General features: G+C 62.2%; 98 protein-coding genes, 2 tRNA genes and 3 pseudogenes (2 of these 103 only partly in view). 54 read left to right on the top strand and 49 right to left on the bottom strand.

Translation table 11 applies throughout. The features are described from left to right. On the bottom strand, nt 1-803 hold the beginning of the coding sequence (locus tag ACP7E3_RS27090) for an alpha-2-macroglobulin family protein (protein WP_426124942.1). 4,099 nt of this gene lie to the left of the window's left edge; the window shows 803 of its 4,902 coding nt (coding positions 1-803); it begins with the start codon at nt 801-803; the stop codon falls past the left edge of the window. 505 nt (nt 804-1,308) lie between these two features. Between ACP7E3_RS27090 and ACP7E3_RS27085 the strand changes: the two genes are divergently transcribed. Next, nucleotides 1,309-2,646 (top strand): MATE family efflux transporter, encoded by a 1,338-nt coding sequence (locus ACP7E3_RS27085; protein ID WP_261753754.1) that lies wholly within the window; start codon nt 1,309-1,311, stop codon nt 2,644-2,646. 182 nt (nt 2,647-2,828) lie between these two features. Here the strand turns inward: ACP7E3_RS27085 and speA are convergent, their stop codons facing one another. The 4 genes from speA to ACP7E3_RS27065 form a co-directional block, all read right to left on the bottom strand. Continuing rightward, nucleotides 2,829-4,742, bottom strand: coding sequence for an arginine decarboxylase (gene speA, locus ACP7E3_RS27080; protein WP_057005974.1), 1,914 nt, complete (start codon nt 4,740-4,742; stop codon nt 2,829-2,831). Between the two features lie 144 nt (nt 4,743-4,886). After that, on the bottom strand, nt 4,887-5,258 hold the full coding sequence (locus ACP7E3_RS27075; RefSeq protein WP_017849660.1) for a translation initiation factor Sui1: 372 nt from the start codon (nt 5,256-5,258) through the stop codon (nt 4,887-4,889). A 322-nt stretch (nt 5,259-5,580) separates the two neighbouring features. Further along, nucleotides 5,581-6,117: an NUDIX hydrolase gene (locus tag ACP7E3_RS27070; RefSeq protein WP_046384846.1), complete on the bottom strand. Its 537-nt coding sequence runs from the start codon at nt 6,115-6,117 to the stop codon at nt 5,581-5,583. Nucleotides 6,118-6,119: 2 nt separating this feature from the next. Continuing rightward, the gene (locus ACP7E3_RS27065) at nt 6,120-7,097 is read right to left on the bottom strand and encodes a DUF2333 family protein (protein ID WP_390898400.1); all 978 of its coding nucleotides are present in this window, start codon (nt 7,095-7,097) and stop codon (nt 6,120-6,122) included. A gap of 402 nt (nt 7,098-7,499) precedes the next feature. Between ACP7E3_RS27065 and ACP7E3_RS27060 the strand changes: the two genes are divergently transcribed. The 10 genes from ACP7E3_RS27060 (at nt 7,500) to purH (ending at nt 19,437) form a co-directional block, all read left to right on the top strand. Further along, complete coding sequence (locus ACP7E3_RS27060) at nt 7,500-9,170, top strand: response regulator (RefSeq protein ID WP_057005975.1); 1,671 nt, start codon at nt 7,500-7,502, stop codon at nt 9,168-9,170. 53 nt (nt 9,171-9,223) lie between these two features. Then, a complete protein-coding gene (locus ACP7E3_RS27055) occupies nt 9,224-11,185 on the top strand; it encodes a methyl-accepting chemotaxis protein (protein ID WP_424801079.1) in 1,962 nt (653 codons plus the stop codon). A gap of 297 nt (nt 11,186-11,482) precedes the next feature. Further along, the gene (gene aroQ / locus ACP7E3_RS27050; RefSeq protein ID WP_017849665.1) at nt 11,483-11,938 is read left to right on the top strand and encodes a type II 3-dehydroquinate dehydratase; all 456 of its coding nucleotides are present in this window, start codon (nt 11,483-11,485) and stop codon (nt 11,936-11,938) included. A gap of 24 nt (nt 11,939-11,962) precedes the next feature. After that, a complete protein-coding gene (gene accB, locus ACP7E3_RS27045) occupies nt 11,963-12,421 on the top strand; it encodes an acetyl-CoA carboxylase biotin carboxyl carrier protein (protein ID WP_017849666.1) in 459 nt (152 codons plus the stop codon). A gap of 17 nt (nt 12,422-12,438) precedes the next feature. After that, on the top strand, nt 12,439-13,800 hold the full coding sequence (accC, locus tag ACP7E3_RS27040) for an acetyl-CoA carboxylase biotin carboxylase subunit (RefSeq protein ID WP_017849667.1): 1,362 nt from the start codon (nt 12,439-12,441) through the stop codon (nt 13,798-13,800). Between the two features lie 278 nt (nt 13,801-14,078). Further along, entirely contained in the window at nt 14,079-14,957 is an 879-nt protein-coding gene (prmA, locus tag ACP7E3_RS27035; protein WP_046384850.1) for a 50S ribosomal protein L11 methyltransferase, read from the top strand. Between the two features lie 30 nt (nt 14,958-14,987). Continuing rightward, nucleotides 14,988-16,232 (top strand): DUF3426 domain-containing protein, encoded by a 1,245-nt coding sequence (locus ACP7E3_RS27030; protein WP_426124936.1) that lies wholly within the window; start codon nt 14,988-14,990, stop codon nt 16,230-16,232. Nucleotides 16,233-16,417: 185 nt separating this feature from the next. After that, nucleotides 16,418-17,431, top strand: a complete 1,014-nt coding sequence (gene dusB / locus ACP7E3_RS27025) for a tRNA dihydrouridine synthase DusB (RefSeq protein WP_017849670.1) — start codon at nt 16,418-16,420, stop codon at nt 17,429-17,431. Next, nucleotides 17,428-17,748 carry a DNA-binding transcriptional regulator Fis gene (gene fis, locus ACP7E3_RS27020; RefSeq protein WP_002555375.1) on the top strand — a complete coding sequence of 107 codons (321 nt, stop codon included), beginning with the start codon at nt 17,428-17,430 and terminating at the stop codon, nt 17,746-17,748. Before dusB ends, fis begins: the two co-directional genes overlap by 4 nt. An 81-nt stretch (nt 17,749-17,829) precedes the next feature. Then, nucleotides 17,830-19,437 (top strand): bifunctional phosphoribosylaminoimidazolecarboxamide formyltransferase/IMP cyclohydrolase, encoded by a 1,608-nt coding sequence (gene purH / locus ACP7E3_RS27015; RefSeq protein WP_046384852.1) that lies wholly within the window; start codon nt 17,830-17,832, stop codon nt 19,435-19,437. A 15-nt stretch (nt 19,438-19,452) separates the two neighbouring features. Here purH and ACP7E3_RS27010 read toward each other — a convergent pair. Then, nucleotides 19,453-19,566, bottom strand: a pseudogene (locus ACP7E3_RS27010) (outer membrane lipoprotein carrier protein LolA); the annotation flags it as partial. Nucleotides 19,567-19,587: 21 nt separating this feature from the next. Here ACP7E3_RS27010 and purD point away from each other — a divergent pair. The 3 genes from purD (at nt 19,588) to ACP7E3_RS26995 (ending at nt 25,422) form a co-directional block, all read left to right on the top strand. Beyond that, nucleotides 19,588-20,880 carry a phosphoribosylamine--glycine ligase gene (purD, locus tag ACP7E3_RS27005; protein WP_017849672.1) on the top strand — a complete coding sequence of 431 codons (1,293 nt, stop codon included), beginning with the start codon at nt 19,588-19,590 and terminating at the stop codon, nt 20,878-20,880. Nucleotides 20,881-20,981: 101 nt separating this feature from the next. Beyond that, the gene (locus ACP7E3_RS27000; protein ID WP_017849673.1) at nt 20,982-23,753 is read left to right on the top strand and encodes a hybrid sensor histidine kinase/response regulator; all 2,772 of its coding nucleotides are present in this window, start codon (nt 20,982-20,984) and stop codon (nt 23,751-23,753) included. A gap of 1,072 nt (nt 23,754-24,825) precedes the next feature. Beyond that, nucleotides 24,826-25,422, top strand: a complete 597-nt coding sequence (locus ACP7E3_RS26995) for a MarC family protein (RefSeq protein WP_017849674.1) — start codon at nt 24,826-24,828, stop codon at nt 25,420-25,422. On the opposite strand, the gene ACP7E3_RS26990 is transcribed toward ACP7E3_RS26995, so the two are convergent. The 5 genes from ACP7E3_RS26990 to cobG form a co-directional block, all read right to left on the bottom strand. Beyond that, nucleotides 25,419-26,198: a hypothetical protein gene (locus tag ACP7E3_RS26990; protein ID WP_046384853.1), complete on the bottom strand. Its 780-nt coding sequence runs from the start codon at nt 26,196-26,198 to the stop codon at nt 25,419-25,421. The genes ACP7E3_RS26995 and ACP7E3_RS26990 overlap by 4 nt on opposite strands. A gap of 237 nt (nt 26,199-26,435) precedes the next feature. Then, nucleotides 26,436-28,073, bottom strand: a complete 1,638-nt coding sequence (cobJ, locus tag ACP7E3_RS26985) for a precorrin-3B C(17)-methyltransferase (RefSeq protein WP_057006057.1) — start codon at nt 28,071-28,073, stop codon at nt 26,436-26,438. Further along, complete coding sequence (locus ACP7E3_RS26980) at nt 28,073-28,804, bottom strand: precorrin-2 C(20)-methyltransferase (protein WP_017849677.1); 732 nt, start codon at nt 28,802-28,804, stop codon at nt 28,073-28,075. Before ACP7E3_RS26980 ends, cobJ begins: the two co-directional genes overlap by 1 nt. Then, the gene (locus ACP7E3_RS26975; protein WP_046384855.1) at nt 28,804-29,430 is read right to left on the bottom strand and encodes a precorrin-8X methylmutase; all 627 of its coding nucleotides are present in this window, start codon (nt 29,428-29,430) and stop codon (nt 28,804-28,806) included. The genes ACP7E3_RS26980 and ACP7E3_RS26975 overlap by 1 nt, the downstream gene beginning before the upstream one ends. Continuing rightward, nucleotides 29,423-30,775 carry a precorrin-3B synthase gene (gene cobG / locus ACP7E3_RS26970; protein ID WP_426124931.1) on the bottom strand — a complete coding sequence of 451 codons (1,353 nt, stop codon included), beginning with the start codon at nt 30,773-30,775 and terminating at the stop codon, nt 29,423-29,425. Before cobG ends, ACP7E3_RS26975 begins: the two co-directional genes overlap by 8 nt. A gap of 38 nt (nt 30,776-30,813) precedes the next feature. Between cobG and cbiE the strand changes: the two genes are divergently transcribed. From cbiE to ACP7E3_RS26925, 9 genes are all read left to right on the top strand, one after another. Continuing rightward, a complete protein-coding gene (gene cbiE, locus ACP7E3_RS26965; RefSeq protein WP_126589079.1) occupies nt 30,814-32,019 on the top strand; it encodes a precorrin-6y C5,15-methyltransferase (decarboxylating) subunit CbiE in 1,206 nt (401 codons plus the stop codon). Then, nucleotides 32,016-32,735 (top strand): cobalt-precorrin-6A reductase, encoded by a 720-nt coding sequence (locus tag ACP7E3_RS26960; protein WP_126589078.1) that lies wholly within the window; start codon nt 32,016-32,018, stop codon nt 32,733-32,735. The genes cbiE and ACP7E3_RS26960 overlap by 4 nt, the downstream gene beginning before the upstream one ends. Before the next feature lie 356 nt (nt 32,736-33,091). Further along, nucleotides 33,092-33,394 carry a type II toxin-antitoxin system RelE/ParE family toxin gene (locus ACP7E3_RS26955; RefSeq protein ID WP_108526130.1) on the top strand — a complete coding sequence of 101 codons (303 nt, stop codon included), beginning with the start codon at nt 33,092-33,094 and terminating at the stop codon, nt 33,392-33,394. 3 nt (nt 33,395-33,397) lie between these two features. Further along, nucleotides 33,398-33,688, top strand: a complete 291-nt coding sequence (locus ACP7E3_RS26950; protein WP_017849687.1) for an addiction module antidote protein — start codon at nt 33,398-33,400, stop codon at nt 33,686-33,688. A gap of 96 nt (nt 33,689-33,784) precedes the next feature. After that, entirely contained in the window at nt 33,785-34,180 is a 396-nt protein-coding gene (locus tag ACP7E3_RS26945) for a DUF2946 domain-containing protein (protein WP_046485671.1), read from the top strand. 47 nt (nt 34,181-34,227) lie between these two features. Beyond that, the gene (locus ACP7E3_RS26940; RefSeq protein ID WP_057006060.1) at nt 34,228-34,710 is read left to right on the top strand and encodes a copper chaperone PCu(A)C; all 483 of its coding nucleotides are present in this window, start codon (nt 34,228-34,230) and stop codon (nt 34,708-34,710) included. A gap of 11 nt (nt 34,711-34,721) precedes the next feature. Next, a complete protein-coding gene (locus tag ACP7E3_RS26935; RefSeq protein WP_057006061.1) occupies nt 34,722-35,153 on the top strand; it encodes a DUF2946 domain-containing protein in 432 nt (143 codons plus the stop codon). A 93-nt stretch (nt 35,154-35,246) separates the two neighbouring features. Beyond that, nucleotides 35,247-37,322: a TonB-dependent copper receptor gene (locus ACP7E3_RS26930; RefSeq protein WP_026140374.1), complete on the top strand. Its 2,076-nt coding sequence runs from the start codon at nt 35,247-35,249 to the stop codon at nt 37,320-37,322. Between the two features lie 118 nt (nt 37,323-37,440). After that, on the top strand, nt 37,441-38,811 hold the full coding sequence (locus ACP7E3_RS26925) for a PepSY-associated TM helix domain-containing protein (protein WP_046485667.1): 1,371 nt from the start codon (nt 37,441-37,443) through the stop codon (nt 38,809-38,811). Between the two features lie 75 nt (nt 38,812-38,886). Here ACP7E3_RS26925 and ACP7E3_RS26920 read toward each other — a convergent pair whose 3' ends face one another. After that, nucleotides 38,887-43,494, bottom strand: a complete 4,608-nt coding sequence (locus ACP7E3_RS26920) for a DUF4329 domain-containing protein (protein WP_426124926.1) — start codon at nt 43,492-43,494, stop codon at nt 38,887-38,889. A 476-nt stretch (nt 43,495-43,970) separates the two neighbouring features. Here ACP7E3_RS26920 and urtA point away from each other — a divergent pair, with 476 nt between their 5' ends. From urtA to ureC, 12 genes and pseudogenes are all read left to right on the top strand, one after another. Continuing rightward, entirely contained in the window at nt 43,971-45,236 is a 1,266-nt protein-coding gene (gene urtA, locus ACP7E3_RS26915) for an urea ABC transporter substrate-binding protein (RefSeq protein WP_017849694.1), read from the top strand. 144 nt (nt 45,237-45,380) lie between these two features. Next, entirely contained in the window at nt 45,381-46,883 is a 1,503-nt protein-coding gene (gene urtB / locus ACP7E3_RS26910) for an urea ABC transporter permease subunit UrtB (RefSeq protein ID WP_017849695.1), read from the top strand. Continuing rightward, nucleotides 46,883-47,962: an urea ABC transporter permease subunit UrtC gene (gene urtC / locus ACP7E3_RS26905; protein ID WP_017849696.1), complete on the top strand. Its 1,080-nt coding sequence runs from the start codon at nt 46,883-46,885 to the stop codon at nt 47,960-47,962. Before urtB ends, urtC begins: the two co-directional genes overlap by 1 nt. Next, nucleotides 47,959-48,807, top strand: coding sequence for an urea ABC transporter ATP-binding protein UrtD (gene urtD / locus ACP7E3_RS26900; protein ID WP_426124923.1), 849 nt, complete (start codon nt 47,959-47,961; stop codon nt 48,805-48,807). The genes urtC and urtD overlap by 4 nt, the downstream gene beginning before the upstream one ends. 24 nt (nt 48,808-48,831) lie before the next feature. Then, nucleotides 48,832-48,918, top strand: a pseudogene (locus ACP7E3_RS26895) (outer membrane lipoprotein carrier protein LolA); the annotation flags it as partial. Nucleotides 48,919-48,940: 22 nt separating this feature from the next. Next, a complete protein-coding gene (gene urtE / locus ACP7E3_RS26890) occupies nt 48,941-49,639 on the top strand; it encodes an urea ABC transporter ATP-binding subunit UrtE (protein ID WP_169881363.1) in 699 nt (232 codons plus the stop codon). A 30-nt stretch (nt 49,640-49,669) separates the two neighbouring features. Next, the gene (locus ACP7E3_RS26885) at nt 49,670-50,509 is read left to right on the top strand and encodes an urease accessory protein UreD (RefSeq protein WP_126589075.1); all 840 of its coding nucleotides are present in this window, start codon (nt 49,670-49,672) and stop codon (nt 50,507-50,509) included. Between the two features lie 147 nt (nt 50,510-50,656). Beyond that, entirely contained in the window at nt 50,657-50,959 is a 303-nt protein-coding gene (locus ACP7E3_RS26880; protein WP_010213535.1) for an urease subunit gamma, read from the top strand. A 9-nt stretch (nt 50,960-50,968) separates the two neighbouring features. Beyond that, nucleotides 50,969-51,481 carry a GNAT family N-acetyltransferase gene (locus ACP7E3_RS26875; RefSeq protein ID WP_046384868.1) on the top strand — a complete coding sequence of 171 codons (513 nt, stop codon included), beginning with the start codon at nt 50,969-50,971 and terminating at the stop codon, nt 51,479-51,481. A gap of 5 nt (nt 51,482-51,486) precedes the next feature. Further along, nucleotides 51,487-52,020: a GNAT family N-acetyltransferase gene (locus ACP7E3_RS26870; RefSeq protein WP_017849701.1), complete on the top strand. Its 534-nt coding sequence runs from the start codon at nt 51,487-51,489 to the stop codon at nt 52,018-52,020. Next, entirely contained in the window at nt 52,017-52,322 is a 306-nt protein-coding gene (locus ACP7E3_RS26865; protein ID WP_017849702.1) for an urease subunit beta, read from the top strand. Before ACP7E3_RS26870 ends, ACP7E3_RS26865 begins: the two co-directional genes overlap by 4 nt. Nucleotides 52,323-52,435: 113 nt before the next feature. Next, the gene (gene ureC, locus ACP7E3_RS26860) at nt 52,436-54,136 is read left to right on the top strand and encodes an urease subunit alpha (RefSeq protein WP_057006066.1); all 1,701 of its coding nucleotides are present in this window, start codon (nt 52,436-52,438) and stop codon (nt 54,134-54,136) included. A 154-nt stretch (nt 54,137-54,290) separates the two neighbouring features. On the opposite strand, the gene ACP7E3_RS26855 is transcribed toward ureC, so the two are convergent. Further along, nucleotides 54,291-55,235: a DnaJ C-terminal domain-containing protein gene (locus ACP7E3_RS26855; RefSeq protein WP_426124919.1), complete on the bottom strand. Its 945-nt coding sequence runs from the start codon at nt 55,233-55,235 to the stop codon at nt 54,291-54,293. Between the two features lie 288 nt (nt 55,236-55,523). Between ACP7E3_RS26855 and ACP7E3_RS26850 the strand changes: the two genes are divergently transcribed. Next, the gene (locus tag ACP7E3_RS26850; protein WP_017849705.1) at nt 55,524-56,792 is read left to right on the top strand and encodes an Hsp70 family protein; all 1,269 of its coding nucleotides are present in this window, start codon (nt 55,524-55,526) and stop codon (nt 56,790-56,792) included. Between the two features lie 139 nt (nt 56,793-56,931). Here the strand turns inward: ACP7E3_RS26850 and ACP7E3_RS26845 are convergent, their stop codons facing one another. Next, nucleotides 56,932-57,945, bottom strand: coding sequence for an AI-2E family transporter (locus ACP7E3_RS26845; RefSeq protein WP_046384871.1), 1,014 nt, complete (start codon nt 57,943-57,945; stop codon nt 56,932-56,934). 173 nt (nt 57,946-58,118) lie between these two features. Next, nucleotides 58,119-58,418, bottom strand: coding sequence for a PsiF family protein (locus tag ACP7E3_RS26840; protein ID WP_017849707.1), 300 nt, complete (start codon nt 58,416-58,418; stop codon nt 58,119-58,121). 144 nt (nt 58,419-58,562) lie between these two features. On the opposite strand from ACP7E3_RS26840, the gene ACP7E3_RS26835 reads away from it, so the two are divergent. Then, nucleotides 58,563-59,450: a DMT family transporter gene (locus ACP7E3_RS26835; protein ID WP_057006068.1), complete on the top strand. Its 888-nt coding sequence runs from the start codon at nt 58,563-58,565 to the stop codon at nt 59,448-59,450. Between the two features lie 112 nt (nt 59,451-59,562). On the opposite strand, the gene ACP7E3_RS26830 is transcribed toward ACP7E3_RS26835, so the two are convergent. Next, nucleotides 59,563-60,453, bottom strand: a complete 891-nt coding sequence (locus ACP7E3_RS26830; protein WP_057006069.1) for an esterase/lipase family protein — start codon at nt 60,451-60,453, stop codon at nt 59,563-59,565. Nucleotides 60,454-60,629: 176 nt separating this feature from the next. On the opposite strand from ACP7E3_RS26830, the gene ACP7E3_RS26825 reads away from it, so the two are divergent. After that, complete coding sequence (locus ACP7E3_RS26825) at nt 60,630-61,160, top strand: ferritin-like domain-containing protein (protein WP_057006070.1); 531 nt, start codon at nt 60,630-60,632, stop codon at nt 61,158-61,160. A gap of 55 nt (nt 61,161-61,215) precedes the next feature. Here the strand turns inward: ACP7E3_RS26825 and ACP7E3_RS26820 are convergent, their stop codons facing one another. Then, nucleotides 61,216-61,572: a hypothetical protein gene (locus tag ACP7E3_RS26820; RefSeq protein ID WP_102618689.1), complete on the bottom strand. Its 357-nt coding sequence runs from the start codon at nt 61,570-61,572 to the stop codon at nt 61,216-61,218. Nucleotides 61,573-61,864: 292 nt separating this feature from the next. Next, nucleotides 61,865-63,934, bottom strand: a complete 2,070-nt coding sequence (locus ACP7E3_RS26815; RefSeq protein ID WP_169864646.1) for an AsmA family protein — start codon at nt 63,932-63,934, stop codon at nt 61,865-61,867. Nucleotides 63,935-64,292: 358 nt separating this feature from the next. Between ACP7E3_RS26815 and ACP7E3_RS26810 the strand changes: the two genes are divergently transcribed. After that, nucleotides 64,293-64,664 carry a hypothetical protein gene (locus tag ACP7E3_RS26810; protein WP_046384877.1) on the top strand — a complete coding sequence of 124 codons (372 nt, stop codon included), beginning with the start codon at nt 64,293-64,295 and terminating at the stop codon, nt 64,662-64,664. Between the two features lie 160 nt (nt 64,665-64,824). Further along, a complete protein-coding gene (locus tag ACP7E3_RS26805) occupies nt 64,825-65,457 on the top strand; it encodes a TetR family transcriptional regulator (RefSeq protein WP_046384878.1) in 633 nt (210 codons plus the stop codon). A 4-nt stretch (nt 65,458-65,461) separates the two neighbouring features. Here the strand turns inward: ACP7E3_RS26805 and ACP7E3_RS26800 are convergent, their stop codons facing one another. Beyond that, nucleotides 65,462-65,968 carry a C40 family peptidase gene (locus tag ACP7E3_RS26800; RefSeq protein ID WP_026140377.1) on the bottom strand — a complete coding sequence of 169 codons (507 nt, stop codon included), beginning with the start codon at nt 65,966-65,968 and terminating at the stop codon, nt 65,462-65,464. 338 nt (nt 65,969-66,306) lie between these two features. On the opposite strand from ACP7E3_RS26800, the gene ureE reads away from it, so the two are divergent. From ureE to ACP7E3_RS26775, 5 genes are all read left to right on the top strand, one after another. Then, nucleotides 66,307-66,807, top strand: coding sequence for an urease accessory protein UreE (gene ureE / locus ACP7E3_RS26795; protein WP_017849717.1), 501 nt, complete (start codon nt 66,307-66,309; stop codon nt 66,805-66,807). Continuing rightward, on the top strand, nt 66,804-67,478 hold the full coding sequence (locus ACP7E3_RS26790) for an urease accessory protein UreF (RefSeq protein WP_426124913.1): 675 nt from the start codon (nt 66,804-66,806) through the stop codon (nt 67,476-67,478). The genes ureE and ACP7E3_RS26790 overlap by 4 nt, the downstream gene beginning before the upstream one ends. A gap of 9 nt (nt 67,479-67,487) precedes the next feature. Beyond that, the gene (gene ureG, locus ACP7E3_RS26785) at nt 67,488-68,102 is read left to right on the top strand and encodes an urease accessory protein UreG (protein WP_017849719.1); all 615 of its coding nucleotides are present in this window, start codon (nt 67,488-67,490) and stop codon (nt 68,100-68,102) included. A gap of 22 nt (nt 68,103-68,124) precedes the next feature. Beyond that, on the top strand, nt 68,125-68,697 hold the full coding sequence (locus ACP7E3_RS26780; RefSeq protein WP_426124911.1) for a HupE/UreJ family protein: 573 nt from the start codon (nt 68,125-68,127) through the stop codon (nt 68,695-68,697). A 196-nt stretch (nt 68,698-68,893) separates the two neighbouring features. Beyond that, nucleotides 68,894-70,039 carry an AGE family epimerase/isomerase gene (locus ACP7E3_RS26775; protein WP_426124909.1) on the top strand — a complete coding sequence of 382 codons (1,146 nt, stop codon included), beginning with the start codon at nt 68,894-68,896 and terminating at the stop codon, nt 70,037-70,039. 83 nt (nt 70,040-70,122) lie between these two features. On the opposite strand, the gene ACP7E3_RS26770 is transcribed toward ACP7E3_RS26775, so the two are convergent. The 8 genes from ACP7E3_RS26770 to ACP7E3_RS26735 all read right to left on the bottom strand — a co-directional run bounded on the left by ACP7E3_RS26770 (nt 70,123) and on the right by ACP7E3_RS26735 (nt 80,113). Next, entirely contained in the window at nt 70,123-70,887 is a 765-nt protein-coding gene (locus tag ACP7E3_RS26770; protein ID WP_057003688.1) for an SDR family oxidoreductase, read from the bottom strand. 775 nt (nt 70,888-71,662) lie between these two features. Continuing rightward, nucleotides 71,663-72,379, bottom strand: a complete 717-nt coding sequence (locus ACP7E3_RS26765) for an ABC transporter ATP-binding protein (RefSeq protein ID WP_017849723.1) — start codon at nt 72,377-72,379, stop codon at nt 71,663-71,665. Next, on the bottom strand, nt 72,376-73,251 hold the full coding sequence (locus ACP7E3_RS26760) for an ABC transporter ATP-binding protein (protein WP_057003687.1): 876 nt from the start codon (nt 73,249-73,251) through the stop codon (nt 72,376-72,378). Before ACP7E3_RS26760 ends, ACP7E3_RS26765 begins: the two co-directional genes overlap by 4 nt. Then, complete coding sequence (gene livM / locus ACP7E3_RS26755) at nt 73,248-74,525, bottom strand: high-affinity branched-chain amino acid ABC transporter permease LivM (protein ID WP_017849725.1); 1,278 nt, start codon at nt 74,523-74,525, stop codon at nt 73,248-73,250. The genes ACP7E3_RS26760 and livM overlap by 4 nt, the downstream gene beginning before the upstream one ends. Nucleotides 74,526-74,527: 2 nt before the next feature. Next, nucleotides 74,528-75,442, bottom strand: a complete 915-nt coding sequence (locus ACP7E3_RS26750; RefSeq protein ID WP_003236186.1) for an ABC transporter permease subunit — start codon at nt 75,440-75,442, stop codon at nt 74,528-74,530. 201 nt (nt 75,443-75,643) lie between these two features. After that, nucleotides 75,644-76,780 carry a branched-chain amino acid ABC transporter substrate-binding protein gene (locus ACP7E3_RS26745; RefSeq protein ID WP_057003686.1) on the bottom strand — a complete coding sequence of 379 codons (1,137 nt, stop codon included), beginning with the start codon at nt 76,778-76,780 and terminating at the stop codon, nt 75,644-75,646. Between the two features lie 386 nt (nt 76,781-77,166). Further along, nucleotides 77,167-78,450, bottom strand: a complete 1,284-nt coding sequence (locus ACP7E3_RS26740; RefSeq protein ID WP_057003685.1) for an L-pipecolate oxidase — start codon at nt 78,448-78,450, stop codon at nt 77,167-77,169. A 172-nt stretch (nt 78,451-78,622) separates the two neighbouring features. After that, a complete protein-coding gene (locus tag ACP7E3_RS26735; protein WP_057003684.1) occupies nt 78,623-80,113 on the bottom strand; it encodes an L-piperidine-6-carboxylate dehydrogenase in 1,491 nt (496 codons plus the stop codon). Between the two features lie 153 nt (nt 80,114-80,266). On the opposite strand from ACP7E3_RS26735, the gene ACP7E3_RS26730 reads away from it, so the two are divergent. The 3 genes from ACP7E3_RS26730 to nadE all read left to right on the top strand — a co-directional run bounded on the left by ACP7E3_RS26730 (nt 80,267) and on the right by nadE (nt 83,415). Further along, the gene (locus ACP7E3_RS26730) at nt 80,267-81,154 is read left to right on the top strand and encodes a LysR family transcriptional regulator (protein WP_017849729.1); all 888 of its coding nucleotides are present in this window, start codon (nt 80,267-80,269) and stop codon (nt 81,152-81,154) included. Nucleotides 81,155-81,369: 215 nt separating this feature from the next. Next, nucleotides 81,370-82,584 carry a nicotinate phosphoribosyltransferase gene (pncB, locus tag ACP7E3_RS26725; RefSeq protein ID WP_017849730.1) on the top strand — a complete coding sequence of 405 codons (1,215 nt, stop codon included), beginning with the start codon at nt 81,370-81,372 and terminating at the stop codon, nt 82,582-82,584. Nucleotides 82,585-82,587: 3 nt separating this feature from the next. Then, complete coding sequence (gene nadE, locus ACP7E3_RS26720) at nt 82,588-83,415, top strand: ammonia-dependent NAD(+) synthetase (RefSeq protein ID WP_017849731.1); 828 nt, start codon at nt 82,588-82,590, stop codon at nt 83,413-83,415. 136 nt (nt 83,416-83,551) lie between these two features. On the opposite strand, the gene azu is transcribed toward nadE, so the two are convergent. Then, entirely contained in the window at nt 83,552-83,998 is a 447-nt protein-coding gene (gene azu / locus ACP7E3_RS26715) for an azurin (RefSeq protein WP_126588419.1), read from the bottom strand. A 333-nt stretch (nt 83,999-84,331) separates the two neighbouring features. On the opposite strand from azu, the gene ACP7E3_RS26710 reads away from it, so the two are divergent. Next, complete coding sequence (locus ACP7E3_RS26710) at nt 84,332-84,514, top strand: hypothetical protein (RefSeq protein WP_017849733.1); 183 nt, start codon at nt 84,332-84,334, stop codon at nt 84,512-84,514. A 102-nt stretch (nt 84,515-84,616) separates the two neighbouring features. Here ACP7E3_RS26710 and ACP7E3_RS26705 read toward each other — a convergent pair whose 3' ends face one another. The 6 genes and pseudogenes from ACP7E3_RS26705 to ACP7E3_RS26680 form a co-directional block, all read right to left on the bottom strand. Then, entirely contained in the window at nt 84,617-85,507 is an 891-nt protein-coding gene (locus ACP7E3_RS26705) for a transglutaminase family protein (protein ID WP_126585384.1), read from the bottom strand. Continuing rightward, complete coding sequence (locus ACP7E3_RS26700) at nt 85,507-87,993, bottom strand: circularly permuted type 2 ATP-grasp protein (protein ID WP_046384889.1); 2,487 nt, start codon at nt 87,991-87,993, stop codon at nt 85,507-85,509. Before ACP7E3_RS26700 ends, ACP7E3_RS26705 begins: the two co-directional genes overlap by 1 nt. A 161-nt stretch (nt 87,994-88,154) precedes the next feature. Continuing rightward, complete coding sequence (locus ACP7E3_RS26695) at nt 88,155-91,445, bottom strand: DUF2126 domain-containing protein (protein ID WP_426124902.1); 3,291 nt, start codon at nt 91,443-91,445, stop codon at nt 88,155-88,157. 199 nt (nt 91,446-91,644) lie between these two features. Then, a complete protein-coding gene (locus ACP7E3_RS26690) occupies nt 91,645-92,139 on the bottom strand; it encodes a hypothetical protein (protein ID WP_079442727.1) in 495 nt (164 codons plus the stop codon). Between the two features lie 99 nt (nt 92,140-92,238). Beyond that, entirely contained in the window at nt 92,239-92,697 is a 459-nt protein-coding gene (locus ACP7E3_RS26685) for a hypothetical protein (RefSeq protein WP_232566195.1), read from the bottom strand. After that, a pseudogene (locus ACP7E3_RS26680) lies at nt 92,694-93,609 on the bottom strand (NAD synthetase). The gene ACP7E3_RS26685 and the pseudogene ACP7E3_RS26680 overlap by 4 nt, the downstream one beginning before the upstream one ends. 187 nt (nt 93,610-93,796) lie before the next feature. Between ACP7E3_RS26680 and ACP7E3_RS26675 the strand changes: the two are divergent. Then, on the top strand, nt 93,797-94,285 hold the full coding sequence (locus tag ACP7E3_RS26675) for an Hcp family type VI secretion system effector (RefSeq protein ID WP_046384893.1): 489 nt from the start codon (nt 93,797-93,799) through the stop codon (nt 94,283-94,285). Between the two features lie 15 nt (nt 94,286-94,300). Here ACP7E3_RS26675 and ACP7E3_RS26670 read toward each other — a convergent pair whose 3' ends face one another. From ACP7E3_RS26670 to rnr, 10 genes are all read right to left on the bottom strand, one after another. Beyond that, nucleotides 94,301-94,741 (bottom strand): hypothetical protein, encoded by a 441-nt coding sequence (locus ACP7E3_RS26670; RefSeq protein ID WP_261753741.1) that lies wholly within the window; start codon nt 94,739-94,741, stop codon nt 94,301-94,303. Continuing rightward, entirely contained in the window at nt 94,741-95,667 is a 927-nt protein-coding gene (locus ACP7E3_RS26665) for a hypothetical protein (RefSeq protein WP_046384895.1), read from the bottom strand. Before ACP7E3_RS26665 ends, ACP7E3_RS26670 begins: the two co-directional genes overlap by 1 nt. A 226-nt stretch (nt 95,668-95,893) precedes the next feature. Further along, complete coding sequence (locus tag ACP7E3_RS26660; RefSeq protein WP_026140380.1) at nt 95,894-98,197, bottom strand: YgiQ family radical SAM protein; 2,304 nt, start codon at nt 98,195-98,197, stop codon at nt 95,894-95,896. A gap of 96 nt (nt 98,198-98,293) precedes the next feature. Further along, nucleotides 98,294-99,691 carry a replicative DNA helicase gene (gene dnaB / locus ACP7E3_RS26655; RefSeq protein ID WP_017849744.1) on the bottom strand — a complete coding sequence of 466 codons (1,398 nt, stop codon included), beginning with the start codon at nt 99,689-99,691 and terminating at the stop codon, nt 98,294-98,296. A gap of 110 nt (nt 99,692-99,801) precedes the next feature. Then, on the bottom strand, nt 99,802-100,248 hold the full coding sequence (rplI, locus tag ACP7E3_RS26650; protein ID WP_010563337.1) for a 50S ribosomal protein L9: 447 nt from the start codon (nt 100,246-100,248) through the stop codon (nt 99,802-99,804). A gap of 18 nt (nt 100,249-100,266) precedes the next feature. Then, a complete protein-coding gene (locus tag ACP7E3_RS26645) occupies nt 100,267-101,160 on the bottom strand; it encodes a hypothetical protein (RefSeq protein WP_026140381.1) in 894 nt (297 codons plus the stop codon). A 36-nt stretch (nt 101,161-101,196) separates the two neighbouring features. After that, a complete protein-coding gene (rpsR, locus tag ACP7E3_RS26640) occupies nt 101,197-101,427 on the bottom strand; it encodes a 30S ribosomal protein S18 (protein WP_002551829.1) in 231 nt (76 codons plus the stop codon). Between the two features lie 28 nt (nt 101,428-101,455). Next, on the bottom strand, nt 101,456-101,878 hold the full coding sequence (gene rpsF, locus ACP7E3_RS26635) for a 30S ribosomal protein S6 (RefSeq protein ID WP_003217491.1): 423 nt from the start codon (nt 101,876-101,878) through the stop codon (nt 101,456-101,458). A 248-nt stretch (nt 101,879-102,126) separates the two neighbouring features. Continuing rightward, nucleotides 102,127-102,882 (bottom strand): 23S rRNA (guanosine(2251)-2'-O)-methyltransferase RlmB, encoded by a 756-nt coding sequence (rlmB, locus tag ACP7E3_RS26630; RefSeq protein ID WP_046384896.1) that lies wholly within the window; start codon nt 102,880-102,882, stop codon nt 102,127-102,129. Continuing rightward, nucleotides 102,879-105,515, bottom strand: a complete 2,637-nt coding sequence (rnr, locus tag ACP7E3_RS26625) for a ribonuclease R (protein WP_017849747.1) — start codon at nt 105,513-105,515, stop codon at nt 102,879-102,881. Before rnr ends, rlmB begins: the two co-directional genes overlap by 4 nt. Nucleotides 105,516-105,739: 224 nt before the next feature. Between rnr and ACP7E3_RS26620 the strand changes: the two genes are divergently transcribed. From ACP7E3_RS26620 to ACP7E3_RS26605, 4 genes are all read left to right on the top strand, one after another. After that, nucleotides 105,740-105,826 (top strand) — tRNA-Leu (locus ACP7E3_RS26620). Between the two features lie 176 nt (nt 105,827-106,002). Next, nucleotides 106,003-106,089, top strand: a tRNA-Leu gene (locus ACP7E3_RS26615). A 144-nt stretch (nt 106,090-106,233) separates the two neighbouring features. Continuing rightward, nucleotides 106,234-107,259 carry an extracellular solute-binding protein gene (locus ACP7E3_RS26610; RefSeq protein ID WP_169881370.1) on the top strand — a complete coding sequence of 342 codons (1,026 nt, stop codon included), beginning with the start codon at nt 106,234-106,236 and terminating at the stop codon, nt 107,257-107,259. Next, nucleotides 107,259-108,824 carry an ABC transporter permease gene (locus ACP7E3_RS26605; protein ID WP_126588422.1) on the top strand — a complete coding sequence of 522 codons (1,566 nt, stop codon included), beginning with the start codon at nt 107,259-107,261 and terminating at the stop codon, nt 108,822-108,824. The genes ACP7E3_RS26610 and ACP7E3_RS26605 overlap by 1 nt, the downstream gene beginning before the upstream one ends. A gap of 108 nt (nt 108,825-108,932) precedes the next feature. On the opposite strand, the gene ACP7E3_RS26600 is transcribed toward ACP7E3_RS26605, so the two are convergent. The 5 genes from ACP7E3_RS26600 to hflK all read right to left on the bottom strand — a co-directional run. Continuing rightward, on the bottom strand, nt 108,933-110,867 hold the full coding sequence (locus ACP7E3_RS26600; RefSeq protein ID WP_057003675.1) for a methyl-accepting chemotaxis protein: 1,935 nt from the start codon (nt 110,865-110,867) through the stop codon (nt 108,933-108,935). 139 nt (nt 110,868-111,006) lie between these two features. Then, nucleotides 111,007-112,296: an adenylosuccinate synthase gene (locus ACP7E3_RS26595; RefSeq protein WP_017849751.1), complete on the bottom strand. Its 1,290-nt coding sequence runs from the start codon at nt 112,294-112,296 to the stop codon at nt 111,007-111,009. A gap of 54 nt (nt 112,297-112,350) precedes the next feature. After that, a complete protein-coding gene (locus ACP7E3_RS26590; protein WP_017849752.1) occupies nt 112,351-113,538 on the bottom strand; it encodes an ATP phosphoribosyltransferase regulatory subunit in 1,188 nt (395 codons plus the stop codon). 280 nt (nt 113,539-113,818) lie between these two features. Then, entirely contained in the window at nt 113,819-114,685 is an 867-nt protein-coding gene (gene hflC / locus ACP7E3_RS26585; RefSeq protein WP_046384902.1) for a protease modulator HflC, read from the bottom strand. Continuing rightward, on the bottom strand, nt 114,685-115,343 hold the 3' portion of the coding sequence (gene hflK, locus ACP7E3_RS26580; RefSeq protein WP_017849754.1) for an FtsH protease activity modulator HflK. Its footprint extends 517 nt past the window's final position; 659 of the gene's 1,176 nt are visible here — the last part of the coding sequence; its start codon lies off the right edge, out of view; its stop codon occupies nt 114,685-114,687. Before hflK ends, hflC begins: the two co-directional genes overlap by 1 nt.

Below are 115,343 nucleotides of genomic sequence, written 5' to 3'. Positions count from 1 at the left end.
CCCGACGCCCGCATCACCGCCAGGTATACGCCCGGCTGCTGCAATTGCTTGAGGCCGGCGATCGGCAGCAACAGGGTTTCGCGGGTATTGCGCGCCGGGTTCAGGTCGAAGCGGCCGCCGTAGACCAGATCGGCCAGCGGCAGCAGTTCGCGCGATTCATAGCTTTGCAGGCTGGTATTGCGCCCCCACTGGGCGAGGAACGATGGCAGGGATTCGGGCTTGATCCGGAAGAATTCGACATCAATCTTGTCGACATTCAGCGCAATCACCGGCAACCCCTCGGCCAGGCGCGTGGGCAACAGCGTGCCACGGCTGGCGAAACCGACGGTGGCTTGCAGGTCACGGGTTTCCAGGCGGGCGACGTACTCGGCGGGCAACAGGTTGTCATTCACCGCGCGCACGCCCGGGTCGACCGTCAGCACCAACTTGCGCTGCGGCTCCAGGTGGCGCAGGCGCAACTCCATCAGGTTATCCGACAGCTCCCAGGCGCCGTCGACCTTGCCCGACTTGCTGTCCACCAGATGCAGCTTGTCGGCGAACTTCTGCTCCGGATCCAACGGCACGGAAAAGCTCACCGACAAGGTGCTGGCGCCGTCCAACTGCACCTCGGACACGTCCACCACACTCAACTCACGCCCGGCGTAGCGCTGCTTCAGCGCCGCCACATCCGCCGCCGCCTTGGCCGGCTTCGGCGCCACGCTGCTCGCGGCTGCCGGCGCGCTCGGCGCAGTCGGTTTATCGGAAGAATCGCAGGCGCTCAGCAGGGCCAGCGCGCAAGCCAGGAACAGTCCTTTGTTAAGCATGGGGCACTCGTCGTCAGAGGGAACCGAGGGATGAACTATATATCAGCGCCAGCCAAGCCGATGTGGCGCTGGTCACATTGACCGACGGAGGGCAGTTTGGTTCTTCGCGTCACGCGATCCAAGCCAAATCCCACAAACACAAAAGATCAAAATCACAAAAAATCAAAATGTGGAATGAGGGACTAAATGTGGAATGAGGGCCAAATGTGGAATGAGAGCCAAATGTGGAATGAGGCCAAATGTGGAATGAGAGCTAAATGTGGAATGAGGCCAAATGTGGGAGGGGGCTTGCCCCCGATGGCGGTGAGTCAGTCAGCTTATTTGTAGCTGATCCACTGCAATCGGGGGCAAGCCCCCTCCCACATTTGGCCCTCCTCACATTTGGCCCTCCCCACATTTGGCCCTCCTCACATTTGCCCCCCTCCCACATTTAACCCCCCATTCCACATTGGTTCTGCGGCGTGCTGGGGGGACAGTTACAATGCCGCTCCCCCAAGGAGCCTGCATGTCCACCTTACTGACCGACTGGCGCCACCGCCCCACCCACCGCCGCGTCTGGGCCCTGGCCGCGCCGATGATCCTGTCGAACATCTCGGTACCGCTGGTTGCCTTGGTCGACAGCATGGTCATCGGCCACCTGCCCCACGCCCACCAACTGGGCGCCGTGGCGGTCGGGGCCAGCCTGTATACCTTCCTGGCCTGGGCCATGGGTTTTCTGCGCATGGGCTCCACCGGTTTCGCCGCCCAGGCCGCCGGGCGCAACGATGGCGCGGCGCTGCGGCAAATCCTGTTGCAAGGTTTGCTGTTGGCGCTGGGCCTGGCGATGTTGCTCGGTACAGTGGGCATCCCGCTGAGCCACCTGGCCCTGGAATGGATGCAGCCCTCCCCCGAACTCAATCAACTGACCCGCGAGTTCTTCCACACCCGCCTGTTCGGCCTGCCCGCCGCTCTTGCCAGCTATGCCTTGGTCGGCTGGTTCCTCGGCACGCAAAACGCCCGCGCACCGCTGGCGATCCTGCTGACCACCAACCTGGTCAACATCGTCCTCAACCTGTGGTTCGTCCTCGGCCTGGATTGGGGCGTCGTCGGCTCCGCACGCGCCTCGGTGATCGCCGAATGGACCGGCGCCCTGCTCGGCCTGGCCCTCACGCAAAAAGCCCTGCGCGCCTACCCCGGGCATATCGCCTGGGCCGCCTTGCAACGCTGGCACAGCTGGCGCCCGCTGCTGGCGGTGAACCGCGACATCTTTATCCGCAGCCTGGCGTTGCAGTCGGTGTTTTTCATGATCACGGTGCAAGGCGCACGCCTGGGCGACGCCACCGTGGCCGCCAACGCGCTGTTGCTCAACGGCCTGCTGCTGACCGCCCACGCCCTGGACGGCCTGGCCCATGCGGTCGAAGCCCTGTGCGGCCATGCCATTGGCGCGCACGACCGTCAGGCGTTGCGCCGCTCATTAGTGGTCGCCTGCGGTTGGTCGCTGATCGCCAGCGTCGGTTTCGCCCTGCTCTTCACCTTCGCCGGCCACCTGTTCATCGCCATGCAGACCGACATTCCCAGCGTGCGCGAAACCGCCGACATCTACCTGCCATACCTGGCGGTGCTGCCGTTGATTGCGGTGTGGAGTTATCTGCTGGACGGGCTGTTCATCGGCGCCACGCGCGCGCGGGAAATGCGCAATGGCATGCTGCTGACGGTGCTGATCCTGCTGCCATTCGCCTGGCTGTTGCAGGGCTACGGCAACCACGGCCTGTGGATCAGCTTCCTGCTGTTCATGGCCCTGCGCAGTCTTACGCTTTGGACGATTGCCTGGCGTTTGAACCGACAGAATCAGTGGCTGGGATAAGCGCCCCTCACTGTCACCGTCACTGTCACTGTCATTGTCATTGTCATTGTCATTGTCATTGTCATTGTCATTGTAGGAGCGAGCTTGCTCGCGAAAAACGTTCAGACAACACGGGCATCCAGACAGCCCATGTCATCGTTGACGATCTTCGCGAGCAAGCTCGCTCCTACAAGGATGGGTGCTTAGGAGGACAGGTAAGACGAACGCGTCAGACCCAAGCGCAACGCATCCAGAAACTGCGTGCGCTCGCTGGCACTGATCTTCGCGCTCGCGCACTTGTCACGGTAATGCGTCATCAACTCCTCCGGCGACAAGTGCACATAACGCAGCATGTCTTCGATGGTGTCGTGGGTCTCGATCCCGGCGCTGTACACCGAACCGTCTTCACGCTGATAGATGTTCACCGAGTCGGTGTCACCGAACAGGTTGTGCATGTCACCGAGGATTTCCTGGTAGGCGCCGACCAGGAAGATACCCAGCAGGTAGTCTTCGCCCTCTTTCAGCGCGTGTACCGGCAGGCTGGTCTCGATGCTCTGCTCGTCGACGTATTGCTTGATCTTGCCGTCGGAGTCGCAGGTCAAGTCCTGCAATACCGCGCGGCGCATCGGCTCTTCGTCGAGGCGGTGCAGCGGCAGGATCGGCAATACCTGGCCGATGGCCCAGGTGTCCGGCAGGCTCTGGAACACCGAGAAGTTGCAGATGTATTTATCCGCCAGCTTGTCGTTGAGTTCGTCGAGCACCTGGCGGTGCGAACGCTGGCGCGCTTTCAGCGAGTTATGCAGGCGGCGGCACACGGCGAAGTAGCACTGTTCGGCCAGGGCTTTTTCCGCCAGGGTCAGTTTGCCGTCGGCGTACTGGGTGGCCACGTCGCTCATGTAGTGAGTGGCGCGCCAGTAGGTTTCGGTGACCATCTCGATGTCGGTCGGGCCGAGCAGGTCCACCAACCATTGCACGGTTTCCGGCAGGTTCTCCTTGTTCTCGATCTGCGGCATTTCGTCGTTGTGTTTCTCGACGTCGGTGACTTGCACCACCAGCATGGCGTGGTGGGCGGTCAGAGAACGGCCGCTCTCGGAGAAGATGTTCGGGTGCGGCAGGCTCTGCGCGTCGCAGAATTCCTTGAGCATGCCCACGACGACACCGGCGTAGTCGTCCATGTCGTAGTTGATCGAGCTGGCGTTGCGCGAGTGAGTACCGTCGTAGTCCACGCCCAAGCCGCCGCCGACGTCGATGTGGTCCACCGGCAGGCCGAGGTTGCGCAGTTCGCCGTAGTAACGAATGGCTTCCTTGAACCCGTGCTGGTAGTCGGCCAGGTTGGCGATCTGCGAGCCCATGTGGAAGTGCAGCAGGCGGATGCCCTGGTCCAGGCTGGCGGCGCGGAAGCGCTCGACCACCGACAGCAGTTGCGCCGCCGACAGCCCGAACTTGGATTTCTCACCGCCGGTGTCGGCCCACTTGCTCGACGCCAGGGACGACAGACGCACACGCAGGCCGACCTGTGGCTTGACCTTGAGGTTGGCAGCTTCTTCGATCACCAGCTCAACTTCGGACTCTTTCTCGATCACGATGAACACGTTGTGACCCAGCTTCTGGCCCATCAGCGCCAGGCGGATGAATTCGCGGTCCTTGTAACCGTTGCAGACGATGGTCCCGCCTTTCGGCGCCAGGGCCAGCACGGCCAGCAGTTCCGGCTTGGAGCCGGCTTCCAGGCCAATGGACACGTCCTGGGTGGCGATGATGTTTTCGATCACCGCCTCCTGCTGGTTCACCTTGATCGGGTACAGCGCGGTGTATTTGCTCTGGTATTCCAGACGCTCGATGTTCGAATCGAACGCACCGGTCAACTGGCGCACGCGGTCTTGCAGGATGTCGGGAAAACGCACCAGCAGCGGCAAGGACAAGCCGCTTTTGCGCAGCTCGTCGACTTGCTCGTACAGGTCGACAGGCGTGCTTTTCGGGCCGTTCGGACGGACTTCAACGCGACCGGCATCATTGATCGCGAAATACCCGGCCCCCCAATGACGAATCCCGTAAACACTGCGGCTGTCCGCAACTGTCCATTGGCTGCCATCGTCTTTGCGTGTGCGTCGTACGGACATTGAAGTCCCCTATAAATGAAGTCGAAGGCGCCGCCCCTCGTTGGAGGCTGGCGCAGTCTAAAGAATGAAAATGACGATTTGCCTGTGAGTAAGGTCAGACCCCACTCTCAGGACAGAGTTTAGACACTGGTTGGAAAGAGGCTGTCAGCCGCCGGACTTCTTGGCCTTGTACCCGAGCTTGATCAGCTCGGCCAACAGCAACTCGACGTGATCGCCCTGGATCTCGATGACCCCGTCTTTCAACGCGCCACCGGTGCCACAGCGCTTTTTCAGCGTGGTGGCGAGTTCCTTCAGCGCGTCTTCGGCCAGCGGTACGCCGGTGATGGTGGTCACCGTCTTGCCGCCACGGCCTTTGCTCTCGCGTCGCACGCGGGCAATGCCGTCGCCTTCGGGGATCAGGGTTTGTTTGCAGGTACAGGCGTCCACGGGCTGACGACAGTCCGGGCAGTGTCGACCTGCGTCGGTGGAAAATACCAGGCCACCGAGGGCGGCGAAGGATGCGGCTTTTTTGGCCACCGGCAATCCTCTTGTGAGGACAAAGACTGATCGGCAAACGCTCAGGCGGTTGCCGACCGCGAAGCCCCACTCAGGCAGGGGCAGCGCTACCGAACCCCCCATGTCATTGCCCCCGATTCCTGTAGGAGCGAGCTCGCTCGCGAAGATCGCCAACGATGACGCGGGCATTCAGGATACCCACAGCGCGCTTGAGGTTTTCGCGAGCGAGCTCGCTCCTACAGGAATCAGGGGGTGGAACAAGGGTGGTTCGGGTGAAAAGTCGCGCAGTGTAACCACAAAAAGCTCACTTGCTAAGAGCCAAATCGCGCCAATTTATACAACTTTAGCGACGTGAGGCCAGATAGCGCCGCAAGCCCTCTTGCGCGTCCGGGCAGTAGGGCTTTTGTTGCGCTTCCTGCAGGACAATTTCAAGGGGTAAAAAGCGCGCTTCCATGACTTCTTCAGGCTGCAGGCACAGCGCACCGTCCCACACGGCGGAGTAGGATCTGCACCAAAGTCGGCTGTCGCCGTCCTCGAAGTAGAAATGGTCATGCTCGACCAACTCCACCCCGCCCACGCCGAGCTCTTCTTCAAGCTCGCGGGCGGCCGACTCGGCATAACTCTCGCCGTCCGCCACCATCCCGCCTGCCGCCGTGTCCCAGAAACCGGGGTACAGGGCTTTGCTCAGGGTGCGTCGGTGTACGCACAGTTCACCTGCCGAGTTGAACAGGAAGATAAAGGTGCAACGGCCGATCAGGCCGCGCTGGCGCAGGTCGGAGCGCACCAGGGCGCCGAGCGGGTTGTCGTGCTCGTCGACCCAGCAGATCAGTTCCGCATCGGAGGCTGCGCGGTGCGCGGCCTCCTTTTGAGTCACGTCCATCATCACCCTTGGTTAAGCAACTGACGCAAGTCGATCACCGCCGCGTTGGCCCGGGAAATGTAGTTGGCCATCACCAGCGAGTGGTTGGCCAATATGCCAAAGCCGCTGCCGTTGAGGATCATCGGGCTCCAGACCGGCTCTTGCGAAGCCTCCAGTTCACGAATGATCTGGCGCACGCTGACCGTCGCATTCTTCTTGGCCAGCACGTCGGCAAAGTCGACTTCGATGGCGCGCAACAGGTGGGACAAGGCCCAGGCCTGGCCGCGGGCTTCGTAGAACACGTTGTCGATCTGCATCCATGGGGTTTCCACCACTTCTTCATCGAGCTGCGGCACTTCACCCGGCGCCAGCGCTTCGGTTTTCAGTGAGGTGTTCAGCTTGACCCGGCCGACACTGGCCGACAGACGTTGCGACAACGAACCCAGGCGCGTGGCGACATCGCCCAGCCAGTTGTTGAGGTTGTCGGCGCGCGCATAGAACAAGGCGCCGCGCTGGTTCGGGTCGGACAGGCGCACTTCATAGCGATTCAGGGAGTTGATGCCTTCCTGGTACTCCGACTCGCTGGAAGGCAGCACCCAGCTCTTGTTGTCGAAGTTGAAACGCGGCTCAGCCTTCGCCAGGTCGGCGTCTTCCGCCGACTGCGACTGGGAACGGGCGAAATCCTTACGCAAGGCGCGGGTCAGGTCGCGCACCTGCACCAGTACGCCGTATTCCCAGCTCGGCATGTTGTCCATCCACAGGCCCGGCGGGAAACGGTCGTTGGAAATATAGCCCCCAGGTTTGTTGAGCAAGGTGCCGGCCACGGTCTTGAGGGTTTCCACGGTGGTGTAACCCACCACCATCTGCTTGCCTTCCTTTTCAGCGGCAAGCTGGGCGTTCTGCTGGACCGGGAACAGCGCCGGCTCTTCGCTCCAGTACCAACCCAAAGCACCGGTGACCAACAGATACAAGCCGAGTACGCTGAGCACCGCTCGGCTCATCAGCACGCTACGCAAATAGCTGCGGTTGGCCGACTTGGGTTCAGGGGCGGGGCCTTTGGCACTGCCTGCACGGTTTTTCCAGTCCAGCATGGCGATATCCTTTCAATCACTTGAGTTCATGCACTTCAATCGACGGCGTGCGTTCAAACACTCCGACAGCAACCCTACCCCATCGTGCCCGTCAATGCGGGGCTTTTCGCCCTACAACTATGATCCAACGGACGCCCAGGGGGCATTCGACTATAAAGGATGCGCGCTTTTTCCGCTGCACGACCAATTAGTCACTAAATGAATGCCAGGGACTCGCAGTTAATTGACGTATGACACTCATGTAACCGAAAAGAGGTGCTAGCATAGAGCCACCAGTCGACCTCAGCACGCACCTTCACTAGTAGTCAGGATATGACCGAGCCAGAAGACCCCAGCCGTGAGCGTCTCAAGCAGCACTTTGCCCAGCGGGTAATTCATCAGGCACGTCAAATTCTTGAGATCTGGCAGCGCCTGCAACGCAGCGAATGGTCCGACGCCGACTTCTCCGAACTCAGCGAAGCCAACCTGCGCCTGCTGCGCTTCGCCGAACGCTTCGAACAGCCCGAACACGGCCAACTGGCGCAGCACATCGGCGAGTCGCTCAAAGCGGTGGACGCCAATCGCGGCCGCCTGAGCAGTCAACTGATCACCGAAATCAACCGCTTGATGCAACGCCTGTCCCGCACCGGCCTGCGCCAGGGCGATCAGCTTGAGCAAACCTTCCTGCCGCCGATGCGCAAGCCGATCTACGTGATGCTGGCCGATCATGATCGCGCCGAGCGTCTGGCCAAGCAGCTGGAATTCTTTGGCCTGAGCGCCCAGTCCCTGGACAACGTGGCGGCGTATCGCGTGGCGATGGCCGAGCGCCTGCCGTCGGCGATTGTGATGGACGTGGATTTCTGCGGCCCGGGCCTCGGCCTCCAACTGGCCGCCGAGGCCCAGCAAGGCCTGGAGCAAAAGCTGCCGTTGCTGTTTTTCAGCCTGCATGAAACCGACACCCCGACCCGCCTCGCCGCCGTGCGCGCCGGCGGCGAGGAGTTCCTGACCGGCACGTTGGAAGCCTCGAGCCTGCTGGAAAAGATCGAAGTGCTGACCTGCGTAGCCCAATACGACCCCTATAAAGTGCTGATCATCGACGACTCACGGGCCCAGGCGCTGCACACCGAGCGCCTGCTCAACAGCGCCGGCATCATCACCCGCACGCTGATCGAGCCGATCCAGGCCATGGCCGAGCTGGCGGATTTCCAGCCCGACCTGATCATCCTCGACATGTACATGCCCGCCTGCACCGGCACCGAACTGGCCAAGGTGATTCGTCATAACGACCGGTACGTCAGCGTGCCGATCATCTACCTGTCGGCCGAAGACGACCTGGATAAACAGCTGGACGCCATGAGCGAAGGCGGCGACGACTTCCTCACCAAGCCGATCAAGCCGCGCCACCTGATCACCACCGTGCGCAACCGCGCGGCCCGTGCGCGCAACCTCAAGGCGCGGATGGTGCGCGACAGCCTGACCGGCCTGTACAACCACACCCATATCCTGCAATTGCTCGAAGACTGCACCTTCCGCGCTCGTCGCGAGAACAAGCCGTTGAGCTTTGCCATGCTCGACATCGACCACTTCAAGCGCGTCAACGACAGCCACGGCCACCCCATGGGCGACCGCGTGATCAAGAGCCTGGCGCTGTTCCTCAAACAGCGCTTGCGCAAGACCGACTACATCGGCCGCTACGGCGGTGAAGAGTTTGCGATTGTGATGCCCGATACCGACCTGGAATCGGCCTGCAAGGTGCTGGATGAAATCCGTGGGCGCTTTGCCGAAATTCACTACCCGGCCCAGCCGCATGACTTGTGGTGTACCTTCAGCGCCGGGCTGGTGGAGCTGTGCGACGATTCCGACAGCCTGATGATGGCCGCCCAAGCCGACGAGGCGCTGTACCGCGCCAAGGATGCCGGACGCAATCGGGTTCAAGCCGCGCACACATCAAGTCAAAGTGCCATCTTTTCACCAGAATCCAGCGATTCCGTCATAACTTTGTAATAGAAACGCAATAACTTCAGGCACTTAACTTTTGCTGTCGGTTGAAACCACGCATGCGCCTGAAGCTGCTGACCAATCTCAATACCCTCCTTCTGGTGGCCGTGTGCCTGGCACTCGGGGCGACGCTCTGGTGGTCGCAACGCGCGCTGGAACGGCCTTATTTGCTGATGGAACGCTACCTGGGGTTGTCGCAGACCTTCCAGAACCAGGCCGCACGCAACATCGACGACTACCTGGCCAGCGGCGACGCCCTGCGCTTGAGCAGCGCCAGCCAGAGCCTGGAAAGCCTGCTGCAGCACCTGGACGAATTGCCCGCCGACCTCGCACAAAGCCTGCGCCCCAGCCTGAAGGAGCTGGACACCTTCAGCAAAACCGACCTGCTCGCCGCCGGCAAACTGGCCGGCGACCCGCAAGCGCTGCTGTTGCAGGCCGAGCGAGAACTGGGCGCGAACCTCGAGCAACTGAGCCAGTACGCCATCGGCGTCGATTCGCCCGCCGCGGCGCGCTACCTGCCGCCGCTGCTGGCGGCGTCCCAACACCTGGGCAAGCTGTCCCTGGCCCGCGACAAGCTGGTGAGCAGCGGGCGCGCCGAACTGGCGGATGATGTGGAGCGCGAAGTCAGCAATATCCGCGGCCAGGCCGACCTGCTGGAGCAACTGCCCTTACTTGGGGTCAAGGCCAACGCCGGTTCGAACACCGATGACTTTTCGGCGCTGATGGGCCTGGAAAACAGCGAAAAAGCCGAAACACAAGACACCGGCGTCGACCTCAAGCGCGAACTCAACAGCCTGCTGACCCGCTACCCGGCCGAACTCAAGCGCACCCGCGAGCAGATCCAGCGGCGCGCCGACCTCGCCGCCGGCACCCACCTGAAAATCGCCGGTGTGCAACAGGCCATCGCCGGCCTGGAGCCCGTCGTGCGGGCGCAACACGCAAAGATCCAGGGCGAAGTGCGCCTGATGCAAGGGGTGATGATCGGCCTGATCCTGCTGATCGCCCTGCTGATCGATACCCTGCAACGGCGCCTGGCACGGGTGCTGACCAACCTGGCACCGGCCCTGTCGACCTGGGCCGAAGGCGACTTCAGCCAACCGATTGCCTTGGGCAAGACCAACCGCGAACTGCGCGACATCGAAGCCTCCCTCAACCGCTTGCGCGCCTACCTGGTGGACCTGGTGGGCACCATTCGCGGCAATGCCGAGGAAGTCGCCGGCAGCAGCCGTGCCCTGGCCGAGCTGAGCAGCGGCCTGCATGATGGCGCCGAACGGCAGGCCGGGGACACCGCGCAGATCCGCGATTCGTTGGGCGAATTGGAAGCGACCATTCAACAAGTCGCCGGGGACGCCAGCCAGGCCGCCGGCGCCAGCCGCAGCGCGGGCCAGGCGGTGAAGCACGGCCAGCGGGTGATCGGCCTGAGCCTGACCGGGCTGCATGCGCTGGTGGGCGAAGTGCAGCAAAACGCGCAGATGATCGAGAAACTCGCCGAAGAGTCCGCGACCATCGGCGGCGTGTTGACAGTGATTCGCTCGATCGCCGACCAGACCAACCTGCTGGCGCTCAATGCCGCCATTGAAGCCGCCCGCGCCGGAGACGCCGGGCGGGGCTTTGCCGTGGTCGCCGACGAAGTGCGCTCCCTGGCCCAGCGCACCGCTGGCGCCACCGCCGAAATCCAGGGCCTCATCGCCGGCCTGCAAACCGCCGCCCGCCAGTCGGTGGAAGGCATGCGCGCGCAGGTCGAACACGCCGAAGCCACCGCCCAGCAAGCACAAGCGGCCGACGGCGCGCTGGATGAAATCGTCGGGGCGATCCAGACCATTTCCGACACCTCCGTGCGTATCGCCGATGTGACCGCGCAGCAGAGCGGTGCGGTGAGTGAGATTCGCGATAACAGCGAACGGATTCATCAGCTGGGTGAGGACAACCTGCTGCGCATCGGCCAGGGCCGCAGCCAGGGTGAGCACCTGCTGGTGCTGGGCGGCCAACTCAACACCGCCGTCCAAGCCTTCCGCGTCTGACCCGACCTAGCGCCATGCGAAGAACCAATGTGGGAGGGGGCTTGCCCCCGATAGCGGTGTGCCAGTCTCAATATCTGTAACTGATCCACCGCTATCGGGGGGCAAGCCCCCTCCCACATTTGATCGCCACAGGTTTCAAGACGGTATTACCAATGACCGGATCCTGGGCCGCAGTCACAAATTTCGCGCAATCCTCGCTAATCGTGCTGCCTACTGCATAGAACTGGACAGTCATAAACGCTTTGCGGCATAGTCGCCGGGTTCTGCCGTACCCACATCAATAACAAGGAACAGCCGATGGCGACCTTACTGGTTCTTCACGGACCCAACCTGAACCTGCTCGGCACCCGCGAACCGGGCGTCTACGGGGCAGTGACCCTGGAACAGATCAACCTCGATCTGGAGCGACGGGCCCGTGAAGCCGGCCACCATTTGCTGTACCTGCAAAGCAATGCCGAGTACGAATTGATTGATCGCATCCATGCCGCGCGCGGCGAAGGCGTGGACTTTATTCTGATCAATCCCGCCGCTTTTACGCACACAAGTGTTGCATTACGTGACGCGCTGCTGGCGGTGAGCATCCCATTCATCGAAGTGCATTTGTCGAACGTGTACAAACGCGAACCTTTCCGCCATCACTCCTACTTCTCCGACGTAGCGGTAGGTGTGATCTGCGGCCTTGGCGCCAGCGGTTATCGACTGGCCCTGGAGGCCGCCCTGGAACAACTTGAACAACCGGCCAAGCGCCCCTGACCGACCCTTGGGAGTTGACGATTCATGGATATCCGTAAAGTTAAGAAACTGATCGAACTGCTGGAAGAATCCGGCATCGACGAGCTGGAAATCAAGGAAGGCGAAGAGTCTGTACGCATCAGCCGTCACAGCAAGACCCCGGCCCAGCAATTCTACGCGCCGCAGATGCAAGCACCGGCACCTGCCGCTGCCGCTCCGGTCGCCGCTGCGCCTGTCGCCGCCGCCGAGCCTGCTGCGCCCAAGCTGAACGGCTTCGTGGCCAAGTCGCCAATGGTCGGTACGTTCTACCGCACCCCGGCACCGGGTTCGCCAGCCTTCGTTGAAGTCGGCAAAACCGTGAAAGAAGGCGACACCATCTGCATCGTGGAAGCGATGAAAATGATGAACCACATCACGGCCGAAAAAGCCGGTGTCATCGAATCCATTCTGGTAGAAAACGGTCAGCCGGTTGAGTACGACCAGCCGCTGTTCACCATCGTTTGAACCGCGGAGCGCCTTCGATGTTGAAACCTGCGAAGAAACTGCAAAAAGTCCTGATCGCCAACCGCGGCGAGATCGCGCTGCGTATCCTGCGCGCCTGTAAGGAAGAGGGCATCAAGACCGTCGCTGTTTACTCGACGGCCGATACCGAACTGATGCACGTGAAACTGGCGGACGAAAGCATCTGCATCGGCCCGCCACTGGCTGCGAACTCGTACCTGAAAGTCTCGAACATCATCGCCGCTGCGGAAGTGACCGGCGCTGATGGCATCCACCCGGGCTACGGCTTCCTCGCGGAAAACGCCGATTTCGCCGAACAGGTGGAAAAATCCGGGTTTGCCTTCATCGGCCCGAAAGCCGAGACCATTCGCCTGATGGGTGACAAGGTTTCGGCCAAGGACGCCATGATCGCGGCCGGCGTGCCGACCGTTCCAGGCTCCGACGGCCCGCTGCCCGAGGACGAGACCACTGCGCTGCGCATCGGTCGCGAAGTCGGTTACCCGGTGATCATCAAGGCCGCAGGCGGCGGCGGTGGTCGCGGCATGCGCGTGGTACACAAGGAAGAAGACCTGATCGAAGCGGCCAAGCAGACGCGCTCCGAAGCGGCTGCCTGGTTCGGCAACCCGATGGTCTACCTGGAGAAGTACCTGACCAACCCACGTCACGTGGAAGTGCAGGTGCTGTCCGACGGCCAGGGCCACGCCATCCACCTGGGCGACCGCGATTGCTCGCTGCAACGTCGTCACCAGAAGGTATTGGAAGAAGCACCGGCACCGGGCCTCGACGAGAAAGCCCGTGCGGAAGTCCTGGCGCGTTGCGTCAAGGCGTGCATCGACATCAACTACCGTGGCGCCGGCACTTTCGAGTTCCTCTACGAGAACGGCCGTTTCTACTTCATCGAGATGAACACTCGCGTGCAGGTAGAACACCCGGTTTCGGAGATGGTCACCGGTATCGATATCGTCAAGGAGATGCTGAGCATCGCCGCCGGTAACGAGCTGTCCTTCACCCAGGACGACGTGAAGATCCACGGCCACTCCCTGGAGTGCCGGATCAACGCCGAAGACCCGAAAACCTTTATCCCGAGTCCAGGCCTGGTCAAGCATTTCCATGCACCGGGCGGCAACGGCGTTCGCGTCGATTCGCACCTGTACAGCGGCTACAAGGTTCCGTCCAACTACGACTCGTTGATCGGCAAGCTGATCACCTGGGGCGCCACCCGCGACGAGGCCATGGCCCGTATGCGTAACGCCCTGGACGAAATCGTGGTCGACGGCATCAAGACCAACATCCCGCTGCATCGGGATCTGGTCCGCGATGAAGGCTTCTGCGAAGGTGGTGTGAACATTCACTACCTGGAACACAAACTGGCCAACCAGTAAGTGCTCCACCCAACAAAGCCGCCTTCGGGCGGCTTTGTTGTTTGTGGCCCCTCCATTTTGAAGATGTACACAGTCCAAATGTGGGAGGGGGCTTGCCCCCGATAGCGGTGGGTCAGTCACCTAATCTATGACTGAGCTGCCGCCATCGGGGGCAAGCCCCCTCCCACATTTGGTCGGCGTGCAGTCAGCAGTGTCGTCTTCTGCCCGCCGCTCGCGTAAACTTGCGCGCTTTCGCAGCCCCTCCCCGCTGCACACTCATTTTTTCAAAGGTGCCCGCCATGCCTTGGCTGCAAGTCCGTCTCGCCATCAGCCCAGAACAAGCCGAAACCTACGAAGACGCGTTCCTTGAAGTGGGCGCCGTCTCGGTAACCTTCATGGACGCCGAAGACCAGCCGATCTTCGAGCCGGAACTCAACACCACCCCGCTGTGGTCCCACACCCACTTGCTGGCCCTGTTCGAAGACGGCACCGATGCCGCCAGCGTCCTGGCCCATATGGAACTGCTCACCGGCGGCCCACTGCCCGAGCACCACAGCGAAATCATCGAAGACCAGGACTGGGAACGCAGCTGGATGGACAACTTCCAGCCGATGCGTTTCGGCCAGCGCCTGTGGATCGTGCCGAGCTGGCACGCCGCCCCCGAGCCTGACGCGGTGAACCTGCTGCTGGACCCGGGCCTGGCGTTCGGCACCGGCACGCACCCGACCACCGCGCTGTGCCTGGAATGGCTGGACGGCCAGGACCTGAACGATTGCCACGTGTTGGACTTCGGCTGCGGCTCGGGGATTCTGGCGATTGCCGCCCTGTTGTTGGGCGCCAAGGAAGCCGTCGGCACCGATATCGACGTACAGGCCCTGGAAGCCTCCCGCGATAACGCCGGGCGCAACCACATTGCTGAAGGCAAATTCCCATTGTACCTGCCGGAGCAATTGCCCCAGGTGCAGGCCGATGTGCTGGTCGCCAATATCCTCGCCGGCCCGCTGGTGGCCCTGGCGCCGCAGCTGTCGAGCCTGGTCAAGCCGGGTGGCCGCCTGGCGCTGTCGGGCATCCTCGCCGAACAGGGTGAAGACGTGGCTGCAGCCTACGCCCAGGATTTCGAGCTCGACCCGATCGCCAATCGTGATGGCTGGGTACGCATCAGCGGGCGTCGGCGCTAGAATGAGCGCTTGCCTGAATCGGATGGCCGCATGACCGACAGTTTCGTCACCCAGTGTCCCCATTGCCAAACGCGCTTTCGCGTCAGCCACGCTCAGTTGAACGTGGCGCGCGGCGTGGTGCGCTGCGGCTCGTGCCTGCAAGTGTTCAACGCCGCGCGCCAGTTGCTGGAGCAGCGCGCCCACGCGCAAGCGCCGAAGCCTGAACAGCCGGCCGCAGCGGAGCACGCCGCCGAGGCGCCGCGGGCGATCAGCCAGAAACAGTGGACGGCGCAAGAGCTGGACCTGGACAACCTGGACCTGGACAAAGAACTGGCCAAGCTGGAACGCCGCGAGATTCAACACACCCAGCCGCTGGGCGCGGAACGCCGGCAAGGCAGCGCCGACCGACGCAAAAAGGAAGATGCCCTCAGCGCCAGCCGCGACACGATCAAGGCCGAGGAAGAAAAATGGGCCGCCAGCCTCTTCAGCGAACCGCCTGAAGAACGCGCCAAAGCGCCCGAAGACGAACCTGAACCGGCAAATGCCCCTGCGACTAAACAGCGCACCGAACCGTCGATGTCCCTCGCCACCGACGACATCGACGATGAACCGCCGCTGCGCTCCACGCCTGCCGATGAAGACGACGAACTCGACCCACCCGTGAGCGCGGTCAGCGACGACGTGGACGCGCCGGAACCCGACGAGCGCCCCCAAGACCGCAAGCGCTCGCGCAGCGCCGCCAGCGCCCACGACGAGCTGCTGCAGGACCTCGAAGATGACCCGCTGCACTTGTACGCCGGCAAACGCCCGTCAAGCTGGGGCCGTCGCCTGCTCTGGCTGTTGCTGGTGCTGATCGCCGCCGCCGGCCTCGCCGGCCAGTACATTGCCTACCAGTTCGACGACCTGGCGCGCCAGGACGCCTATCGCCCGTGGTTCCAGCAACTGTGCCCGACATTGGGCTGCACGGTGCCGTCACGGGTCGATATCGCGCACATCAAGAGCAGCAACCTGGTGGTGCGCAGCCATCCTGAATTCGCCGGCGCGCTGGTGGTGGATGCAATCATCTATAACCGCGCGACGTTCTCCCAGCCGTTTCCGTTGCTGGAACTGCGCTTTGCCGACCTGAACGGCAACCTGATCGCCAGTCGGCGCTTCAAGCCCGCCGAATACCTGAGCGGTGAGCTGGCCGGGGTCAGTGAAATGCCGTCGCAGACGCCGATCCATATCTCCCTGGACATCCTCGACCCCGGCAACAAAGCGGTGAATTACAGCCTGAGCTTTCATTCGCCCGAGTGAATCGGCGCGGTCATCGAGGTTTGACGACGGATTATTGACTGGACCGCCGGCAACCAAACCGGTGGCGATAAAGAAATAACTGTTCAGATTTTATCCAATTCAGCCTTTATCCAGTCATCGAGAGCGGGTATCATGCCAACCCTTTTTCGAACTCTAATGATCCGGCCCCACAACAGGGAAGTCCTATGTCGGCGGTACGCATCGGCCCATACACATTGCACAATGGTTTGATTCTCGCGCCAATGGCGGGGGTCACCGACCAGCCCTTTCGTCAGCTGTGCAAGCGTTTGGGCGCGGGTCTAGTAGTCTCGGAAATGGTCACCAGCGACATGAGCTTGTGGAATACCCGCAAATCGCGGCTGCGCATGATCCACGAAGGTGATCCCGAGCCCCGCTCGGTACAGATCGCCGGTGGCGACGCACAGATGCTGGCGGAGGCGGCCCGGGCCAACGTGGAGCTGGGCGCGCAGATCATTGACATCAACATGGGCTGTCCGGCCAAGAAGGTCTGCAACAAGGCCGCCGGTTCCGCGCTGTTGAAGGATGAGCAGTTGGTCGCCGAGATCCTGCAGGCCGTTGTCGCCGCAGTGGATGTACCGGTCACCCTGAAGATTCGTACCGGCTGGGACCGGGACAACAAGAATGGCCTGACGGTGGCGAAGATCGCCGAACAGGCGGGTATTTCAGCGCTGGCGGTGCATGGCCGCACCCGCGCCGATCTTTACACCGGCGAAGCCGAGTACGACACCATTGCCGCGATCAAGCAGGCCGTGTCGATGCCGGTATTTGCCAATGGCGATATCGACTCAGCCGAGAAAGCCCGGCGCGTGCTGCATGCGACCGGTGCCGATGGCCTGTTGATTGGCCGGGCCGCCCAGGGGCGGCCATGGATTTTTCGTGAAGTCGAACACTTTCTGCGTACCGGCGAGCTGTTGCCGGCACCGGGGTTGATCGAGGTGGAACGTATTCTGCTAGAGCATCTGGCCGCCCTGCACGCCTTCTACGGAGACGTGATGGGAGTACGCATTGCTCGCAAGCATGTCGGCTGGTATCTCGCAACCCTGCCGGGCGCCAGGGAGTTTCGCGCCCACTTCAATCGTTTGGATGATACGGAAGCACAGTGCGCCAACGTTCGTGAGTTCTTCAGCGAACGTGACAAGAGCCTGGTGACAGGGGACGGAGAGGGGGTGGCCGCATGACGATGATGACCGAGACTTTAGTGAGTGGAACAACACCCGTGAGCGACAACGTCAATTTGAAACAGCACCTCAACACGCCGAGCGAAGAAGGCCAGACCCTTCGCGGGAGTGTCGAGAAGGCGCTGCACAATTATTTCGCCCACCTTGAGGGCGCTTCCGTCACGGACGTGTACAACCTCGTGCTCTCCGAAGTCGAGGCGCCCTTGCTCGAAAGCGTGATGAACTACGTCAAGGGCAACCAGACCAAAGCCAGTGAGCTGCTGGGCCTCAACCGTGGCACCTTGCGCAAAAAGCTCAAACAATACGATTTGCTGTAAGCATTCAATCCGACCAGAAAGGCGCCCGCGTAAAACCGGTCGCCTTTTTTGCTGACTCCTTTGCTTTTGATGGAAATTGAAATGACCGACCAGACTACCCGCCTGCCGATCCGCCGCGCCTTGATCAGTGTCTCCGACAAGACCGGGGTTCTCGAATTTGCCCGGGGGCTGGAAGCCCTGGGCGTGGAAATCCTCTCCACGGGCGGGACCTTCAAACTGCTGCGAGACAACGGCGTGGCCGCAGTAGAAGTCGCGGACTACACCGGTTTCGCAGAGATGATGGACGGTCGGGTCAAGACCCTGCACCCGAAAATCCACGGCGGCATCCTCGGCCGTCGCGGTATCGACGACGCCATCATGAACGAGCACGGCATCAAGCCGATCGATCTGGTGGCCGTCAACCTCTACCCGTTCGAAGCCACCATCAACAAGCCGGGCTGCGACCTGCCGACCGCCATCGAAAACATCGATATCGGCGGCCCGACCATGGTTCGCTCGGCCGCCAAGAACCACAAAGACGTGGCCATCGTGGTCAACGCCAGCGACTACGCCCAGGTGCTTGAAAACCTCAAAGCCGGTGGCCTGACCTACGCCCAGCGTTTCGACCTGATGCTCAAGGCGTTCGAACACACCGCCGCCTACGACGGCATGATCGCCAACTACATGGGCACCGTGAACCAGGCCGCCGAGACCCTCAGCACAGAAGGTCGCAGCCAGTTCCCGCGGACCTTCAACAGCCAGTTCATCAAGGCCCAGGAAATGCGCTACGGCGAGAACCCGCACCAGAGCGCGGCGTTCTACGTGGAAGCCAAGCCGGCCGAAGTGGGCATCGCCACCGCGACCCAGCTGCAAGGCAAAGAACTGTCCTACAACAACGTGGCCGACACCGACGCCGCGCTGGAATGCGTGAAGAGCTTCGTCAAGCCGGCCTGCGTGATCGTCAAGCACGCCAACCCGTGCGGCGTGGCCGTGAGCCCGGACGCTGAAGGCGGCATCCGCCAGGCTTACGAACTGGCCTACGCAACCGACACCGAATCGGCCTTCGGCGGCATCATCGCCTTCAACCGCGAACTCGACGCCGCGACCGCCAAGGCCATCGTCGAGCGTCAGTTCGTCGAAGTGATCATCGCCCCGTCCGTCAGCGAGGAAGCCCGCGCCATCGTGGCCGCCAAAGCCAACGTGCGCCTGCTGGCCTGCGGCGAATGGTCGGCCGAACGTGCCCCTGCCTGGGACTACAAGCGCGTCAACGGCGGCCTGCTGGTGCAAAGCCGCGACATCGGCATGATCAGCAGCGCCGACCTGAAAGTGGTGACCAAGCGCGCACCGACCGAGCAGGAAATCAACGACCTGATCTTCGCCTGGAAAGTGGCCAAGTACGTCAAGTCCAACGCCATCGTCTACGCCAAGAACCGCCAGACCATCGGTGTCGGCGCCGGCCAGATGAGCCGTGTGAACTCGGCGCGCATCGCCGCGATCAAGGCTGAACACGCCGGTTTGCAGGTAGCGGGCTCGGTGATGGCGTCCGACGCGTTCTTCCCGTTCCGCGACGGTCTGGACAACGCCGCCAAGGCCGGCGTCACCGCAGTGATCCAGCCAGGCGGCTCGATGCGTGATGCCGAAGTGATTGCTGCGGCTGACGAAGCCGGAATCGCCATGGTCTTCACCGGCATGCGCCACTTCCGTCACTAAACAGCACCGCTTCCCGACTGTAGGAGCGAGCTTGCTCGCGAAAAACTCAAAAACGCCACGAGGTGTCAGGTTTCCCTCGTTATCGTTGACGACCTTCGCGAGCAAGCTCGCTCCTACAGGGAAGCACAGCGTTTCTCAGAGGTTTTTGAAATGAATGTTTTGATTATTGGCAGCGGTGGCCGTGAACACGCCCTGGCCTGGAAAGTTGCCCAGGACCCACGCGTCCAGAAAGTATTCGTAGCCCCCGGCAACGCCGGCACCGCCATTGAAGCCAAGTGCGAAAACGTCGCCATCGACGTGCTGGCCCTGGAACAACTGGCGGATTTCGCCGAGAAAAACGTTTCCCTGACCATCGTCGGTCCGGAAGTGCCGCTGGTTGCCGGTGTCGTCGACCTGTTCCGCAGCCGCGGCCTGGACTGCTTCGGCCCGACCGCCGGCGCGGCCCAGCTGGAAGGTTCCAAGGCATTCACCAAGGATTTCCTGGCGCGCCACAAGATCCCGACCGCCGACTACCAGAACTTCACCGAGATCGAGCCAGCCCTGGCTTACCTGCGTGAAAAAGGCGCGCCGATCGTGATCAAGGCCGACGGCCTGGCCGCGGGCAAAGGCGTGATCGTCGCCATGACCCTGCAGGAAGCCGAAGACGCCGTGCGCGACATGCTCGCCGGCAACGCCTTCGGTGAAGCCGGTTCGCGCGTGGTCATCGAAGAATTCCTCGACGGCGAAGAAGCCAGCTTCATCGTGATGGTCGACGGCAAGAACGTCCTGCCGATGGCCACCAGCCAGGACCACAAGCGCGTCGGCGACGGCGACAGCGGCCCGAACACCGGAGGCATGGGGGCTTACTCCCCGGCCCCGGTCGTGACCAGCGAAGTGCATCAGCGTGTGATGGACCTGGTGATCTGGCCGACCGTGCGCGGCATGGCCGATGAAGGCAACGTCTACACCGGTTTCCTCTACGCCGGTCTGATGATCGACAAGGCCGGTAACCCGAAGGTCATCGAGTTCAACTGCCGCTTCGGCGACCCGGAAACCCAACCGGTGATGCTGCGCCTGCAATCGAGCCTGGTGCTGCTGGTGGAAGCCGCGCTGGCCCAGGCCCTGGACAAGGTTGAAGCCCAGTGGGACCCACGCCCGAGCGTCGGCATTGTGCTGGCAGCTGGCGGTTACCCGGCCGACTACGCCAAGGGCGATGTGATTGAAGGCCTGGACGCGGCGGCGACGCTGGAAGGCAAAGTGTTCCATGCGGGCACTGCGCTGCAGGACGGCAAGGTGGTGACCGCAGGTGGCCGTGTGCTATGTGCCACCGCGATGGGCGCCAGTGTCGACGCTGCACAGCAACAGGCCTACAAACTGGCGGCGAAAATCAGCTGGAACGGCTGCTTCTACCGTAAAGATATCGGCTATCGCGCGATTGCCCGTGAACGTGGCGAGACTCATTAAGTCGCTATCCGTTCGGTTAGGTAAGGGCCTCTGGCCCTTGCCGTACTCGTATGACCCCGCGCATAGTTAACCCGTGCTTCAACCTACGAAGGGATTTCGCCGTGCGCTGGCTCAGGATCGCCATAGGTTTCACTGTCAGTCTGCTGACACTGCTCTGTTTGCTCCCGGCCCAGGCCGCTGCGCAAGGCAGTGGCTGGGCAGTATTGCTTGATGAACAGGCCGACCTGCAACTGAGCGATATCCGTTCGCCCCGCTACACCAATCAATTCAGCCCCATCGAACTGGACCGGATCACTGCCGCCGAGCCGGACGGTGCGTTGTGGGTACGCTTCAAGCTGCAACCCGGCCAGCACGAGCAAGTGCTGCGGGTGTTTGCCCCGGACGTTTCCCTCCTGAGTCTGTATGTGCTGGATGGCGACACCCTGGTGGAACAGCAAACCACCGGCACGCGCCAGCCCCAGGCCGAGCGCCCGCTGCCCAGCAGCGACTTCATGCTGCCGATGCCCCAGAGCCCGAAGCCCCTTGAGGTGTACCTGCGCCTGGTCTCGGAACACGAACTGCGCCCCTATATCACCCTGGAGCCGGCCGTACTCGCCGCCGCCGACCAAAGCCAGACGCTGATCTACGGCCTGCTGTTCGGCTGTCTGCTGATGCTGATCCTGCACAACCTCTCCCGCTTCGCCTACCACCGCTCACGCAGCAGCCTGTGGCTGGCGGCCTGCGAAGTGCTGCTGCTGCTCAGCCTGGCGTTGCTGCTCAACCTGCTGGGGCCATGGCTGCAGAACTGGCACGCGATCCAGACGCCGGGCGCCTACCTCGCCCTGCTGCTGACCGCACCGTGCGGGCTGATGTTTGCCTATCGCTTCTTCATGCCGCTGGGCCCGCACCCGCTGAACAAACTGTTGATGGCCGACATTCTGTTGATCGTGCTGTGCGGCCTGCTGCTGTTGTTCGTCAACACGTTGCCGCTGAACATCATCACTTACGTCCTGGTGGCCCTGGCCGGCCTGAGCATGTTGTTTGTCTCGGCCTATCACTGGCAAAAAGGCTACCGGCCGGCGCGGTTGTTCGTGGCGGGGATGGTGGTGTTCAACATCGGCACACTGATCATCCTGCCTGCCTTGCTTGGCCTCACGTTGCTGGCGCCGCAAGGCTTGATCATTACCCTGCTCAGCTTTATCTGCCTCAGTGGCCTGCTGATGAGCCTGGCCCTCGGCGAACGCCAGCGCGCCATCGTCGAAGCACGCTTCAGCCTCAGCCGCGAGCTGGCGGCCAGCAACGCCGAAATCGCCGCCAAGGCCGAGTTCCTGGCGAAGATCAGCCACGAAATCCGTACCCCCATGAACGGCGTGCTGGGCATGACCGAACTGCTGCTGGGCACGCCGTTGTCGGTCAAACAGCGCGACTATGTGCAGACGATCCACAGCGCCGGTAACGAACTGCTCACACTGATCAACGAAATCCTCGATATCTCCAAGCTGGAATCCGGGCAGATCGAATTGGACGACGTGCAGTTCGACCTCAATGCGCTGATCGACGACTGCCTGAGCATCTTCCGCGCCAAGGCCGAGCAGCAGAACGTCGAGCTGATCAGCTTTATCCAGCCCCAGGTGCCGCGGGTGATCAGCGGTGACCCGACGCGCCTGCGCCAGGCGATGTTGAGCCTGCTGGAAAACGCCCTGCAGAAAACCGATGAAGGCGAAGTGTTGATCGTCGTCGCCCTCGACGAGCGCAGCCCCAAGCCGCGCCTGCGCATTGCCGTGCAGGACAGCGGCCTGCCAATGGAAGCCGCCGAACGCGATGCGTTGCTGCACAGCGAACTGCACAGCAAGAACTTCCTCTCGGCCACCCGTTTGAGCGGCCACCTGGGCCTGGTCATCGCGCGCCAGTTGATCCTGTTGATGAACGGCGAATTCGGCATCAAGAGCGGCGCACAACAAGGCAGCACCCTGTGGCTGACCCTGCCGCTGGACCCTGAACGCCTGGAACACCCGACCTCCGACCTCGACGGCCCGCTCAAGGGTGCGCGGGTACTGGTGGTGGACGACAACGACACCTGCCGCAAAGTGCTGGTGCAGCAATGCACCGCCTGGGGCCTGAATGTCAGCGCCGTGCCGTCGGGCAAGGAAGCCCTGGCGTTGTTGCGCACCAAGGCGCACCTGCGTGATTACTTCGACGTGGTGCTGCTGGACCAGAACATGCCCGGCATGACCGGCATGCAACTGGCAGCCAAGATCAAGGAAGACCCGAGCCTCAACCACGACATCCTGCTGATCATGCTCACCGGCATCAGTAACGCGCCGAGCAAGATCATTGCGCGCAATTGCGGGATCAAGCGCATCCTCGCCAAGCCGGTGGCCGGCTACACCCTCAAGACCACCCTGGCCGACGAACTGACCCAGCGCAGCAAAGGCGGCGGGCAGCCACGCGCGCCCCTCAACGCGCCGGCGGCCATCATCGTGCCCAGCGACTTCCGCATCCTGGTGGCCGAAGACAACAGCATCTCCACCAAAGTCATCCGCGGCATGCTCGGCAAGCTCAACCTCAACCCGGACACCGCGAGCAACGGCGAAGAAGCCCTGCAGGCGATGAAGGCCCAGCGCTATGATCTGGTGTTGATGGACTGTGAAATGCCGATCCTCGATGGCTTCTCCGCGACCCAACAGTTGCGAGCCTGGGAAGTCAGCCACCAGCGCATTCGCACGCCGGTGGTGGCGCTCACCGCACACATCCTCTCGGAACACAAAGAGCGCGCACGCCAGGCCGGGATGGACGGGCACATGGCCAAGCCGGTGGAATTGTCACAATTGCGCGAGCTGGTGGAGTACTGGGTGGCGCAGCGTCAGCCACGGCCGGAGCATGCGCCCTCTTAACGTCAAATGCGATCGAATGTGGGAGGGGGCTTGCCCCCGATGGCGGTGGACCAGTCACCTATGCATCGACTGAAAGACAGCGATGGCAAGCTCGCTCCCGATAGCGCTGGAACAGTTACAAATAAGCTGACTGTCACACCGCCATCGGGGGCAAGCCCCCTCCCACACTGAGCCTGCGTCTGCCACACAATGGATGAACACCACAGATCCTATGTGGGAGGGGCTTGCCCCCGATGGCGGTGGACCAGTCACCTATGCATCGACTGAAAGACAGCGATGGCAAGCTCGCCCCCTCCCACACTGAGCCTGCGTCTGCCACACAATGGATGAACACCACAGATCCTATGTGGGAGGGGGCTTGCCCCCGATGGCGGCGGACCAGTCACCTATGCATCGACTGAAAGACAGCGATGGCAAGCTCGCTCCCGATAGCGCTGGAACAGTTACAAATAAGCTGACTGTCACACCGCTATCGGGAGCAAGCTCCCTCCCACACTGAGCATGCGTCTGCCACACAATGGATGAACACNNNNACAGCGATGGCAAGCTCGCTCCCGATAGCGCTGGAACAGTTACAAATAAGCTGACTGTCACACCGCTATCGGGAGCAAGCTCCCTCCCACACTGAGCATGCGTCTGCCACACAATGGATGAACACCACAGATTCCTATGTGGGAGGGGGCTTGCCCCCGATGGCGGTGGACCAGTCACCTATGCATCGACTGAAAGTCGGCGATGGCAAGCTCGCTCCCGATAGCGCTGGAACAGTTACAAATAAGCTGACTGTCACACCGCTATCGGGAGCAAGCTCCCTCCCACACTGAGCATGCGTCTGCCACACAATGGATGAACACCACAGATCCTATGTGGGAGGGGGCTTGCCCCCGATGGCGGTGGACCAGTCACCTATGCATCGACTGAAAGCCGGCGATGGCAAGCTTGCTCCCGATAGCGCTGGAACAGTTACAAATAAGCTGACGGTCACACCGCTATCGGGAGCAAGCTCCCTCCCACATTTGATCTCTGTCGCCTGATAGACTCCGCCAATCTCCTTCTGTCGCGAGCCACCCCCATGCTCCACGTGTTATTCAGCGTTTACCTGAAGATGCTGGTGCTCTACAGCCCGTTCTTCGTGTTGTCCTGTTTTATCAGCCTGACCCGCGGCTATTCGAGCAAGGAACGGCGACGCCTGGCCTGGAAAGTGGCGTTGGCGACGCTGGTGTCGAGCGTCTTGCTCTACCTGTTCGGCCGGGTGATTTTCAGCGTGTTCGGCATCACCGTGGACGCTTTCCGCATCGGCGCCGGCAGTGTGCTGTTCATCTCGGCCCTGGGCATGGCGCAGGGCAAGTCGGCGGTGCAGACCGATAACGTGCAGCAGGACGTGACCATCGTTCCGCTGACCATTCCGCTCACCGTCGGCCCCGGCACCATCGGGGCGCTGCTGGTGATGGGCGTCAGCCAGCCCCATTGGGACGACAAAATCGCCGCCATCCTCAGCATCGCCCTGGCCAGCTTCACGGTGGGCGTGGTGCTGTATTTGTCCAACCGTATCGAACGGATTCTCGGTGACCAGGGCTTGCAGATTGTCAGTCGCTTGATGGGCTTGTTCGTGTGCGCCTTGGCCGCACAAATCATCTTTACCGGGGTGCGCGGCTACCTGGTGCCTTAGATCCGGTATTTGGCGATCGCCAGTTGCACCTTGTCGCCCGCACTCTCACGCATCAACTGGATGGTTTTTTCGTTGACCACCGAGGTATTCAGCACCAGGCAGGTTTGCCCGCTGAAGGCCTCGAACGAGGAACTGTCCCACTCAAGAAAAGGCAGCCCCACGTGCTTGCTGACGCCATGGGAGCTGTAGGTCACCAGCACCATCATGACTTCGCCGTCGGTTTCGGCGCAGGACGCCAAGCCAAAATCGCCCCCCTGATGCACGCTGCTGTTGCGCTTGAACAGCTCGAATGACGCCGGCATCTGTTTCAATGTTTCCAGCGCATCGGCGGCCAGTTTCGGCAGCGCCGTCAGCAGAGGCCCGGCCAGTGAGGTCGAGGCCAGCAGGGTGGCGATGATATTCAGCGCCGCCAGTTGCACCGTCAGCCCCTTGCCGGCGCTTGAGACCCGCTCGAACCGGCTGCGCACCGGCAGCCAGCCCAGGCTGATCATCACCTTGATAAATTCGTCGTACCAGCCCTCCGTGCCGCGACTGATCTTCAAGACATCGCTGACGTAGCTGCTGGCCAACAGATAGCTTTTGCGGATGTATTCGCGGTTCAGGCCGCTCAGGCCGTCGGCGAACGAGATCACGCCATTGTTGACCACCGCCGCGTTGCAGCCGTCCTCGGTATCCAGCGGTAAAGCCGCGTGCGTCCCCGGCGCGCCGGGCAGCTTATAGGCGGCAATCAATTTGCGCCGCTTGGTGCTGTTGATCCTTCTGTGATGTCGCTCCATTTTCAGTTCTCCACAAGCACCCCACATGGGGCGTGTGTCCACACTAGTCCAGGCGCCGACGGGCTTTCCACACGACAAACATCCCTTGCCGGCAGCGCTCGCAAAGCGCAGCCCAGCATTCGTTGGGCGCCCCACGGGCAGTTCCGGATTTCATCGATAAAAAAAGAAAAAGCCCCGAATCACGGCAGGTGTTCACCCAGCGTCATTCGGAGCTTTCCGGCGCTCGCGCGGCGCTTTTCAGGAGGCCGGTTTTTCGCCATACCAGCGCGGCGTGTACACCCACTCACCGCCGCCGGCGCGCGGGAACGCGCAGGTGGTGGACGAGCCGATCAGCACCATGGTCCGCATGTCCACCTGTTCCGGGGTCAGTTGCCCCAGCGTGGTCACGCGCAGGGTCTGGCCCGGCCGCCCGATATCGCGGCCCAGCACCACCGGCGTTGCGGCGTTGCGGTGTTGCGCGACAATCTCCAGGGCACGCCCCAGTTGCCACGGCCGCGCACGCGAGATCGGGTTGTAGAACGCCAGGGCCAGGTCGGCCTGGGACGCGAGGTCCAGGCGCTGCTCGATGATCGACCAGGGCTTGAGGTTGTCCGACAGCGACATCACGCAGAAGTCGTGCCCCAACGGCGCGCCGGCCTGGGCCGCGGTGGCCAGGGACGCGGAAACACCCGGCAGGATTTCCAGCTCGACCTGGTGCCAGGCCGGGTCGTCGGACTCGTGCAGCGCCTCGATCACCGCCGCCGCCATGGCGAACACACCAGGGTCGCCGGACGACACCACTACCACCGAACGGCCTTGGGCGGCCAGCGCGAAAGCGTGGCGGGCGCGCTGCATTTCTTCACGGTTGTCGGTGCAGTGCTGCACCTGATCGTCGCGGAACGGCCCGGCCATGCGGACGTAGGTTTCGTACCCCAGCACATCGGTACAGCGCGCCAGTTCGGCCTTCACCGCCGGCACCATCAGGTCGGCGGCGCCAGGGCCAAGGCCGATCACCGCAAGGCGGCCACGCGGGCGACCGACCTGAGACACGTCCAAGGGCTGCTCGGCGACCGAAACAACGACGTCCGCCGCTTGCTCCACCTCGGCGAAACGCAGCGGCACGCCTAACTCCAACGCCGCTTCGTGCAACGACGGTTCGGCCATCTGGGTATCGCTGGCCAACAGGCAGGCCAGCGACTGCAGGGCAATCCCCGAGGCATGCAACGCGCCACGCACACGCTGCGCCAATTGCGCGCCGGGCTTGCAGGTGACGCACACGCTCTGTGGATAAATCAGCAACTCGTTGGCCGCCGGTACGCGCTCGGCGCTGCCTACGTGGATCGCCAGGCGCGCCTGTCGGTCCTGCGCCAGGTTGGCCTGGTCAAGCCACGGCGCCGCGCCTTCGATACGCACGCTTTCGCCGGCAAGCAGGTCGCTGACGAAGCGCTTGCCCAGCTCCAGGTCCGCCAGTTGATAACCGGCCGGAGGGTTGAGCAGGCACGTGCCGAAACGCAGCTCGCCACTGGTGGTGATCGCGGCGGCCACGCCCAACGCCGCGGCAATCTCCCGCGCCATGTCATTCACCCCGCCCAGGCCACCGAGCAACGGCACCACCGCGCTGCCGTCTTCGGCCACGGCCAGTACGGCGGGTTCTTCACCTTTTTCCAGCAGCAGCGGCGCCAGGGTGCGGATCACGATACCGGCGGCGCACAGCGCGATCAGCGGCGTGCCTTGCTGATAGAGCTGGCGCAGGGTTGCGCCGAATTCGCGGTAGCTCTGGTCCGCGCCGTCGACCCGGCCCAGCAGGCCGTGGATCACCGCACCCGGATACACCTGCGCAATCCTGCGCGCCGTGGCCAGGCTGCCCTGCCCGAGGATGACGATCGCCGGGCGCATCAACCTTGCCACCGTTCACCGGGCACGATGATCAGCGAGAAATACGGTGAGGACATCGGCTCGACTTGATCCAGCGGGACGATTTTCTGGTTGGCCATGGTCGCGCGCTCCACATACAGCGCACGCTCGGCCAGGCCGAGTTCTTCGAGCACCTGGCGCACCTTGGGGAAGTTGCGCCCCAGCTTCATGATCACCGCCGCATCGGCATCCGCCAGGCGACGCTTGAGGTCTTCATGGGGCAGCACCCCCGACAGCACCGACAGGCTCTGGTTGCGATACACCAGCGGCGCGCCGAGCACCGAGGCGCCACCGAGCATCGAACACACGCCGGGGATGACCTGCGCTTCGTAGCGCTCGGCCAGGCGGTCATGCAGGTACATGTAGGAGCCGTAGAAGAACGGGTCGCCTTCACAGATCACCGCCACATCGCGGCCGGCGTCCAGGTGCGCGGCGACGTCCTGGCTGGCGCTGTCGTAGAAATCGCTGATCACCTGTTCATAGGACAGCGGCGCCGGCAACGCTTCGGTGGTCACCGGGTACACCAGCGGCATCAGGGTTTGCTGCGCCACGAGGTGGTCTTCGATGATGCCGAAGGCGTTACCCTTTTTGCCCTTGGCCACGAAGTACGCCACCACCGGCGATTCGCGCAGCAGGCGCAGGGCCTTGAGGGTGATCAGTTCCGGGTCGCCGGGGCCGACGCCCAGGCCGATCAAACGTCCGCGTGCCGGCATTATTCGACCTCCGTGGCCAGGGCATTGACCGCCGCGGCCGCCATCGCACTGCCGCCCAGGCGGCCCTGCATGATCACGAACGGCACGCCACGGCTGTCGGCGGCCAGCATCGCCTTGGATTCGGCGGCGCCGACGAAGCCCACCGGGAAGCCAAGGATCAACGCCGGTTTCGGCGCGCCGGCGTCGAGCATTTCCAGCAGGTAGAACAAGGCGGTCGGCGCATTGCCGATCACCACCACACTGCCGGCCAGGTGCGGGCGCCACAGTTCCAGGGCGGCGGCGGAGCGGGTGTTGCCCAGCTTCTGCGCCAACGCCGGCACGCGTTCGTCGCGCAGGGTACAGATCACTTCGTTGTTGGCCGGCAGCCGCGCACGGGTCACGCCTTCGGACACCATCCGCGCATCGCACAGAATCGGCGCACCCGCGGCCAGCGCCTCGCGCCCGGCCTTGCCTGCGCCTGCGGAGAACTGCAGGCCGTCGATCGCCTCGACCATGCCGCAGGCATGAATCACGCGCACCGCGAGTTTTTCCAGGTCGGCCGGGATGCGCTCCAACCTGGCTTCCGCGCGAATAATGGCGAAGGAGTTGCGATAGATCTCCTGACCGTCGCGGATGTAATCAATCATCGGTGTTGCTCCGTGGGTGAGCGCGCAGCAGGGCGCCCGCCGCTTCAATAGAAAGAGTGCGCGCGTGCAGCCGGCCGAAACCGGGCTGGGCTGCTTCGCGAAAATAGACGTCGTAATGGCCGGGGCTGACCGCCAGCAAGGTCACCGGCGCGATGTGCGCGGCGGCGCAGGAACGCGCGCAGCCAGACAGATGTACCGCGTGGCCGGGGCGCAGCGCGGCCAGTTGCATCGCGTCGGCCTTGGTATCGGCCAGGCCTTTGCCGCAGCCGCTGGAGCCGGTGCAGGCGATCAACTGCGCCAGCGGCCGGTCGGCCGAGCAGAGGAAGCCCAGCTGTTCCAGGCGCGCGGTGATCGCGGCGGCATCCTGGCATTTGGCGTTGGGCAGCAGCAGGCCTTGCCAGGGGGTAAAGCGCAGCGTGCCGTCGCCATACTCATCGGCGAGTTGCGCTGCGCCCTTGAGCATGGAGGCGTCGAGTCGACCCAGCGGCGTCACGGCGGTCACGTAGACCCGACCGTGCTGACGCTGTGGATAACTTCCCAGGTGCAGCCACGCCCCGCTGGCCGGGCGCTTGAAGCCATCGACCGGCAATAACGGCAGGTCCAGCCCGACCAGGAAGTTATCCACAGGCAGATGACGCATGCGTGTTTGCGCCGGCGTGGCCAGGTCCAGAAACCGTTCCAACACCGCCACCACCAAGGCATGCCCCTGCTCCAAGCGCACGGCCGCCAACGGCGCATCCAACCCCGGGCAGCCGGCCAGGCCGAACGCGAGCAGTGTTTCGCCGCCTTGCTCAAAGGCCGACAGCCACAGGTCATGGTGATGTTCGAGCATCGCCAGGGCTTCACCGCCATCCAGTTGCACCGCGAACTTGGCCGACAGCTCGTGGAAGCGCGTGTGGTTTTGCAGGGTGGCGAGGATCTGGTCGGCCAGCGGGCGCGTATCGAACAGCATCTGCGGGTCGATACCGGCGCTGGGGCTGAGCATCAGGTTGCGCACGTCGTCACCGGCGGCGGTGCTGGGGCCGAGGCCTGCGGCAAGGAGCATCGCGATCAAAGCCTGCTGCTCGGCACCGATCCCGCGGATCTGCAGGTTGGCGCGGTTGGTCGCCTCGATCACCCCGCCCGCATAGGCCTGGGCCGCGTCCGCCACGGCATGGGCTTGTGCGGCGCTGATCGCGCCGCCGGCCAGTTTGATCCGGCAGATGCCGCCGTCCAACGCCTGGACGATACGCAGCAACCCCGGGCAAGCCGAGGGGCGCAAGGTGTTCAGAGCAGGGATTGGGTTCACGGGGCTACCGGTTCGCGGGTCAAGGCGCGGTATTATGCCTGCTTTGTCCGACGGCATGAAAAGCCTGCCCGTCGGATGTCGTTCAAGGAATTCATATGTCGCCCTGGCTGACGGTAATAGGCATCGGTGAAGACGGCTTCAAAGGGCTCGGCAGAAACGCCCGGCACGCCGTATTGCGTGCCGCGCGGATCATCGGTGGCCAGCGCCAATTGGACCTGTTGCCGGTGTGCGTGCGCGGCGAACGCCAGTTGTGGCCGAGCCCGTTTTCCCTGGCGCCGCTATTGGCGCGACGCGGTGAACCGGTGTGCGTGCTGGCCAGCGGCGACCCGATGTTCTACGGCGTCGGCGCCAGCCTGGCGCGGCAGGTGCCGGCTGAAGAGATGCTGATTTTGCCGGCGCCCTCCTCTGTGTCGCTGGCGGCGGCGCGTCTGGGCTGGGCGTTGCAGGACGTGATGACGTTATCGGTGGTGGCCCGGCCCTTGGCGGCGTTGAATGCACATCTGGCCAGCGGCGTGCGCTTGCTGGTGTTGAGCAACGATGGACAGAGCCCTGCCGCGATTGCCGCGCTGTTGGCTGAATCCGGCTTTGGGCCGAGCCGCCTCAGCGTCTTTGAACACCTGGGCGGCGCGGCTGAGCGGCGTGTCGATGGCGTGGCCCACGCTTGGCTGCACGCCGCGGTCGCCGATCTGAACCTGGTCGCCATCGACTGCCTGGCCGACGCCGATGCCCCACGCCTGTCGCGCCTCGCCGGCCTGCCGGATGTGGCATTCAAACACGACGGCCAACTGACCAAGCGCGACGTGCGCGCCATGACCCTGGCCCGCCTGGCGCCACTGCCCGGCGAATTGCTCTGGGACGTGGGCGCGGGCAGCGGCTCCATCGGCATCGAGTGGATGCGCGCCCACCCGAGCTGCCGCGCCTTGGCGATTGAAGCCGATGCCGGCCGCCAAGGCCTGATCGAACATAACCGCGACGCCCTCGGCGTGCCCGGCCTGCAACTGGTGCGCGGCACCGCACCCGCGGCCCTCGGCGGCCTGGAAACGCCCGACGCGATCTTCATCGGCGGCGGCGTCACCCGCGACGGCGTGCTCGAGACCTGCTGGCAGCACCTGCGCCCCGGTGGCCGCCTGGTCGCCAACGCCGTGACCCTGCAAAGCGAAATGACCCTGATGGCCTGGCGCGCCCGACACGGCGGCGAACTGACCCGCCTCCACGTGGCCCAGGCCCAGCCGCTCGGTGAATTCGACACCTGGCGCCAGGCGCTGCCGATCACCCTGCTGGACGTGATCAAGCCCCTATGAAACCGATCCTGCTACTGGGCGGCGTCACCGAAGCCCTCGCCATCGCCCGCACCCTCGGCCCGCAACATATCTACAGTCTGGCCGGTGTGGGCCGCGTGCCGACCGACCTCACCTGCCAGGTGCGTGTCGGTGGCTACGGCGGGGTTGAAGGGTTGGCGCAGTTCGTGCGCGACGAACACATCGGCCTGATCCTCGACGCCACCCACCCGTATGCGGCACAGATCAGCCACAACGCCGCCCAGGCAGCACGGTTGTGCGGTGTGCCGTGTTGGGCCCTGCGCCGCCCGGCATGGCGACCGCAAGCGGGGGATGACTGGCGCGAAGTCGCTGACTGGGCCGAGCTGATCGAGGCCCTGAAACCCTTCAAGCGCCCGCTGTTCACCTTGGGCCGCGAGCCGTTGCAGCATCTTGATGAGATCCCGCAGGAGCAGTTCTGGACACTGCGCGCGTTGGAGGTGTATCCGGGCAATGAACGCTGCGAAGTCATCGGCGCGCGTGGGCCGTTTCTGATCGAAAACGAGCGTGCGTTGTTCGAACGACAAAAGATCGATGTACTGATCAGCAAGAACAGTGGCAGCACCGCCACCGAACCGAAGCTGGAAGTGGCGCGCGAGCGAGGGGTGCCGGTGTTGGTGTTGAGGCGGCCGGTGTTGGCTACGGCGGATCGAGAATTTACAGCCGTGGCTGCGGTGCTACAGGCAATATCGTCTCGCTAAACGACACCTCGCCAATGTGGGAACTTGCTCCCGTTCAACGGCGTAGCAGTCGCATGATCGCTGAGTTTGCATCGATGTCCGCAGACTAGCGATCACGTTTGCGACCAGCAACCTCAAACAAGGTGTCGCACGTTTCTGTTTGTACGAAGACCTAGCCAAAACACCCACTGTTTGGTTTACCCAGCAGAAAGACGATTCACCTTACGACCAACTCCGAACCAGCCGGCTAGTTCAGCCAAAAGCTCCCGCCCTAACCTCCCCTCTCGCGGTTTTGCACCCGCTTCCGCGATGGGGATGCACTGCAGTTGCAGCGCGTCGCAACTTGCCATCCTGTATCCCAAGAAATACGATTTGCGATGATTGAGTTCGAAGAATCCGTTGAGTTTGTCAAATGGCTCGAAGCAATGCGCGATCCGCTCGCAAAAGTACGCATTGTGACAAGGCTGCGCATGGCGCAAGCAGGAAACTTCGGCGACTGTGAGGCTGTAGGAGAGGGCGTTTGCGAAATGCGAATCCACCAAGGCCCCGGGTATCGGGTTTACTTCACTCTCCGAGACAAGGTGGTTTATCTGCTGCTGATGGGCGGCGACAAATCAACACAAAGCCGAGACATCCAGCGTGCAATACACATGGCAAAAAATCTTGGCCGCAAGGAGTGACTTATGAGCGAATCCTTTACCCGTTTCGATGCCGCAAAATACCTTAAGACTCCTTTTGAGATGGCCGCCTATCTGGATGCTTGCTTTGAAGAAGATGCTGGCGACGGTCTGTTGATTCGCACAGCGTTGAACGATATCGCTCGCGCCCAAGGCATGACCCAAGTCGCTCGCGACGCCGGCCTAGGACGAGAAAGTTTGTACAAAGCCCTCTCCAGCACTGGCAATCCCGAGTTCGCGACTATCATGAAGGTCATGAGAGCACTGGGGCTCAAACTTCACGCCACCGCGCTCTGACACACTGCGACACCAAACCACACCGCCACTTTTTACTTATCCCCCCCGATCAGGCTAAATACCCGCCTGATCGTTTAACCCTACGGATTGTCCGCCATGGCCCGTCAACGCTTTGCAATCGTCTGGATCGCCTGCTTTGCAGTGCTGTTCAACGCCTTTGCCATGCCGCTGGCCGGGGCGATGCAGCAGTCCAAGGACCCCGCGCAGCAACTGTTGTGGGGCAGTTTCTGTTCGTCCAATGGCGCCAGCCTGAAAACCGTTGCCCTGGGCAAGTTGGACATTCCGGCACCGGCGCAGGACGATCATTCCGCCATGCAGCATTGCTGGTGTTGCTCGGGCTCGGCGCCGTTGGTGGCGTTGCCGGGGCATGTGCCGCAGTTGTATGTCACGCGGTTCGAGGCGGCGCAGAGCCTGCCGCCACCGTCATTGCAGTCCCCGACGCCGCGCCAGCAATGGCCGAGCCTTAACCCGCGCGCCTCTCCAACGGTCTGATGGTCTTCGCAAGTGAACTGCGTTTAGAACCGTTCTGGAGAACTGCCATGCTCAAATCTTCCCTGCTTCTGGCCGCATTGCTGCTGCCGGTGTTCAGTGCTGCCAATGCCGACGACTTCAAGGCCGGCGACCTGCTGGTCAGCGATCCCTGGTCCCAGGAATTGCCCCCCAACGCGCCGACCGTCGCGGCCTACTTTGTGGTTCACAATACCGGCGAAACCCCGGACCGCCTGCTCAGCGCCAAGACGCCGGTGGCGGACAAAGCCGAACTGCATGAGCATGTGATGCAAGGCGCATTGATGAAGATGCAACAAGTGCCCAGCGTTGCCGTGCCGGCCAAGGGTGACTTGACCTTCGCGCCCATGGCCTATCACGTGATGTTGCTGGACCTCAAAGACCGCAGCGTACTGGCCGACGGCAAGCACTTCCCACTGACCCTGACCTTCGAAAAAGCCGGGGACGTCGAGGTGCAAGTGTCCGTGCAGAAAGTCCCGCCGATGGCGCCCCACGAGCATAAACACGGCGAGTAGGCCAACACTTGATGGGCGCCCCTCGCGCCAGGTTGTCCGCGCCGCGCCGCAGGCCCGTGAGCCTTAAGCGCGGCAGTTGGATCAGCCTGTTCGCCATGCTGATGATCTTTATCGGTCCGCTGATTTCCCAAGCGATGCCGATGAATCAGCACGCCGGTATGTCCATGAGCATGAGCATGTCCATGGACATGCCCGAGTGCCACGGCGAACCGCAACACCGTCCGCCTCAAAAACAAGCCCCCGACGAACACCACGTCCTCTGGGAAAAGTGCGGCTATTGCAGCCTGCTCTTCAGTTGCCCGGCACTGCCCGGCAGCGTGTCCTACCTCACCCTCGGCGCCCCATCGCCGGCCAACGCCCTCATCCCCTCACCGCGCCTGGGCCATGCCCGGCAGAGCATTTTCCCCGGCGCGCGCAGCCGTGCCCCACCCATCGCCGCGTAAGCACTTGACACCGTTACTTCACCCCGGCCGACGTTAGACAGACAGCCACAGGCTGCTGGCCGTGTTGTTTACGATTGATAGATGGAATTCTTCATGTCCAGGTTTTCTGCTGACACCCGTTTGGGAAGCACTCCCGTGTTCGCCGTTCTGTGCGGCGCGCTCTTGATGCCACAGGCCCATGCCGATACCGATGAGCACGCCGAGCACGAACTGAGCCCCACCGTGATCACCGCGATCGCCCCCAGCTCGCCGCTGACCGTGGTCACCAACCCGAAAGACCCGCGCCAGCCGGTGCCCGCCAGCGATGGCGGCGACTATCTCAAGACCATCCCCGGCTTCGCCCTGGTGCGCAACGGCGGCACCAACGGCGACCCGGTGCTGCGCGGCATGTTCGGCTCGCGCCTGAACATCCTCACCAACGGCAGCATGATGCTCGGCGCCTGCCCGGGCCGGATGGACGCGCCCACCTCGTACATTTCCCCGGAAACCTACGACACACTCACCGTGATCAAAGGCCCGCAAACCGTGCTCTGGGGCCCGGGCGCGTCGGCCGGCACCATCCTGTTCGAGCGCGAGCCCGAGCATTTCGGCGAACTGGGCACGCGGCTCAACGCCAGCGTGCTGGCCGGCTCCAACGGGCGCTTCGACAAAGTCATCGACGCCGCTGCCGGCGGGCCCCTGGGTTACGTGCGGGTGATCGGCAACCAGGCACACGCCGACGACTACAAGGACGGCAACAACGACACCGTCGCCTCGCGCTACGACAAGTGGAACGGTGACGTCGCGGTCGGTTTCACCCCCGACGCCGACACCCTGCTCGAACTCACCGCCGGCCGCGGCGATGGCGAGGCGCGCTACGCCGGGCGCGGCATGGACGGCTCGCAGTTCCTGCGCGAAAGCCTGGGGCTGCGCTTCGAAAAATCCAATATCGGTGAGGTGCTGGACAAGGTCGAGGCCCAGGTCTACTACAACTACGCCGACCACGTCATGGACAACTACAGCCTGCGCGTCCCGTCGGGCACCGGGATGATGGCAGGCCCCATGGCCTCCAACGTCGACCGCCGCACCCTCGGCGCGCGGATCAAGGCGACCTGGCGCTGGGCCGACCTGCAACTGATCGGCGGTCTGGATGCGCAGACCAACGAACACCGCCAGCGCAGCAGCATGGGCGTCGACACCTACAAGGATTTGCCGCGCAACAAGGACGCCAACTTCCATAACTACGGCGTATTCGGCGAGCTGACCTGGTACGCCGCCGACCGCGACCGCCTGATCACCGGCGCGCGCCTGGATCGCGCCTCGGCCCGGGACTTCCGCCAGACCATCGGCTCAGGCATGTCGGCACGCGCCAACCCGACCGCCGATGACACCCGCGCCGACACCCTGCCCTCGGGCTTCATGCGCTACGAGCACGACCTGGCAGACACCCCGACCACGCTCTACGCCGGGCTGGGCCACGCCGAACGCTTCCCGGACTACTGGGAACTGTTTTCCCCCAACACCGGCGCGGCCGGTTCGGTCAACGCGTTCGATGGCGTGAAACCGGAAAAAACCACCCAGCTCGACTTCGGCGCGCAATACAAGACCGCCGACCTCGAAGCCTGGGCCTCGGGTTACGTCGGGCAGGTACGCGACTTCATCCTGTTCGACTACCGGACCGGAATGATGGGCACCACGTCCCAGGCGCGCAACGTCGACGCACGGATCATGGGCGGCGAACTGGGCGCGGCGTACAAGCTGACCCAAAACTGGAAGGCCGACGCCACCCTCGCCTACGCCTGGGGCAAGAACAGCAGCGACGGCAAGCCCCTGCCGCAAATGCCGCCGCTGGATGCGCGCCTGGGCCTGACCTACAGCGAGGACGACTGGAGCGCCGGCGCCCTGTGGCGAGTGGTCGCCGCGCAAAACCGCATCGATCAGAACAAAGGCAACGTGGTCGGCAAGGACTACGACAAGAGCGGCGGCTTTGGCGTGTTCTCGCTGAATGCGGCGTACCGCATCAATAAAAACTTCAAGGTCAGTACCGGCGTCGACAACCTGTTCGGCAAAGCCTACGCCGAGCATTTGAACCTGGCCGGCAACGCCGGGTTCGGCTACCCGGCCAACGATCCGCAGGCCATCAAGGAGCCGGGGCGCACGCTCTGGACCAAGGTCGACATGAGCTTCTAAAAGCATCGGGGGCCCCCCCCTCCCACAGTTGGAATGCACTTCAAATGTGGGAGGGGGCTTGCCCCCGATGGCGGTGTAACTGACCCCCAAAAAACAAAACCTTGCGGAGCCCCCCCTGATGAGCACACAAAAAATCTCCTTCTACAACCTGGCCTGGCGTTGGCATTTCTACGCCGGGCTGTTTGTCGCGCCCTTCATGGTGCTGCTGGCCCTGACCGGCATCATCTACCTGTTCAAGCCCCAGCTCGACCCGCTGATGTACGGCCACCTGCTCACCGTCCCCGCCGCCGAACGCGCACTGAGCGCCGACGAGCAACTGCAACGCGCCAAGGCCGCCTACCCCCAGGGCACGCTCAGCAAATACTTGCCACCGGCCGACGCCACCAGCAGCGCACAGTTCGTCATGCATGACGGCGGCCGCGAAATGACGGTGTTCGTCGACCCGTATCGCGGCACCGTGCTCGGCACGCAGGACGCGAAAAACAACCTGCAAGCCATCGCACGCGCCCTGCACGGCGAGTTGATGATAGGCACCGTGGGTGACCGCCTGGTCGAGCTCGCTGCCGGTTGGGGCGTGATGCTGGTGATCTCAGGCATGTACTTGTGGTGGCCACGCGGCAAGTCATCGTCCGGGGTGCTGTGGCCGCGCTTCAACACCCGTGGCCGTGTGTTCTGGCGCGACCTGCATGTCGTCACCGGTTTCTGGGGCGCGGCGTTGTTGCTGGTGATGCTGCTCAGCGGCATGGCCTGGACCGGCTTTTGGGGCAAGCAATACGCCGACCTGTGGAACCGCTTCCCGGCGGCGATGTGGAACAACGTGCCGACCTCCGATCAACAGGCGCGCGTGCTCAACACCGCGACGCAACAGACCGTGCCCTGGGCCATGGAAAACACACCGATGCCGGTGTCCGGCGACCATGCCGAACACATGAACCACGGCGCGATGCATGCCGCCCCCGCCGCGCCCACCATCAGCCTGCAACAGGTGGTCGACCTGGCCACCTCGCGCAAGGTCGAGCCCGGCTACAGCATCACCCCGCCCACCACCGCCGAGGGCGTATTCACTGTCTCGGTGTTCGCCAACGACCCGCGCAATGACGCCACCCTGCATGTGGACCAGTACACCGGCAAGGTCCTCGCCGATGTGCGCTGGGAACACTACAACGGCGTGGCGCGGGCGACCGAGACCGGCGTGATGTTGCACGAGGGCAAGATGTTCGGCTGGGTGAATCAACTGATCGTGCTGCTGATCTGCCTGATGATCCTGCTCAGTGCCGTCAGCGGCGTGGTGATCTGGTGGAAACGGCGGCCGGTGGGCGGCCTCGGAGTGCCGCCGTTGCGTCATGACCTGCCGAAGTGGAAAACCGCGATGGTGATCATGCTCGGGCTGGCGATCGCCTTCCCGTTGGTGGGCGCGTCGCTGATCGTCGTGTGGGCGCTCGATCGCCTGCTGCTGTCGCGGCTGTTTGCGCAGCCTTCGCGGGTTTGACGCCCGGGTGCCGGTCAAGTGCCGCCGGGGACCGGGCGATCCACGGCGGCCGGCTTGGTCAGCGCCGCGCCGTTGTCAGAGTTCGTCTTTGTCCCGGCCGTACAGCACGGCTTGCGGGTCCGGCTCGGCGAGTACGTCCTTGACCTGCCATTCCGCCCCCAGCGCCCCCGGTCGCGTCCAGAAGGTATCGGTTTCCAACACACTCAACGTGCCGGCCGCGCGCAAGCCGCTGACCAGCACGCTGGGCGAAGGCGACGAGTCGACACTCAGCAGTCGCGTCTCGTCCGCCGTGAAACCCGGCACATACTTCAGGAGCGCACCGCCGCGACACGCCAGGTAGACACTCTCGGCGACCGGACGGTTACTGCGGATGATGTCCAGGTACAGGCGCAGATCATTTTTGTCGGCAAAATTGTCCAGCAACCGCTGATCCAGCGACGATAGATTCAGGCCCAAAGGGATGACTTTGTAAAACGCCTGGAGCGCTTTGATGGTGTAGAAGAACAGCGGGTGATCGGGGGTGATATCAAAGCCGAGATGACCGAACCAGAACAGCTGTGAAATCGTGTCCACCAACCACGCACGGTGATCCTCCACCGGCTCAAGCGCCACGAGCCCCCGCGCCTTTGGCGGCGCCAGCACGGCGCCGAGGTATTCGCGGCCCTTGAAGCCGCCCAGCTGTTTTTCGGCCCAGCGCGCGGCGTCGTCGGCATGACCGAACAGCGGCCCGCAAAAGGACAGGAAGTGTGGGTTGTCCTGGGCGGGCCAGGGCGCGGCCTTGGGTTGCCACTGCGCGGTGACGCTTTGTTCCTTGCCCCACACCGTGCTCCTGACACGCACATACAAGTCGCCCTTGGTCGCGAGCCCGCGCACGTAGTCGGCGACGCTGGAGGCGCCTTCGAGCAACTGCGGTCCGAGCGTTCGGGCCTCGCTGCTCAGCGCTTGCCCCTCGTGCTTTCGCAAGGAATACCTCAGCAGCGCGCCGTCGGCGCACAGCAGGTAGAGCGGCAGGGCACCGTTGCCGGCCAGGTTGCTGAGAAAATTGACCGCGCCGGCCAGTACCTGGGGCGAGAAGAAACTCAGCGCCATGTCATCGCTCGCCGGCGCAATCGCCACGGTGGAGGCGCACAGATACAAGCCATCCAGCGTATACCCCTGGGGCAACAGGCCATCGACGAAGACCTGTTCGAAACGCGTGTAATCGGCGCGCACCAACGGCAAGGTCGTCATGTACAGGTTTTTCCGCGCATCCTTGAGTACATAACCGAACTGCACCTGTGCCTGCGGCGACGACACTCGCTGCACATGACGCACGGCGTCGTAAGCCTGGGTAAAGAGCGGACCGCACGGCGCATCGGCAAACACCTGCTTGATCGCCAGCGCCGCGACCTCGGCCAAGTCCGGCACGAACGGCCCGCTCAACCGTCGCGGGTGGCCCCACAGGCGGTTGCCGTTGACCACCCGCAGATCGCCGGCCTTCGCCACCTGCGTGACGAAGTCGACCGGGAGCAGCGTTCCGCTGCGCAGTTGCCGTTCGACTTCATTGTCGGCCACATCCCCCCTGACCAGGTTCAACGGCGCCAACGTCAGCTTGAGCGCCTCCTCCTCCGCCGACCCCGTCAGTTGATAACGCAGGATGCCCCCCTCGGGGCCAAACACATATTCGCGCTTGATGTGGACTTCACGGAACAGCAGGTTCGACAGCACGCTCGTGGGCAACATGCTCTGGTAGACCGCCTTTTGCGTGGCCGAAAACAGTATCTGTGTCTCTTGCTTGAGCACCGAGCGGTAACGCGCGACGATGATACTTCCCGGCGGGTACAGCCCTTGCGCGATCGCCGGGTCGGGATAAATCCAGTTCAGCGCAAAGCCCTGGGGCGGCACCACCAGCGGATCAGTCGCGACGAACACACCATCGGGCAGCCTGAGCAGGACGCCGCCATAGGTGCGGCGCCGGCCCTCACCGACAATGCCCGCGGCATACCGTGCCGCATCGTCCGGGTTGGCAAACGCGGGCCCCACGCGACGGCGGGTCAGGTGTTCGTAACCCGTCCAGGTGCGCGACACCCGCCCTTGCTGGTCCCAGCATTGGCTGGTACGCACCACGTAGAGCTCGCCGCTGTTGGCCCACTCCCTGACAAAGGTCTGCGTCGTCTTTTCACCGGAGGCCAATGCGCTGGCGGCCTGTTCAAAGGCACTTTCCACCGGCCCGCCGCCGCCCACGCGAAATGGCAGCGCGACGAATCTCAACAGGGCTCCCTCCTGCGTTGAAAAGTACACCGGCAGGTTTCTACCGCCGTTGTACTTCACCCCTCTGCGCTGGCTCTCGTACAGCGCCTCGTACAACACCATCGGCATCACAAAATAGCGGGTCAGCCAGGCACTGGATGGCGACAGCCCGGTCGGTTGCCATTGCTGCGAACGAAATAGCCCGCAGAGCGAAAACCCAGCGGGAAACCGATAGTCATTGTCTTCTGTCGGCGCAAACACGCTGTTGAGATTGAACAGCTTGACCCGTTCATTGACGCCCACCACCTCGGTGGCCAGGTACAACGCCTTGTCCCGGTGCTTGAGGATAAACGCAAAGTACGCCTGCTCCGGCAGGTTGCGCCCATGGACCCGCGCATGCAGATCGCGGGCGGCTTCGTCTGCCGTGCCGAACAGCGCGCCATAGGTCACATAGTCGGGAGCGCCGGTTCTGGGCGCGTACTCGAAAGAGGGCGTCCAGTCTTTGTAGATCGGCGAACGCGGGCCCCATAACACATTGCCTTGGATCACCCGCAAGTCACCCGCCTCAGCCAACCGGGTGACCCACAGCGCGGGTTTGAACAGACCGCTGTCCAAACGTTTTTGCAGCACGCTGCCGGCCGGTTGCGGCGCAGCGCCGGCAGACACCAATGCCTCATGCGTGGAGCCGCTCGGGGTGTACGCCAGCAGGCAGTCCTCGGCAGCCGACATATACGCCGGGCGCCCCGACTGGATCACATCGTAGATTTGGGCGGTGCCAAAAATCTGCAGGTTGATGAGGGCGTCTTCGCGCGTCCAGTTGCGCTGATTGACCCAGCCGGGGTCGACCATCGACAGCGCCGGGTGGGAGCCGTAGCGGCCGTGAATCGCGTAAGCCTCGGGAGGGATCAACGGACCGGGTAGTTCCGTCGGAAAAAACAGCCTGAGGGCAAACGGGTTGGCGTCGCTGGCCAGGGGCTGGGTGATAAAGAAGCGGCCTTCTTTGTCCTTGAGTACATAGCCGCCGTAGGTTCGCTCACGTCTTGGGCCGATCTGCTCGTGGGCATACACCGCTGCGTCGTGGGCAGAAATAAAGGGCGGGCTCAATACCGCCTGATAGAAACCGTTCAACACCGCCGAACGGTTGTCCAGCGGGCCGACGACACGCCAGAGCAAGCCGGCCTGGACCACTGACACCGACGTCGCGGCAATCACCCGGCGCACATAGTCACGCGGGCTGAGGCTGCCGGCCTTCAGCGCGGCCTGGGCGCCATTGTCACCGAGCACGCCATCGTCGCCGGTGTTGACCAGCGCACCGGCATCACTGGGCGCTGGCACCTTGAGCTCAAGCAGTGCGTCATCCGAGGTTTCGATGTAAAGGCGCAAAACTCGGCTTTTGTTCTGTATGTCCCGGGTCGCTTCTGACTGCACGATGGCCGCCACCAGCTCCGCAGGGGTCGGGAATGTGGCATACAACCAGGACTCGTTTTCGGGGATGTCCGTTGGCGTGGCTTTAGAGCGGTAGTAGAGGGCTTCGAGCCGAAAGTTGGAGGGCAGCTTCAGTTTGCCGGAGGCTTGCTCGGGGAAGAGCCCGGCGGCAGAGAACAATGCCCTGGGCGCGAGCTCGGGGTAGGTCGCGATGTAACTTTCGCTTTGGGTGTGTTTCAGTACAAACCCGAAGGCATACTCGCCAGCCGCCGACGCCGACAGGGCTAGCGCCGCCATCACGGCCAATTCAGGCTGTGCGAATACCTGGGTGAAAAATGGCTGCTCCTGGGTCACTTGCGTCACGGCGGCATTGACTCTCCAACCCCGCTTCATCTGCCCACGCACGCCTCCCCATTGGCGGTTGGGCACCACTACCCGCAGGTCGCCGGCATCGGCGGTCATCCAGATCAATGACTCCCGATCCGCAGAAGCCGGGAACGGCTCCTCGCCGAGAAGGCGCTTTCTCAGCAGGACCTCCGCCGCCGAACCCGAGGTTGTGTACTTAAGCAGCGAGCCCTCGGGGCCGCACAAATAATGAGCGCGCACCGAGCTGCGGTGCTCAATGATAAAACTCAGGTCCGCAGGCGAAAAAAAACTGATCATCATCGAAGCATGATCATCGCTAATCCCGGGGTTTCTCGCTTTCACCTGCTCCAGGTTCGGCGGGTGAGAATGGTAAAGCGCCTCGCAACTGTAGCCGTTTGGCGCGATGAAGTTGTCGTCGGCATCCGTGGCCAGCAAGATCCGATGATCGAAGGTCAACTGCTGGTCAGCGATTGGCGTCGTGGCGAAGTAGCGGTTGCCTTGTTTAAGAATGGCACCCCCGTATTCCTTGTCGGCCACCGAGTAGTCGATCCGCTCATAAGCCCAACGGGCGGCATCGTCGGCCGACATAAACAACGGGCTGAGCGCCGGAAGGACCGGTATATGTCCAGGGGTTTGTTGCGGCAGTTCCGTAAAGTCATTCATGTTTCACCTCATCGAAGAAAGCGTGCGTCCTGGCAAATAATCGCCGTGACGCACCCCTTCAAAGATGGAGTACACCGCTCGTTCAGAGACGGTAGATAGGTATGACTTATTTAGGCCCTGTACGAAAAGTACTGTCACAAACACCCAATCGCACACGCCAGTGAGGCCATTACTGCATCGCGTTTCGCGAGCATGTCAAAGCGCGCATCGATGCAGTGGCTCTCCCGTGTATTGAATGCAAAGCGCGAATCCCGGAAGACCCGGACAGCAGCGTGGCACCGCATCTCCATGCCCTCTTTCGGGGCTCCCGCCTGCACGACCCTGCGACCGCGAGCCAAAGCGGTGCACCAGGCTTGCCCGCGACACCCAGCGTGACGATTTAAGTGGAGGTTTCGGGCCTTAGGCACAGGCCTTGCTATGCACTCTTCAGCTTCCAACTCTGCCACTAAAAAAATCAAATCCCCGGAGATCGCACCATGAAGCGTCGTAGTTTGCTCAAGGCTTTCACCCTATCGGCATCGATTGTCGCCATGGGCATGACCTGGACTGTGCAGGCCGCCGAGACCATCAAGGTCGGCATCCTGCATTCGTTGTCCGGCACCATGGCCATCTCCGAAACCTCGCTCAAAGACATGGCGCTGATGACCATCGACGAGATCAACGCCAAGGGCGGTGTGAACGGCAAGATGCTGGAACCGGTGGTGGTAGACCCGGCGTCGAACTGGCCGCTGTTCGCGGAAAAGAGCCGGCAGTTGCTGACCCAGGACAAGGTCGCCGTGGTATTCGGCTGCTGGACCTCGGTGTCGCGCAAATCGGTATTGCCGGTGTTCGAAGAACTCAACGGCCTGCTGTTCTACCCAGTGCAATACGAAGGCGAAGAGATGTCGCCGAACGTGTTCTATACCGGTGCAGCGCCAAACCAGCAGGCGATCCCGGCGGTGGAATACCTGATGAGCGAAGAAGGCGGCAGCGCCAAGCGCTTCTTCCTGCTGGGCACCGACTACGTGTACCCGCGCACCACCAACAAGATCCTGCGTTCGTTCCTGCATTCCAAAGGCGTCGCGGATAAAGACATCGAAGAGGTCTACACCCCGTTCGGCCACGCCGATTACCAGACCATCGTCGCCAACATCAAGAAATTCTCGGCGGGCGGCAAGACCGCGGTGATCTCCACCGTGAACGGCGACTCCAACGTGCCGTTCTACAAAGAGCTGGCCAACCAGGGCCTCAAAGCCACCGACGTGCCGGTGGTGGCGTTCTCGGTGGGCGAAGAAGAACTGCGCGGCATCGACACCAAGCCGCTGGTGGGCAACCTCGCCGCCTGGAACTACTTCCAGTCGGTAGAGAACCCGGTGAACACCAAATTCGTCGCCGACTGGAAAGCCTACGCCAAGAAACACAACCTGCCGGGCGCGGACAAAGCCGTGACCAACGACCCGATGGAAGCCACCTACGTGGGCATTCATATGTGGGCGCAGGCGGCGGAGAAGGCCAAGTCCACCGACGTCGACAAAGTGCGTGAAGCCCTCGCCGGCCAGACCTTCGCCGCGCCGTCGGGTTTCACCCTGACCATGGACAAGACCAACCACCACCTGCACAAGCCGGTGATGATCGGTGAGATCCAGGCCGACGGGCAGTTCTCGGTGGTGTGGCAGACCCAGGAACCGATCCGCGCACAGCCATGGAGCCCGTACATTCCCGGCAACGACAAAAAACCTGATTACGCCGTGAAAAGTAACTAAGCCCCAGCGCAGATCGACATGTGGGAGGGGGCTTGCCCCCGATAGCGGTGGATCAGTCAGCACATGCATTGCCTGACCCACCGCTATCGGGAGCAAGCTCCCTCCCACATAAAGCCGACCCGTGCATGCTCAGGACATTTTGTTATGCCCACTGCCCTCTACCGCTTGATCCTCACGGCCTTGCTGTTGCTGCCTGTTGGCGCACACGCCGGCGACGCCGAAGACTTCCTCGCCGCCAACCCGACGCAACAAGCCAAACTGCTGCAGGACTGGGCCGCCCAGCCCGACCCGGCGCGCATCGAGTTGGTGGACGCGCTGCAACAAGGCCAACTGACGGTCAACGGTGAAACCAAGACCGTGCGCCTGAACAACCGCCTGCGCGGTCTGATCGACAACGTACAGGCCAGCCTGCAACTGCTCGCCGCCGACCCCAAGGTACGCCTGGCCGCCGCGCAGACCCTGCAAAAAACCGCACAACCGGCGCAGCTCAAGTTCCTCGACCAGCGTGTCGCCGCCGAAACCGTCGAGGAGGTACACAGCGCCCTCAGCCTGGCCCTGGCCAACCTGCAACTGGTGGACAGCGACCCGCTGGTGCGTTTGGCCGCCGTGCGTCTGCTCGGCAGCACCGGCGACCCGTTGGCGCGCACACGCCTGGAAACCCTGCTCGCCCCCGGCGTGGAAACCGACGCCGCCGTGCATACCGCCGCCGAGACCAGCCTGGCCCAGGTCAAGCGCAAACTGATGCTGGGCGAGCTGCTCGGCCAGGCCTTCAGCGGCATGTCCCTCGGTTCGATCCTGCTGCTCGCGGCCCTGGGCCTGGCGATCACGTTCGGCCTGCTGGGCGTGATCAACATGGCCCACGGCGAGATGCTGATGCTCGGCGCTTATTCCACCTATGTGGTGCAGTTGCTGATGCAGCGCTACGTGCCGCACGCCATCGAGTTCTACCCGCTGATCGCACTGCCGGTGGCGTTTTTCGTCACCGCCGCCATCGGCATGGCCCTGGAGCGCACGGTGATTCGTCACCTGTACGGCCGCCCCCTGGAAACCCTGCTCGCCACCTGGGGCATCAGCCTGATGCTGATCCAACTGGTGCGCCTGGTGTTCGGCGCGCAGAACGTCGAAGTGGCCAACCCCGCGTGGCTGTCCGGCGGCATTCAAGTGCTGCCCAACCTGGTGTTGCCGTACAACCGCATCGTGATCATCGCCTTCGCCCTGTGCGTGGTGGTGCTGACGTGGCTGCTGCTCAACAAGACGCGCCTGGGCCTCAACGTGCGCGCCGTCACCCAGAACCGCAACATGGCCGCCTGCTGCGGCGTGCCCACCGGGCGCGTGGACATGCTCGCCTTTGGCCTGGGCTCCGGCATCGCCGGGCTCGGCGGTGTGGCGCTGAGCCAGATCGGCAACGTCGGCCCCGACCTGGGCCAGAGCTACATCATCGACTCCTTCCTGGTCGTGGTGCTCGGCGGTGTCGGCCAATTGGCCGGTAGCGTGATGGCCGCGTTCGGCCTGGGGATCGCCAACAAGATCCTCGAACCACAGATCGGCGCCGTGCTCGGCAAGATCCTGATCCTTGCGCTGATCATTCTGTTTATCCAGAAACGCCCGCAAGGCCTCTTCGCACTGAAAGGACGGGTGATCGACTGATGAACCAGCCATTGATGCTCACGGCCACGCAAAAGGCCGGCCCCAAGCTGACGATTGCCGTCGGCGCGCTGATCCTCGGCGTGCTGCTGGCGCTGCCGTTGCTGTCGCTGCTGCCAGCGGACAACGCGCTGCATGTCTCGGCCTACACCCTGACGCTGGTGGGCAAGATCCTCTGCTACGCCATCGTCGCCCTCGCGCTCGACCTGGTGTGGGGTTACGCCGGGATGCTGTCCCTCGGCCACGGCCTGTTCTTCGCCCTCGGCGGTTATGCCATGGGCATGTACCTGATGCGCCAGGCCTCCGGCGACGAGTTGCCGGCGTTCATGACCTTTTTGTCGTGGACCGAATTGCCCTGGTACTGGGTCGGCACCGAGCACTTCCTCTGGGCACTGTGCCTGGTGGTGCTGGCGCCGGGGTTGCTGGCGCTGGTGTTCGGCTTCTTCGCCTTCCGCTCGCGGATCAAGGGCGTGTATTTCTCGATCATGACCCAGGCGCTGACCTTCGCCGGGATGCTGTTGTTCTTTCGCAACGAGACCGGGTTCGGCGGCAATAACGGCTTCACCAACTTCCGCAGCATCCTCGGCTTCGGCATCACCGAACCGGGCACGCGCGCGGTGTTGTTTGCCGCCACCGTGCTGTTGCTGGTGAGCAGCCTGTACATCGGCTGGCGCCTGGCCCGCAGCAAGTTCGGCCGGGTGTTGACCGCCTTGCGCGATGCCGAGAACCGCCTGATGTTCTGCGGCTACGACCCGCGCGGTTTCAAGCTGTTCGTGTGGGTGTTGAGCGCAGTGCTGTGCGGCTTGGCGGGGGCGTTGTACGTGCCGCAGGTGGGCATCATCAACCCCAGCGAAATGTCGCCAACCAATTCCATCGAAGCCGCCGTGTGGGTGGCCCTGGGTGGGCGCGGCACCTTGATCGGGCCGCTGCTCGGCGCCGGGGTGGTCAACGGCATGAAGAGCTGGTTCACCGTGGCGTTCCCAGAGTACTGGCTGTTCTTCCTGGGGGCGTTGTTCATCATCGTCACCCTGTATTTGCCCAAGGGTGTGATCGGCCTGTTGAAGAAACGGGGTGAACAATGAGAGTGACTGCGACGGCGGAATTTATGCTCGAACCTATTCTCGACACCGGCAACGGCCGCGATGCGATCGGCATCGGCCAGGCCGCCGGCACGGGCCTCGATACGCGCCACGGCACGATCCTGACCCTGGAAGACATCAGCGTCAGCTTCGACGGTTTCAAGGCACTCAACGCCTTGAACCTCTACATCGGCGTCGGCGAACTGCGCTGCATCATCGGCCCCAACGGCGCCGGCAAAACCACGCTGATGGACGTGATCACCGGCAAGACCCGGCCCAGCCACGGCAACGCCTGGTTCGGCGAAACCCTCGACCTGACCGCGATGAGCGAAGTGCAGATCGCCCAGGCCGGCATTGGCCGCAAGTTCCAGAAACCCACGGTGTTCGAAGCCTTGAGCGTGTTCGAAAACCTGGAGCTGGCGCAGAAGACCGACAAGTCGGTGTGGGCCAGCCTGCGCGCACGCCTGAGCGGGGAACAGAAGGACCGCATCGATGAAGTGCTCGACACCATCCGACTCACCGCCTCGGTGCATCGCCCGGCCGGCCTGCTGTCCCACGGCCAGAAACAGTTCCTGGAAATCGGCATGCTGCTGATGCAAGACCCGCAACTGTTGCTGCTCGACGAACCGGTGGCGGGTATGACCGACGCCGAAACCGTATTCACCGCCGAACTGTTCAAGCGCCTGGCCGGCAAGCACTCGCTGATGGTGGTGGAGCACGACATGGGGTTTGTCGGTTCGATTGCCGACCATGTGACCGTGTTGCACCAGGGCAGCGTGCTGGCTGAAGGGTCGCTGGAACAGGTGCAGGAAAACGAGCGCGTGATCGAGGTATACCTCGGGCGCTGAGTTCGCTTTTTTGTAGGAGCGAGCTTGCTCGCGAAAATCGTTAACGATAACGCGGGCAGCCTGAATGCACGCGGCGCCCTCAGGTTTTTCGCGAGCAAGCTCGCTCCTACAGGGAATAGAGGAGGTTTTGAGAATGCTGCAAGTCGACAAGTTGCACCAGTATTACGGCGGTAGCCACATCCTGCGCGGGCTTTCATTCGAGGTGCAGGTCGGCGAAGTCACCTGCCTGCTCGGCCGTAACGGCGTGGGCAAGACCACCCTGCTCAAGTGCCTGATGGGCCTGTTGCCCGCCAAAGAGGGCGCGGTGAACTGGGAAGGCAAGGCCATCACCGGTTTCAAGCCGCACCAGCGCGTTCACGCCGGGATCGCCTACGTGCCCCAGGGCCGCGAGATTTTCGGGCGGCTGACCGTGGAAGAAAACCTGCTGATGGGCCTGTCGCGCTTTCCCGGCGCCGAGGCCAGGGAAGTGCCGGGGTTTATCTACGAACTGTTCCCGGTGCTGCTGCAAATGAAGTACCGCCGCGGGGGCGATTTGTCCGGCGGCCAGCAACAGCAACTGGCGATCGGCCGCGCCCTGGCCAGCCGGCCGCGCCTGTTGATTCTCGATGAGCCGACCGAAGGTATCCAGCCGTCGGTGATCAAGGAGATCGCGGCGGTGATCAAGAAGCTCGCGGCCCGTGGCGACATGGCGATCCTGTTGGTGGAGCAGTTCTACGACTTTGCCGCCGAACTGGCCGACCAGTACCTGGTGATGTCACGCGGGGAAATCGTCCAGCAAGGCCGTGGCGAAAATATGGAACGCGACGGTGTGCGCGGTCTCGTAACCATCTAATCTGTAGCGTCCTAACGATAAGCACACGCCATGAACCTGCCCGTTTCCACTGCCCTGTTCACCCCCAGCTGGCACGCCGAGCTGGAACTCGGCTACGCGCGTTTCGGCGCCACCACGCGCCCGGTGATGCGCCGCCACCTCGGCCCGCTGCGCGTGCAGAAACACCTGTACGCCGAAGGCCCCGAGGTGTGCCAGCACATCATCGTGCATCCGCCCGGTGGCATAGCCGGCGGCGACCGCCTGGACATCCGCGCCCACGTCGCCGCGGGCGCCTGGGCGCAATTGACCAGCCCTGGCGCGGCCAAGTGGTACCGCGCCAGCGGCCCGGCGTTTCAGCAACTGGAGCTGAGCGTCGAGGCCGGCGCCACCCTGGAATGGCTGCCTCAGGAAACCATCGTGTTCAGCGCCGCCCAGGCCGAACTCAGCACACGCATCGCGCTGCACGGCGATGCGCGGCTGTTGTACTGGGACGTGGTCGCCCTCGGCCGCCCGGCCAGCGGCGAGCGCTTCGACCTCGGGCACTTTCAATCGCACCTGGATATCCGCCGCGACGGCCAGTTGCTCTGGCACGAACGCCAGCGCATTGTGGGCGACGATGGCTTGCTCGACTCACCGATCGGCCTGGACGGACAACCGGTATTCGCCACCTTGTTGCTGACCGGTGATATCGAGCCTGAATTACTCGAACACTGCCGCTCGCTGCCCCATGCGGTGCGCGGCGACCTGACCCAACTGCCCGGCTTGCTGGTCGCCCGCTGCCTGGCCAGCGAGGCGCTGCTGGCGCGGGGCTGGTTGATTGATTTATGGCGGCTGTTGCGCCCGGCGGTGCTGGGCCGAGAGGCCGTAGCACCGCGAATCTGGAGCACATGAAGATCAACATGTGGGAGGGGGCTTGCCCCCGATGGCGGTGGGTCAGTTACAGATGCATTGCCTGACACTCTGCTATCGGGGGCAAGCCCCCTCCCACACTTGATCTCCATTGTATTTAAGAATGCATTTTATGAAGGACCTTGAACCATGGACCTGACCCCACGGGAAAAAGACAAACTGCTGATCTTCACCGCAGGCTTAGTTGCCGAACGGCGCCTGGCGCGCGGCGTGAAGCTCAACTACCCGGAAACCATCGCCTACATCTCCGCCGCGCTGATGGAAGGCGCCCGCGACGGCCGTACCGTGGCCGACCTGATGCACTTTGGCACCACCCTGCTCAGCCGCGAGCAGGTGATGGAAGGCATCCCGGAGATGATCCCGGATATCCAGGTGGAAGCCACCTTCCCCGATGGCACCAAACTGGTGACCGTCCACCAACCCATCGCGTGAGGCCCAGCCATGATTCGTGATGCAACCGAGCAAGACCTGCCAGCGATCCGCGACATCTACAACGACGCGGTGCTGAACACCACGGCGATCTGGAACGAACAGCCGGTGGATCTGGCTAACCGCCTGGCCTGGTTCACTGCGCGCCAGGCGCAGCGCTACCCGATCCTTGTCGCGGTGGAAAACCACGAAGTGACGGGCTACGCCTCGTTCGGCGACTGGCGCCCCTTCGAGGGTTTTCGCTACAGCGTCGAGCACTCGGTGTACGTGCGCAACGATCAGCGCGGCAAAGGCCTCGGCCCACGCCTGATGCAAACCCTGATCGAACGCGCGCGCGCCGGCGGTAAACACGTGATGGTCGCCGCCATTGAAAGCGGCAACCAGGCCTCGCTCCGCCTGCATGAGCGCCTGGGTTTCAGCACCACCGGGCAGATGCCGCAAGTGGGCATCAAATTCGGCCGCTGGCTCGACCTGACCTTTATGCAACTGACCTTGAATCCGGGCGCCGAACCGCCCCAGGAGTGAGATCGATGAACGCCGCGCAACTGCGTCGAGTCAATGCTGAAAGTTTTGCCCACTATCGCCAGGGCTTGATCGAGCTGTTGCTGGATGCGGTCAGGCACGGCGCGTCGATCGGCTTCATGGCCGACTTCGATGAGGCCCAGGCCCGCGCGTATTTGCACGGCGTGCAAGCGAGCATCGAAGACGCCAGCCTGTTGCTGTGGGTGGTGGTGCGCGACGAGCGGGTGATCGCCAGCGTGCAACTGGCGCTGTGCCAGAAAGCCAACGGTCTGAACCGCGCCGAAGTGCAAAAACTGCTGGTCCACAGCAGCGCCCGCCGCCACGGCCTGGGCCACCAGTTGATGCACGCCCTGGAACTCGCCGCGCGCCAACACAAGCGCGGCCTGCTGTACCTGGACACCGAAGCCGGCTCCGAGGCCGAAGCCTTCTACCAGGCGCTGCGCTACACCAAGGTCGGTGAACTGCCCGATTACTGCCAAAGCCCGGACGGGCGCTACAGCCCGACCGCCATCTACTACAAGACCCTGGGGCAACCTGCATGATTCCTGGTGAATTTCAGATCCAGCCTGGCGACATCGAACTCAACGTCGGCCGCCGCACCGTCAGCCTGAGCGTGGCCAACAGCGGCGACCGGCCGATCCAGGTGGGCTCGCACTATCACTTTTTCGAGACCAATGACGCGCTGACCTTCGACCGCGCATTGAGCCGCGGCATGCGCCTGAATATCCCGGCGGGCACCGCGGTGCGCTTCGAGCCGGGGCAGAGCCGTGAGGTCGAGTTGGTCGACTTCGGCGGTGGGCGGCGGGTGTTCGGGTTTGCCGGGCGGATCATGGGCGACCTTTAGGGCCTCATCGGGGGCAAGCCCCCTCCCACAGTTGGAACGCATTCCCATGTGGGAGGGGGCTTGCCCCCGATAGCTGACTCACATTCAACATAAATTTTTCAGGGCAACCACACATGAAAATCAGCCGCCAAGCCTACGCCGACATGTACGGCCCCACCGTCGGCGACAAGGTCCGCCTGGCCGACACCGAGTTGTTCGTCGAAGTGGAGCAGGACTTCACCGTCTATGGCGAAGAGGTCAAATTCGGCGGCGGCAAGGTCATCCGCGATGGCCAGGGCCAGAGCCAATTGCTCGCCCATGAAGTGGTCGACACGTTGATCACCAACGCGCTGATCATCGACCACTGGGGCATCGTCAAGGCCGACGTCGGCCTCAAGAACGGCCGCATCCACGCCATCGGCAAGGCCGGCAACCCGGATATCCAGCCCGGCGTGACCATGGCCATCGGCGCCAGCACCGAAGTGATCGCCGGTGAAGGCATGATCCTCACCGCCGGCGGCATCGACAGCCACGTGCATTTCATCTGCCCGCAGCAGATCGAAGAGGCACTGACCAGCGGCGTCACCACCCTGATCGGCGGCGGCACCGGCCCGGCCACCGGCACTAACGCGACCACCTGCACCTCCGGCCCGTGGCACCTGGCGCGCATGCTGCAGGCCAGCGACTCGTTCCCGATGAACATCGGTTTCACCGGCAAGGGCAACGCCAGCCTGCCGGAGCCGTTGATCGAGCAGGTCAAGGCCGGCGCCATCGGTTTGAAGCTGCATGAAGACTGGGGCACCACGCCCGCGAGCATCGACAACTGCCTGAACGTCGCCGACCAATACGATGTGCAGGTGGCGATTCACAGCGACACCCTCAACGAGTCCGGCTTCGTCGAAACCACGCTGGCCGCGCTCAAGGGCCGCACCATCCACACCTACCACACCGAAGGCGCCGGCGGCGGCCACGCACCGGACATCATCAAGGCCTGCGGCTTCCCCAACGTGCTGCCCAGCTCGACCAACCCGACGCGGCCGTTCACGCGCAACACCATCGACGAGCACCTGGACATGTTGATGGTCTGCCATCACCTCGACCCGAGCATCGCCGAAGACGTGGCCTTCGCCGAAAGCCGCATCCGCCGCGAGACCATCGCCGCCGAAGACATCCTGCACGACCTCGGCGCGTTCTCGATGATCAGCTCCGACAGCCAGGCCATGGGCCGCGTCGGCGAAGTGATCACGCGCACCTGGCAAACCGCCGACAAGATGAAAAAACAGCGCGGCGCCCTGCCCGGCGACGGCCCCGGCAACGACAACTTCCGGGCCAAGCGCTACATCGCCAAGTACACCATCAACCCGGCGATCACCCATGGCATCAGCCATATCGTCGGTTCCATCGAAGTCGGCAAATGGGCTGATCTGGTGCTGTGGCGGCCGGCGTTCTTCGGCATCAAGCCGACGCTGATCCTCAAGGGCGGCGCGATTGCCTCAAGCCTGATGGGTGATGCCAACGCCTCGATTCCCACGCCGCAGCCGGTCCACTACCGGCCGATGTTCGCCAGCTTCGGCAGCGCCCTGCACGCCACCAGCCTGACCTTTATCAGCCAGGCCGCCGCGGACGCCGGCTTGCCGCAAGCCTTGGGCCTGAAGAAGCAGATCGCAGTGGTCAAGGGCTGCCGCGACGTGCAGAAAACCGACCTGATCCACAACGACTACCTGCCGCACATCGAGGTGGACCCGCAGACGTATCAGGTCAAGGCCGACGGCGTGTTGCTGTGGTGTGAGCCGGCGGATGTGCTGCCGATGGCGCAGCGCTACTTTCTGTTCTGAAGCGCCCTACGCCACGCTGGCGCGGCGCCCTATCGCCGGGAGGGAGTGGGGCTTGAGCGTGGGCCATGAATAGCGCCTCATTGTAAAAATGAGCAGCTTATTCATGGCCCCCACGGGCCTGGGCCTAACTCTGCAAGACCGCCGCCCTGGCGGGTCAGGTGTTCCAGCCTTTGCGCGGATCGAAGGCGGCGCTGTCGGCCAGCGCCTTCCACAACCCGAGCACCTCCTCGCTGGCTTCTTTGGGCATCACCACTTTGAGCTGGATGAACAGGTAACCGCGCTGGCCACTCTTGTTCAGCAGGCCATGGCCCTTGGCGCGCATGCGCTGGCCGTTCTGGCTGCCGGCCGGGACCTTGAGGTTGATCTTGCCGGTCAGGGTCGGCACCGCGACTTCGGTGCCCAACGCCAGCTCCCACGGTGCCACCGGTACGGTGATCACCAGGTTTTCGCCTTCGACCTCGAACTTGGGGTGCGGCGCGAACTTGACGATCAGGTACAGATCACCATTGGCCCCGCCGCCAACGCCCGGCGCGCCCTGGCCCTTGAGGCGGATGCGCTCGCCGTCGGTCACCCCGGCAGGGATCTTCACGTTCAGGCTCTTGGTGGTGTTGCTGACATGCCGGCCCGAGGCGTCGTATTGCGGCACCTGGAAGCTGATCTGCTTGGACTCGGTCGACAGCGTCTCCTCAAGAAACACCGACAGTTGCATCTCCACGTCCTGGCCCTTGCGTCCGGTACTGCGGCGCTGACCGCCGCCGAACGCATCGCCGCGCCCGCCGAAGATCGAACTGAAGAAGTCCGAGAAGTCGCCCGTGTCCTGGCCGCCGCCATAGCCGCCACGGCTCTGCCAGCCCGGTGGGCCCTGGAACGGCTGGCCGTGCTGGCCGTATTTGCGCAGCTCGTCGTACTCGGCACGCTTGTCGGCACTTTTCAGCGCTTCATAGGCTTCGGACGCGTCCTTGAACTTGGCTTCGGCGTCTTTTTCCTTGCTCACGTCCGGGTGATATTTGCGCGCCAGCTTGCGATAGGCGGCCTTGATTGCCTTGTCGTCCGCTGTCGGCTCCACGCCAAGGATCTTGTAATAGTCTTTAAAGTCCATCTGGGGGGTCACCCTCCGTCATCGATATCGCACAGCCAAGGGCACAGCATGCGCCGGTTTGCAGCGTTTGGATTGACTGAACTCAATCCCAAGCCGATGGATGCGTCTGAGTAGTTTATCGGCACCGCACGAATAACCTTGCAGCCGCCGACCGTATGCTGGACAAGTTGGGGGCAAACCCCGCTCTTTCAAGGCGCGCCGCCGGCTATTTAACAGATCGTCGGCCTACGCATCTGCACGCGGGTGGCATACACTGCGCGGCCGTTTTTCAACCGGAACCCGATAGACATGAAAAACCCATCCCCAGCCCGTGCCTGCGGCATCGACTTCGGCACGTCCAACTCCACCGTCGGCTGGATTCGCCCCGGCATGGAAACGCTTATCGCGCTGGAGGACGACAAAATCACCTTGCCGTCGGTGGTGTTCTTCAACTTCGAGGAGCGCCGCCCGGTCTACGGTCGCCTGGCGCTGCACGAATACCTGGAGAACTACGAAGGCCGGCTGATGCGCTCGCTCAAGAGCCTGCTGGGTTCCAAGCTGATCAAGCACGACACCAGCGTGCTGGGCACCGCGATGCCGTTCACCGACTTGCTCGCGCTGTTTATCGGCCAACTCAAGAGCCGCGCCGAAGCCACCGCCGGCCGCGAGTTCGAAGAAGTGGTGCTGGGTCGCCCGGTGTTTTTCGTCGATGACGACCCGATGGCCGACCAGGAAGCCGAGAACACCTTGGTCGACGTGGCGCGCAAGATCGGCTTCAAGGACATCTCGTTCCAGTACGAACCGATTGCCGCGGCCTTCGACTACGAGTCCACCATCGAAAAAGAAGAGCTGGTACTGATTGTCGACATCGGCGGCGGTACCTCGGACTTCTCGCTGGTGCGCCTGTCGCCGGACCGTCGCCACAACGACAACCGCCACGACGACATCCTCGCCACCGGCGGCGTACACATCGGCGGTACCGACTTCGACAAACAACTCTCGCTGGCCGGCATGATGCCGCTGTTCGGCTACGGCAGCCGCATGAAAAGCGGCGCGTACATGCCCACCAGCCATCACATGAACCTGGCCACCTGGCACACCATCAACTCGGTGTACTCGCAAAAATCCCAGTTGGCCCTGGGCAGCATGCGCTACGACATCGAAGACACCGGCGGCATCGACCGCCTGTTCAAGCTGATCGAACAGCGTGCCGGACACTGGTTGGCGATGGAAGTCGAAGAAACCAAGATCCAGCTGACCCACGAAGACAGCCGCCATGTGCTGCTCGACCGGGTGGAGCCAGGGTTGAGCGTGGACCTGAGCCGCACGTTGTTCGAGTCGGCCATCGACGGGCTGCTGGAGCGCGTGCGCAACAGCGTCACCCAATTGCTCAGCGACGCGTCGGTGGATGTGGCGCAGGTGGACACGGTGTTCTTTACCGGCGGTTCCAGCGGCATTCCGGCGCTGCGCCACAGCATCTCGGCGATGCTGCCGAATGCGCGGCATGTGGAAGGGAATATCTTCGGCAGTATCGGCAGCGGGTTGGCGATCGAGGCCAGTAAGCGCTACGGCAGCTGATACCGTCGCACTGCCCCCTGTAGGAGCGAGCTCGCTCGCGAAGGACGCCAACGATAACGCGGGCTGTCTGACGGCGCGCGGCGCTCTTGGGTTTTTCGCGAGCAAGCTCGCTCCTACAGCAGAGCAGTGTCCTCCCTCCTCAGACCATCCCGCCGAGCTTCAGCTCACTCTTCAGGTACGCATAGTAAATCGGCCCCGCCACCACCCCCGGCAGGCCGAACGCGGCTTCGAATACCAGCATCGCCAGCAACAATTCCCACGACTTGGCACTGATCTGCCCGCCGACGATGCGCGCATTGAGGAAGTACTCGACCTTGTGGATCACGATCAAATACCCCAGCGCCGCCACCGCGACCCAGATCGACAGCGACAGCGCGACGATGGTGATCAGGGTGTTGGACATCAGGTTGCCGATCACCGGCAGCAGGCCGAGCAGGAAGGTCAGCACGATCAGGGTCTTGGTCAGCGGCAGGTGAATCCCGCACAGCGGCAGCACCACGGCGAGGAACACGGCGGTAAACACGGTGTTGAGGGCGGCGATCTTGATTTGTGCGAAGACGATGTTGCGAAACGCCTGGACCAACAGGTGCAGACGATCGAACAGCGCGGCAGCCAGGGGTTTGCGCTTGGTCAGGTCGGGGATGCGCTGCAGCGCCATGATCGCGCCGAGCACCATGCCGATCAGCAGGGTGACGAACATGTGGGCGGCATCTTTGCCCACCAATTGCAGATCGCTGAGGTGTTTGCTGATCCAGTCGCCGATGGCCACCCGGAATTCGGCGGCGCTGGCGGGCAGGTAAGCGTCGAGGAACGGCGGCAACTGGCCGCGCGCGCGGTCGACCACGCCCATGAATTTGTCGAGGGAGGCCCCGGGGTTTTCCGCTTCGTGGAGCAGGAAGCTGATCGCGCCGGCAAAGATCAGGGTCAACACGCTGACGATCAGGGTGCCGAGCAAGGCCACGGCCAGCCAGCGCGCACGCCGACCTTCGATCAGCCGTTGCAGTTGAGGGGTAAGCATGTTGACCAGTTCAAATACCAACAGCCCGGCCAGCAGGCTGGGCAGCAACTTCAGCGGCAGAACCAGCAGTAATCCGCCGAAAATGATGATGTAACTGGCCAGCAATAACACGTGACGCTGAGAAAACGTTGGCATACAGCCTCAAAACGAACGGCGTTAAAGGATGGGCAGTCTGCCAGCCTTGAGGCAATCAAGCGAGTGGATCGGTAGTCAATGCGATCAAGCGTGGGAGCGGGCTGGCCCTTCAGGTAGACCGGGGGGCCCAGCCAGCCGCCCACATTTGATCTTCAGCGAACGCGAACGCGCGATCAGCCTTTGAGACAGGTGCTCATGAACGTCTTGCGCGCATCGCCGGTCAGCGCCTTGGTTTTCGCCGACGCATTGCAATCTTTCATCTTCTGCTGCTGCGGGGTCAGCGTCTTCGCATCATTGGCGGCGGGCGCCGACAGGCAGGTTTTCATGAACGCTTTGCGCTCGTCGCCTTTGAGCGTCTTGGTGGTGGCCTCGGCATTGCAGGTGGTCATTTTATTTTGCTGGGCGGTAGCGGCAAAGCCTTGGGAACACAGCAGCAGGCCCATCATCAACAACGGAATTCGCAGCATCTTCATGGAGTTTTCTCCCTGTTACCGCACCGGAGGGCGCGGCCTACGGAGGAGTGTAGCCAAACCTTGTAACATCTTCACCGACTACGGATGTTCGCCCGTCGGTACTGCGCCATACTCCCGTCTCACCAACACCTTGGGTTGTTTTCAATGCAATACGCGTATCCCCTGCTGGCCATTTTCATCTGGGCCGGCAACACCGTGGTCAACAAACTGGCCGTGGGTTCGATCTTCCCCGCTGAAATCGGCTTCTACCGCTGGTTGCTCGCGGCGCTGCTGTTTACCCCGTTCATGCTCAAGCCGGTGATTGCCCAGTGGCCGATCATCCGCCCGAACCTGGGCAAGATTTTTATCCTCGGCGTGCTGGGCATGGCGGTGTATCAAAGCCTGGCCTATTACGCCGCGTCGCTGACCAGCGCCACCAACATGGGCATCATCCTGTCGCTGATGCCATTGATGGCGTTGACGGCGGCGATCATCAGCCTCGGCCAACGCCTGACCTTCGGCGCGCTGAGCGGCGCGGTGCTGTCGTTCGCTGGCGTGGCGGTGGTGGTGTCGTCCGGTAGCCTGGGCACGCTGCTGCAACACGGGGTCAACCTGGGCGACGCGATGATGCTGGTCGCCACCCTGGCCTACGCGGTCTACAGCACCTTGCTGAAAAAATGGCAGCTGCGCCTGCCGCCGTTGGTGTTGCTGTATCTGCAGGTGCTGGTGGCCGTGGTGGTGCTGTTTCCGCTGTTTCTGTACTCGGCAAAAGCCGGGCTGGGCTGGGCGAATATTCCGTTGGTGCTGTACGCCTGCCTGTTGGCCTCGATGCTCGCACCATTGGCCTGGATGCACTCGGTGAAAACCCTGGGGCCGAGCCGCACCACGTTGTTTTTCAACCTGCTGCCGCTGATTACCGCGCTGATCGCGGCGCTGGTGTTGAAGGAAGCGTTGGCGCTGTATCACCTGGTGGGCGGGCTGCTGACGTTGGGCGGGGTGATTTTGTCGGAGCGCTGGACTACGCCGGTCGGGCGTAAGCTGGGCGTTGCCTGAGCTATCGCTATCGGGGGCAAGCCCCCTCCCACAGTGGACCGCGTTCGCCCTGGCGCCTCGGTCAACTGTGGGAGGGGGCTTGCCCCCGATGAACGATAACGCGGTGCATCTGCTACACCCCAGCCGCCTTGAGCCTCTGCGCATGCTCGACGAACAAGCGTATCGGCTCCGCGCCTTTGCCCACCAGCCCCAGCGACTGGTTGACGATATCGAAATGGTCGAGGGCGTAGTCATCGCCGATCACCGTCCCCAGGTGTGAGCTGTAGCGCCCGACCATGCCATCGCACTGGCCTTTCTCGCGCACGAAGCTGCGGGCGAACAAGCGGCAACTGCGATTCGTGCCATCGAGCAGGTTGCGCCCGCGATCGGTCTTACCCGGCTGCAAAGTGCCGGACCATGAGTAATAGCGCACGCCATTGACCTCTGCGGCGCCCTGCCCGCCCCATGTCGGCGGCAATCCCTGGGGATACTCACGATTGAACACCGCCACGCCAGCGCTGGTCAGCGACTGGTGCGAGGCGTGCAGGTCGGCCTTGAAGCGCGGGCCTCGGTAGCCGGTCTCCAGCAGGCTCATGACGGCGGCGACCAGATGAAACAGCGCGCTGACCATCCGGCCTTTGACGCTGCCCCGGGGGTAATGGGTGTGGAAATAATCCGCCAGCTCCGAACCGTGGTTGGGGCCGGCCACCGACGTCACCGAGGCGATCCACTGCGGACATTTGGCCGCGGCATAGCGCGCAGTGAGCGAACCCTGGCTGTGGCCGATCAGGTTGACCTTGTCGGCACCGGTTTCGCGGCGAATCCGCTCGACTTGCGCGAGCAACTGCTCGCCACGCACCTCGCTGGAATCGAGCGGCGCCACCTGCACCGCAAACACCTGCGCCCCGCCGGCCCGCAACGCCGGGACGATGCCGTACCAGTAAGGAAACAATCCCAGGCGCACAAACCCCAGCATGCCCGGCACCAGCACCAAGGGGTAACGCGTGGCTAACGACTGCGACATGAAGCGAACGTCCTTGATCAAGAAAGGATGAGCGCAGGCTAACCCAATCCGGCGACGGGCTGATGACATCTGCCGGCAAATCCAATAAAACTTTTTGCCCCGCCCACGACTCACAACTTGGAGCGATCACGCCGACAGAGCGTGGCGTAAAACCGGATTAGCCCCAGGAGGTTGAGATGACTGCAGCAAACCTGACTGACGTTGCGACCCTGCGCCAACGCGCCCGCCAGAACGTCGAAAACGGCGCCGTGACCGAAGGCTACAACGCCGACCGCGAAGAGATCATTCGCCTGCTCAATGCCTCGCTGGCCACCGAACTGGTCTGCGTGCTGCGCTACAAGCGTCACTACTTCATGGCCAGCGGCGTGAAGGCGCAGATCGCCGCTGCAGAATTCCTCGAACATGCGACCCAGGAAGCCGAACACGCCGACAAACTCGCCGAACGTATCGTGCAGTTGGGCGGCGAGCCGGAATTCAACCCGGACCTGCTATCGAAGAACGCCCATGCGCAATACGTGGCCGGCAACAATTTGAAGGAAATGGTCTACGAAGACCTCGTCGCCGAGCGGATTGCGGTCGACAGCTACCGTGGAATCATCCAGTACATCGGTGACAAAGACCCGACCACCCGCCGCCTGTTCGAAGAAATCCTGGCTCAGGAAGAAGAGCATGCGGATGACATGGCGGATATTCTCGAAAGTCTGTAAATGACTGCGCGTCTAAAAAGGGGGAAGCGGATTAGACCGCTTCCCCTTTTGACCGTCAGTTCGTCAGAAACCATGACAGGGCCATCCCCGCCACGGACGACAGTGTGAGCAGGTAGGGAACGACTATCCATAGTTTGAGACTTCTTGGAATACGTTTCACATCCTCAACGAGCACGAGGTATCGCCATTGAAAAATCCTCGGCATAAGGATGACGAGGGCAATCGCGAAGAGGCGTTTCAACTTCCCACCCAGCGGACCGACGCCAAACCTATATTTGAACGTTACTACGAATGTGCTGAACTTTAGATAATCTTCGGCCTCTTCAAGTCTTGTATAAATGACATAAAAATTTAATGGAAAACTCAGCAGCATCAACACACCAGACACTATACCGATGGACTCTGGCGTCATTGCCCACTCCCTGAAACTTTGTAAAGGAGGGAGCCTATTTGCTCACCGGTGTGGCTACCTAAAGCGCCCACGGCTACGCCCTTTATGGCGATAAACACATAAGGCTCCTGCATCGCGTCCACCTCCAAGTGACTGTGACCGCCGACTATAAGAAGGCGCCGCAGGAGGTATAAGGGGAATCAGGGGCGGATTTACTGTTTCAGAAATGAACTACGCAAGACCAAGAGCACACTTACAGCACTGACATAAAAAAGGCGCCCCTAGGGGCGCCCTTTCTTACGACTGCGCCGAATCAACCTTTCACGGTCTTCGGCGCCTTGCCTTCCTTCATCTGCTGCAACAACGGCGCGCACTGATTGGGCACGTCGCCGCTCGGCGCGACCAGTGCCAGCAACCCGGCAGCCGGGCCGGCGATCACGCCCAGCGCGACCATGCCGGCGCCACGCAGTGCCAGGGGGATGGCTTTCACGCCGGCATTCGGTTTGATGAACGGACCGTTCACATACAGCGGTGAGCGCAGCGAGAACAGGCGGAAGCCTTTCGATTCCGGGGTGATGGTCAGGTCGAGCTGCTCCGAGGCCATGTTCGCCGTGCCATCGATATAGACGATGGCGTTCTCGGTATCGAACACAAACAAGCGCGTGGTCGCGAGCCCGGTCTTGATGCCGAAGTCGGCCGCCGCGCAGTTGATCTTCACTTCCTTGTCGCCAAACAGGCGCCCGACGACGTAGTTGCCTACGTTGAGCCCGACGATTTCCATCAGGCCCCGGCTGATGGCGCCGTCGTTGATCAGCATCTTCAGGTCACCGTTGGCCGAGCCCAGCAACGCCGCCACCGAGTTACCACGCCCGGCAATATCGGCATCGCCGTTGAGTTCGCCAAAGCTGGTTTTCATCGGCTCGAAGGTCGGGAACAACTGTTTGAGCTTGAAGTTGCGCGCGGTCAATTTGGCGCGGCCTTCCATCGGCGTGATGCGCCCGTTCAGGCGGATCTGTGCATCGAGCTTGCCGCCGGCCACGCCGAACCGCAGGGGTTGCAGGCTCAGTTCGCCATCCGTCAGCACCAAGTGCGTATAGAGATCGGTGAAGGGCAAGTCGGTGCTGTGGACGATGCGTTTGCCGGTGAATTCCACGTCGGCATCCATGTCACGCCAGCGCTCGGTGCGGAACGCTTCCACCGGCAGCACTTTGGTCGCCGGTTGCTTGCTCATCCCGCCACGGGCTTTTTGCTTGGCGTTGGAGTCGGCACCGATCAAGGGCGCAAGGTCAGCCATCAGCAGTTGGTTGGACACCAGCGTGCCGCTGAGTTTGGGCCGCGGCTGGCTGGCGACGTAGGCCAGGTTGCCGTGGATGTCGCTGTCGCCGATCTTGCCGTTGAAGTTGTCGTAGCGGAACGTCGCGCCGCTGGCTTGATGCAGTTGCGCGATCAGGCGCCCATCGGTGGAATAGGCCGGCGAGTCCGGCAGGGTGACGCCGGTCAGCGGGTACAGGTTGCCCAGGCTGGCGCCGGCGAGTTTCAGGCGCAGGTCCAGGGCACCGAGGTTGAGCGGGTCGGTCAGGGTGCCGGCCACGGCGATGCGGGTGTCGGCGACGGTCACCTGGGCTTGCAGCGGAAACGGCTTGGCCGCGTCCTGCAAGGCGAGCAGGCCGCCGATCTTGCCGCTGCCGTCGAGTGTCTGCCCGTGGTAGCGACCTTTGACCTTGAGGCCGAACGCATAGTCCTGGGGGGCCGCGCCTTTTTCCAAGACCTTTTTGGCATCCGCATCGCCGACGATTTCGCTAAACGGAATGGGTTTGCCCAGCGGGTCGATGATCACGTCCAGTTGGGTTTTGAGGGTCTGGTCGTCGAGGGTCACGTGACCCTTGTCGAAGCCGATGGCACCGATGTCCACCACCCAAGCGGAGGGTTCGGCGTTAGGGTCCTTGGGATCGAATGTGAACACCCAGTTGGCGCGCCCATCGGCCAGGCGCTGCAACTCGGCGCTCGGTTCGACGAGGTCGATACGCGGGATCACCACGCGTTGCACCAGCAAGGCCAATGGCGAGATACGCAGCTCCACACGCTTGAGCGTGACCATCTGCGGGGTTTTCGACCAGTCGGGGTTGCCCAGGCTCAGGTCTTCGGCAATGACATGGGGCCAGGGCACCCAGGCACGCCAGCCGTCCTCGTCCAGTTCACGGCGCCACACCACCGCCAGGTTGCCATTGATGGCGAACGGGCGATGCAGTTCTTCGGAAACCTTGGCATTGAGCGGCGGTTTGATGCGGTTCCAGTCGAAGAACAGCAAAAACAACACCACCACGGCGATTGATAGAACGATGCTGGCGCAGCACCAAGCGACGATTTTACGAGTGCGCGTCATTGCACAGAGCTCCTGAATACGACTGGCTGAGTCACAGCCCTTGAGACAGCTTATACAGCTAGGACTGGCAAACCCTCCCGGGGTTTAACCCAATCAACGTTTTACCGGAAAAAATCCATTTTTCTGACCACTTCGACAGATTTATCCCACTCCAGCGCACCATTGTTACCCAGGCGCGTGTCGAAAATACCCAGCACGGTGCAAAACCGCGGGCTTGAGAGGCTCGACTTAGAGCCTCCCATGGGAACAATCAATTCCGTTGATTATTACCATTGGGTTTATGAACTTTTATATCGACTTATCGAGAGTAGCATTAGCCCCGTACCCACTTAATCGCCCTCCCAAGGAGCAACCGATCATGAAACGCCAAGTACTCGCTACCGTGCTGCTGTCCGTCCTGGCATCCAGTGCCTTTGCCCTGCCGGCCGCTGAACAAGCGATCCCACAAGCCAAAGCCGATGCCGTTCAATTCAGCCAAACCCTCGCCCGTAGCGGGTCGCAAGAACAAGAGAACCGTGACTACGCCAAAGGCGCCGTTGCTGAAAATGGTTCGGAACAAGCCAACAAACGCGCTTACACCGAAGGCGTGACCGAAAACGGCCACAACCGCCTGGAAGAAAAAGGCCTGGTTGAAGGTGGTGCTGAACACGCCAACAAACGTGCCTATACAGAAGGTGTTGCTGAAGGCGGTGCCGACCGTCTGCAAGACCTGCATCAAGCTCAGAGCTAAGCCTGTGGTGGCCCGGAAAAAAGCCCGATCCCTGGATCGGGCTTTTGACTTTCTGCACAACGTGTCACGCATCCACGCCGCAATGCCCTGCCAAGTTCGACGTCTATGAAGCGGTTTTGCTAGAGTGCGTCGCTGTACTTGCCGACAAAGCCCGCCCGCCATGCTGCCCCGTGCCGAACAGAAGCAACAGACCCGCCTCGCCCTGATGGACGCAGCCCGCCATCTGATGGAGTGTGGCCGCGGGTTCGGCAGCCTGAGCCTGCGGGAAGTGGCCAAGACAGCCGGGATCGTGCCCACCGGGTTCTATCGTCACTTTGCCGACATGGACCAACTGGGCCTGGTGCTGGTCAGCGAAGTCGGCCAGACCTTTCGTGCCACGATCCGCCTGGTGCGCCACAACGAATTCATGATGGGCGGCATTATCGATGCGTCCGTGCGGATCTTCCTCGATGTGGTCGCGGCCAATCGCTCGCAATTCCTGTTCCTGGCCCGCGAACAGTACGGTGGCTGCCTGGCTGTGCGCCAAGCCATCGGCGCGCTGCGCGAAGACATCACCAGTGACCTGGCCGCCGACCTGACCCTGATGCCCAAGCTCCAGCACCTGGACGCCGACGGCCTGCACGTGATGGCCGACCTGATCGTCAAAAGTGTGTTCGCCACCCTGCCCGACATCATCGACCCGCCCGCCCACGCGCTGCCCGCCCATCTCACGCCCCAGGCGAAAATCACCCAACAGTTGCGCTTCATCTTCATTGGCCTCAAGCACTGGCAGGGCCTCGGCAGCACCGAGTAAGCCGTCAACCCGCCGTGTGGAAACGCTTGGCGCCGGTGTAGTTCTTGTTCCAGTAGTTGTTGCTCAGCGAATCGATCCGCACATTCTTGCCGGCCCGCGGCGAATGAATGAATTTCCCTTCGCCGATATACAGCCCCACATGGCTGACCTGACCGCGCCCGTTGCCTTTGAAAAACACCGCGTCCCCCGGCTTGAGCTCGTTGCGCTTGACGGTCGCAGCCGTTGAACGGTGCATCGCCGCCGTCGTGCGCGGGATGTGAATGTTGGCTTCGGTCTTGAACAGGTAGACCAGGAAACTACTGCAATCAAACCCTTGCTCGGCCGAGGTGCCCCCCCATTTGTACGGGGTGCCCAGCAGGGCATGGGCGCGGTCGACCACATTCGCCACCGAAGACGTTGGAACACCAGGCAGCGAAGAGCCGAATGTCGATTGGGGTTTCAGGTTGGCCGAGGCCGATGAGATGACGCAGGAAAGACTGAAAAGGATTAAAAAGAAAAGTGACTTGAACATTGATGAATCGCCGTGGTGTTAAGACGGCGCAAATCCTAAAGAAACAGCGCGTAACTTTTTGAACGCGGAATCCGGATGCTGCGTAGGAGAAATCTGAAAAAACACCAGTGCGAATTAGATGAGAGAAATTTCATGCAAAACCGCACACCACATCCACACACAACGCCCCCATCCAGTGCTGCACCTCCAGACTTGCACCAAATTGAGGCATAAAGGCGCTGACTGACGCCCTATTCGGTGGCATCGCTGCGCTCGCCTTCAGGGAATTCCTACTCCTGCGCGGGATTGGCAAGCCCCTTGCTCTAGCTCTCTTATCGCTCATAGCTGGAAGCCTTCTGATGCTGGTGATCCACCGCCGAATCGCCCCGCAAGCCCTCTGGGCCGCCGAGTTGCTGCTGAACTTCGAAGCACGCAGCAAAAGCCGCCTGCGCTGTTTCAGTGCCGACGGCGAAGACGTCGGCCTGTTCCTGGAGCGTGGCCAGCCGCCGCTGCACGATGGCGAGTTCCTACAGGCTGAAGACGGACGTGTAGTACGTGTCTGCGCGCGCCCTGAACAACTGCTGCACGTCACCTGTCGCAATGCATTTGAACTGACCCGCGCCGCGTATCACCTGGGCAATCGCCACGTGGCCTTGCAAGTAGGCGACGGCTGGCTGCGCCTGCTGGATGATTACGTGCTCAAGGCCATGCTTGAACAGCTGGGCGCGCGGACCGAAACCCTCGAAGCGCCATTCCAGCCGGAACACGGGGCCTACGGCGGCGGCCACCACCATTCACGCCATGGCGATGAAGATTTCAACTACCCGCCGAAGCTGCATCAGTTCGGCGTGCGTTTATGAACCCAGCCTGGGCGCTGCTGCGTCTGGCCAGTCCGCAATTGCCGATTGGCGGCTACAGCTATTCCCAGGGCCTGGAAATGGCCGTGGAGAATGGCCGCGTCAAAGACGCGGCCGGCGCCCGCCGCTGGATCAGCGACCAGTTGCTGCTCAACCTCGCCCGCTTCGAAGCGCCGCTGTTGCTCGCGCATTGCCGCGCCGCTGTGGCCGGCGATTGGTCGCAGCTGGCGCAACTGTGCGAGGAGCACCGCGCCAGTCGCGAGACCCGCGAGCTGTATCAGGAGAGCCGGCAGATGGGGTACTCCCTGCAGCAACTGCTCAACGGCCTGCCGGAACTGGACGACGCGGCCCGTGATTTTCTCGCACAACACGCCGAGCCGCATCTGGCGCTGGGCTGGGCCCTGGCCGCATGCGCCTGGGGCATCAGCCCCGACGACGCCCTCGCCGCCTGGCTGTGGAGCTGGCTGGAAAACCAGCTGGCCGTGCTGATGAAAACCCTGCCGCTCGGCCAGCAGGCCGCCCAACGCCTGACCAGTGAACTGCTGCCCCTGCTGCAACACGCCCAGCAGGACGCCAGCCACATCGACCCCAACCATTTCGGCAGCGCCCCGTTCGGCCTGTCCCTGGCGTGCATGGCCCACGAGCGCCAGTACAGCCGCCTGTTCCGTTCCTAGGAGAAGCACATGAACACACAACCTCTGCGTGTCGGCATCGGCGGCCCGGTGGGCTCCGGCAAGACCGCCCTGACCCTGGCCCTGTGCCTGGCCTTGCGTGATCGCTACAACCTGGCGGTGGTCACCAACGACATCTATACCCGCGAAGATGCCGACTTCCTGGTGCGCAACCAGGCCCTGGCGCCCGAGCGCATCATCGGTGTGGAAACCGGCGGCTGCCCGCACACGGCGATCCGTGAAGACGCCTCGATCAACCTGGAAGCGGTGGACCAACTCAACCGGCGCTTTCCCGGCCTGGACCTGATCCTGGTGGAGTCGGGCGGCGATAACCTGTCGGCGACGTTCAGCCCGGAACTGTCGGACCTGACCATCTATGTGATCGATGTGTCCGCCGGCGATAAACTGCCGCGCAAGGGCGGCCCCGGCATCTGCAAATCCGACCTGCTGGTGATCAACAAGATCGACCTGGCGCCCTTGGTCGGCGCCTCGCTGGAACTGATGAACAGCGACACCCAACGCATGCGCAACGGTAAACCCTTTGTGTTCAGCAACCAGAAAACCGGCGTCGGCCTGGATGAGATCGTCGCCTTCATCGAACGCCAGGGCCTGCTGACTGCGGCCTGATCACCCCATAAGGAACCTGTCCATGTGCCTGAAAAAACTCTTCGCTGCCGCCGCCCTGCTGCTCGCACCCGCCTTGGCCTTCGCCCACCCGGGTCACGGCGACAACGGCCTGATGGCGGGTATCAGCCATCCATTGGGCGGTCTCGACCATTTGCTGGCCATGCTGGCGGTCGGCTTGTGGGCCGCCCAGCAAAAAGGCGCGGCGCGTTGGGCGCTGCCCTGCACCTTCGTGGCCACCCTGTTGCTCGGCGGCCTGTTGGGCTTTGAAGGCCTGGCGTTGCCGGCGCTGGAAAGCGGGATTGCCGCGTCGGTGCTGGCCCTGGGCCTGGCGGTGGCGCTGGCGGTGCGCCCGCCGTTGTTCATGGCGCTGGGGGCGACGGCCTTGTTCGCGCTGTTCCACGGCGTGGCCCATGGTTTGGAGCTGCCGGACATGTCCAGCCCTTGGGCGTATGCCGCCGGATTTGTCGGCGCCACCGCTGTGTTGCACGCTGCCGGTTATGCCGTGGTGCGCTGGCTGCCGACTGCGGCGGCGCCGTTGGTGCGGGTTGCCGGGGCGGCTTCGGCGGCGACCGGGGTTTGGTTGCTGGCTGGCTGATTTGCGGCGCGATTAAGCGCCTCATCGGGAGCAAGTCGAATCGTCGCACCGCCCCTCCCACATTCGCTTGCATTCCAAAGTTGGAACTCGGTCGAATGTGGGAGGGGGCTTGCCCCCGATAGCGGTGGCGCAGACACCACTGATCCCAAGCCTGCTACCATGCGCGCCTACACCCCTGCCGTGACGACGCCAGCCGATGCCCATCGCTCCAAGCTCCGCCCTTCAGCCTTCCTTGAATGCCGTGCTCACGCACTTCCATGACCTGATCGTGCCGCTCTGGCAGGGCCCGGGCTGGAACGCCGAGCTGGCGCTGCCCTACGAGGCGCTGGACGCCGACCACCGGCCGCTGCCGCCGCAACGCTACCGCGCCATGGCCTGTGCCCGGCAGTTGTACCTGTTCGCCAGCCTGATCGGCGAACCCGGCGCAGCCTTTGCCGAAGAACGCGCCGCCGTGTTGTTCCGCTCGCTGCAACGGCATTTCCACGACGCCGAGCACGGCGGCTGGTTCTACAGCATCGACCCCGCCGGCCAGCCGCTGGACAAGCGCAAGGATCTGTACACCCACGCGTTCATCATCTTCGCCTGCGCCCATTACTGGGCCAAGGTGCGCGAACCGCTGGTGGAGTCGGTGTTGAATGCGGCGCTGGAAGTGGTCGCCCAACGTTTCGCCAGCGGCGATGGCCTGTACGAGGCGGTGCTGGAGCGTAATTGGTCGTCCCTCAAGTCCGGCCCATTGCAAAACCCGCTGATGCACCTGGCGGAAGGCTTCCTCGCCACCCTGGCGGTGCGTGAAGACGCCGCGGTGCAAACCGCATTGCTGGCCTTGGCGACGGCCATGCAGCAGCGTTTCATCGAGCGCCAGCACGGCGTGATGATGGAAAAACCGCTGGGCGCTGTGGATAACTGGTTTGAGCCGGGGCACCAGTTCGAGTGGTTCTTCTTGCTTGAGTCTTCCGACGTGCTGCGCGGCACGCCGCTGCATGCTTCGCTGACGCGGGCCTTTGCCTATGCCGAGCAAACGGGTGTGGATAACCGGACCGGCGCGGTCAGCGGCATGCTCGCCCTGGACGGCAGCGTGCGCGACGGCACCCAACGCATCTGGGCCCAGGCGGAATACCTGCGCGCACTGACCTTGCGGCCGGGCAGCGAAGCCGTGCTGCAGCGCCAGTTGATTGCGTTGCAGCAGCACTTCCTGCATGCCAAGGGCTGGAATGAATGCCTGGATGCCCAGGGCCGCGTGAGCCGACGGGATATGCCGTCGACCACGCCGTATCATCTGGCGACCTGTTATCAGGGGCTGACCTCAGGGCCTCATCGGGGGCAAGCCCCCTCCCACATTTGAATGGGTTCACACATCAAAATCTGTGAACCCAATTCAGTGTGGGAGGGGGCTTGCCCCCGATGCAGGCAACTCGGTCTAACCCCTTACTTGGCCCCACGCTCAATCGCAAACCCGGCCCAGCTCTGGCTCACCGGCATCAGCTCAAGACGGTTGATGTTGACGTGCGCCGGGGTGTTGAGCACCCAGAAGATGGTGTCGGCGATGTCCTGCGGCTGGATCGGCTCGGCGCCGGCGTAGGTGGCGTCGTAGCGCGCCTGGTCGCCGCCGAAGCGCACCAGGGAGAACTCGCTTTCACACAGCCCTGGCTCGATGTTGGTCACACGCACGCCGGTGCCTTGCAGGTCGCAGCGCAGGTTCAGCGAGAATTGCTTCACGAACGCTTTGGAGCCGCCATACACGTGGCTGCCCGGGTACGGGTAGCTGCCGGCGATGGAGCCCAGGTTGATGATCCCGGCACCGCGGCCATAGGCGATCAGGCGCGGCAACAGCAGGTGGGTGGTGGTCAGCAGGCCCTTGATGTTGGTGTCGACCATGGTTTCCCAGTCGTCGAGGTTGCACTTGGGCGCGGGATCGGTGCCCACGGCCAGTCCGGCGTTGTTGATCAGCCCGCGCAGCTTGGCGAACGCGGGCGGCAGGCCGGTAATCGCCGCTTCCATGCCTTGGCGGTCACGCACGTCCACCACCAGGCCGTGTACTTCGGTCTGCTTGGAAAGCTCTTCGACCAGCGCGTTCAGACGCTCGGCACGACGACCGGTGAGCACCAGTTTCCAGCCAGCTTCGGCAAACCGACGGGCGCAGGCTTCGCCGAAACCTGAAGTTGCGCCAGTAATAAACAGCGTGTTGGACATGGTGTTCTCCTTGCGGGCATCGGGAAAAAATAAGCCAGCAGAATGCCCTTACGCCGTCGTCGCGGCAACCGCTATGCACATCAGGCCATGCACGCCTGATCAGTTTCTAACCAAACCACGCAAAGCCTTACACACCGTGGCCTGCAGCCATATGCGCGCAGGTTATCCACAATTGCGCCCACAGTCTTTGGGGGCAAGTGCAAAAAGCCCAGAGCCGCTGTGTACAAGGCTTTCAGGCGGTTTTGCAAAGTTTTTTGCTTGACCTGGACGAGGCGGTATGTAGGCCCATGCACGAGAGGAAAAACCGAACGATGGCTCCAGGCCAGTCATTCCGGCCTCTGCGGGCGTCTTTCCAGAGTTTAACCACAGACTTATCCACAGGTTGGACAGACATAATCCGGTCATATACCTGTGTCTTTAAACAGGTTGACAAACCCCTCGGCAGGTCGCCAAAAAGCCACTGATCAAAAAACAACCATCACGCTGCAGACCACGTAATCAAAGGCTTTCAGCCAGCTACTCCCACGTTACCCACAGCCGGTTCCACAGCGGATGGGGACAAGTCAAAACTGTGACAAAACAGCGATTTGCGGCGGCTATCTGTCGCGCTTTGGAAGGTGGCCGGATTTGTTTTCCACAATTTGGGATCGCACTTGTGAACACCACAAAAACAAATGTGGGAGGGGGCTTGCCCCCGATGGCGGTGGGTCAGTATCAGGTGTTCTGACTGATACACCGCCATCGGGGGCAAGCCCCCTCCCACAAGGTTTATGCGTCAGTGGCCACCGAGGTAGGCGTTGCGCACTTCCTCGTTCACCAGCAGTTCCTTGCCGGTGCCTGTCAGGCGAATCTCGCCGTTGACCATCACATACGCCCGGTCTGACAGACGCAGCGCATGGTTGGCGTTCTGCTCCACCAGGAAGATGGTCATCCCGGTGGCCGCCAGTTCGCGCAGGGTGGAAAAGATCTGCTTCACCACAATCGGCGCCAGGCCCAGGCTCGGTTCGTCGAGCAACAACAACTTGGGCCGGCTCATCAGTGCGCGGGCGATGGCGAGCATTTGCTGCTCGCCACCGGACATGGTCATCGCCCGTTGGTTACGCCGCTCTTTGAGCCGTGGGAACAGCTCGAACATGCGCTGCATATCTTCCTGGGCGAACTTGTCACCGATGGGGATGGTGCCCATCAGCAGGTTTTCCTCGACGGTCATGTCGGGGAACACCCGCCGCCCTTCCGGCGACTGCGCAATGCCGTTGGACGCGATGTAGTGGGACGACTTGTGGGTGATGTCGACGCCGTTGTAGAGGATCTGCCCCGACTCCGCCCGTGGCTGGCCGAAGATCGACATCAGCAGCGTGGATTTCCCCGCGCCGTTGGAGCCGATCAGGCTGACCGTTTCGCCTTCGTTGATGTGCAGCGAGACTTTCTTCAGCGCCTGGATCGGCCCGTAGAACACGTCCAGGTCCTTCATTTCGAGGATAGGCCCGTTCATACAAGCTCCTCTTCATCCGCGCCCAGGTAGGCCGCGATCACTTTCGGGTCGTTGCGGATCGCATCCGGCCCGCCCTCGGCAATCACGTTGCCGTGGTCGAGCACCACGATGTGGTCGGAAATACTCATCACCATGCCCATGTCGTGTTCGATCAGCACCACTGTGAGGTCGTGTTCGTCGCGCAGCAGGCGAATCATCGCGCTGAGGGCTTCGGTTTCCTGGGGGTTGAGGCCCGCAGCCGGTTCGTCGAGACAGATGATCTGCGGCCGGGTACACATGGCGCGGGCGATTTCCAGGCGGCGCTGCTGGCCGTAGGAAAGCTCACCGGCCAGGCGGTTGGCGCAGTCCACCAGGTCGACCACTTCCAGCCAGTAGAAGGCGTGGTCGAGGGCGTCGCTTTCAGCCTTGCGGTAGCCCTTGGTGTTGAGGATGCCCGCGAGCATGTTGCGGTTGACCCACATGTGCTGGGCGACCAGCAGGTTTTCCAGCACCGACATTTCCTTGAACAGGCGAATGTTCTGGAAGGTCCGCGCCAGGCCGGCGCGGTTCACCAGGTGGGTGCCGCCGAACATCTTGTAGTACACGCGGCTGAAGAAGCTTTTCGGCGACACGAAGTCGATGGCCTCGAAGCGCTCGCCGAGCAGTTGGATCACGTTGGTCTGCTTGCCGCGCACGTTGAGTTCGATCTTGCCGCCACTGGCTTTGTAGAAGCCGGTGAGGCAGTTGAACACCGTGGTCTTGCCGGCGCCGTTGGGGCCGATCAGGGCGAAGATCGAGTTGCGTTCGACCTTGAGGCTCACGTCGCTCAAGGCCTTGATGCCACCGAAGTGCATCATCAGATGTTCCACGGACAGGACGACTTCCTTGCTCATGGCGCCACTCCTTTACGTGGGGTCACACCGGTACGGCTGATCCGGATCAGGCCGCGTGGCCGCCAGATCATCATCACCACCATCAACACGCCAAACAGCAGCACGCGGTACTCAGAGAAGCTGCGCAGCAGTTCCGGCGCGACGGTCAACACGAACGCCGCGATCACCACGCCCACCGTCGAGCCCATGCCGCCCAACACCACGATGGCCAGGATCAGCGCCGACTCGAAGAAGGTGAACGACGACGGGTTGACGAAGCCTTGGTAACTGGCGAAGAACACCCCGGCCAAACCAGCTGTGGAGGCGCCGATGGTGAACGCCGAGAGCTTGACCAGCACGTGGTTCAGGCCCATGGAGCGACAGGCGATTTCATCTTCGCGCAAGGCTTCCCAGGCGCGGCCGACCGGCATGCGGGTCAGGCGATGCTTGATGTACAGCACGGCCAGCACCACCAGGAACAGCACGATGTAGATGAACATGAACTTGATGTTGGGGTTGTAATCGAGGCCGAAGAACTCATGGAACGGAATCCCGCCATCCTTCGCTTTGCGCCCGAATTCCAGACCGAGGAAGGTCGGCGAAGGCACCGGCATGCCGTTTGGCCCGCCGGTGAACGACAGCCAGTTGTTCAGCACCAGGCGGATGATTTCACCAAACCCCAGGGTCACGATCGCCAGGTAGTCGCCGTGCATGCGCAGCACCGGGAAGCCGAGTATGCACCCCGCCAGTGCCGCCGCGATGGCCGCCAGCGGCAGCACCGTCCAGAAACCCAGGCCGAGGTATTGATACCCCAGCGCGAGGCCGTAGGCACCGATGGCGTAGAACGCCACGTAACCCAGGTCGAGCAAGCCGGCCAGGCCGACCACGATGTTCAGGCCCAGGCCGAGCAGTACGTAGATCAGCCCGAGGATCACCACGGTGAGCAGGTACTTGTTGGCGAAGATCGGGAACACGATGGCGATCACGATCAGCGCCGGGATGATCCAGCGCAGCCGCGACTTGTAGTCCGGCGCCAGCACATGGACGCCCGAACCGCTGCTCTCGAAGCCCTGCAGAATCTTCACGCCCTTGGGCGTTTGCAGGAACAGGCTGAGGGCAAAGCGGCCGGCCATCACGATGGCGACCAGGATCGCCACGCGCGCAGGTTGCAGGTTGAAGCTGTAGCCGTCGAGCACCACGCCGACGATCGGACCGAACACGATCAACGCAATCAGCCCGGCGAGGATCGTATCGACCACACTTTTTTTGATATCAATCGATTTGGCAGCAGACATGTTTATACCTTAGCCACGAGTGGGCGACCAAGCAGGCCCTGGGGACGGAAAATCAGAATCACCACCAACAGGGAGAAACTGAACACGTCTTTGTAGTCAGAGTTGATCAACCCCGAGAACAGCGACTCCGAAATACCGAGGATGATCCCGCCCAGCATCGCCCCAGGCAGGGAACCGATGCCGCCGAGTACCGCCGCGGTGAAGGCCTTGATGCCGATGATGAAGCCGGCGTAGAAGTCGAACGTGCCGTAGTTGAGGGTGATCAACACGCCGGCCAGGGCCGCCATGGCGGCACCGATGACAAACACGTAGGAAATCACGCGGTCGGTGTTGATGCCGAGGATCGAGGCCATCTTGCGGTCTTGCTGGGTAGCGCGGCACATGCGGCCGAGCTTGGTGTACTTGATGATGTAGGTCAGCAAGGCCATGCCGGCGAAGGCAGCGACCAGGATGAAGACCTTGGTGTACGTCAACTGGACGAAACCGCTGCCGATATCGACGCGCCAGGCGCCGGCCAGCAGGGTCGGAATGCCTTGTTGCTTGGCGCCCTGGGCGATCTGTGCGTAGTTCTGCAGGATCAGGGAGATACCGATGGCGCTGATCAGCGGTGCCAGTCGGGTGGAGTTGCGCAGCGGTTTGTAGGCGACCCGTTCGATGACCCAACCGTAAACGCCGGTGACGACCACGGTGAAGATCAGGGTGCCAAGAATGAGCAGCGGGAAGGATTCGATGCCGAAATAAGCCAGCAGTGCCAGACTGATCGCCGCGAGGTAAGCGGAAATCATATAAACCTCGCCATGGGCGAAGTTGATCATGCCAATGATGCCATAGACCATTGTGTAGCCGATGGCGATCAGGCCATAGACCGACCCGAGGGTCAGGCCGTTGACCAGTTGCTGCAGGAAAATACCATCCATAACGCAATCTCACGCGGTGAGCACCTGCACACCGGTAGGTGTGCGGCGCTTCTGGAGGAAAAGACAGATCTCAATCACAACCCAGTCCCCCTGTGGAAGGGGGCTTGGCCCCGATTGCGGAGGGTCAGCTATACATCGGGTGGCTGATACACCGTCATCGGGGGCAAGCCCCCTCCCACATTAGGTCTGTGGTACTCAGCCTTACTTCTGCTTTTCCAGCTGGTGGTATTTGCCGTCTTTGTCCCACTGGTAAACCACGTAGTCGGAGACTTTCAGGTCGCCCTTGCCATCCCAGGCTTTTTCACCCATCACGGTTTTTACCGGGTGAGCCTTGAGCCACTTGGCGGCGTCTTCACCCTTGTTGGACTTGGCACCGTTGAAGCCGGCAGCCAGGGCCTGGACCGACGCGTAGGCATACAGCGTGTAGCCTTCTGGCTCGGTGCCGTTTTTACGGAACTCTTCAACCACCGTCTTGCTGTCCGGCAGCAGACGCGGGTCGGCGCCGAAGGTCATGTACACGCCATCCACATATTGCTTGCCACCGGCGGTCGCCACCAGTTCGTCGGTCACGATGCCGTCGTCGGACATGAATTTCACGTCCTTGAGGCCTGCTTCACGAATCTGGCGAACCAGCGGACCGGCTTCCGGGTGCAGGCCGCCGAAGTACACGACGTCAGCGCCCAAGGAGCGGATTTTGGTGACCAGGGCACTGAAGTCTTTCTCGCCCCGGGTCAGGCCTTCTTCCAGCACCGGTTTCACGCCGCGCTTGGTCAACTGGGCAGCGGTAGCATCGGCCAGGCCTTTGCCGTAGGTGTCCTTGTCGTTGATGACCGCGACTTTCTTGCCCTTGAGCACGTCGACGATGTAGTCGCCGGCCACGATGCCTTGCTGGTCGTCACGCCCGCACATACGGAACATGGCGCCCAGGCCGCGTTCGGTGACCTGCGGGTTGGTCGAGCCTGGGGTGATGGCGATGATGCCGGCTTCGTCGTAGACCTCGGACGCCGGGATGGTGTTGGACGAGCAGAAGTGCCCGACCACGCCGATCACTTTGTCCTGGTCGGCCAGGCGGTTGGCCACGGCCACGGCCTGCTTGGGTTCACAGGCATCGTCACCGGCGACCAGCTTGATCTGCTCACCGTTGATGCCGCCAGCCTTGTTGATGACATCGGCTGCCGCCTGGGCGCCCTTCATGTACTGCTCACCGAAAGCGGCGTTGGCGCCCGTCATCGGCCCCGCTACGCCAATCTTCACATCAGCTTGAACAAACGTAGAAACACCCAGCGCCGCTGCAACGGCGAGGGCCAGAAAACCTTTCTTGTAAAACGTCTGGGACATGAGTGGTGCTCCGAGGTTTTTGTTTATTGGCACTAAGTATTCACTGCAAACCTTCAACCAAAACTTTCACTGAAAGCCCAGAGCAAGCCGCGTGCCATTACGTTTTTATTCTTCAAAAAGACACGGTGTCATTGTTATTGCAGGTGTTTCGGCTCCGTTCGTCGGGACGTGCAACCCTCTAACTTCAATAGGTGCAACCCATGGATCAAAAAAGTACAACCTTCATGGGTCGCACCTGCAACCAGACCGCCAAACGACACTTCCTACAGCTGTAACAATGCACGTAACGGAACTGCACATTTACAGTGCGTGATTGCTACAACTTGCACCAATACAGATTAGTCGTCGGCGAAGAACGTGCCGGCTTCTGAAGGCTATTTCGCTGATCAGATCACGATCCGCAAGCATTGGCCGGCGTGATACAGCGAGAATCCGGCTTCATACAGGCAACTGCGCAGGCCCACCCCGGCCAGCGGTTGCATCGGCGCGAACGGAATCGGCAGAGCCTGGGGATTCTGGTGACACAAGTAGTCGGCAAAGGCCTTGCCGACCACGCTGCCGGTGGTCACGCCGCGGCCGTTGTAGCCGGTCACGGCCACCAGGCCGGGCGCAGGTTCGAACAAGCGCATCAAGTGGTCCGGGGTGAACGCGATGCAGCCGGTCCAGGTGCATTCCCACTGCACCGATTTGAGGTACGGGAAGTAGTGCTGCTGCACCCGATCGGCCCACGCCTTGAGAAACCACGTCGGTTTCTGGTTGCCGTTGCCCAGGCTGCCGAGCAACAGGCGGCCATCGGCGTCGCGGCGGATGCTGCTGAGCACCTGGCGCGTGTCCCACGAACCCTGGCCACCGGGAAGGATTTGCCGGGCCGCGTCGTCGGTCAGCGGCGCGGAGGCGACCTGGTAGTAATAGCCTGGGAAGAAATTGCGCCGCAGTTCGGTCCATTCGCCTTCGGTGTAGGCATTCGAGGCGATCACCACTTGTGCAGCCTGCACCGCACCGTTCGCGGTCTGCACCGACCACTCCGCACCTTGGCGTTCCAGGCGCGCAACCGGGGAATGGTCGAAAAGCTGCCCGCCCAACCCCACGGCCGCATTGGCCAGGCCGCTGGTGTAGGCCATCGGGTTCAAGGTGCCGGCACGTCTATCCAGCAGTGCAGCGGAGATCTTTTGAGTGCCGGTGGCTTGCTCGCAGGCTGAACCGGTGAGCAGTTCGACCGGCGCGCCGCGGCGCTTCCATTGTTCTTCACGACTGCGCAAATCCGCCTCGCCCCGGGCGTTGTGCGCCATGTGCAAAGTGCCCTCGCGGCGCAATTGGCAATCGATGTTGTATTTGTCGACCAGGCTGAACACCAGCGACGGCGCCGCGCCCAGCATGCGGTTGAGCTGGCTGCCCACCGCCTCGCCGAAACCGGCTTCGATCTCGTCCGGCGGAATCCACAAGCCGGCGTTGACCAGCCCGACATTGCGCCCCGAGCCGCCATGGCCGGTGCGATGGGCTTCCAGCACGGCGACAGTCTTGCCTTGTTCCAGCAAGTGAATGGCCGCCGACAAACCGGTAATCCCGGCGCCGATCACGCACACATCCACCTTCACTTCGCCCTTGAGCGCAGCGCGATCCGGCCGGCCAGGGGTGAGTTGTTCCCACAAACATGTTTCGCGTAGTGCCATTGCCAGACTCCGATGAGACCTAACAAACATCTATTCCGAACTGCATATAGCTCAACTGTGGGAGGGGGCTTGCTCCCGATGGCAGTGGATCAGCTGGACATCTGTTGACTGACACACCGCCATCGGGGGCAAGCCCCCTCCCACATTTTGACTGCACTTCGACTTAAGGTAATCAGTCGAAGGTAATGCCCTGGGCCAGCGGCAGTTCCAGCGAGTAGTTCACGGTATTGGTCTGGCGACGCATGTACCCGCGCCACGCATCCGAGCCCGACTCACGCCCGCCGCCCGTCTCTTTCTCACCGCCAAACGCGCCGCCGATTTCCGCGCCGCTCGGGCCGATGTTGACGTTGGCAATGCCGCAGTCGCTGCCGACCGCCGACATGAACTGCTCGGCTTCGCGCACATCGGTGGTGAAAATGCATGACGACAGGCCTTGCGGCACGGCGTTGTTCAGGCGCAGGGCTTCGGCGAAGTCGCTGTAGCCGACCACGTACAGGATCGGTGCGAAGGTCTCAGTGCAGACCACGTCGCTTTGCTCCGGCATTTCCACAATCGCCGGCGACACGTAATAGGCATTCGGGAATTTGTCTTCCAGTTGGCGCTTGCCACCGAACACCTTGCCGCCTTCGCTCAGGGCCTGCTCCAGCGCATCCTGCATCGCGTCGAAGCCGTGCTTGTCGATCAGCGGGCCGATCAGGTTGCCTTCCAGCGGGTGGCCGATGCGTACCTTGGAATAGGCGGCCTTGAGGCGCGTGACGATTTCTTCCTTGACCGACTCATGGGCGATCAGCCGGCGCAGCGTGGTGCAACGCTGCCCGGCGGTGCCGACGGCGCTGAACAGGATGGCGCGCACCGCCATGTCCAGGTCGGCGCTTGGGCCGAGGATCATCGCGTTGTTGCCGCCCAGCTCGAGGATGCTGCGGGCAAAGCGCGCGGCGACTTTCGGCGCCACTTCACGGCCCATGCGCGTACTGCCGGTGGCGCTGATCAGTGCGACACGCGGGTCATCCACCAACGCGGCACCGGCATCGCGGCCACCGATGATCACCTGGCTCAGGTATTGCGGCGCATCGTTGAATTTTTTCAGCACGCGCTCGAACAGCGCCTGGCAGGCCAGGGCGGTGAGCGGGGTCTTTTCCGACGGCTTCCAGATCACGGCGTTGCCGCACACCAGGGCCAGGGTGGTGTTCCACGCCCACACGGCCACCGGGAAGTTGAACGCGCTGATCACACCGACCACGCCCAGCGGGTGCCAGGTTTCACGCATGTGGTGGCCCGGGCGCTCGGAGGCGATGGTCAAGCCATACAGTTGGCGCGACAGGCCGACGGCGAAGTCGCAGATGTCGATCATTTCCTGCACTTCACCCAGGCCTTCCTGAGTGATCTTGCCGGCTTCCCAGGAGACCAACTCGCCCAGGTCTGTCTTGTATTCGCGCAACACGTCGCCGAACTGGCGCACCAACTCGCCGCGACGCGGTGCCGGCACCTTGCGCCAGGCCTCGAATGCATGCTCGGCGCGACTGACCTGTTGCTCCACCTCGGCGGCGCCTTCCCAGTTCACACTGCCGATACGGCTGCCATCGATCGGCGAATGCACGGGTTGTTTCCCCGCTTGGTACAGCGCCGGGTTTACCCCGAGACGATCAAGCAATGCGGCAACCATGGGTCACTCCTTCAATCTATACAGAAAAAATTGCGCCGCGGCCCGCACGGCGATCCAGGGCTTATTTGTAGCTGGCCCAAGACTTGCCAACAAACGACGATTAGGCGAGATATCATTCCGTTTATTCATGCAAAGCATAAAAAGAGGCATGCCGTGCTGAACAAAAGACATTTGCCCTCGATCACTGCCCTGCAGTGTTTCGAAGCCGCCACCCGCCACCTGAGCTTCACCCGCGCCGCCGAGGAGCTGAACCTCACGCAAAGCGCGGTGAGCAAGCAGGTCGCGCAACTGGAAGAACTGCTGCAGCACCTGCTGTTTCGCCGGGTACGCCGACGCTTGCAGATGACCCCGGCGGGCGATTTGTATTTGGTGGAAGTGCGCAAAATCCTCACTCAGGTGGAGATGTCCACCCATTACCTGCGCTCCTACGGTGGCGAGACCGAAGTATTACGCGTGTCTACGCCCTACACCTTCGGCGCACGCTGGCTGGTGCCGCGCCTCAAGGGCTGGCGCTTGCGTCATCCGCAAATCCACCTGGACCTGTGCAACGAACAGGAACCGGACGAGCTGCTGCAAGGCAAGGCCGACATGGCGTTCTACTTCGGCCAAGGCTCACGCCCCGGCACCGAGAGCCTGAAACTGTTCAGTGAAGAACTGATCCCGGTGTGCGCCCCGGAAAGCCTGCCCGCGCAGCCGTTCACCGACCCCACGCAACTGAGCAACCTGGTCCTGCTGCAAAACGCCTCGCGCCCCCAGGGCTGGCATGACTGGTTCGCCGACCAGGGGTTTCACACCGAGCACAGCTATCACGGGCCGCGTTTCGACACGTTCTATATGTGCATTCGGGCGGCGCAGGTGGGCTGCGGCGTGGCGTTGCTACCGCGCTTCCTGGTGGAGGAGGAACTGGCCGATGGCAAGCTGGTGATCCCTTGGCAGCATGCAATGCCGAGCCAGGATGCGTATTACCTGGCGTACCCCGAGCATTCGGCGGAGGTGCCCAAGGTGCGGGAGTTTGTGAAGTGGATGATGGAGCAAGTGTGAACCTGTGTTGTCTGCACAACCGCTATCGGGAGCAAGCTCCCTCCCACATTTGAAATGCATTCCAACCTGTGGGAGGGGGCTTGCCCCCGATAGGGCCAGTGGCCTCACTGAAAAAATCACTGGCAAAACCCCACAGGTCTATGCGCCACTAGCCCCCTTCCTTTCTTGTGCGTAAAGGCCGGCGCCCATCGCCGTCCTGTCTGGAGATTCCCGTTATGAGCGAGAGTGTGTTTGCCGATCGCATCGTGCAGAACCTGCTCGACACCGACTTCTACAAGCTGACCATGATGCAGGCGGTGCTGCACAACTACCCCAATGTGGAAGTTGAATGGGAGTTTCGTTGCCGCAACAGTGAAGACCTGCGCCCGTACCTGGCGGAGATCCGTTACCAGTTCGAGCGCCTCGCCGAGTTGAGCCTGAGCGCCGACCAACTGAGTTTCCTGGAGCGCATCAGCTTCATGAAGCCGGATTTTTTGCGCTTTCTCGGCTTGTTCCGCTTCAACCTGCGCTATGTCCACACCGGCATCGAAAACGGCGAGCTGTTTATCCGCCTGCGCGGCCCGTGGCTGCATGTGATCCTGTTTGAAGTGCCGATGCTCGCCATCATCAGCGAAGTGCGCAACCGCTACCGCTACCAGACCGTGGTCCTCGAACAGGCCCGCGAGCAGTTGTACCGCAAGTTCGACTGGCTGATCGCAAACGCCAGCAGCGACGAGCTCGCCGAGCTGCAGGTGGCGGACTTCGGCACTCGCCGACGCTTCTCCTACCGCGTGCAGGAAGAAGTGGTGAGCGTGCTCAAGCACGACTTCCCCGGCCGGTTTGTCGGCACCAGCAACGTCCACCTGGCTCGCGAGTTCGATATGAAACCGCTGGGCACCATGGCCCATGAATGGATCATGGCCCACCAGCAACTCGGCCCGCGCCTGATCGACAGCCAGATCGCCGCCCTCGACTGCTGGGTCCGCGAATACCGCGGCCTGCTGGGTATTGCCCTGACCGATTGCATCACCACCGACGCCTTCCTCAGCGACTTCGACTTGTACTTCGCCAAGCTGTTCGACGGTCTGCGCCACGATTCCGGTGACCCGGTGCTGTGGGCGGAAAAAGCCATCGCCCACTATCACAAGCTGGGCATCGAGCCGATGAGCAAGACCCTGGTGTTCTCCGACAGCCTGTCGCTGCCCAAGGCCCTGGAGATATTCCGGGCGCTGCGTGGTCGGATCAATGTGAGCTTTGGCATCGGCACCAACCTGACCTGCGATATTCCAGGTGTGGAACCGATGAGCATTGTGCTTAAAATGACGGCCTGCAATGGCCAGCCCGTCGCGAAGATCTCCGATGAAGCGGGCAAGACCCACTGCACGGACCCGAATTTCGTCGCCTATTTGCGACACGTTTTCAAAGTACCTGCCCTTTCCAGCAAGGAGTGAATCATGCAAGCCGTACAGCGTGAGATTGCGCAGCAGCTCAAGGTTCAAGCGCCGTTCAAAGACCAGGCCGCCCTTGAGGCCGAAATCGCCCGGCGCGTGACCTTTATCCAGGACTGCCTGCGCAATTCAGGGCTCAAGACATTGGTGTTGGGCATCAGCGGTGGCGTCGACTCCCTGACCGCAGGCCTGCTCGCCCAACGCGCCATGCAGGAGCTGCGCTCCAGCACCGGCGACGAGGCCTATCGTTTTATCGCGGTGCGCCTGCCCTACGAAACCCAGTTCGATGAAATCGACGCCCAGGCCGCGGTGGACTTTATCGAGCCGGACGAGCGCCACACCGTGAACATCGGCCCAGCGGTGAAATCCCTGGCCAATGAAGTGGCGGCATTTGAAGGCAAGGCGGCGGTGTCCCGCGATTTCGTGCTGGGCAACACCAAGGCGCGCATGCGGATGGTCGCGCAGTACACCATCGCCGGCGCGGCCAGCGGCCTGGTGATCGGCACCGACCATGCGGCGGAAGCGGTGATGGGCTTTTTCACCAAGTTCGGTGATGGCGCCTGCGATCTGGCTCCGTTGAGCGGGCTGGTGAAGAACCAAGTGCGATCGATTGCGCGGCACTTCGGTGCGCCGGAGTCGCTGGTGGAGAAAATCCCGACCGCCGACCTGGAAGACCTCTCGCCGGGCAAGCCGGACGAGGCGTCACATGGCGTGACCTATGCCGAGATCGATGCGTTCCTGCACGGCGAGCCGGTGCGGGAAGAAGCGTTCAGGATCATTTGCGAGACGTATCGCAAGACCGAGCACAAGCGGGTCATGCCGTTTGCGCCGTGAGGTGAACCAGATAGTGTTGTGTTGATTGTGAGGTAGCCATCGGGGGCAAGCCCCCTCCCACAGTTGACCGAGTTCCCATATGAGAATGCGGTCGAATGTGGGAGGGGGCTTGCCCCCGATGAACGATAATGCGGTCTTACTTGACGACCACAGTGCCTTTCATCATCGAGATGTGGCCTGGGAACGAGCAGAAGAACGCATAGTCAGTGCCCGCTTTCAGCTTGGACACATCGAAGCTCACCGCGTCTTTCTCGCCAGCGCCAATGACTTTGGTGTGGGCGATGATGCGCTCGTCGCCGTCTTTCAGGTAGTTCTTGTCGAGGCCGGCAGCCATGCCATCGGTCGCGACCGCTTGCGTGTCGGCGGCGCTGGTCAGCACCCAGTTATGGCCCATGACGTTTTTCGGCAAGCTGCCGGAGTGAGTCAACTCGACGGTGAACGTCTTGCAGCTCTTGTCGATCACGATTTCCTTGGTGTTGTAGGACATCTGGTCGGTAGAGTCGACGGTGACCTTGCACTCTGCAGCAAGCAACTGGCCACTTGCCAGAGTCAGCAGGGAAACAGCAACGAGTTTGGCAAACATGTGATTCTCCAAGGCAGGGTTTAAACAACGCATAGTGCGACAAGGGTGCCCGAGGCGGGCAGAAAGTCTTATGACCTGAATCAACAAATTGTATACAACTTTAGGCTATCAGACTTATCGATACAATCAACCAGCCAAAGTGCCACGTCCCGCCTATGATCGGTCCATCACCCACTGGAGTCCGGACCATGCACCTCAATCATCTGTTCAGCGGTCTGTTGGCCGCATACGCCTGCGGTAAGTGAAGGCCAAGCGCGCCGCTAAGCTGCTACCATAGCGACCCAAGGCAGCTGCGCGCCGCCCACCCTCACCTTCGACCCTAGAGGATCGCCCATGGCCAAACCTAATTACTCCTTCGCCAAACGTCAAAGAGACTTGGCCAAGGAACAGAAGAAAGAGGAAAAGCTGCAACGCAAGAAAGCCGCTGCAGACGAAGAGACCGGCGCACTGAACCCGGATGCGGAAGGCGAAGTGGCAACCGACGACACCGAGACACCGAAAGACCCGGCCGAGTAAGCATCACTGTAGGAGCGAGCGTGCTCGCGAAGTGCGTTAACGATAACGCGGGGTGCCTGGTTCAACGCGGCGCCCTCGGTTTTTTCGCGAGCAAGCTCGCTCCTACAAGAGCGGCATCACCGTCACCCGCACTTCCGGGTCATGGCTGCCTCCCCCCAGAATCACCCCACGCAACGGCGAAACATCGGAGAAATCCCGGCCCCAGGCCAGGGTGATGTGTTCCAGTGCTGGCTGCACATTGTTGGTCGGATCAAAATCCACCCAGCCCGACATCGGGCAGTACACCGAAATCCACGCATGGGACGCATCGGCGCCGATCAGCCGTGGCTGGCCGGGCGGCGGCTGGGTCAGCAGGTAGCCGCTGATATAGCGCGCCGCCAGGCCCCGTGAGCGCAGGCAGGCGAGCATCAGGTGAGCGAAGTCCTGGCACACCCCGCGACGGCGCTCCAGCACCTCCACCAGCGGCGTGGCGACCTGGGTGGCTTCGGCATCGAAGGTGAATTCGCCGAAGATTTTTTCCATCAGGGCCTGAGCGCCCAGCAACAGCGGACGCCCGGGCGGGAAACAGCTTTCGGAGAACTCGACGAAGGTTTTCTTCAGATGCACGTAGGGCGATTCGAAGCGAAAGCGACAGGCTTCGATCAACGCCGGTGACAGCGGCTGGCTGCTGTAGGTCAGGCTGTCGCGAGTCTGGTCCCAGGCCGGCGACTGTTGGAAATCCAGCAGCGGCCGCGCCAGCACTTCCACAGTCAGCGCGGCATTCACCAACAATTCATCATGGGGCCGTTCGAACGCCAGGCGGGTGATCGGGTTGCCGAACACGTCCAGCTCATCGCGGCGCGAGGACGGCAACGGGCTGATATCCAGTTGCTGCGAGGTGCAGCGCTGCCAGGCACATGGCCGTGGCCACAGATGCGCCAACTGCTGGGCCAGGGACACCGGGCTGTCGTAGTGGTAATGGGTATCGTGAAAAATCTGATAGCGCGCACTCATCACACCGACACCGTTTGTTGGCTGACATCATCCACATGGGCAAAATGGCGCAAGGCCAGGCGATCCGACACTTGCCCGCTCTCATCGGCGACCGCTTGCAGCAGGTCGGCCAGGCCGTCCAGCGCGGCACGCACGCTGGCCTCGCCAAACAGCGGGTTCTCCAGGCAACCCAGGTCGAACCGCGCGAGGCGCTCGACCAACGGCGCCAGACCGGTTTCCCGGGGCACCGCGAAATCATCGTTGAGACGACGCAAGGTGCGGCTCACCAGCTTCAACTGGAACAACACGGCGTGGGGGTTCTGCTCATCCAGCAGCAACAGGTCGAGTACCGGAATCAGTTGCGGCACCGCCAGGTAGCGCGAACGGTAGGTGATGCTGCTGTTGCCCAGTTCCAGCAACCATTCCAGCCCGGCCTGATCGAACACCGCCACGCCGCGCAGGAACGCCGCGAGGCTGCTGCTGAGAAACTGCAGGCGCTCGATGCGCCGGCCCATCATCAGAAAGCGCCAGCCTTCGTCGCGGGTCATGTCGTCCAGGGCAAACCCGGACAGCGCCGCCAGGGACATCACCAGGCGGTTGAGGAAGTCCAGCAACTCGCCAAAGTCGGGGCTTTCGCTTTCCAGCTCCAGGGCTTCGCGTTGCAGCTCCACCAGGGCCTGCCAGTTCTCTCGGGACAACTTGCCGCGCACTTGGGACGCCGCCCACTGCAAGCGCTGCAGGTTGGCGCGCAGGCTCGACGGCCAGTCGTCGCCAAGCAAGGCCGCGAGCAGGCGTTCGGGCAACTCGCCCTCCTCCGGCAACAGGCGCAGGTTTTCGCCCAGTTCGACCGCCGCTTGCAACGCCAGCGGATCGTCGCCGTCGACATAGCGCGCCAACACGATGCGCAGCCAACGCGCGCTGTTATCGCAGCGTTCACAATAACGGCCAAACCAAAACAGGTTTTCCACCACCCGCGACGGCAGATAAGGGTCGCGGCGCACCAGGTCATGGGCGCCTATCGGCCGCTGCGCGCGCCACTGCTCGCCGCCGGCGGCGCGTTCGCCGAGCACCCAGGTGTCCTTGCTCGCGCCGCCGCGTTGCATCGACACCACCTCGGCATCGGCCTCGGCAGCCACGCGGGTCAGGCCGCCGGGCAATACCCGGTAACCGTCGGCGCTGGCCACGGCGTAGACGCGCATGCCGATGGCGCGGTGTTGCAGGTGGTCTTCGACGGTGTGCCACACCGGCGCCTGGGACAGCTGCGCCAGCTCCTGGGCGACATACGCGTAAGGCCGCGCGCGCATGCGCTCGGCCAGGGCCTCGCGTTGTGCGTCGTTCAAGTCACGGCCGAAGACCGGGTTGAAGCTCTGTGACGGAAATGCCGGTTTGATCAGCAGCTCGGGCAGTTTCTCCAGCGCTTCGGCAAGCACCGGCGCTTCGCCGCACCACCACGTCGCAATGGACGGCAGGAGCAGTTCTTCGCCAAACAAAAATTCGTTGATCTTCGGCAGAAAGCCCAGCAGGCCGGGGGATTCCAGTACACCGCTGCCCAGGGCATTGGCCACCAGCACGTTGCCTTGGCGCGCGGCGTCGAGCAGGCCGGGCACGCCGAGGGCCGAGTCGGTGCGCAGTTCGAGGGGGTCGCAGAAGTCGTCGTCAAGGCGGCGCATGATCGCGTGTACCCGACGCAGGCCACTGAGGGTTTTCAGGAACACCGTGCTGTCGCGCACCGTGAGGTCGCCGCCTTCCACCAGCGGGTAGCCGAGCTGACGGGCGAGGTACAGGTGTTCGAAATAGCTTTCGTTGAAACGCCCAGGCGTGAGCAGCACGATCAACGGCGGCTGACTATCGCTGGGCGCCTGGCGCGCCAGGGTTTCCTGCAGGGTGCGGAAGAAACCGGTGAGGTGCTGCACCTGCAGGTCGCGGTACAGATCCGGAAAGGCGCGGGACACGATGGTGCGGTTTTCCAGCGCATAACCGGCGCCCGAAGGGGCCTGGGTGCGGTCGGCAGTGACCCACCAGCGGCCATCCGGGGTGCGCGCCAGATCGACGGCGTACAGGTGCAGGAACGTACCGTCGGGCGGCTGGATGCCCTGGCACGGCCACAGAAAATTGTTATGCCCGAACACCAGTTCGGCCGGCAGCAGGCCTTCCTTGATCAAGCGTTGCGGGCCGTAGAGGTCCGCCAGTACCGCGTTGAGCAGCCGCGCACGCTGGGCGATGCCGGCCGACAGGTGCTGCCATTCATCGGCCGCCAGCACATGGGGCAGCAGGTCCAGTTCCCACGGGCGATCAGCGCCCTTGGGGTCGGCGTAGACGTTGTAGGTCACGCCGTTTTCCTGGATCTGCCGGGTCAGCAACGCCTGGCGCTGGGCCAGTTGCGCGGGGGTGCTGCGTTGCAGATGGTCGAGCAGGCGCCGCCAATGGGCACGCACCGCGCCACTGTCGTCCAGCAGTTCGTGATAAGTGCCCGCGGTCAGCGGGTAACGGTCGAGCAAGTCGGACATGGAACGCTCGGCAGGGGCAAGGGGGCTCAGATTAACCTAACAAACACTGCAAATCCTTTGTGGGAGGGGGATTGCTCCCGATTGCGGTGGGTCAGTCAACTCATGTATCGGCTGATTTACCGCAATCGGGAGCAAGCTCCCTCCCACATTTTGGCTTGCATTCAGTCATTTTTATTGGGGAAACGTCGCAAATCCAAAGTCATCGGCAATTCGTCATTGATCACGACGGTCGGCACAGGGAGCTTGCCCGGGGTATGCCCCAGGCGGAAAAATCGCGCCATGCGCCGGCTCTCGGCTTCATTGGCATTCACCGGCAGGCTGTCGTAGTTACGCCCGCCCGGATGCGCCACATGATACTGGCAACCGCCCAGGGAGCGCTGCATCCAGGTGTCCAGCAGGTCGAACACCAACGGCGCGTGGACCGCGATGGTCGGCTGCAGGCAGTTGGCCGGTTGCCAGGCGCGATACCGCACGCCGGCGACGAACTCGCCGATGCGCCCGGTCGCTTGCAGCGGCACCGGGATGCCGTTGCAGGTGAGCAAATAGCGTTGCGGTGGCAGCCCGCTCAACTTCACCTGCAGGCGCTCCAGGGACGAATCCACATAACGCACCGTGCCGCCCACCGCGCCCTCCTCGCCCAGCACATGCCAGGGTTCCAGGGCCTGGCGCAGTTCGAGTTCGATACCGCTGACGGCGTAGTCGCCGACTTTGGGAAAGCGGAATTCCAGGTGCGCGGCAAACCATTCGGCGCGCAACGGGTAGCCGGCGGCGTTGAGTTCGACGATCACGTCGGCAAAATCCTGCTCGATGAAGTGCGGCAACAGGAAACGGTCATGCAGCTCAGTGCCCCAGCGCGCCAGTTTCGGGGGCGCATAGGGTTCGCGCCAGAAGCGCGCTACCAGCGCGCGCAGCAGCAGTTGCTGGGTCAGGCTCATGCGCGCATGGGGCGGCATTTCAAAGGCGCGCAACTCCAGCAGGCCCAGGCGCCCGGTGGCGCCATCGGGCGAGTAGAGCTTATCGATACAGAATTCGGCGCGGTGGGTGTTGCCCGTCACGTCGATCAGCAGATTGCGCAGCAGGCGGTCGACCAGCCACGGCGGGCACTCTTCGCCTGGCGCGGGCATTTGCGCGAAGGCGATTTCCAGCTCATACAGCGCATCGTTACGCGCTTCATCGACCCGGGGCGCCTGGGACGTCGGGCCGATGAACAAGCCGGAAAACAGGTAGGACAACGACGGATGGTTGTGCCAGTAGCTGATCAAACTGCGCAGCAGATCGGGACGCCGCAGGAACGGTGAGTCCTTGGGTGTCGCGCCGCCCAGCACGAAGTGGTTACCGCCACCGGTGCCAGTGTGGCGCCCGTCGATCATGAATTTTTCTGTGGTCAGGCGGGTTTGTCGCGCCTCTTCGTAGAGGAATTCGGTGCGTTCCACCAACTCGTCCCAGGTGGCGGACGGCTGCACGTTGACCTCGATCACACCCGGGTCGGGCGTGACCCGGAAGTTGCTCAGACGGTAATCCGCCGGCGGCTCGTAGCCCTCCAGCAGCACCGGGCAGTGCAGCTCTTCGGCGGTGGCTTCGATGGCGGCCACCAGCTCCAGGTAGTCCTCGACGCGCTCCAGCGGCGGCATGAACAGATACAGGCGGCCTTCGCGCGCTTCGGCGCACAGTGCGGTGCGGGTCAACCAGTCGGCGGACTCGTCGATCTTCGGCAGGCGCTCGGCGCTCGGCGCCGCTTCGCCATGGCGTTGCAATTGCGCCGTGCTCGGCAGCTCGGGCAAGTCCTGGTTGGGGTCGGTCGGGTGGACAAACGGGTACTCTTCCGCCGTCACCCAGGGCTGCGAGGCCAGCGGCAGGCGATAACCCAGCGGCGAATCCCCCGGCACCAGTCGGCAGTGATTGTCGCGTAGGTACCAGCGCCCACTCTGCCAGCGGTCATTGGCAGCGGTGCGCGCCAGCGGCAGCACTTGGCCGATGACCTTGTCCAGGCCCTGGCTGAACACTTTGCGCAGACGCTCGCGTTCCAGCTCATCGCTCAGGCGCGGGTCAAGGGCGGTGACGTTTTGCGGCAGCGCGCCTTCGCGCCACAGGTAATAGAAGTTGTCTTCAAAGGCCGGAAACACAAAGCGCGCCGGCAGCTTCAGGCGCTCGGCAACACAGCCCAGGAAACGCCCGGCCAGCACGCCGTCGGCGCCGTAGTCCTGTTGCTCATCGGCGATCAGCGCGCTGTTGTGCCAAATCGGCTCGCCATCGCGGCGCCAGTAACAGTTGAGCGACCAGCGCGGCAGTTGCTCGCCGGGGTACCACTTGCCCTGGCCGAAATGCACCAGGCCCTTGGGCGCGTAGTGCTTGCGCATGCGCTGGAACAGTTCGGCCGACAGGCGACGCTTGTCCGGCCCCAGGGCAGCGGTGTTCCACTCGGCGCCGTCGGGGTCGTCGATGGAGACGAAGGTCGGTTCGCCGCCCATGGTCAGGCGCACGTCGTCCGCCAGCAGGTCGCCATCGATCTGCCGCCCCAGGGCCTGGATCGCCAGCCACTGTTCTTCGGTGTAGGGCTTGGTTACCCGTGGCGCTTCCCAGATGCGCTCTACCGACATCTCGTGGGTGAATTCGCACTCGCACGGCTCCACCAGGCCACTGATCGGCGCGGCAGACGATGGATCGGGACTACAGGCCAACGGAATATGGCCTTCACCGGCGAATAACCCGGAGGTGGCATCCAGGCCGATCCAGCCGGCGCCGGGCAAATACACTTCGCACCAGGCGTGCAGGTCGGTGAAGTCCACCTCGGTGCCGGACGGGCCATCGAGGGCTTTGACGTCGGCGGTGAGCTGGATCAGATAGCCGGACACAAACCGCGCCGCCAGCCCCAGGTTGCGCAGCAATTGCACCAGCAGCCAAGCCGAATCGCGGCACGAGCCGGAGGCATTTTCCAGGGTGAATTCCGGGGTCTGCACGCCGGGTTCCATGCGGATCAGGTAACCGATATCGGCGGCCAGGCGTTGGTTGAGGCCCACCAGGAAATCCACGGCCGGCAGCGGCGTGCGGTCGATACCCGCCAGGTAAGCGGCGAACCTCGGCGTCAGCGGCAAGGTTTCCAGGTACGGCGCCAGCTCGCGCTGCTCGTCGGCGGCGTAGCAAAACGGGATTTTTTCCGCGTAGGGTTCAAGGAAAAAATCGAACGGGTTGAACACCGCCATCTCGGCGACCAGGTCGACTTCGATACGCAGTTCGTCAGTCTTTTCCGGGAACACCAGGCGCGCCAGGTAATTACCCTGAGGGTCCTGCTGCCAATTGATGAAATGCTGCTCGGGCAGCACTTTCAGTGCGTAGGACAAAATCCGCGTGCGGCTATGGGCCGCCGGGCGCAAACGCACGATCTGTGGGCCGAGTTCGACAGCGCGGTCGTAGCGGTAATGCGTAACGTGGTGCAACGCGACATGAATCGACACGGCGGCCTCCTGCAAGCCAGGGCATGGACACAACGCGCGCAAGACTTATGCCAGAGCGGCAGTCATTGCGCTTTATCGTAAGACCCGGTGCAGTACAGCACCAAAACGGCGCCAACGTTGGTGCAATGGTGCAAGAGCTGCACATATATGTGGCGGGGAGTGGGTGGGGCGGTATCGGTTTTGGGGGCGGGGTGGGGAATTACCTCGATTTCTTTATTCTGATTATTGCGCGCTCGTGTTTGCGCCGCTTTTCAATGGCCACCCTTACCTTCCCGCGCATATGGCGAAGTTCTACGCATTTGGCACGCAGTTCCCGGTGGCGTTTGCTGCGAAGCAGCAGCAGGCCGAGTACCGGCCAAAAGAAGCATTCCGCGTAAATGAATGGGTTCGGTGAAAAATGAAAACCTGGCACAGCGACCAACAGGCAGGCGATGAAAAGGCCATACATGCCCCAGACCCACTTAGGTCGCCCGTAGGCAATCATGAAATTGCAGTGGGTGATAAACCAGGCCAAGAGCACGCATGCACTTTCAGCAGCAGCGTTCGATAACGATGGTAAATAATAGTTTTCCACCAGCACAACAACAGAAGAACTGCCGAAGATGCCCGCTAAAATTACGCCGATAAACACGGGAAAGTAGCGCAAAAGAAAAGGGCGCACCGGTATGAGAGGTTTCCGTCCGAGAAGTCTCACTCTGATATATCCTCATACAGCCCAACCGCGACGATCCGGATGTTCCCGAACAGTAAGTTGTCGGGAATGAGGCAACACTCCCAATTAATCAAAGCAAAATCACCTTTTTTGTAGCCTGTCAGCAATTTTCTGTATCCGTTTTCGCCTAAAACGAAGTTCAACAAGCTTCCCACGCATCTCACGATGACGCTTGCTGTTGAGAATCAGCAGACCAAGCAATGGCCAAAACAAACTTTCGGCATAGATGAACAGATGAGGGGAATAACGAATGGCCGGAAGAGCGGTAACCAGGCAGGTTCCAAAATAGACAACCATGACCCACACCCAGTCTCGTCGCCCACGGACAATCATAATGTTGCTAAGACTCAAGGCGCATGCCAGAACGACACATGCCCACCACGCTACTTGTGCCGAAATAGCTAAAGAAATGGCTTTGAGATAGTAATTTTGCACTACCACCACTACGGAAGATCCAGCAAAAATGCTTGAAAAAATCCCCCCGAGAAACACGGGTAAATAACGCTTGAGAAAAGGGCGAAGGGGCAGCAGCAATATCACTCGGTCATCTCCTCATAAATTCCGACCGCGACAGTGCGAATATTCCCAGACATCGAACTGCTAGCAACCCCTAAGGCAGCACCTAGAGCGTCTTGAATCTGCAAAACGGTGCCCTGTTTTACTTCTGCGGGCGTAAAACGCTTTGGCATTTTTCCAGCGAGTTGCTTCAACCTGATCATTTTCCGGGTCATTTCCGGGTGCCGAATACTCAACAACTCCTGGGTCAACTTTGCTCGCTCTTGACGACTCAGTCCTTTCAACACCTGCGGCAAAGTTTTTCCGGTAGATTTTCTTGTCGCATTAACCAGTCGTATAGTTGCCAGTGCCGAGACACTAGCGCCCAGTAGCGAAACAGCGTCCAAACCAATCGTCACAGCCTGATACCATGGCTCGCTATCCAGAGCATCGTTAAGAGCCGGGTCAATAATTTCGTTGCGAGTCCTCTGGCCGCCAACTAAGCACTGAATTGAACTGGCTGTTGCTGATGTAAAGCTTATCGCAGCTACCACCCCAGTAACCCCAAAGCTGAACGGACTGAGCGCCGATCCACTCAGTACCACTGATCCAACTGATTACCGCAGAAGTACACGCCAAAGCTGTATTCACCGCCTCAAACGCCACCTGCGACTCTCGCGGCTCATTCGCCAGTTGCCGAGCGAACTCCACCCGCCCGACATAGCTGGGCGCCTCGCGCAAAATCACATTCTTCGGCGCGATACTGCAAATCGGCTGAAATTCACGCAGCACAACCATCCGTAGCTGCGCGTCGATGTACACCACGCCGGCACCGACGATGGCCGGATCAGCGTCAATCGCCGCAAATAACTTGCGCAGATCAATACTGCTTTCCAGCCGCTGCCGCGTCATGTAATTGGGACTGAGGAAACTGTCTCTGAATACGCTGGAAGTCATCCCTATACTCCTGAGGTTCACAAGAGCGCAGAGGGTAAAGACTGCCTATCCCCGAAAAATGTCAGAAGCTTCGCTTTATCCGGACAGGCACTTCCTGATCGTGATGCCGCACCTTGTAAGCCATATCCCGAATAAGAAAAAGTACGCCCCGCGCCACTACCGGCGCACACCAAAACAGGGAGTGACAATGGCAACTGATATGTTTTTGAAGCTGGGGGACATCAAGGGCGAGTCCAAAGACCAGGCCCATCGCGACGAAATCGAGATCAGCCGATGGGGCTGGGGCATGTCCCAGACCGGTTCGATGCATACCGGCAGCGGCGGCGGTGCCGGCAAGGTCAATATTGAAAACCTGTCTGTCTCCAAGGTCATGGACAAGTCTTCACCCAACCTGATGATGGCCTGCTCCACCGGCAAGCATTACCCGGAGGCGCGGTTGGTGGTGCGCAAGGCCGGTGGCAGCAATGCCGTGGAGTATCTGGTGATCACGCTGAAGGAAGTGATGGTCACGTCTTACCAAACCGACGCGGTGACCAGCAGCGATGTGCTGACTGAGGTGATAGCCCTGAACTTCGCCACGGTCGAAGTCAGCTACCAGCCGCAGAAATCCGACGGCGGCAAGGACGGCGGCGCCGTCAAATACGGCTGGAACATTCGCCAGAACGTCAAAATCTGAAACCACGTGCCGAGGCTACAGCCCCGCCTTGGCCGCCTCCCGCAACCGCCGCACTTCAACCAACTTCTTGACCATCGACCGATAGCCCTTGCTGTTGATCAGCAACAACCCCAGCAATGGCCAGAACAGGCTTTCACTGTAGATAAACCAGTGCGGCCGGTAGAGCAGTGTCGGCAGCACGACCAACAGGCACACCGCGAAAAACGCCACCATCGCCCACACGCCCCAGGCTCGGCCGCGCACCACCAGGAAGTTGCTGTTGGCCACGAACAGTGCGGCGGCTATCACCACGAACCAGGACACAGTGGCATTGGTTGCCATGGGCACGTCGGAAAAATAGGTGCTGGCCGCCAGGGAAATCGCCGCCGAACCGCCGAGGCAACCAGCGAGAATCACGCCGATGAATGCGGGAAAATGCTCCAGCAAAAACGGTTTAAGCGAAGGAACACCACTCATCACTCGGCCTCTTCGTACAAGCCAATCGCGAAGGTCTTGGCCTGTTTGTAGTTATCCGAACGCTTCAAGCCCCAGACGCTCAGCCCCGCACTGAAGGCATCGCCCAATTGGACATAGGTGGCGTGCTTGAGCTGGGTCGGCGTAAAGCGTTTGGGCAACTCGCCGCTCAGTTGCAGCAGCTTGCGCATCTTGTTCGACATTTGCGGGTCGGCCACTTTCAGCAGCTCTTTGGTGAGTTTCTCCCGCTCCTGCCCGTTCAGGCCTTTGAGCACCTGACGCAGGCTTTTACCCGTGGCCGCACGAGTGACGTTGACCAGCTTGACTGTCGTCAGCGCCGAGGCGCCCACGCCGACCAAGGCGGCACCGTCGAGGACTTTGGTCGCCGTCTGGTACCACTCTTCGTTATCCAGGTAATCATTCATCGACGGGTTGACGATTTCGTTGCGCGTGCGGAACCCACCGACCAGACACGACACGGTGCTCGCCGAGGCGGCGGTATAGCCGATGGCCGTCACGACCGTGCTGGCGCCGGCGGTGAACGGGATAGCGATGGTGCCGCTCAACACCACCAGCCAGCCAATGACCGCGCCGCCGCAGGACAACGTGGTGTTGAAGGCTTCACTCACCAGTCGCGACTCGCGCGGGTTGTTCAGCACTTGGTCGGCGAACTGCGCCGGGGCGATGTATTTCTGCGCCTCGCGAACAATGATGCGCTTGGGTCGAATGCTGCAGATCGGCTTGAACTCGCGCAGGGTCACGACGTTGAAGTCGGCGTCGATATACACCACGCCCGCGCCGACGATGCCGGGGTCGGCGTCGATGATGGCAAACAGCCGAGGCAGGTCGACTTCACTCTCGATGCGCTGGCGCGCCATGAACTGCGAGCGGTTGGAGTCCATGCCGATGTTGAGCAGGGGGTTGCTCATGGGGGTGTTCTTCCTTGAAAAGTTGGGGACTGGACTGACGCCATCGGGGGCAAGCCCCCTCCCACATTTGAAGTGTGAATACATTCAAAATGTGGGAGGGCCGGTGCGACGATTCGGCTTGCTCCCGATAGCGATTTAATGGCCGCCACCTTAACAAACAGACTCCCCTCCGGCTAGAAAGCAAAACGCCAGCACGAGGCTGGCGTTTGGCATATTCAGGCAACGATCAACGCGGTACCACCGGCTTGCGGGCTGGCTTGCCACCCTTGCCCTTGGCCGCATCCGCGCGTTCCTTGGCGGCCTGCTTGTTGCGCGCCATGGCCGCAGCCTTGGCTTGCTCGCGCTTGTCCCACGGGTTGCTGCCGTCGCTGCCACGGGGCGGCAGGCCGGTGTGCTGGGTGAGGATCCTGGTGGTGGTTTCCTTGGCGACCTTGTGGCTGCCGGCCGGCGTCGAGTTTTTGCGACGCGCGCTCTGGTAGCTGTCGGTGGCCGGTTGGTGCAACGGGATCAGTTGATCCTTGCCCGGCCCGATCAGGTCGGCGCGGCCCATGCGGGTCAGTGCTTCGCGCAGCATCGGCCAGCCTTTCGGGTCGTGGTAGCGCAGGAACGCCTTGTGCAGACGGCGCTGTTCTTCGCTCTTGACGATGGTCACCGCGTCGCTCTTGTAGGTGACCTTACGCAGCGGGTTCTTGCCCGAGTGGTACATCGCGGTGGCGGTGGCCATCGGCGACGGGTAGAACGCCTGCACCTGGTCGGCGCGGAAACCGTTGCCCTTGAGCCACAGGGCCAGGTTCATCATGTCTTCATCGGTGGTGCCAGGGTGGGCGGCGATGAAGTACGGGATCAGGTACTGCTCCTTACCCGCTTCCTTGGTGTACTTCTCGAACATGCGCTTGAACTTGTCATAGCTGCCGATGCCCGGTTTCATCATCTGGTTGAGCGGACCTTCCTCGGTGTGTTCCGGGGCGATCTTCAGGTAACCACCGACGTGGTGGGTGACCAGTTCCTTCACATACTCCGGCGACTCAACGGCCAGGTCGTAGCGCAGGCCGGAGGCGATCAGGATCTTCTTCACACCCGGCAACGCACGGGCGCTGCGATACAACTGGATCAGCGACGAGTGGTCGGTGTTCAGGTTCGGGCAGATGCCAGGGAACACGCACGACGGCTTGCGGCACGCGGATTCGATTTCCGGGCTCTTGCAGGCGATGCGGTACATGTTCGCGGTCGGGCCGCCGAGGTCGGAAATCACGCCGGTGAAACCCGGAACCTTGTCGCGGATTTCTTCGATCTCGCGAATGATCGACTCTTCGGAACGGTTCTGGATGATCCGGCCTTCGTGCTCGGTGATCGAGCAGAAGGTACAGCCGCCGAAGCAGCCACGCATGATGTTCACCGAGAAACGGATCATGTCGTAGGCCGGGATTTTTTCCTTGCCATACGCCGGGTGCGGGACACGTGCGTAAGGCATGCCAAACACGTAGTCCATTTCTTCGGTGGTCATCGGAATGGGCGGCGGGTTGAACCACACGTCCACTTCGCCGTGTTTCTGCACCAGGGCCCGGGCGTTGCCTGGGTTGGTTTCCAGGTGCAACACGCGGTTGGCGTGGGCATAAAGCACCGCGTCACCACGGACTTTTTCCACCGATGGCAGGCGGATCACGGTCTTCTCACGGGTCATGCGCGGGCTGGCCAGGATCTGCACGACCTTGGCTTCCTGCGGATCTTCAACCGGCCCCTTTTCCTGCTCGATGGCGCAGGCCTGGGTGTCCTGGGTATTCACGTATGGGTTGATGATCTTGTCGACCTTGCCCGGACGGTCGATACGGGTGGAGTCCACCTCATACCAGCCTTCGGGCGTATCACGGCGAATGAACGCGGTGCCGCGCACATCGGTGATGTCTTCGATCTTGTGGCCCCACGACAGGCGCTGGGCCACTTCGACGATGGCCCGCTCGGCGTTGCCGTACAGCAGGATGTCGGCGGTGGCGTCGATCAGGATCGAGTTGCGCACCCGGTCCTGCCAGTAGTCGTAGTGGGCGATGCGGCGCAGGGACGCTTCGATGCCACCGAGCACGATCGGCACGTTCTTGTAGGCTTCCTTGCACCGCTGGCTGTACACCAGGCTCGCGCGGTCCGGGCGTTTGCCGGCCATGCCGCCAGGGGTGTAGGCGTCGTCGGAGCGGATTTTCTTGTCAGCGGTGTAGCGGTTGATCATCGAGTCCATGTTGCCGGCCGCGACGCCGAAGAACAGGTTCGGCTCGCCGAGCTTCATGAAGTCGTCTTTGGACTGCCAGTTCGGCTGGGCAATGATCCCGACGCGGAAGCCCTGGGACTCCAGCAGCCGGCCGATGATCGCCATGCCGAACGACGGATGGTCAACGTAGGCATCACCGGTGACGATGATGATGTCGCAGGAATCCCAGCCAAGCTGATCCATCTCCTCCCTGCTCATCGGCAGGAATGGCGCAGGACCGAAACATTCGGCCCAGTACTTGGGATAGTCAAATAACGGCTTGGCTGTTTGCATGACGGTGACCGGTGTTGAGATGAAAAATCGCGGGCGCGGAATATAGCACAAATTTTGACCAATTCCGACGATAACAGTAGGAATTGAACAGAAGGATTATTCGTCGTCGTCGAAGTTGTAACTGCCCGGCGCAAGGTTCTCGAAACGCGTGTATTTGCCGATGAACGCCAGGCGGATAAAGCCGATCGGGCCGTTCCGCTGCTTGCCGATGATGATTTCGGCAATGCCTTTGTGCTCGGTCTCCGGGTGATACACCTCGTCGCGGTAGACGAACATGATCACGTCGGCATCCTGCTCGATCGCTCCGGATTCACGCAAGTCGGAGTTCACCGGGCGCTTGTTGGGACGTTGTTCCAAGGAACGGTTGAGCTGCGACAGCGCCACCACCGGGCAGTTGAATTCCTTGGCCAGGGCTTTCAAGGACCGGGAGATCTCGGAAATCTCGTTGGTCCGGTTGTCGCCGCTGGAACCCGGGATCTGCATCAGTTGCAGGTAGTCGATCATGATCAGGGCGATATCGCCGTGTTCACGCACCAGGCGGCGGGTACGCGCGCGCATCTCCGACGGGCTGATGCCCGCGGTGTCATCGATGAACAGCTTGCGGTCGTTGAGCAGGTTGACCGCCGAGGTCAGGCGCGGCCAATCGTCGTCTTCCAGGCGACCGGCACGCACTTTGGTCTGGTCGATACGGCCCAGGGACGAGAGCATCCGCATGATCAGCGATTCGCCTGGCATCTCCAGGGAGTACACCAGCACGGTCTTGTCACTGCGCAACACGGCGTTTTCCACCAGGTTCATCGCAAAGGTGGTTTTACCCATGGATGGACGGCCGGCGACGATGATCAGGTCGGACGGCTGCAGGCCGCTGGTCTTCTCGTCGAGGTCGGTGTAACCGGTGGAGATGCCGGTGATGGCGTTGTCGGTGTTGAACAGCGTATCGATGCGGTCGATGGCCTTGGTCAGCAGGTCGTTGACGCTGACCGGGCCGCCGGTTTTCGGCCGGGCTTCGGCGATCTGGAAGATCTGGCGCTCGGCCTCGTCAAGGATCTCGGCGGCGCTGCGACCTTCGGGGTTGAAGGCGCTATCGGCGATTTCGGTGCTGATGCCGATCAACTGGCGCAAGGTGGCGCGCTCGCGAACGATCTGGGCATATGCCTTGATGTTGGCGACGGACGGCGTGTTTTTGGCCAACTCACCGAGGTAGCCCAGGCCGCCGACCTGGGAGGTCTGGCCTTCCTTGTCCAGTTGCTCGGCCAGGGTCACCACGTCGATCGGTGAGTTCTGGTCGGCCAGCTTGGCGATGGCGCGGAAGATCAGGCGGTGGTCATGACGATAGAAATCACCGTCCGAGACTTGATCCAGCACGCGTTCCCAGGCGTTGTTGTCCAGCATCAAGCCACCGAGCACGGCCTGTTCGGCCTCGATGGAATGCGGCGGCACCTTCAGGGCAGCGGTTTGCAGATCGTATTGCTCAGGAGCTGAAATATCGTTCATGGCCACTTGGAATTAGAGGGTGTGTAAAAAACAAAAGGCACGACCTGTAAACAGGATCGTGCCCGATGTTAACCGCCTGGCACGCGAGGTGCCAGTCAGTTAGGTGCGACTTAAGCTGCTACCACGACAACGCGTACAGTGGCTTCAACTTCAGCGTGCAGGTGCACGGCTACGTCGAATTCACCTACGTTGCGGATGGTGCCGTTCGGCAGACGAACTTCGCTTTTCGCAACTTCAACGCCAGAGGCGGTCAGTGCGTCAGCGATGTCGTGGGTGCCGATCGAACCGAACAGCTTGCCTTCGTCACCGGCGGTGGCAGTGATAGTCACTTCCAGCTCAGCCAGTTGGGCAGCGCGAGTTTCGGCCGAAGCTTTTTTGTCTGCTGCTGCTTTTTCCAGCTCAGCACGACGCTCTTCAAACGCAGCCAGGTTGGCAGCGGTTGCAGCGGTGGCTTTGCCGTATGGCAGCAGGTAGTTACGACCGTAGCCGGCCTTAACGTTCACTTTGTCGCCCAGGTTGCCCAGGTTGGCGACTTTTTCCAGAAGGATCAGTTGCATGTGAAAATCCTCTAACTTTTAACCTTCACCGTTCGCGTTATCGGCGTCTTTCGGCGCCAGACGACCGCGAAAATCAATCAGGCCGTCGACAATGGCCAAAACCACGAGTAACGGATAGATCAGCTGCATGAACAGCATCAGCGTGACGTACAACCCCACCAGCCAGAACCTGGCCAGGCGCTTCTGCGCCACCAGCCCGTGAATCAGGGCCAGCCCGGAGAACACCAGCGGTACGCTGCAAAACAGCAATAACAAGGCCGCCTCTGGACCGAAGTTCGGTCCGACCACCATGCATGCCAGCAGCAACATCGCCGGGCCCGCGGGGATTCTGATACGGCGAAACTCGCGACCAAAACCACCCGGGTTGTACAACAACGCCTGCCAGTAACGCCCAAGCATCAGGCTCAGCACACTGACAATCTGCAACACCACCGCCATCAGGCCGATCAGGGCCGGTGCTATCAGCGCCGCAAGGCGCGCTCGCTCGTCTACCGACAATTGCTGGTAGAGCTCCCCGAGAGCCAGCGGCAGGACCTTGACGATCTCTTGCGCCAGCGCCTCGATTTGCGGGTGGAAAGCCGCGCCGAGCAACACTGAAAACACCAACCCCAATGCCACGCTGACCAGCAGCGTGCGGACCCAGGACTCACTTGCGCGTAAAACCAACGCAAGGCTCGACGACCCCAGCAGCACCATAAGCACTTTGGGTTCGCCCAATTGCAGCCACCAGATCAAGGCAGCCAGCAACCCCAGGGCCAGGACGCCAACGGCATCCTGCAAACCGCGCCGCAGAAGCACAAGGCATCCCGCGGCAGCACCCAACCAATACAACAACGGCAATGCTGCACATCCAGCCACTACCAGAGTGGCCTGCACGCGACCGCGCATGATGAACTCAGCTAAGGCGCGCATGCATTCAATCCCTTACTACTTGTCGACTGCCCGGTCTCAGCGGCCGTGGCTGTCGGTGTAGGCCAGCAGGGCCAGGAAGCGGGCGCGCTTGATAGCGGTGGCCAGCTGACGCTGATAACGTGCTTTGGTACCGGTGATACGGCTTGGAACGATTTTGCCGGTCTCGGATACGTAGGCTTTCAGAGTGTTGAGATCTTTGTAATCGATCTCTTTCACGTCTTCAGCGGTGAAGCGGCAGAATTTACGACGACGGAAGAAACGTGCCATTTGATAGGCTCCTTAAAAGGTCCGTGGATTACTCGTCAGCGTTATCGCTGTTGTCGCTGTCATCACTATCAGCGCTTTCAGCGCCTTCGTGCTCAGGACGGTCGCGACGCTCACGGCGCTCACTGCGGTTTTCTTCAGCCTTGAGCATCTCGGATTGGCCGGTAACGGCTTCTTCGCGACGGATGACCAGGTTACGGATCACAGCATCGTTGTAGCGGAAGTTGTCTTCCAGCTCGGCCAGGGCCTTGCCAGTGCATTCAACGTTCAGCATCACGTAGTGAGCCTTGTGAACATTGTTGATTGCGTAGGCCAGTTGACGACGGCCCCAATCTTCCAGACGGTGGATTTTGCCGCCGTCTTCTTCGATCAGCTTGGTGTAACGCTCTACCATGCCGCCGACTTGCTCGCTTTGATCCGGGTGGACCAAAAAGATGATTTCGTAATGACGCATGAATGCTCCTTACGGGTTGTAGCCTGCCGCTCAAAAACGGTCAGACAAGGAGTGAATGACACTTATGGATCTTGCCGCAGGGAGGCACATCGGTGCCTGCCAGGAAGGCAAGGGGCGCAATTGTAGAGAAGGGGGAGGAAGGGCGCAAGGTGATTGGTGATTATTTGAACAATCTTCCAGACACCACAAAACAAAAGTGGGAGAGGGCTTGCCCCCTCCCACATTTTGCATCTATGCCAGGCCCGACATTACTTCTTGGTCTTGGCCTTCGCACCGCGCTGGCGCTGGGCTTCGAACAGGCACACGCCGGTAGCGACCGACACGTTGAGACTGCTGACGCTGCCAGCCATCGGCAGATGAACCAGATAATCGCAATGCTCGCGAGTCAGGCGACGCATGCCCTTGCCTTCGGCGCCCATGATCAGGATGGTCGGGCCGGTGAGATCCTGGTCATAAATGCTGACCTCGGCCTCCCCCGCCGTGCCCACGACCCACAGGCCGCGCTGCTGGAGTTTCTCCAGGGTGCGCGCGAGGTTGGTCACGGCCACCAACGGAATCACTTCCGCCGCGCCGCATGCGACTTTACGCACAACTGGCGTCAACGTGGCCGACTTGTCCTTGGGCACGATCACCGCCAGCGCACCGGCAGCATCCGCAGAACGCAGGCAGGCGCCGAGGTTGTGCGGGTCGGTCACGCCGTCCAGCACCAGCAACAGCGGTGCGCCTTCGGTGCGGTCGAGCAGCTCGTCGAGCATCGCCTCGCCCCATACCTGGCTCGGGCTGACATCCGCGACGACGCCTTGGTGGACGCCTTCGACCCACACGTCCATTTCGCGACGCTCGGCCTGGCCGATCGCCACGCGGTTTTCGTTGGCCAGCTCGACCAGCGCCTGCACGCGCGGCTCGCTGCGACCTTCCGCCAGCCAAACCTGTTTGACGCGCTTAGGGTGATGACGCAGCAGTGCTTCTACGGCGTGGACGCCGTAGATTTTTTCCAGACTCATGACTTGGCCTTAGGTTTACGCGACCCGCCGCTTTTCGCGGGGGCCGAACCCGCTTTTGGCGGGCCTTTACGGTGTTTACTGGGCTTGCTCGACGGCTTTTCCGCCGTGTGGGGCTTTCCCCCAGACGCCGCTTTACCACCGCTTTTGGCTTCGTTGAGCAACTGCTGCTTCAACTCACGGCTTCTGCGCAGTTCGGCGTTTTTCGCCGCTGCGTCGCTTGGGCGGTAGGCCTCGGGAACCTTGTCCTTGGCCGCCGGACGACGACCGGCCTTGGCCGGCGCAGGCTCGGCAACCGCGGCTTTCGCAGGAGCGCCCTTGCCTTGGGTGGCCGGCGCGGCGGTTTCGCTGCCACGTTTTTTACGGCCGATCGGCGCGGCGATGGTTTTTTCGGCCATCTCGAAGTCGATCTTGCGTTCGTCCAGGTCGACGCGCATGACGCGCACTTCGACCGTGTCGCCCAGGCGGAAACTGCGACCGGTACGCTCGCCCGCCAGGCGGTGATGCACAGGATCGAAGTGGTAGTAGTCACCCGGCAAGGCGGTGACATGCACCAGGCCCTCGACGTAGATATCGGTCAGCTCGACAAACAGACCAAAGCCGGTCACGGCCGTGATCACGCCAGGGAACGACTCGCCCACGCGGTCCTTCATGAACTCGCACTTGAGCCAGTTCACGACGTCGCGGGTGGCTTCGTCGGCACGGCGCTCACTCATGGAGCACTGCTCGCCGAGCTGTTCCAGGGCCGCTTCGTCGTAAGGATAGATCCGCGCCTTCGGAATGGTCATGGCACCGGCGCGCTTGACGTGCGGGGTGTCCTGCTTGGAGTGGATCACGCTGCGGATCGCGCGGTGCGTGAGCAAGTCCGGGTAACGACGGATCGGCGAGGTGAAGTGGGTGTACGCCTCGTAATTCAGGCCGAAGTGGCCCTGATTGTCGGCGCTGTACACCGCCTGGCTCAGGGAACGCAGCATCACGGTCTGGATCAGGTGGAAATCCGGACGGTCCTTGATGCTGGCCAGCAGTGCCTGGTAATCCTTCGGCGACGGGCCGTCCTTGCCTTTATGCAGGGACAGGCCGAGCTCGCCGAGGAAGGCGCGCAGTTTTTCCAGACGCTCCGGCGGCGGGCCGTCGTGTACCCGGTACAGCGCAGGAATTTCGTGCTTCTTCAGGAATTCAGCGGTGGCCACGTTGGCCGCCAGCATGCATTCCTCGATCAGCTTGTGCGCGTCGTTGCGGGTGGTCGGGGTGATCTCGGCGATCTTGCGCTCGGAACCGAAGATGATCCGGGTTTCCTGGGTTTCAAAATCGATCGCGCCACGCACATGACGTGCGCCCAGCAGCACCTTGTAAAGCGCATACAGCTGCTTGAGATGCGGCACCACACCGGCGTATTCGGTACGCAGGGCCTTGGCTTCGCTGGTCTTCGGCGTTTCCAGGATGGTGCTGACCTTGTTGTAGGTCAGGCGCGCCTGAGAGTGGATCACCGCTTCGTAGAACTGGTAGTCGGTCATTTCGCCGGTTTTCGAGAGGGTCATCTCGCACACCATGGCCAAACGGTCGACTTTCGGGTTCAGCGAGCACAGGCCGTTGGACAGCTGCTCAGGCAGCATCGGGATCACGCGCTCAGGGAAATACACGGAGTTGCCGCGCACCTGGGCTTCGTTATCCAGCGCCGAACCGATCTTCACGTAGCTGGAGACGTCGGCAATCGCCACGTACAACTTCCAGCCGCCGGAGAACAGGCGCAACTTGCCAGGCTTGGCTTCGCAATACACCGCATCGTCGAAGTCGCGGGCGTCTTCGCCGTCGATGGTGACGAACGGCAGATGGCGCAGGTCGATGCGCTTTTCCTTGTCCTTCTCTTCGACTTCCGGCTTGAGCTTGGCGGCTTCCTTGAGCACGGCTTCGGGCCAGACGTGAGGAATATCGTAGGTGCGCAGCGCGACGTCGATTTCCATGCCCGGCGCCATGTAGTTGCCGACCACTTCGATGATATCGCCCTGAGGCTGGAAGCGCGGGGTCGGCCAGTGGGTGATTTTCACCTCCACGAACTGACCGACCTTGGCCGCGCCATTGCGGCCCGGGGTCACCAGCACTTCCTGCTGGACCTTCGGGTTGTCCGGAATGACGAAGCCGATGCCGCCTTCTTCGAAGTAACGCCCGACGATGGACTCATGGGCACGGGACACCACTTCGACGATCACGCCTTCACGGCGGCCGCGACGGTCCAGGCCCGACACGCGCGCCAGCGCACGGTCGCCATCGAACACCAGGCGCATTTGCGCCGGGCTCATGAACAGGTCGTCGCTGCCGTCATCCGGGATCAGGAAGCCGAAGCCATCACGGTGGCCGGCAATGCGACCCAGGATCAGGTCGAGCTTGTCCACGGGCGCATAGGTGCCACGGCGGGTGTAGATCAACTGAGCATCGCGCTCCATGGCACGCAGACGGCGGCGCAGGGCTTCGAGCTGGTCTTCGGTGGTCAGACCGAATTCTTCAACCAGCTGCTCGCGGCTAGCAGGCGAACCACGATCGGCGAGATGCGCCAGGATCAGTTCGCGGCTAGGAATAGGGTTTTCATATTTTTCCGCTTCACGAGCGGCCTCGGGATCGAGGGACTGCCAATCGGCCATTAGAGAGTTTTCACCTTGTCTATATGCGGGTTAGTTTGGCATACGCGTATTGAAACGGGAAATTTCAGGCGTCAACAAGCGTTTTAAAGCACTTTGTGACCCCCAACACGCACCTTGTACGACCATTGGCGAAATTTTCCAGGCTTTTTTCATGGCAGGGGTTTACAGTTCAAAAGCCACTCCGTATAGTGCGCGCCATCGACGACGGCAACGTTGAAGATACTGCCCAGATGGTGAAATTGGTAGACACGCCAGCTTCAGGTGCTGGTGACCGCAAGGTCGTGGAAGTTCGAGTCTTCTTCTGGGCACCAATTCAAAACTCGAGGTCAGCCTTGAGTTATCCAGAAACCCGCGAAAGCGGGTTTTTGCGTTACAGTCCTTTGATTCTTAACGAAAAACTGATTTATATTTTCGAATCAGGGGTTTACAGATCAAAAAGCGCTCCGTATAGTTCGCTCCATCAACAGCGGCAACGTTGCTTGATAATGCCCAGGTGGTGAAATTGGTAGACACGCCAGCTTCAGGTGCTGGTGATCGCAAGGTCGTGGAAGTTCGAGTCTTCTCCTGGGCACCAAATTCAGATCAAACCCGCGAAAGCGGGTTTTTTCGTTTCCGGGGTGTGAAAACCGCCCCATGGATTTCTCCTTCATCCGCACTTGAGAAGCTTTATCGTTTATCCTTGCAACGATTTGTTGCACTCAAGCGAGGAAACTTCCGGATGATGATCCGTGGCACCCATCTCAAGACATCCCTTCTGCGTGGCCTTAGCTTCACTCTGCTCGGCCTGACCCTGCTCTCGCCCACCGCCTATTGCGCCGACAAGGTTGCCCTGACCCTGTACAACGGCCAACACAAAGAAGTCGGCGATGAACTCGCCAAGGCCTTCGAAGCCAAGACCGGCATTCACGTCAACGTGCGCAAAGGCAGCAGCAACCAACTGGCCAGCCAGGTCGTCGAAGAAGGCGCGCGCTCCCCGGCCGATGTGATCTACACCGAAGAATCGCCGCCGTTGAACAAACTCGGCGAGCAAGGCCTGCTGGCGAAAATCGACGCCGGCACCCTTGAGGTATTGCCCAAGGATTACATCGGCAGCCAGGGCGACTGGATGGGCGTGACCGCACGCACCCGCGTCGTGGCCTTCAACCCGAAACTGATCGCCGAGAAAGACCTGCCCAAGTCGGTCCTGGATTTCGCCCGCCCCGAATGGCAAGGCAAGGTCGGCTTCGTGCCCACCAGCGGCGCGTTCCAGGAGCAAGCCGTGGCGATCATCAAGCTGCACGGTCGCGAAGCCGCCGAAGAATGGCTGACCGGCCTGCGCGCCTTCGGCAAGGTGTACAGCAACAATATGGTCGCCCTCAAAGCCGTGGAAAACGGCGAAATCGCCAGCGTGCTGGTGAACAACTACTACTGGTTTGCCCTGAAGAAGGAAAAAACCAACCTGGACTCGCAACTGCACTACTTCACCAACGGCGATGCCGGCGGCCTGATCACCGTGTCTTCCGCTGCCGCGCTGAAATCCAGCAAGCACCCGCAAGAAGCCCAGCAACTGCTGGCGTTCATGGTCAGCGAAGAAGGCCAGCGCGTAATCACCAACACCTCGGCCGAATACCCGCTGCGCAAGGGCATGGAGTCCAGTCGCGGCCTGAAGCCGTTCAGCGAGCTGCAACCGCCGAAAGTCACCCCCGCCGACCTGGGTAACGCGCAAGAAGCCCTGGACCTGGAACGTGACGTTGGCCTGAACTGATGAACCCATCGCTCCGCGCCCCCGCCCTGCGCGGGGGCTACAGCCCGCGACGCAAGCGCCCGTCGATCTGGCTGTTGCTGCCTGTGCTGCTCCTGGTGGGCTTGAGCCTGTTGCCGCTGGCGTATGTCGGGCTCAAGGCCTGGCAAGCGGGCTGGGCGGAGGCCGTGCATCTGCTGTGGCGCCCGTATGTGTTCGGGCTGCTGCGCAACACCCTGGCGCTGATGGTCGGGGTGACGCTGGCGTGCGGCGTGATCGGCCTATCTCTCGCCTGGCTGCTGGAGCGCAGCAACCTGCCGGGGCGCCGTCTCTGGGGCGTGATCCTGTGCCTGCCGTTTGCGGTGCCGGCGTTTGTCAGCAGCTTCACCTGGGTGTCGCTGAGCGCTAACTTCGAAGGGCTCGGCGGGGCGATCCTGGTGATGACCCTGTCGAAATACCCGCTGGTGTTTCTGCCGGTGGCGGCGACCCTGCGCAATCTCGACCCCTCCCTCGAAGAGTCCGCGCGCACCCTGGGGCTGAATCGCTGGGGCGTGTTCCGGCGCATCACCCTGCCCTTGCTGTGGCCGTCGCTGTTGGCCGGGGCATTGTTGATCGCGCTGCATATGCTGGTGGAATTCGGCGCGCTGTCGATCATCGGCCTGCAGACCTTTACTACGGCGATCTATCAGCAATTCGAACTGGAATTCAGCAACGCCAATGCAGCGATGCTGTCGGCGGTGTTGCTGGCAATGTGCCTGACACTGCTGTGGCTGGAACTGCGCGTGCGCGGCAAGGGCCGACATGTGCGGATCGGCCAGGGCGCGGCGCGGCATGCGGAACAGATCCGACTGGGCAAGTGGGCGCCATTGGGGCAGCTGTATTGCCTGGCGCTGGCGATCATCGGCAGCGGCATTCCGCTGGGGATGCTCGGCTATTGGCTGGCGGTGGGCTCGTCGGCCGCGTTCCCGGTGGCCGAGATTGGTGAGGCGCTGCTGTCCTCCCTGGCGCTGTCGCTGGGCGGTGCGGCACTGTGCCTGGCACTCGCGGTGCCGGTGGGGTTGCTGGTGGTGCGCTACAAAGGCCCGCTGGCGCTCTGGGCCGAGCGCCTGCCGTACTTGCTGCACGCCCTGCCCGGCCTGGTGATTGCGCTGACGCTGGTGTACTTCGCCTTGCACTACGTGCCGGCGCTGTACCAGACGTCGGCACTGCTGCTGATTGCCTATGCGCTGCTGTTTCTGCCGCTGGCCCAGGCGCCGATCCGGACAGCCTTGAACAAGGCGGCACCGCAGTTGGAAGAGGCGGCACGCACGCTGGGTGCGTCGTCGTTCAGTGCCTTTTGCCGAGTGACCCTGCCGATTATTTTCCCGGCTTTGGGGGCGGCATTCGCGCTGGTGTTTCTCGATGCGATGAAGGAATTGACCGCGACATTACTGCTCAGCCCGACCGGGCTGAATACCCTGGCGACGGCGGTGTGGGCGCACACCTCGAATATCGAATTCGCGGCGGCGGCGCCGTATGCGGCGTTGTTGATTCTGGTGTCGGGGTTGCCGGTTTATTTGCTCACGACGCGGATGTATCTGAGTCGCTGAAACCGCTATCGGGGGCAAGCCCCCTCCCACAGTTGACTGGGTTCCAGCTTTGGAATGCAGTCGAATGTGGGAGGGAGCTTGCTCCCGATAGCGACGGCACAGACCACACTAAGCCCGGAACTGCCCCAGGCTCGCCTTCAACTGCGCCGCCAAGCCATCCAGCACCTTGCCGCTGGCCGTGGTTTCCACCACAGCCTGTGCGGCACGCTCGGCCTGGGCATGGATCACCTCGACCCGCCCACGCACCGCATGCGCGCCCTGGGCCTGATGCTCGGCCGCACGAGTGGCCAGGCCAATCGCCGCATGCACCTGCTCCACCGAGGCCTGCACCGTCTGCTGCAAGCGCACACTGTCGCGCAGCACCAGCAAGCCTTCGTTGGCCTGGCGCCCGGCCTTGCCAATGGTTTCGACCGCCTCGCGCGCGCCCTGCTGCAACGCCACGATATGTGCCTGTATATCGCCGGTGGAGCTTTGGGTTTTACTCGCCAGCGCACGCACCTCGTCCGCCACCACCGCAAAGCCACGCCCGGTCTCACCGGCACGCGCCGCTTCGATGGCCGCGTTGAGCGCCAGCAGGTTGGTCTGCTCGGCGATGCCATGGATCACCGTCAATACCACTTCGATCTGCTCGCTTTGCGCGGCGAGGCGCTCGATGACCTTGGAACCGGCCTGCACCTGGCCCGCCAGCGCTTCGATCAAGCTGCCGACTTCAGCCGAAGTGCGTGAGTTTTCATCCGTGGCCTGGCGTATATCCACCACCTGCTGCAGCGCGGCCTGCATCGCATGGCTTTCGGCCTGCGCCTCATCCGCCATCTGCGACAGCGCGCGCAGGCTCTCGGCCACTTCGTCGCGCTGCAAACCGGCAGCCGCATCGGCGCCGGCATTGCGCAAGGTCATCGCGCCGATTTCCACACCGGTACGCTGCGCCACATCGCCGGCCTCGCGCACGATGGGCTGCAACTTATCCACAAAGCGATTGACCGCCGACGCCATGTCGCCGATCTCATCTTTGCTGTTGATCTGCACACGCTTGGTCAGGTCGCCCTCGCCCGCCGCCAGATCATCCATGGCCGCGATCAACAGTTTCAGGCGATTGACCACCCGCCGCCCGAGCACCACCGCGATCAACAGCAGCACACCGAAGCCGACCGCCGCGAGCCCCATGCCGATGCGCCAGCGCAAGGTGCCCGCCGCGTCCTGCACGGCATTGGTGGTGTTGGCGGTCATCTGGGTAGCGGTCGCCTGCGCCGACTGCAGCCTTGCGCCCATGGCGGCCGCGCTATCGGCCGCCGCACCTTTGAGGCTATCGCCCACCAACTGATCGCCGCTGGCGATCAGTGTCGCAAAGCGCTTATCCAGCGCCTGCAGGTTGGCTTCCACCGATGCGGTCGAGACCCCCATGCGAACCTTACCGATCTCGACACCGTTGGGGCTGATGGACGCTTCGACGTAGTACACGGAAGGGTCCGCCTTGGCGGCGTCCAGCACTTTATCCAGGGCGCGGTCGCCCTTGCCCTTTTCCAGCAGCGCCTGGTTGATCGGGTTTTCCCGGTTCAGATAGCGGGTCAGATGCTCACCGGCGGCGTCGTCGTAAACCACGAACAACACGTTGGGATTGCGCTGGGCCCGTCGGGCGAACTCCGACAGCGTCGGCACATCGTTGTCCCACATGGCGCGAGGCGCCACGGAGGCCAGCAGTTGCGCCATGTCGTTAGCGGAGTCCTGCAGGTCTTTTTCCAGGGTCGCACGCAGTTGCTTCTGCTCTTCCTGCAGGCGCGTGGAAAGCCCGACGGTCAGACGCTGACGGGTACTGCTGGACAAGCTGTCCAGGCTGGATGTGACTTCCTTGCCGGCCTGGGCCAATTCGCCGGACAGTTTCTGACTGTCGACCCCGAGGCGATTGCCCAAATCAGCTTCCAGCGCCGTGACTGTGCTCCGAGTAAGAGCGACCGCCACCAGCACTTGCACCAAAAGAGCGATACCTAGGGTAACGAACACCGGCCGCAACAGACGACTTTGTAACAATGAGAGAACGGCAGACATCGGGAATCCCTCCACCACGGGTGCCATTAATTTGATAGCACCGCGAAAGAAGGAAACACAGCAAGGGTCGTGCCGCTTGGCGAACTTAAACGACAAAGGGCTCCCTGAGGAGCCCTTTGCGTTTTACATCAACAGCTTATTAAGCGAACGGGTGACGCAGAACGATGGTCTCGTTGCGGTCCGGGCCCGTCGAAATAATGTCGATCGGTGCGCCGATCAGCTCTTCAACGCGCTTGATGTACGCACGAGCGTTGGCGGGCAGCTCTTCCAGGGTCTTGGCACCCACGGTCGATTCGACCCAGCCCGGTACTTCTTCGTACACCGGCTGCAGACCCACGTAGCTGTCTGCGTCAGTCGGGGCAACGACCTTACCTTCTGCATCTTTGTAGCCGACACAGATGTTGATGGTTTCCAGACCGTCGAGCACGTCCAGCTTGGTCAGGCAGATACCCGAGATGCTGTTAACATCGATAGCGCGACGCAGGATAACGGCATCGAACCAGCCACAACGACGAGCACGGCCAGTAGTCGCGCCAAACTCGTGACCTTGTTTAGCCAGGTGCGCGCCCACTTCGTCGAACAGTTCAGTCGGGAATGGACCCGAACCGACCCGCGTGGTGTAAGCCTTGGTGATGCCCAGGATGTAGTCCAGGAACATCGGGCCAACACCCGAACCGGTAGCGACGCCGCCAGCGGTGGTGTTAGAGCTGGTCACGTAGGGGTAGGTACCGTGGTCGATGTCCAGCAACGAACCTTGGGCGCCCTCGAACATGATGTCTTTGCCAGCGCGACGCAGGTCGTGCAGCTCGGCCGTCACGTCCAGCATCAGCGGTTTGAGCAGCTCAGCGTATTCCTTGCATTCGGCCAGGGTCTTGTCGAATTCGATGGCTGGCTCTTTGTAGTAACCCACCAGCATGAAGTTGTGGTAATCCACCAGTTCACGCAGTTTGTCTTCAAAGCGCGGCATGTTGAGCAGGTCGCCAACACGCAGGCCACGACGCGCAACCTTGTCTTCGTAGGCTGGGCCGATACCGCGACCGGTAGTACCGATCTTCAGCTCGCCACGGGCCTTTTCACGGGCCTGGTCCAGCGCGACGTGGAAGGACAGGATCAGCGGGCAGGCCGGGCTGATACGCAGGCGCTCGCGCACCGGTACGCCTTTCTCTTCCAGCTTGGTGATTTCCCGCATCAGGGCGTCGGGTGCAACCACCACGCCGTTGCCGATCAGGCACTGCACGCCTTCGCGCAGGACGCCCGACGGGATCAGGTGCAAGACGGTTTTTTCGCCATCGATGACCAGGGTGTGGCCAGCGTTGTGGCCACCTTGGTAGCGCACTACGGCGGCAGCATGTTCGGTCAGCAGATCAACGATCTTGCCTTTGCCCTCATCACCCCATTGGGTGCCCAGGACTACGACATTCTTACCCATAACACTTGTCCTCATTCGCGCAAACTTGGTGCCGGCGATGGCCGGCAGGAAAACTCAAGAAGCCAGTGGCGATACTTGCCAAAGCCCGTTCTGCAGAATCAATTGCCGGTCGCAGTCCGCTTCACGGGCGGCGGCCAATGGCTGCCCAGGCAACGCCTGGACGACACGCTGACCCTCACCGCGCAACTGACAAACCTGCTGCCAGAGTGCTGCGTCCGTACTGTCGGGCATCCAGATGCCACCAGACGGCAGCTCGACCTCAGCACGCCCCAGGGTCACCAGGGTTTTCAAATCGGTGGAAAAGCCGGTGGCCGGACGCGCACGACCGAAGTCGGCGCCGATATCGTCATAACGACCGCCCTGGGCGATGGCCTGGCCAACACCCGGCACAAACACAGCGAACACCACACCGGTGTGGTAGTGGTAGCCGCGCAACTCGCCCAGGTCGAAATACAGCGGCAGTTGCGGGAACCTCGCCGACAACTGCGCGGCAATCGCCAGCACGTCATCCAGTGCCGCCAATACTGGCGCCGGCGCATTGGCCAGGCGCTCACGGGCAGCGTCCAGGACTTCGCGGCCGCCGCACAGGTTCACCAGCGCACGCAGCATGTCAGCCAGTTCGGCCGGCACGCCTTCGGTCAAGGCGACGACTTCATCGATTGCCTTGCGCTGCAGGGCATCGAACAACTGTTGCTCCACTTCACCGGACAAACCGGCCGCACGCGCCAGGCCACGGTAGATACCGACGTGGCCCAGATCCATGTGGACATCCGGCACGTCAGCCAGTTGCAGCATGGCCAGCATCAGGCTGATGACTTCCACGTCGCTGCTCGGGCTGGCATCGCCATACAACTCGGCGCCCAACTGGATCGGGCTGCGCGACGACGACAACGCCCGCGGTTTTGCATGCAGCACGCTGCCGGCATAGCACAGGCGGCTCGGGCCTTCGCGACGCAGGGTGTGTGCATCAATGCGCGCCACTTGCGGCGTGATGTCGGCACGGAACCCCATTTGCCGGCCCGATTGCGGGTCAATGACCTTGAACGTGCGCAGATCGAGGTCCTGGCCCGCGCCGGTCAGCAGGGATTCCAGGTACTCGATATGCGGGGTCACGACAAACTCGTAACCCCAGCTCTGGAACAGATCCAACACCTGGCGACGCGCTACTTCAATGCGCGCAGCTTCTGGTGGCAGTACTTCTTCGATGCCATCTGGCAGCAGCCAGCGGTCTACCGTTGCCATTACGCCATTCCCCTATGATCCGGGCGGCCAGCCCTCGGCCGAGCCTTGAGTGAAGCAGAAAATGCCCGCCCCCGGCATAAACCACGCGCAAGAGCGACGTGACGAACGGCCTGCAAACGGCCTCGTCGGGCACTTTCCTCGAAAAACCTGTCGCGCCTGCCGAATCAAACATGCAGACGCAAAAAAGCCGGGAATTTCCCGGCTGCCGCATCATACACCCGTTTTCTCAAAGGATCACCCCGCCAGGCGTTTTAGCCGCCCGACGGGAGTGAACAATGAGTTACTTGGACTTTTCCAGGTAGCGGAAGAAGTCGCTGCTCGGGTCCAGCACCATGACGTCGGTTTTGTTCGCAAAGCTTTCACGGTAGGCACGCAGGCTACGGTAGAACGCGTAGAACTCCTGGTCCTGGCCGTAGGCTTTGGCGTAGATCGACGCGGCTTGCGCATCACCGTCACCACGCGCCTCTTCAGACTCGCGATAGGCCTCGGCCAGCAGTACGCGACGCTGACGGTCGGCATCCGCACGGATACCCTCGGCCAGTTCGTTACCTTTGGCGCGGTGCTCACGCGCTTCACGCTCACGCTCGGTGCTCATGCGCTCGAACACGCTGCGGTTCACTTCCTTCGGCAGATCGATGGCCTTGACCCGGACATCGACAACTTCGATCCCCAGCTCTTTTTCCGCCATCGTATTCAGCGAACGGGTGATATCCGCCATCAGCGCATCACGTTCACCGGACACCACCTCGTGCAGGGTGCGTTTACCGAACTGGTCACGCAGGCCCGATTCCAGACGACGCGACAAACGCTCGTCGGCAATCTGCTTGAGACCGGAGGTCGCGGTGTAGAAGCGCTCGGCATCCTTGACGCGCCACTTGGCGTAGGCGTCAACCATCACGGCTTTCTTTTCCAGGGTCAGGAAACGCTGTGTCGGTGCATCCAGGGTCATCAGGCGCGCGTCGAACTTGCGCACCTGGTTGACGTAGGGGACTTTCACATGCAGGCCCGGCTGGACGTCTGCCTGGACCACGCGACCGAATTGCAGCAGCACCGCACGCTCGGTCTGAGCGACGATGTAGAAGCAGTTCCAGGCAGCGATGACCACGACGACGCCCACAATCAGGGCGGTCAGCGATTTATTGTTCATCAACGACTCTCCCTGGTACGTGTTTGCTGTTGCAGCAGGTCAGCAGCCGCACGGGCGCTCGCTTCGTTGGCAGCGGCATTCGAACCGGTGGCCGGTGCGCTGGCGCCACTACGTCCACCTTCGATCATCTTGTCCAACGGCAGGTACAGCAGGTTGTTCTGCCCACCCTTGCCGCCGGTCACGAGAACCTTGCTGGTATTGCTGAAGACTTCCTGCATGGTGTCCAGGTACAGACGTTCACGCGTGACTTCCGGTGCCTTGCGGTACTCGGCGACCAGCTTGGTAAAGCGATCCGCCTCACCCTTGGCGCGGGAGACCACTTCATCGCGGTAACCGTTGGCATCTTCAAGGATGCGCTGGGCCTGACCACGGGCTTCCGGCACGACGCCGTTGGCGTAGGTTTCAGCCTGGTTGCGCGAACGCTGCTCGTCTTCACGGGCGCGGATCACGTCATCGAAGGCTTCCTGCACTTCACGCGGTGCCGCTGCGCTCTGTATGTTGACCTGGGTGACGGTGATACCGGTGCGATAGGTGTCGAGGAACCGTTGCAGGCGCTCCTTGATCTCGCTGGCCATCAATTCACGACCCTCGGTGAGCACCTGATCCATCGCGGTGGAACCCACCACGTGGCGCAGGGCGCTCTCAGTCGCCTGCTGCA

It is taken from the genome of Pseudomonas sp. PSPC2-3 (assembly GCF_049898265.1).
Taxonomy (GTDB): domain Bacteria; phylum Pseudomonadota; class Gammaproteobacteria; order Pseudomonadales; family Pseudomonadaceae; genus Aquipseudomonas; species Aquipseudomonas veronii.
This window is presented reverse-complemented; position numbering and strand designations above follow the sequence as displayed.

What these genes read in the sequence shown, in the direction of transcription:
- ACP7E3_RS26945 (WP_046485671.1), top strand. Translation starts at nt 33,785, where the DNA reads ATGGCCCGTCAACGCTTTGCAATCGTCTGGATCGCCTGCTTTGCAGTG.
- fis (WP_002555375.1), top strand. Translation starts at nt 17,428, where the DNA reads ATGACGATGATGACCGAGACTTTAGTGAGTGGAACAACACCCGTGAGC.
- ACP7E3_RS26820 (WP_102618689.1), bottom strand. Translation starts at nt 61,572, where the DNA reads ATGACGCCAGAGTCCATCGGTATAGTGTCTGGTGTGTTGATGCTGCTG.
- ACP7E3_RS26775 (WP_426124909.1), top strand. Translation starts at nt 68,894, where the DNA reads ATGCCCATCGCTCCAAGCTCCGCCCTTCAGCCTTCCTTGAATGCCGTG.
- ACP7E3_RS26765 (WP_017849723.1), bottom strand. Translation starts at nt 72,379, where the DNA reads ATGAACGGGCCTATCCTCGAAATGAAGGACCTGGACGTGTTCTACGGG.
- ACP7E3_RS26875 (WP_046384868.1), top strand. Translation starts at nt 50,969, where the DNA reads ATGATTCGTGATGCAACCGAGCAAGACCTGCCAGCGATCCGCGACATC.
- urtA (WP_017849694.1), top strand. Translation starts at nt 43,971, where the DNA reads ATGAAGCGTCGTAGTTTGCTCAAGGCTTTCACCCTATCGGCATCGATT.
- ACP7E3_RS26610 (WP_169881370.1), top strand. Translation starts at nt 106,234, where the DNA reads ATGATGATCCGTGGCACCCATCTCAAGACATCCCTTCTGCGTGGCCTT.
- ACP7E3_RS26600 (WP_057003675.1), bottom strand. Translation starts at nt 110,867, where the DNA reads ATGTCTGCCGTTCTCTCATTGTTACAAAGTCGTCTGTTGCGGCCGGTG.
- ACP7E3_RS26845 (WP_046384871.1), bottom strand. Translation starts at nt 57,945, where the DNA reads ATGCCAACGTTTTCTCAGCGTCACGTGTTATTGCTGGCCAGTTACATC.
- urtD (WP_426124923.1), top strand. Translation starts at nt 47,959, where the DNA reads ATGAGAGTGACTGCGACGGCGGAATTTATGCTCGAACCTATTCTCGAC.
- rnr (WP_017849747.1), bottom strand. Translation starts at nt 105,515, where the DNA reads ATGGCCGATTGGCAGTCCCTCGATCCCGAGGCCGCTCGTGAAGCGGAA.
- ACP7E3_RS26935 (WP_057006061.1), top strand. Translation starts at nt 34,722, where the DNA reads ATGGGCGCCCCTCGCGCCAGGTTGTCCGCGCCGCGCCGCAGGCCCGTG.
- ACP7E3_RS26735 (WP_057003684.1), bottom strand. Translation starts at nt 80,113, where the DNA reads ATGGTTGCCGCATTGCTTGATCGTCTCGGGGTAAACCCGGCGCTGTAC.
- urtB (WP_017849695.1), top strand. Translation starts at nt 45,381, where the DNA reads ATGCCCACTGCCCTCTACCGCTTGATCCTCACGGCCTTGCTGTTGCTG.
- ACP7E3_RS26705 (WP_126585384.1), bottom strand. Translation starts at nt 85,507, where the DNA reads ATGAGTGCGCGCTATCAGATTTTTCACGATACCCATTACCACTACGAC.
- ACP7E3_RS26855 (WP_426124919.1), bottom strand. Translation starts at nt 55,235, where the DNA reads ATGGACTTTAAAGACTATTACAAGATCCTTGGCGTGGAGCCGACAGCG.
- ACP7E3_RS26955 (WP_108526130.1), top strand. Translation starts at nt 33,092, where the DNA reads ATGATTGAGTTCGAAGAATCCGTTGAGTTTGTCAAATGGCTCGAAGCA.
- ACP7E3_RS26760 (WP_057003687.1), bottom strand. Translation starts at nt 73,251, where the DNA reads ATGAGCAAGGAAGTCGTCCTGTCCGTGGAACATCTGATGATGCACTTC.
- ureE (WP_017849717.1), top strand. Translation starts at nt 66,307, where the DNA reads ATGCTGGTGATCCACCGCCGAATCGCCCCGCAAGCCCTCTGGGCCGCC.
- urtE (WP_169881363.1), top strand. Translation starts at nt 48,941, where the DNA reads ATGCTGCAAGTCGACAAGTTGCACCAGTATTACGGCGGTAGCCACATC.
- ACP7E3_RS26940 (WP_057006060.1), top strand. Translation starts at nt 34,228, where the DNA reads ATGCTCAAATCTTCCCTGCTTCTGGCCGCATTGCTGCTGCCGGTGTTC.
- ACP7E3_RS26595 (WP_017849751.1), bottom strand. Translation starts at nt 112,296, where the DNA reads ATGGGTAAGAATGTCGTAGTCCTGGGCACCCAATGGGGTGATGAGGGC.
- ACP7E3_RS26850 (WP_017849705.1), top strand. Translation starts at nt 55,524, where the DNA reads ATGAAAAACCCATCCCCAGCCCGTGCCTGCGGCATCGACTTCGGCACG.
- prmA (WP_046384850.1), top strand. Translation starts at nt 14,079, where the DNA reads ATGCCTTGGCTGCAAGTCCGTCTCGCCATCAGCCCAGAACAAGCCGAA.
- ACP7E3_RS26840 (WP_017849707.1), bottom strand. Translation starts at nt 58,418, where the DNA reads ATGAAGATGCTGCGAATTCCGTTGTTGATGATGGGCCTGCTGCTGTGT.
- pncB (WP_017849730.1), top strand. Translation starts at nt 81,370, where the DNA reads ATGAGCGAGAGTGTGTTTGCCGATCGCATCGTGCAGAACCTGCTCGAC.
- cobJ (WP_057006057.1), bottom strand. Translation starts at nt 28,073, where the DNA reads ATGCGCCCGGCGATCGTCATCCTCGGGCAGGGCAGCCTGGCCACGGCG.
- rlmB (WP_046384896.1), bottom strand. Translation starts at nt 102,882, where the DNA reads ATGAGTCTGGAAAAAATCTACGGCGTCCACGCCGTAGAAGCACTGCTG.
- ACP7E3_RS26980 (WP_017849677.1), bottom strand. Translation starts at nt 28,804, where the DNA reads ATGCCGGCACGCGGACGTTTGATCGGCCTGGGCGTCGGCCCCGGCGAC.
- ACP7E3_RS26830 (WP_057006069.1), bottom strand. Translation starts at nt 60,453, where the DNA reads ATGTCGCAGTCGTTAGCCACGCGTTACCCCTTGGTGCTGGTGCCGGGC.
- ACP7E3_RS26805 (WP_046384878.1), top strand. Translation starts at nt 64,825, where the DNA reads ATGCTGCCCCGTGCCGAACAGAAGCAACAGACCCGCCTCGCCCTGATG.
- accC (WP_017849667.1), top strand. Translation starts at nt 12,439, where the DNA reads ATGTTGAAACCTGCGAAGAAACTGCAAAAAGTCCTGATCGCCAACCGC.
- ureG (WP_017849719.1), top strand. Translation starts at nt 67,488, where the DNA reads ATGAACACACAACCTCTGCGTGTCGGCATCGGCGGCCCGGTGGGCTCC.
- ACP7E3_RS26920 (WP_426124926.1), bottom strand. Translation starts at nt 43,494, where the DNA reads ATGAATGACTTTACGGAACTGCCGCAACAAACCCCTGGACATATACCG.
- ACP7E3_RS26870 (WP_017849701.1), top strand. Translation starts at nt 51,487, where the DNA reads ATGAACGCCGCGCAACTGCGTCGAGTCAATGCTGAAAGTTTTGCCCAC.
- ACP7E3_RS26975 (WP_046384855.1), bottom strand. Translation starts at nt 29,430, where the DNA reads ATGATTGATTACATCCGCGACGGTCAGGAGATCTATCGCAACTCCTTC.
- ACP7E3_RS26835 (WP_057006068.1), top strand. Translation starts at nt 58,563, where the DNA reads ATGCAATACGCGTATCCCCTGCTGGCCATTTTCATCTGGGCCGGCAAC.
- ACP7E3_RS26815 (WP_169864646.1), bottom strand. Translation starts at nt 63,934, where the DNA reads ATGACGCGCACTCGTAAAATCGTCGCTTGGTGCTGCGCCAGCATCGTT.
- ACP7E3_RS26700 (WP_046384889.1), bottom strand. Translation starts at nt 87,993, where the DNA reads ATGTCCGACTTGCTCGACCGTTACCCGCTGACCGCGGGCACTTATCAC.
- urtC (WP_017849696.1), top strand. Translation starts at nt 46,883, where the DNA reads ATGAACCAGCCATTGATGCTCACGGCCACGCAAAAGGCCGGCCCCAAG.
- ACP7E3_RS26645 (WP_026140381.1), bottom strand. Translation starts at nt 101,160, where the DNA reads ATGCGCGCCTTAGCTGAGTTCATCATGCGCGGTCGCGTGCAGGCCACT.
- ACP7E3_RS27055 (WP_424801079.1), top strand. Translation starts at nt 9,224, where the DNA reads ATGCGCCTGAAGCTGCTGACCAATCTCAATACCCTCCTTCTGGTGGCC.
- rpsF (WP_003217491.1), bottom strand. Translation starts at nt 101,878, where the DNA reads ATGCGTCATTACGAAATCATCTTTTTGGTCCACCCGGATCAAAGCGAG.
- ureC (WP_057006066.1), top strand. Translation starts at nt 52,436, where the DNA reads ATGAAAATCAGCCGCCAAGCCTACGCCGACATGTACGGCCCCACCGTC.
- ACP7E3_RS26770 (WP_057003688.1), bottom strand. Translation starts at nt 70,887, where the DNA reads ATGTCCAACACGCTGTTTATTACTGGCGCAACTTCAGGTTTCGGCGAA.
- ACP7E3_RS26930 (WP_026140374.1), top strand. Translation starts at nt 35,247, where the DNA reads ATGTCCAGGTTTTCTGCTGACACCCGTTTGGGAAGCACTCCCGTGTTC.
- ACP7E3_RS26605 (WP_126588422.1), top strand. Translation starts at nt 107,259, where the DNA reads ATGAACCCATCGCTCCGCGCCCCCGCCCTGCGCGGGGGCTACAGCCCG.
- azu (WP_126588419.1), bottom strand. Translation starts at nt 83,998, where the DNA reads ATGTTTGCCAAACTCGTTGCTGTTTCCCTGCTGACTCTGGCAAGTGGC.
- cbiE (WP_126589079.1), top strand. Translation starts at nt 30,814, where the DNA reads ATGTCGCCCTGGCTGACGGTAATAGGCATCGGTGAAGACGGCTTCAAA.
- ACP7E3_RS26665 (WP_046384895.1), bottom strand. Translation starts at nt 95,667, where the DNA reads ATGAGCAACCCCCTGCTCAACATCGGCATGGACTCCAACCGCTCGCAG.
- accB (WP_017849666.1), top strand. Translation starts at nt 11,963, where the DNA reads ATGGATATCCGTAAAGTTAAGAAACTGATCGAACTGCTGGAAGAATCC.
- ACP7E3_RS26800 (WP_026140377.1), bottom strand. Translation starts at nt 65,968, where the DNA reads ATGTTCAAGTCACTTTTCTTTTTAATCCTTTTCAGTCTTTCCTGCGTC.
- ACP7E3_RS26670 (WP_261753741.1), bottom strand. Translation starts at nt 94,741, where the DNA reads ATGAGTGGTGTTCCTTCGCTTAAACCGTTTTTGCTGGAGCATTTTCCC.
- purH (WP_046384852.1), top strand. Translation starts at nt 17,830, where the DNA reads ATGACCGACCAGACTACCCGCCTGCCGATCCGCCGCGCCTTGATCAGT.
- ACP7E3_RS26780 (WP_426124911.1), top strand. Translation starts at nt 68,125, where the DNA reads ATGTGCCTGAAAAAACTCTTCGCTGCCGCCGCCCTGCTGCTCGCACCC.
- rpsR (WP_002551829.1), bottom strand. Translation starts at nt 101,427, where the DNA reads ATGGCACGTTTCTTCCGTCGTCGTAAATTCTGCCGCTTCACCGCTGAA.
- dnaB (WP_017849744.1), bottom strand. Translation starts at nt 99,691, where the DNA reads ATGAACGATATTTCAGCTCCTGAGCAATACGATCTGCAAACCGCTGCC.
- ACP7E3_RS26880 (WP_010213535.1), top strand. Translation starts at nt 50,657, where the DNA reads ATGGACCTGACCCCACGGGAAAAAGACAAACTGCTGATCTTCACCGCA.
- ACP7E3_RS27085 (WP_261753754.1), top strand. Translation starts at nt 1,309, where the DNA reads ATGTCCACCTTACTGACCGACTGGCGCCACCGCCCCACCCACCGCCGC.
- ACP7E3_RS27070 (WP_046384846.1), bottom strand. Translation starts at nt 6,117, where the DNA reads ATGGACGTGACTCAAAAGGAGGCCGCGCACCGCGCAGCCTCCGATGCG.
- ACP7E3_RS26750 (WP_003236186.1), bottom strand. Translation starts at nt 75,442, where the DNA reads ATGGATGGTATTTTCCTGCAGCAACTGGTCAACGGCCTGACCCTCGGG.
- cobG (WP_426124931.1), bottom strand. Translation starts at nt 30,775, where the DNA reads ATGCCGTCGGACAAAGCAGGCATAATACCGCGCCTTGACCCGCGAACC.
- nadE (WP_017849731.1), top strand. Translation starts at nt 82,588, where the DNA reads ATGCAAGCCGTACAGCGTGAGATTGCGCAGCAGCTCAAGGTTCAAGCG.
- rplI (WP_010563337.1), bottom strand. Translation starts at nt 100,248, where the DNA reads ATGCAACTGATCCTTCTGGAAAAAGTCGCCAACCTGGGCAACCTGGGC.
- ACP7E3_RS26660 (WP_026140380.1), bottom strand. Translation starts at nt 98,197, where the DNA reads ATGCAAACAGCCAAGCCGTTATTTGACTATCCCAAGTACTGGGCCGAA.
- purD (WP_017849672.1), top strand. Translation starts at nt 19,588, where the DNA reads ATGAATGTTTTGATTATTGGCAGCGGTGGCCGTGAACACGCCCTGGCC.
- speA (WP_057005974.1), bottom strand. Translation starts at nt 4,742, where the DNA reads ATGTCCGTACGACGCACACGCAAAGACGATGGCAGCCAATGGACAGTT.
- ACP7E3_RS26740 (WP_057003685.1), bottom strand. Translation starts at nt 78,450, where the DNA reads ATGGCACTACGCGAAACATGTTTGTGGGAACAACTCACCCCTGGCCGG.
- hflC (WP_046384902.1), bottom strand. Translation starts at nt 114,685, where the DNA reads ATGAACAATAAATCGCTGACCGCCCTGATTGTGGGCGTCGTCGTGGTC.
- ACP7E3_RS26675 (WP_046384893.1), top strand. Translation starts at nt 93,797, where the DNA reads ATGGCAACTGATATGTTTTTGAAGCTGGGGGACATCAAGGGCGAGTCC.
- ACP7E3_RS27060 (WP_057005975.1), top strand. Translation starts at nt 7,500, where the DNA reads ATGACCGAGCCAGAAGACCCCAGCCGTGAGCGTCTCAAGCAGCACTTT.
- ACP7E3_RS26810 (WP_046384877.1), top strand. Translation starts at nt 64,293, where the DNA reads ATGAAACGCCAAGTACTCGCTACCGTGCTGCTGTCCGTCCTGGCATCC.
- ACP7E3_RS27065 (WP_390898400.1), bottom strand. Translation starts at nt 7,097, where the DNA reads ATGAGCCGAGCGGTGCTCAGCGTACTCGGCTTGTATCTGTTGGTCACC.
- ACP7E3_RS26925 (WP_046485667.1), top strand. Translation starts at nt 37,441, where the DNA reads ATGAGCACACAAAAAATCTCCTTCTACAACCTGGCCTGGCGTTGGCAT.
- ACP7E3_RS26790 (WP_426124913.1), top strand. Translation starts at nt 66,804, where the DNA reads ATGAACCCAGCCTGGGCGCTGCTGCGTCTGGCCAGTCCGCAATTGCCG.
- ACP7E3_RS26990 (WP_046384853.1), bottom strand. Translation starts at nt 26,198, where the DNA reads ATGGAGCGACATCACAGAAGGATCAACAGCACCAAGCGGCGCAAATTG.
- ACP7E3_RS26960 (WP_126589078.1), top strand. Translation starts at nt 32,016, where the DNA reads ATGAAACCGATCCTGCTACTGGGCGGCGTCACCGAAGCCCTCGCCATC.
- ACP7E3_RS26745 (WP_057003686.1), bottom strand. Translation starts at nt 76,780, where the DNA reads ATGTCCCAGACGTTTTACAAGAAAGGTTTTCTGGCCCTCGCCGTTGCA.
- ACP7E3_RS26590 (WP_017849752.1), bottom strand. Translation starts at nt 113,538, where the DNA reads ATGGCAACGGTAGACCGCTGGCTGCTGCCAGATGGCATCGAAGAAGTA.
- ACP7E3_RS26995 (WP_017849674.1), top strand. Translation starts at nt 24,826, where the DNA reads ATGCTCCACGTGTTATTCAGCGTTTACCTGAAGATGCTGGTGCTCTAC.
- livM (WP_017849725.1), bottom strand. Translation starts at nt 74,525, where the DNA reads ATGTCTGCTGCCAAATCGATTGATATCAAAAAAAGTGTGGTCGATACG.
- ACP7E3_RS26950 (WP_017849687.1), top strand. Translation starts at nt 33,398, where the DNA reads ATGAGCGAATCCTTTACCCGTTTCGATGCCGCAAAATACCTTAAGACT.
- aroQ (WP_017849665.1), top strand. Translation starts at nt 11,483, where the DNA reads ATGGCGACCTTACTGGTTCTTCACGGACCCAACCTGAACCTGCTCGGC.
- ACP7E3_RS26825 (WP_057006070.1), top strand. Translation starts at nt 60,630, where the DNA reads ATGACTGCAGCAAACCTGACTGACGTTGCGACCCTGCGCCAACGCGCC.
- dusB (WP_017849670.1), top strand. Translation starts at nt 16,418, where the DNA reads ATGTCGGCGGTACGCATCGGCCCATACACATTGCACAATGGTTTGATT.
- ACP7E3_RS26885 (WP_126589075.1), top strand. Translation starts at nt 49,670, where the DNA reads ATGAACCTGCCCGTTTCCACTGCCCTGTTCACCCCCAGCTGGCACGCC.
- ACP7E3_RS26865 (WP_017849702.1), top strand. Translation starts at nt 52,017, where the DNA reads ATGATTCCTGGTGAATTTCAGATCCAGCCTGGCGACATCGAACTCAAC.
- ACP7E3_RS27030 (WP_426124936.1), top strand. Translation starts at nt 14,988, where the DNA reads ATGACCGACAGTTTCGTCACCCAGTGTCCCCATTGCCAAACGCGCTTT.
- ACP7E3_RS26710 (WP_017849733.1), top strand. Translation starts at nt 84,332, where the DNA reads ATGGCCAAACCTAATTACTCCTTCGCCAAACGTCAAAGAGACTTGGCC.